Genomic DNA, 95,118 nt, shown 5'->3' with positions numbered 1-95,118 from the left:
CGCGGCAAGCCTTTCAAGGTCATCATCATTGCCCTCGCACGCAAAATACTCGCCATCGCAAACGCAATCACGAGGGACAAAACAATTTTTTCACAAACGTAGAAACACAGTTGCCAGTCAGCTTCATTGAGCTGAAAGAGTCTTTTGACCCGACGGACGTCGGGTCGCTGGATCCCCGCCCCAAGGGCGAGGATGACGGAAAATGGGTGGACGCGTGCCCTCAAACAATTGCTTTGCAGGTTCAGCAATATGATGCGGCGCCCTGCCTTTGGCCTGATCAGCGCGTCGCCAGATTGACGATGACGCCGGTGGCGACACTGATCAGCAGGAAATCGTTACCGGCGCGAACCCACTGCTGGCCACGCGGCGGCGCACGCAGCTTGTAGCGGCGGTAATCGTTGACAGCGGCGATGCGACGGCGCTCAGAGGGTGACAGGCGATGGCCGCGTGCCCAGCGCTTCTTCACCACCACATTCTTTTCGACAATCTTGGTATTGCCATGCCTGTAAACACGTTTCTCGACGTGACGCTCCTTCACCTGAGCGACTTCGAACGGCCGGGCCGGCTGGGCAAAAGCCATCGGCGCCGTCAGAAAGGAGCTTGCGACCAGCGCAATCAACAGACGTTTCATCGGGGTGTCCTTTCGTTTTTTGACACCCTGAAAATAGAGCCGCAAAGATGAACGGAAACTGAAACAGAAAATTACAAAATTGTAATGATATCAGTTAATTATAAGAATTAACTGATACAATGAACAAACCTGCAACTCAAGATTACAGCGCCTCGTAGGAGAAACGGTCGAAATCCGCCACCTGCGCCCGGCCGGATGTATCGAAGGCAAAAACACCGGCAAAGGCGCCGGTAAAGGAGCCGTGCTCTCCGCGTCCGCCTTCATCGGAGACGACGCCGGCATCGAGCAAAGGCCCGAGTTTGCGCCACGCGCGATACCCATCCGGATGCCAGAAGAACTGCAGATCGTTATCGCGAATTTCCATGGCCAGGTGCACCCGGCCAAACGGGACGGCAACGCCGCTTTCGACCGGAAATGTCATGCGGCTATGCGGAAAATCGCCATTGCAGGAAAAGAGGGTCACCACGCGGCCGAGTTGTTCATGCAGCGTCACCGCGACCGCATGAAATTTGTGACGATTGTAATAATGGGTCAATCCGGCCGCCTGCTGATAGGTGTCCGGCTCGAATTCGACGACTGTTTCGGCCCTGAACGAATGATGCTCCTGGCGCCGCGCCACCAGCGCCTGCTCGAACCAGCTGCCGATGCTTTCCCGGCCGAACACCCGCAGATGTCCCGGCCTTTCCGTCAGCGAGAAAATCCGCTTTGGCACCGGCGTCCGCAACCACTGGAATTCCATCGGCAATTGCGGGCTGTCGAACTCGCTTTCCATGCGTACTGGTTTTTCTGTGACGGCCGCCTCGCCTGGCGCCGGTACATCGACATCCGGCACGACGCCACCCTGCGCGAGATAGAGCCAGCCGTCCTCGCCCCAGACGCATTTCTGCAACGCTGTCTTGCGCCCGAGCGTGCAACGCCGCTGTGGTGCCAAAGGACGGCCGGTCAGATGAGTGTGGTAGGCCTGGCCGTCCGGCGTCTCGACATACTCTCCATGCCCTGCCCTTTGCAACACGGCATCCGGATGATCCTTCGATGTAATCAGATGCGTCTGCGGATGCATCTCGTAGGGGCCTTCGATCGTTTGGGAACGCGCCATGGTAACCACATGATCGTAACCGGTGCCGCCCTCGGCGGTGGTCAGATAGTACCAGCCGTCGCGCTTGAACAGATGCGGCCCTTCCACCAGCCCCTGCGCGCTGCCGGCGAAGATGTTGCGGATCGGGCCGGTCAGCTTTTTCGTGATCGTATCCCATTCCTGCAGCAGGATGCCATCGAAGGCCGGGGATTTCGGCGCGCCGCCAAAACTCTCGGTGCGGTGGTTCCATTGCATGTTGAGAAACCATTTGCGGCCGTCATCGTCATGAAACAGCGACGGATCGAAGCCGGACGAATTGACATAGATCGGCTCAGACCATTCCCCTTCGACAGTCGGCGAGGTGACGATGTAATTATGGGCGTCCTTGAAATTGCCATCGAAGCGCTTGACGTCGGTATAGACCAGAAAGAACAGGCCATCCGCATAAGACAGGCAGGGCGCCCAGACGCCGCAGCTGTCGGGATTGCCGCGCATATCGAGTTGGCTTGCCCGCTCCAGCGGCCGGCGCACCAATGTCCAGTTCACCAGATCGCGCGAATGATGGATCTGCACGCCCGGATACCATTCGAAGGTCGAGGTAGTGATATAGTAGTCGTCGCCGACACGGCAGATGGACGGATCAGGGTTGAAGCCCGGAAGGATCGGGTTGCGGATCATCGCGGTCATGACGAACGTACCTCATGGATTCTCGGAATGTCATACCGCCTCAAACTCGGCGCAGTTTCAAGCCCCCGTCTTACCGTGTGAGAACATTCTTCACAGTCTTACCGACTCGGCGTTTCGCCAGAGCGCGGGTGGCATCTCACATATAAGTTATGACGCCCGGACGCGGTTTCCCACAGCTCCTGCCCAAGCTTTAGGCAGAGACGGAACCGTCTGGATGCGACTTTGGTATGACGTTGCCGGACTATGCCGGAAAATCCGGGCGCGGACTTGAATCGGGGCTTGAAATCGGCACTGTGGCTATGCTTGGCAAAAAAACATCGACAATCAGCTTAGCGGGGGAGGAACATCTATGGCCGCACTGCTCGGTATCAGCAGGCTCATCGACCGTGTCACGGAAATCATCGGAAAATCAGTCTCATGGCTGATCCTGGTGGCCGTACTGGTCAGCGCCGGCAATGCCATTATCCGAAAAATCTTCAACATGTCGTCGAACGCCTGGCTTGAGGCGCAGTGGTACCTGTTTGGCGCCGCCTTCATGCTGGCTGCGGCCTATACGCTCAGCCAGAACGAACATATCCGCATCGACGTCGTCTACGGCAAGTTTTCGCGCCGGACGCAACACTGGATCGACCTGTTCGGTCACGTCTTCTTCCTGATGCCGTTCGTGCTGCTGATGACCTATTATCTCATCCCCTACGTGCTGATGTCGGTTCGCTCGCAGGAAGGCTCATCCAGCGCCGGTGGCCTGATCGTCTGGCCGGCCAAGGCCATCCTGCTGTTCGGTTTCGTACTGCTTGCGCTGCAGGGTGTTTCCGAGATCATCAAGAAGGTGGCGATCATGACCGGCAATATGGACGACCCGACGCCCTATGTGCCAACCCACGCGCCACTTGACGATGTCGCCGCTCCGGAGGCACGCCCATGATGGAGTTCATCGCCGTCAATCTCGCGCCGATCATGTTCGTATCCCTGATCATCTTCCTTTTGCTGGGCTATCCCGTCGCCTTCTCGCTCGCCGCCAATGGCCTGCTGTTCTTCATCGTCGGTGTGGAACTCGCGCCCTTATCCGGCGGCTCCATCAATCTATCCTGGCCGCTGCTCAACGCCCTGCCCGACCGGTTCTGGGGGGTGATGTCGAACGACACTTTGCTCGCCATTCCCTTCTTCACCTTCATGGGCATCGTGCTCGAACGATCCGGCATGGCCGAAGACCTGCTCGATACGATCGGCCAGCTGTTCGGACCGATCCGCGGCGGTCTCGCCTATGCCGTGATTTTTGTCGGTGCGTTGCTGGCCGCGACCACCGGCGTGGTTGCCGCTTCGGTCATCGCCATGGGTCTGATCTCGCTGCCGATCATGCTGCGCTATGGTTATGACCGGCGTGTTGCCTCCGGCGTCATTGCCGCGTCTGGCACGCTTGCGCAGATCATCCCGCCGTCGCTCGTGCTGATCGTGCTTGCCGATCAGCTCGGCCGCTCAGTGGGCGACATGTATGCCGGTGCCCTGATCCCAGGTCTGGTTCTGACCGGGCTCTACATGCTCTACATCCTGATCATGACCTTCGTCCGGCGCGACTCCATGCCGGCCCTGCCGCTCGAAGCCCGCACGCTGGGATCCGGTGTGACGTCGCTGTTCATTGCACTCGTGGTCGCGGCAGCCTTTGCCTATGCCGCCCATATCTACCTCTATCCGACACATGGCGAAAACGCCGATATTCTCGGTGCAACCGTCGGTATCGGTTTCATCTATATCGTCGCCCTTCTCGACAAAGGCCTGAAGGTCAACGCCATGTCGAGGCTTGCCCAGCAGGTCATCATCGTTTTGATCCCGCCGCTGGCGCTGATCTTCCTGGTGCTCGGCACGATCTTCCTCGGCATTGCCACGCCGACCGAAGGCGGTGCCATGGGTGCGGTCGGCGCGCTGGTGATGGCGGCGATCAAGGGGCGGCTGAGCATGGATGTGATCCGCTCGGCACTGGCCGCCACGACACGGCTGTCGGCCTTCGTGCTGTTCATCCTGATCGGTGCGCGGGTGTTCTCGCTGACCTTCTATGGCGTCAACGGCCATATCTGGGTCGAGCATCTGCTGGTCGCCATGCCCGGCGGCGAGACGGGCTTCCTGATCACGGTCAACCTTCTCGTCTTCTTCCTGGCATTCTTCCTGGATTTCTTCGAACTCGCCTTCATCATCGTGCCGCTACTCGTTCCGGCGGCCAATGCTCTGGGCATCGACCTCATCTGGTTCGGTGTGCTTCTCGGCATCAACATGCAGACGAGCTTCATGCACCCGCCATTCGGCTTCGCGTTGTTCTACCTGCGCTCGGTCGCGGCCAAGGTGCCTTACCTCGACAAGGTGACGGGCAAGGTGACGCAACCGGTGACAACCGGGCAGATCTATTGGGGTGCAGTGCCTTTCGTCGGCATCCAGATCATCATGGTCGCCCTCACCATCATGTTCCCGCAAATGGTCATGCACTACAAGGGCGATGCCGCGGTGGTGGATCCGGCCACGATCAACATCGTCGTGCCGGGCTTTGGAACGGGTGGTGGTGGGCTGACCCTCCCCGACAATGGCGGCGGCCTCGGCCTGCCGGGCGGCCTGCAGTTGCCGGGCAGCAATCCGCTCGATGGCAGCAACCAGAAGCCGGCGGATCAGAAACCCGCCAACGACCTGAGCGCTCCCCCGTCTTTCAACTGACAGCCCAAGGGGCCGGTTCTCGAACCGGCTCCTTCCTCTATAAAGTAGACAATGAAAAACCCCGAAGCCTCTCAGCTTCGGGGTTTTTCGTTTCCGGGATAATCTGTGCAGCGCTTAGAGTTTACCGCCGCGCTGCTGGATCATCATGAACGTGTCGTAGTTATATTCGGCGATCTGCGCATTGAGGTAATACTCGCCGCGGAAGGCCTTGATCGAGTCCCAGATCTTCTTGAAAGTCGGGTTTGTCGCTTCCATCTCGGCATAGACCTCATTGGCCTTGTCGAAGCAGGCTGCCAGGATTTCCGGGCTGAACGGGCTGAGCTTGGCGCCGGCTGCAACCAGACGCTTGATCGCGGCCGGGTTCAGATAGTCGTACTTCTGCAGCATGTTGGCGTCGGTCGCTTGGCAGGCGGTGCGCAGCAGCGACTGATAGTTCTTCGGCAGGCCATCGAAAGCTGCCTTGTTGAACATCGCATGGACAGTCGGTCCACCTTCCCACCAGCCCGGATAGTAGTAATACGGCGCCACCTTGTAGAAGCCGAGCTTCTCGTCGTCATAGGGGCCGACCCATTCGGCCGCGTCGATCGTGCCCTTTTCCAGCGACGGATAGATGTCGCCGCCGGGGATCTGCTGCGGCACGACGCCGAGCTTTTCGACGACCTTGCCGGCAAAGCCGCCGATGCGCATCTTCAGGCCCTGCATGTCGCCAACAGTCTTGATCTCCTTGCGGAACCAGCCGCCCATCTGCACCCCGGTATTGCCGCCCGGATAACCGACGAGCCCCTGCGTTGCCAGGAATTCGTTGAACATCTCAATGCCGCCGCCATGGTAATGCCAAGCGTTCATGCCGCGCGCATTGAGCGCGAAAGGAACGGCGGCACCCAGTGCCCAGACCGGGTCCTTGCCCCAGTAGTAGTAGGAGACCGTGTGGCAGGCTTCGACCGTGCCGGCGGCAGCGGCGTCGGCGGCCTGGAGAGCGGGAACGATTTCACCGGCGGCGAAGACCTGGATCTTGAAATTGCCATCCGTGGCGTCTGACAGGTATTTCGACAGCACTTCCGCGCCGCCATAAATCGTGTCGAGCGACTTCGGGAACGACGACGCCAAGCGCCAGTTAATCTTCGGATTGCTCTGGGCGATGGCAGGCGCTGCGAGCGTCGTGGCAGCAGCGGCACCGACGCCACCGAGAGCCGCGCGTTTGATGAATAGACGGCGATCCATGTTCTCTCCTCTGTTGTCGCGGACAGACGGCAATGCCGGATCTGTTCCTCCCCGCGAGCACAAGCCGCACCGGCCAACATCGACCGGTCCAAAACGGACCTGCGCAATCTTTAATCCACAGTATGCGAACACCCGATTTCGAACGAAACCACGTGCCTCCATCGGCAGATTACACGCTCCCCCCCTCATGTCCAGTCGCAGGGGAAAGGGGTCACCTTCGACTTTTGTCTAAGATCAACCTCCAATGTTTGCATCGACTTACGCAAGGTTGATCACAGCAAGCCCAAAAGAGCGAAGCCTGTGAAGATAAAGCACCAACTTATTGAAAGAGCTAATATACAAGAAATCGAGAACCTTGGATGGTTTAGCCGTGTGAAGGTGTCCGTTTCTCCGTTGGAGACTTTCCGGCAATATTTTTCCACTGCAGCGGGAACATTCACAGACGGGTTCCTCGGCTTGCTGTTGTGCCAACCCTATGCTCCGGACGAAATCAAATCTCGGGGAGTTCTTCATGAAACGTCTACTGCTCATCGGCGTCGCACTCGCGGCTTTGACCGCTCCAGCCGCCGCTGCCGACAAGCTGCTCAACGCATCCTACGATGTTTCCCGCGAACTGTTCGAACACGTCAACGAAGCTTTCATTGCAGCCAATCCCGGCGTTACGGTCGACCAGTCGCATGGCGGCTCGTCCAAGCAGGCCCGCGCCATCCTCGAAGGCCTTGAGGCCGACGTCGTCACCTTCAACCAGGTGACGGACGTCGATGGCCTGGTGAAGGGCGGCTTCGTTTCGGAAGACTGGAAGAGCGACTTCGCCAACAATGCGTCGCCGTTCTACTCCTTCCCGTCTTTCCTGGTGCGCGAAGGCAATCCGAAAGGCGTCAAGGACTGGAACGATCTGGCACGCGACGACGTCAAGGTGATCTTCCCGAACCCGAAAACATCGGGCAATGCCCGCTACACGTATCTGGCCGCGACAGCCTACGCGAAGGAAAAATTCGCCAACGATCCGGCCAAGGTCGAGGAATTCGTCAAGAAGATCTTTGACAATGTTCCGGTGTTCGACACCGGTGGGCGCGCGGCCACGACGACGTTTGTCGAGCGCGAAACCGGTGACGTGCTGATCACGTTCGAAGCTGAAACCAAGGGCATCGCCAAGGAATTCGGCGAAGACAAGTTCGACATCGTCACACCGTCGGTCAGCCTTCTCGCCGAATTTCCGGTCGCCATTGTCGACAAGGTGGTCGACAAGAACGGCACCCGCGATCTGGCCAAGTCCTACCTCGACTTCCTCTACACGTCGGAAGGCCAGAAGATTCTGGCCGAGAACGGCAATCGCGTCAACGACGCGTCGGTCGCTGCCGAATTCAAGGATCAGTTCCCCGACGTCCGCCTGCTCAAGGTGGAAGATGTCTTCGGCGGCTGGGGCAAGATCAAGCAGGAGCATTTCGCCGAAGGCGCTGCCTTGGATAAAATCTACGGAAATCGTTGATCCCACATCGATAATGTGAAAAACGGAGGCCGCTACGGAAACCCATTCCGCGGCGGCCTCCCGTTATTTTTAAACTCGATTTTCAAAGGGCATGTTTTTGGCACGGCGCATTCTTCCAGGCTTGCCCCTGACGCTCGGCATTACACTCGTGTATGTCGCAATCATTGTCGTGCTGCCGCTTGGCGCCCTGATTTTCAAGGCTGCGAGCCTTGGTCCGGAAGACTATTGGCGGATCGTGTCATCCGAGCGCGCCATCGCCAGTTATCGCGTCACCATTCTGTGCGCTCTGGCGGCAACGCTGTTCAATCTGGTGTTCGGCATGGCCCTAGCCTGGGTCATCGTCCGCTACCGCTTTCCCGGCCGGCGCTTCATCGATGCCCTAGTTGACCTGCCCTTTGCCTTGCCGACCGCCGTTGCCGGTATCGCGTTGACGACGCTGTTTGCCTCGAACGGCTGGTTCGGGGCGCCGCTCGCCGCCATCGGCATCAAGGTCGCCTACACGCCGCTCGGCATCATCATCGCCATGGCCTTTACCAGCTTGCCCTTCATCGTTCGCACGGTGCAGCCGGTCTTGGAAGAACTTGATCCAGCGCTGGAAGAGGCAGGCCAGACGCTTGGTGCCAGCGATCTGGAAATCTTCCTGCGGGTGATCCTGCCGCAGCTGGTGCCAGCGCTGCTTGCCGGATTGTCACTCTCCTTCGCGCGCAGCCTCGGCGAGTTCGGCGCCATCATCTTCATCGCCGGAAACCAGCCGTTCGACACGGAAATCACCGCCCTCCTCGCCTTCATCCGGCTGGAAGAATACGATTATCCGGCATCGGCCGCGATCGCCTCGGTGATGCTGATTGCCGCCTTCACGATGCTTGCCATCACCAACCTGCTGCAGGCCCGCGCCCTGCGCTACACGGTAAAGGGCTGATCGTGGCAAAAAGTAAGTCCAGACGGCCGCCGCGGATCGGCGAGGCGCCGGTGTTCCGCAACACGATGATTGCCATCGTGCTCACACTAGTGGCCCTGGTCATCATGGCACCGCTCGCCGTCATCGGCTACGAAGCCTTTTCAAGGGGCATCGCCTATTTCGGCAAGACCATCGCCAATTCCGACACCCGTCATGCGATCCTGATGACGGCGCTGACGGCGCTGATCGCCGTTCCGATCAACACCGCCTTCGGTGTGGCCGCCGCCTGGGCGATTACCAAATTCGATTTCCTCGGCCGCCGCCTGCTGCTGATCGTCATCGAGATCCCGTTTTCGGTGTCGCCGATCGTTGCCGGCGTCGCCTATCTGTTCGTCTACGGCCTGCAGGGGCTGTTCGGCGAAACGCTGCAATCGGCCGATGTCAAAATCCTCTTTGCGCTACCCGGCATCGTGCTTGCCAGCATGTTCGTCACCGCCCCCTTCGTTGTCCGCGAACTTATTCCGCTGATGCAGGCGCAGGGCCGCGATCTGGAAGAGGCCGCCACCTCGCTCGGCGCCAGTGGCTGGCGGACATTCTTCTTCGTCACGCTGCCCAATATCAAATGGGCGCTGCTCTACGGCGTCATTCTCTGCAATTCGCGGGTTATGGGCGAGTTCGGCGCCGTCTCGGTGGTGTCCGGCAACATTCGCGGCCAGACCAATACGCTGCCGCTGCACATCGAACTGCTCTATCACGACTATAACGCCGTCGGCGCCTTTGCCGCCGCATCGATCCTTGCGGCGCTCGCCGTCGTTACCCTGATTGCCAAGGTGGCGCTGGAACGCCGGGGCGCCGGCCGCGTCCGCCGCCCATCGCTTGCCGGCACAGTGCCGAACATTTCGGAGACCACACCGTGAAAATCCGCCTCGACACCGTCGTCAAGACATTTGACACGTTTCGCGCCGTGCATGGCGTCTCGCTGGACATCGAAAGCGGCGAACTGGTGGCGCTGCTCGGCCCTTCCGGTTCCGGCAAGACGACGATCCTGCGCATGGTAGCAGGTCTCGAACTCCCCGATGGCGGCGCGATCTATTTCGGCGATGAAAACGCCACCGATATCGAAGTGCGCCATCGCGGCGTCGGTTTCGTGTTCCAGCACTACGCGCTCTTCCCGCATATGACCGTGGGCGAAAACATCGCCTTCGGCATGAAGGTCTCCAAGACCAAACGCTCGGCTACGGAGATTTCCAGCCGGGTCGCGCATCTGCTGCGTCTCGTCCAGCTCGAAGGGCTGCAGGACCGGTTCCCGGCCCAGATTTCCGGCGGCCAGCGGCAGCGCGTGGCGCTCGCCCGGGCGCTCGCCGTCGATCCGAAGGTGCTACTGCTCGACGAACCGTTCGGGGCGCTCGATGCCAATGTCCGGCGCGACCTGCGCCGCTGGCTGCGCAAGATCCACGACGAACTCGGCATTACCACCCTGTTCGTCACCCATGACCAGGCCGAAGCCCTCGACCTCGCCGACCGCGTCGTCATTCTCGACAAGGGCAAGATCGTTCAGACCGGCACGCCGGAGGAGGTCTGCCGCGCACCGGCCAGCGCCTTCGTGATGAACTTTCTTGGCGATGCCAACCGTCTGAAGGTGACGGTATCGGGCAAAAAGGCGCAGATCCAGAACATCACCTTCGATGCGCCCGATATCGCAGACGGCCCGGCAGAGCTTTATTTCCGCCCGGCCGATGTCACCTGGCGCGAAGACGGCCACGGCATCCAGGCAACCATCGCCCGCGTCATCGACCGGCCCGATTCCAAGCGTGTGCTTGCTCTGACGGTCGATGGCCAGTCCATCGAGTTCGACGCCGCCCCGGAATTTCCGTTCCGCCCCGAGACACGCGGCTTCGTCGATATCCGCCGCCCGCGGATTTACCCGGCTTGATTTAGTTATGCTGAAGGCAGTGCTATTTATAGCCATTACCTGCGTGATAGGAAAATAGAGCGACAACCAAAACCTCCGTCATGCCTGTGCTCGTCACAGGCATCCAGCCAACCCAAATCCTTGGGCTGAAGGTCTTGGCCCGACGTGCGTCGGGTCGCTGGATGCCCCCCCACAAGGGCGTGCATGACAGAGTGTGGGGTAGCCATTTCGTCAAAAAGCCAATTACAGCGCCTGCCGAAAGCCAGAAAGGCACCGGTTTTGACGAACTGGTGCCTTTCTGTTTGCCTCAACCAATGACCGGACGCTTAGTCGCGCTCCGCCGACGAGGCCCACAGGTTGATGTCGGCTTCCTTGGCGTAAACGTCGATCTCGGCCAGTTCTTCCGCCGTGAACGTGTCGTTGTTCAGGGCTGCCACGCAATCGACGATCTGCGAGGAACGGCTGGCGCCGATCAGGGCCGAGGTGATGCGGCCGCCGCGCAGGCCCCAGGCGATCGCCATCTGCGCCAGCGTCTGGCCGCGCTTTTCGGCGATCTCGTTGAGTTTCTTGATATTGTCGATGATCGACGGGCGAATGAAATCCTTCTTGAGGAAGTGGTTCTGCGCCGCGCGGCTGTCGGTTGGGATACCGCCGAGATATTTGGTCGTCAGCATGCCCTGCGCCAAAGGCGAAAACACGATCGAACCGATGCCGAGGTCTTCCAGCGTGTCGACCAGGCCGTCATCCTCGACCCAACGGTTGAGCATCGAATAGCTCGGCTGGTGGATGATCAGCGGCGTACCGAGATCCTTCAGGATCGCGGCGGCTTCGCGGGTGCGCTGCGAATTGTAGGAGGAAATGCCAACATACAGAGCCCGGCCCGAGCGGACGATATGATCGAGCGCACCGCAGGTTTCTTCCAGCGGCGTCTCGGGGTCGAAGCGGTGCGAATAGAAGATATCGACGTAATCGAGACCCATGCGGGCAAGGCTCTGGTCGCAGGAGGCGATCATGTACTTGCGGCTGCCCCACTCGCCATACGGACCCGGCCACATGTCGTAGCCGGCCTTGGACGAGATGATCAACTCGTCGCGCAGACCGGCAAAATCGGTGCGCAGGATTTCGCCGAATGCGGTTTCGGCCGAGCCCGGGGGCGGACCATAATTGTTGGCAAGGTCGAAATGGGTGATGCCGAGGTCGAACGCCGTGCGGCACATGTCAAGCTTGCGCTCATGCGGCGTCTCATGGCCGAAATTGTGCCAGAGGCCGAGCGAGATCGCCGGCAGCTTCAGCCCGGTCTTGCCGCAGCGATTGTACTTCATCGTCTCATAGCGATTATCAGCCGGTTGCCAGCTCATCGTTTCGTCCTGCCCTGTATTTGAAAACGGAATTCCCGAAGCAGCGATGCTCCGGGAATGATTGGGATAAATCCGGTATATTTTATTGTGATGATGGTGCAAAGCGATAACGCCTAGCACCACCAGATTTGGCCTTTGTTTTTACGCAATTCCGGACGCAAAACCGCTGCGCACTTTTGCTGGAATTGCTTTATCGCAGCAGAGCCTTGGCTTCCTCGATGCCGAGGGCTGCCGGCTGGGTGCAGGTCGTCGTCAGCTCGATGAAACGGCCCTCTTCGCCCGATTTCAGGATCGACACCATCACATCGACGCCGTGCAGCGCGCGCTCCAGCGAGCAGCGCGCGTCGCGGCCTTCGAGGATGGCGAGCGCCATGTCGGCAAGGCCTGCCGTGCGGTAGTTGGCCATCATGCCCTGCTTGTGTTCCTGATTGGGAACGGAGAACGGATGGTCCCAGGTTTCCAGCGGCTGGATCTCCTTATCGCGGCCGCTGGCCGAGACCGTGCCACCGAAGAAGTTCGGATCCGGCACGAACAGCGAGCCTTCGGTGCCGTAGAGCTCCATATTGGCGTGGTTGTGCGACCAGACATCCCAGCTGGCCGACAGCGTGATCGTGGCGCCATTCTGGAATTCGAGCAGCGCATGGATGTTGGTCGGCGTTTCCACCGGGATAACCTCGCCACTGCGCGGTTCGCTGGTGATGGTGCGGGTCGGGCTGGCCATCGAGGTGAGTGCAGCGACGCGTTTGACCGGGCCGATCAGGTTGATGAGATTGGCGATGTAGTAAGGGCCGAGATCGAGGATCGGGCCGCCGCCGGGCAGGAAGAAGAAATCCGGGTTCGGATGCCACATCTCCATGCCGGGGCTGAGCACATGGCAGGTGCCGGAGGTGACACGGCCGATCTTGCCCTGGTCGATATAGTCGCGCGCCAGCTGGTGGGCACCGCCGAGGAACGTGTCGGGAGCGCAGCCGACCTTGAGATTGTTGGCAGTGGCGATCCCGCGCAGCTGCTCGCCCTGCTCCAGCGACAGCACCAGCGGTTTTTCCGAATAGACGTGTTTGCCGGCTTCGAGGATCATCTTGGAGACTGGAAAATGCGCGTCCGGGATCGTCAGATTGACGACAATGTCGATCTCCGGATTGGCCAGCAGTTCCGCGATAGTCTGTGCCTTGACGCCAAATTCGGATGCGCGCGCTTCTGCGGCGGCCGGATTAATATCGGCGCAGGCGATAACCTTGATGCCCTTGAAGAGCGGCGAGAGCGTGAAATAGGTGGTGGAGATGTTGCCGCATCCGATGATGCCGACGCCAAGGTCCCCTGTCACGTGTTCCTGTGTCATGGTCTGTCTTTCCTCAGTAGGTCTTGATCGAAGCGATCGAGCGCTCGGCCGTCGCCTTGTAATCCTTGGGATTGTCGTGCTCGACGATGTAATATTTGGCAGGTGTCGCAGACAGCGCCTTGAACAGTCTGGCCCATTCGACGGTGCCATGGCCGACATCGGCCCAGCCGTCCTGATCGGTATTTTCACCTGCCGCAGCGATGTCCTTGACGTGCACGGCGGTGATGCGCTGGCCGTATTTCTCGATATAGGCAAAGGGATCGGCACCGCCGCGGATAACCCAGGCGATATCCGCTTCCCAGGACAGGTTTGGTCCGCCAGCAAAGATATGGTCCTGCGGGATCGATCCATCGGGCAGCGCCGCGAATTCGAAATCATGGTTGTGCCAGCCGAAATCGAGACCGGCATCACGGAAGGGCTTGCCGGCCTCTTCCAGTCGCGCGCCAAAAGCTTTCCAGCCGTTCGCATCCGTCGGACGATCTTCGGCAGCTAGATAGGGGCAGTAGATCGACTGGATGCCGAGCGTCTTGGCGATTTGGACGGCGCGTGCCGGATCGGTCTCAAGCAGATCGAGGCTGAAATGGGCGGACGGCATGGTGACACCGCTGTTGTCCATGTCGACTTTCAGCGCGGCAAGAGCTGCATCGTCGAGTGCGGCATAGAGTGCGCCATATCCCTCGACCTGTTTGTAGCCGGCGGCACCGACGGTCTTCAGGACGTCGGCAAGCGGCGGGAAATTGCGGGCGCTGTAAAGCTGGAAGCTGACGGTCTGCAATGGGAATTCCTCCTTGGGATCGATTATGAGAGCCTGGTGTCGTAGTCCGACACCAAGAGATGGCTCGGCTTGGTGTCTTCCTGGATGGTGGAAAAGCGGCCGACGGGCTCGCGGAAATAATTGTCGGTGAGATCGTCGTTGACGGTGGAAACCTCCCCCATCAGCACATCAGCACCTTCAGCCCAGAAGGCGTGCCAGTTGCCGGGCAGCAGCGTCACGCTTTCACCGGGCGACAGCCGCAGCAAGCCGCCGGCCTTCAGCGTCCGCAGGCGGGCGTCGGTGGCAACCACCACATCGGTGGTCTCGTCAACGGTGCCATCTGGCAGTGAATTGTACATCTGCAGCACCAGCGTGCCGCCGCCGCGATTGATGATGTCCTCGGTCTTCACCGCATGCCGATGCAACGGATTGACCTGATCTTTTGCCGTAATCATCAGCTTTTCGGCATAAAGCATGCCGCGGCCATGGGCGAGCGCTGCGGCCGAACCGTTGCGCAGGGTGAAGAGCACAAGTCCGAACTCGCTGAATCGGCCCTTGCCGTAATCCGTGATGTCCCAGCCGAGCCGCGTATCGCGGATCGATGGCGTATCTGACGCCACCCGCGTCTTCAGCTCCTCGGGCGACCAGTAGGCGAACGGCGGCAGGATGAAGCCATGCTGGCGCATGAACGCATCGCTTCGCTCGATGATGGCATTGACTTCGCTTCGCAGCATGATGGCCTCCTATCCATTGCCCTGGCAGGATTGCAGTTCGTAGCCGGTAAAGACTGGTGCAACGCCAGCTGCGAGCGGCTGCCGAGGCGTGAACCGAATGACACGGCTCTCACCGGCCGTCAGGTCGAAGGCATTGTCGGAATAGCGGCCTTCGACATCGGCTTCGATCATCACGTGCAAGGCAAGCCCGGTTGCAGAGACCGTGACGCCGTATGAACCATCGCCGACCAGTGTCGCCGAAATGGAAAGCCCCGAAGGCTCAAGGTCCAAGGCCTTGTAGGTGCCCTGAACATGATGCCCCTCGCCCCGCATGCCGTTCGAGGCCTCAAAAGACCAGAACAGCACTGCGTCCTTTGGAACATCGGATGCCCCGATGGTCATCAGCGTATCGGCGCGATCCGGACTGCAGGTGCCGGCGGCTGCCGTCAAAGGCTGCTTTTCACCCGACAGCGAAACAAGGAAAGTTTGAAGCGCGACCGTGACCGGCGCAGCCGTGTCGTTGACCATCGAAAAGCTGATAGTCTTGCCGTCATCGGACGGAATGGCCGGGACCGCGACCGGCTGGAAGAACCGGCGGGTCATGTAGTGCATGGCCTTCCAGTTACCGCCGTAATCGAGACTTGCCCAGGAGGCGACCGGCCAGGTGTCGTTGAGCTGCCAGTAAAGCGTACCCATGCAATGCGGTTTCAGCGACCGCCAGAAATCGACGGCGGTGCGGATCGCCAGTCCCTGCTGGATCTGGCTGAGATAGACGAAATTGGAAAAATCCTTCGGGAAACGGAAATAGCGGAACATCGTGGCAGCGATGCGCTCGTTGCCACCGGCATTCTTCTGGTGCGCTTCCATCACCGGAGAAGCAACGTTCAGGTCTTTTTGCTCGGCAAACTGCCGCACAATCGGCATCGATGTGTAAGACTGGAAGCCGAACTCCGAGCAGAAGCGCGGCCGAACGGTGCGGTAATTGTCGAACGACTTGTTCTCGTGCCAGACCGACCAGTAGTGCATGTCGCCGGAACCATCGGCATGCCAGGCATCGCCGAAATTGAGCGGACCGACCGAGGGGCTCGACGGCCACCAGATCGCCTCGGGTGCCGCCGCCTTGATGCCGGTCTCAACGACACGGTTCAGTCGGTCGTAGGACACCAGGTAACGGTCACGATCCTTGCGGCTTTCCTCGAACCAGGTCAGTGCCCCGACCAATTCATTGTCGCCGCACCAGAGGACGATCGAAGAGTGCGATGACAGGCGCTTGACCTGATAGTCGACCTCGGCCGCGACGTTTTCGAGGAAATCCGGCGTCGAGGGATAAAGATTGCAGGCGAACATGAAATCCTGCCAGACCATGATGCCGAGCCGGTCGCAGAGATCGTAGAACCAGTCCGGCTCATAAAAGCCGCCGCCCCAGATGCGGATCATGTTCATGTTGGCATCGACGGCTGACTGCAACAGGTCCTCGACGCCTTCCGGCGTGACGCGCGAAACCAGCGCATCGGCCGGGATCCAATTGGCACCCCTGCAGAAGATTTCGCGGCCGTTGACACGGAACGCGAAACGGCTGCCGGCCGCGTCCTTGTCGGTCAGCAGTTCGACCGTACGAAAACCGATCTGGCGGGTGACGGTTTCGCCCGGCACTGCCACAGTCAGCTGCGACAATGCCTGTTCGCCACTGCCGGCCGGCCACCAGAGCGCCGGGTTCTCGACGGTAAAGACATGGGTGATCCGAGTTTCGCCTGCGTTGACGCCGCAATCCAGATGCTCATGCTGCCCATCGAGCGCGAAATCGAGACCAACGACGCCGGGCTCCTGGGCAAACAGCGTCACCGTGACCTGAAGATCGATCGCACCGCCCACCTGCGGCACCTGCCGCGTCGTCACATGCTCGATGCGGGCGGTGGCGAGCTTCTTCAGCGCGATCGCGCCGTAGATGCCGAGCGGCGCGATGGCGATATTCCAGTCCCAGCCGAAATGGCATTGCGGCTTGCGCAGCATGTTGCCGTTGGCGATCGGCGAATTGCCGGTTGAATAGGGAATGTAGAAAGGTTGCGCAGCCTGCGCTTTTTCGCCGGCAGCGATTGAGGAGCGGATGACGATCCGCAGACGGTTCTGCCCGGCCTTCAGCACGGAGCCGACCTCGGGACGATACCGCCGGAAGGCGTTCTCAGCATGGAGCACGGCTTCATCGTTGAGATAAACCTCGGCTACAGTGTCGAGGCTCTCGATGTCGAGATACCAGCTGCCCGAAAGGTCGGACGCGTCGATGTCAAAGGTTCGCTCAAATACCCAGTCCTTGCGTGCGACCCATTGCACATCGTCCTCATTGCGGCCGGCATAAGGATCGGCGATCACGCCTGCCGCCTGCAGGGCGCTGTGGACATCGCCGGGAATGGCGATCGTCAGCGCATGGCTGTTGTCGGACGAGGCAAGCTGCCAATCGCCGGAAAGGTCGAGCGTGGCAGGTTCTGAAAAGGCAAGAGCAGACATTGTGGCAATCCATTCACAGCCAGTCCGGAAGGGACCGGCATAATTCGTTCGGGCGTGATGGCCGCCAATCTTTTGCGGCCATCACTGTGTTTCGGGCGATCAGATCCTGTTTTCAGTCACGGCATCGAAGACCGACGCCAACGACATGTCGAAGCTGAGCTGCAGTGCCCTTCCCGGCGCATAGCGCCGCGAGCCGGCAATGCGCACCGATATGGTCTGTCCGGCGAGCTTCAGCCACAGCAGATTGTCCGCCCCCATAGGCTCCTCGATATCGACAACCGCGTCATGGATTTCCTCGCCCGGCTCATCGACCTTGACGTGTTCCGGACGGACCCCAAGCACGACCTTGCGGCCGGCCTCCATCGGGCCACGGGCCGGATAGGCATCCATGGCGAAATCGACACCGTTGATCTCGATGACCTTGCGGCCGCCCTTGTCCTTGATCTCACCGCGAAAAAAATTCATCGACGGAGAGCCTATGAAGCCGGCGACGAACAGGTTTTCCGGCATGTTGTAGATCGTCATCGGATCGGCCAGCTGCTGGATGACCCCGCTTTTCATGACGGCGATCCGGTCGGCCAGCGTCAGCGCCTCGATCTGGTCATGGGTGACGTAGATCATCGTGTTCTTCAGAGATTGGTGCAGCCGCTTGATTTCGACGCGCAGTTCGGAGCGCAGCTTGGCGTCGAGGTTGGACAGAGGTTCGTCGAACAGGAAGACGTCGACATCCCGCACCAGCGCCCTGCCGATCGCCACGCGCTGGCGCTGCCCGCCCGAAAGCTCGGATGGCTTGCGCTTCAACAGCGGCTGGATTTGCAGGATTTCGGACGCACGGGCCACCCGCTTGTCGATTTCCGCCTGCGGCAGCTTGGCAACCTTCAGGCCGAAGGACAGGTTACCCTCCACCGTCATCTGCGGATAGAGCGCATAGGACTGGAACACCATGCCGATACCACGGTCCTTGGGCTCTTCCCAGGTGACGTTCTTGTCCTTGATGAAAATCTGGCCTTCCGACACGTCGAGAAGTCCGGCGATGCAATTGAGTAGGGTCGATTTCCCGCAGCCGGACGACCCGAGAAGCACCAGGAATTCGCCATCCTTGACGTCGAGATTGAGTGTCTCAAGCACGGTAACCGCGCCAAAGCTCAACGACAGATCCCTGACCGATACGCTGTTGATGGTCATGCAATTACCCTTTCACTGCGCCGGCGGCGATGCCACGGACGAAAAGCCGTCCGGAGACGAAATAGACGATCAACGGCACGGCACCGGTCAGGATGGTTGCCGCCATGTTGACGTTGTATTCCTTCACGCCCTGGACCGAATTGACGATATTGTTGAGCTGGACGGTCATCGGATAATATTCCGGCCGGGTGAACACGACGCCCAACAGGAAGTCGTTCCAGATGCCGGTGATCTGCAGGATCATCGCAACGACGAAGATCGGCAGCGACATCGGCAGCATGATCTTGAAATAGATCGTCCAGAAACCGGCACCGTCGACACGCGCCGCCTTGAACAATTCCTCCGGCAGCGAGGAGAAATAGTTGCGGAACAACAATGTCAGGATCGGCATGCCGAAAATCGAATGCACGATGATCAGGCCGGTCAGCGAGCCGTAAAGCCCCATTTCCCGCAGCACGATGACGATCGGATAGATCATCACCTGGTAGGGGATGAAGGCACCGACGATCAGGATGGTGAAGAACAGGTCTGCACCCTTGAAGCGCCAGTTGGCCAGCGCATAGCCGTTGATCGAAGCGATCGCGATGGAGACGAGCGTCGAAGGGATGGTGATGCGCACCGAATTCCAGAAGCCGCGCGACAGGCCATCGCAATTCAGCCCCGTGCACGCGCTGGACCAGGCCTTGACCCAGGGCTCGAAGGTAATCTCCAGCGGTGGCGAGAAAATGTTGCCGAGCCGCACCTCCGGCATGCCCTTCAGCGAGGTGACAACCATCACGTAGAGTGGCAGCAGATAGTAGACGGCGGCAAAGATCAGCGCGCCGTAGATCATGATGTTTCGCGGCGACAGCATCGGGCGCGGTTTCTTGCCTTTCGGCCCGGCAGCAAGCTTCGTTGTAGTGCCAGCTTTGGAGGACGGATTGTTGAGAGTTACGACCTCAGCCACGCTTGCGTCCTCCAAATTCGAGATAGGCCCAGGGGACGACGATGATGGCGACGGTGAGCAGCATCATGGTCGAGGCGGCAAAGCCCTGACCGAGATTCTGTGCCTGGAACATATAGTCGTAGACATACTTTGCAGGGACCTCCGAGGCGATACCGGGGCCGCCGCTGGTCTGCGCGACAACGAGATCGTAGACGCGCACGATGCCGCTGGCGATGATCACCAGCGTGGTGATGAACACGGCGCGCATCATCGGAATGACGATGAAAAGATAGGTCTTCCACATCGGGATGCCGTCGACACGCGAGGCCTTCCAGATATCCTCGTCGATACCGCGCAGGCCGGCAAGCATCAGGCACATGACCAGCCCAGTGCCCTGCCAGAGTGCTGCGATCAGGATGCCGTAGATGACGATGCTGGGATTGTAGAGCGGGTCGAATGCAAACGTGCTCCAGCCGAGCGAGCGGACAACAGACTGAATCCCGAACTCCGGATTGAGAATCCACTGCCAGACAAGGCCGGTGACGATGAAGGAGAGCGCGAACGGATAAAGAAAGATCGTGCGAAAGGTATTTTCGAAGCGGATCTTCTGATCCATCAGCGCCGCCAGCAGGAAGCCGATGACGAGGCTGAAAATCAGCGAAAAAATACCGTAGATGGCCAGATTCTGAATGGATATCAGCCAGCGGGGTGCAGCCCACAGGCGCTCGTACTGATCCAGTCCGACAAATGTCAGGCGCGGAAGAAGCTTGGAATTGGTGAAGGAGTAAAACACCGTCCAGAGTGTACCGCCGAGAAAGATGACGACGGCGGTGAGTATCATCGGAATTGAGGCAATCTTCGACTGCAGATTGCGCAGCAACTGGTTTGGCCGGCCGGCGTTCGCTTGGCCCGTCATAGGTCAACCCTCCCCTGGATCGTGGTTTTCTTGCGAGGACATGGTTGAAGCCCCGGCGTCAGCGTCAGACCGGTCGGGACTTCAGACCGGTTCCGCAGAAGCGGAACCGGTCATCCGTTCAGAGCAGTTTGTCAGTCGGCTGAAGCGATGATTTCGGCGAAGCGCTTCTGCGCGTCTTCCGGCGTCATCGTCGGCGTGGCGAAGAACTCGGAGAACAGATCTTCCTTCTGCTTCTGGATGTCGGCTGACAGCAGTTGGTCTGTGCCTTGGATCACATTGCCCTTGGCAAGGATTTCCAGACCCTTCTTCATGCAGTCGTTCGCGGCAGCCAGATCGACGTCGCCACGCACCGGCAGCGAGCCCTTCTTCAAATTGAAGGCGACCTGTGTCTTAGGATTGATGAGCGTCGAAGCGAGCACTTCCTGAGCCTTGGACTTTTCTTCATCCTTCAGCAGCGGGAAGTAGAAAGCGTCCCCACCGGTCGAGATGATTTCATTGACGCCGAGACCCGGCAGGCAGGTATAGTCGGTACCGGCCTTCTGGCCAGCAAGCTGAAACTCGCCCTGGGCCCAGTCGCCCATGATCTGGCCGCCGGCCTTGCCGGTGATGACCAGATTGGTGGCCTGGTTCCAATCCTGGACATTGCTGCCCTTAGACATTTTACGGGCGTCGTCGGCAGCCTTGAACACCTTGGCGATTTCAGGACCTGCGGCGACTTCCTCGTCCTTGTCGCCGAACACCTTGTTGAAGGTGTCCTTACCGGCGATGGCCACCATCAGCACGTCGAACGCGTTGGCGGACTGCCAAGGCTGTCCACCAACGGCAAGCGGAACGATACCGGCCTTTTCGAGCGCCGGTGCGGCTGCGACGAACTCGTCCCAGTTCTTCGGCACTTCGACGCCGGCCGTCTTGAAGGCGGCATTCGAAAGCCACAGCCACTGCCAGGAATGGATGTTGACCGGGGCGCAATAAATCTTGCCGTCGATCGTGCAGCTATCAAGCAGGCTCGCGGGCTTGATGATGTCCTTCCAGTGTTCCTTTGTCGCGACATCGGTCAGATCGCGCATCAGGCCGGCCTGCACCAGCTCTTCGGCCTGACGGCCATGATTGAACTGGGTGGCGCCCATCGGGTCACCGCCGGTGATGCGGCTGACCATGATCGGCCGCGCCGTGCCGCCGGAACCGGCGATCGCACCATCGACCCACTTGTTGCCAGTGGCATCGAATGCCTTGGCCAGTTCCGCAACGGCGGCGGCTTCGCCCCCGGACGTCCACCAATGTGTCACTTCCAGATCGGCAGCGTTAGCGATGCCCAATGGAAGCACTACAGTCGCCGCCAATGCAGCAGCCAACAAACGCAGTTTCATGAGTTTTCCTCCCTCACTGTAACGTTACCGTAAAAACTTAGTTCAATCGTTTTGGAGACGCAACCACAAGAATGGACAATTCTTGATAAAAACCTCCTCACAACCTTAAGAATCGAACGTCGACACAGCGATGTGCTGGACACCGAGGTTTGCTGCAGCGCAAATTTGACCAAAAAAAGCGCTGTCAATGCACTTCTTACGGCGTTTCGCTGGAAGATCAGCGATTTTCTGCCTGACGTGTCCTTCGCGGACGCAGCACCACCTTGGTGCGACGCATTATTCAGCCCTACCGAGAGAAACTGTCACGAAGGCAAAAAAACAACTCGACATGGCTACTGTATCGTTACAGATTTTGAAGGATCGGAAGAGAATAGGCCGTGGGTGCCTCTCTGTCATGAATCGGATATAAGGCAGACAAGACCCTTGGGGCTGCTGCAGGCAAACGCCGTCCTTGCGACGGAACAGTCTGAACATGGGAAGGCGATGGGCGGGAATGGACGAGAAAAACAAAAGCCGGCAGGCAACGCTACCGCCCTCAATGAACGAGCGCCCGACACTGAAGACAATTGCCTTCATGACTGGCCTTGGCATCACAACGGTATCGCGCGCCCTGAAGGATGCCCCGGACATCGGCGCCGAGACCAAGGAGCGCGTGCGGCTCGTCGCCAAGCAGGTCGGCTATCAGCCAAACCGCGCTGGCGTCAGGCTGCGTACCGGCAAGACCAACGTCATCAGCCTGGTTCTGTCGCTTGAGGAAGAAGTGATGGGCTTGACCAGCCCGATCGTCGTCGGCATCTCCGAGATACTGGCCTCGACGGGATATCACCTCGTCATTACGCCGTACCGGTTTTCCAAGGACGCGCTGGCGCCCGTGCGCTACGTGCTGGATACAGGCGCTGCCGATGGCGTGATCATCTCGCGGACGGAACCGAACGATCCCCGCGTTGCCCTGATGATGGAGCGGAATTTTCCGTTCGCCACCCATGGCCGCACCGAAATGGGCCTCGCCCATCCCTATCACGATTTCGACAATGAAGGCTTTGCCTACGAAGCCGTCCGGCGCCTTGCCGAACTTGGGCGCAAGCGCATCGTGCTCCTGCAGCCGCCGCCGCATCTGACGTTTCATCGGCATATGCGAAAGGGTTTTGACCGGGCCGTTCGCGATTTCGGCATCGAGGCCGTGCCGTTCAATTCCGTCGATATCGATAACAGCCTCGTGGAAATCCGCGCCGCATTCGAGGCGCTGATGAGCGCGCCCGATGCGCCAGATGGCATCGTCTCGGGTTCCGGCGCAGGCTCGATTGCCGTCATCGCTGGCCTTGAAGCAGTCGGGAAGCGGTTGAAACACGATGTCGATATGGTCTCGAAGGTTCCGAGCGACTTCCTGAGCTGGCTGCGGCCGGAGGTAATCACCATGAACGAAGACATCCGTCATGCCGGCCGTGAGCTTGCCAAGGCTGTCATCGGCCGCATTGCAGGTACCCCTGCGGAAGAACTGCAAAGCCTCAGCAAGGCAATCTGACCATAGGAACGGCATTCAAAAACCCGCGCGGAACGATCCGCGCGGGTTTTGCTGTTTCAGGACGGTTGAAACGCGATCAGGCGTTCAGACCACTGCCCCACGGACCGTGATGCGAATCGGCACCATCGATGCGGTCGAAACCGTGAGCGCCGAAGAAGTCGCGTTGCGCCTGGATGACGTTTGCCGTGCCGCGGCCGCGGCGATAGCTGTCGAAATAACCGAGCGCCGAGGCAAGGGCTGGAACCGGAAGGCCGCCAAGCACGGCTGCGGAAACAACCCGGCGAAGTGCGCCGTCGGTTTCCTTGACCATGCCGGAGAAGGCCGGCGTAACTATCAGGTTGGCGACCTTCGGATCCTTGGTAAAGGCCGTGGTGATTTCGTCGAGGAAGGCCGAGCGGATGATGCAGCCGGCACGCCAGATCTTGGCGATCGTCGGCATCGGCAGGTTCCAGTTGAACTCGCGCGAGGCTTCCGCCATCACCGCAAAGCCTTGCGCATAGGCGCCGATCTTGGCGGCCAAAAGCGCGCTTTCCAGATCCTTGAGGAACGCACCCTTGTCGGCAATCCTGAACTCGCCGACATTCGGCAGGCCAAGCACCTTTTCAGCGGCCTCGCGCTCGCCCTTGACCGACGAGATGCTGCGGGCAGCAACGGCGGCTTCGATGGCGGTTGCCGGAATACCCATGTTCTGGGCCTCGATCACCGACCATTTGCCGGTGCCCTTCTGGCCGGCCTTGTCGAGGATGAGATCGACGATCGGCTTGCCGGTGATCGGGTCGGCCGCCTTCAGAACCGTCTCGGTGATTTCGATCAGGTAGGAATTCAAGCGGCCCTTGTTCCATTCGCCAAAAACCTCGCCGATTTCGGTGGCGCTCATCTTCAGGCCGTCGCGCAGGATGCCGTAGATTTCGGCGATCATCTGCATATCGGCATACTCGATGCCGTTGTGAATGGTCTTGACGAAATGACCGGCACCGTTTTCGCCGAGCCAGGCAACGCACGGATCATCGTTGTATTTCGCAGCGATCGAGGTCAGCACTTTTTCGACGCGCTTCCAGGACTCTTCCTTGCCGCCGACCATTATGGACGGGCCGTGACGCGCGCCCTCCTCACCACCGGACACGCCCATGCCGATAAAGGTCAGGCCGCTGTCCTTGAGATTGTCGAAGCGGCGCATGGTGTCGCGGAAATTGGCGTTGCCGGCATCGATCATGATGTCGTTGTTCTCAAGATAAGGCTTGAGCAGTTCCATCTGCTGATCGACCGGTTCACCGGCCTTGATCATGATGATGATCGGTCGTGGCGGGCGGATCGCAGCGACGAATTCCTCGATGGTCTCGCACGGCACGATCTGGCTCTGCAAGCTGCCTGCTTCGGCATAGAACCTCCGCGTCGCCTCCACGGTGCGGTTGAAGACTGCGATCTTATTGCCCTTCTCGGCAATGTTGAGCGCCAGATTCGATCCCATAACGCCAAGACCGATAAGGCCGATTTCTGCCTGTGCCACGTATGTGCCTCCGTTGGACAGTGAAGCTGCCAATGCCCGGCTGGGCGTGCGCACGGCTCCACCAGATTGAACTTGCAGGGTGATTTTGTTCGGCTACGAATGCCTGAACACGCTCTGCGGATGCTGAGGGAGTTTTGGCATTCAAATCGATTAACGACAAGTGATTGTTGTCAAAAGTGATACTTTTCCGGGGCGATGGGGTAGGCTTTGAACCCCTGAGTGTCGCGCAGGGAAAACCGCGCGGATAACGGTAAATTCAAGGATTGCCTCCCTTGAAGACTAGGCAGCAGGCCACGGCCTGATTGTCCGTTTTGTTCAATTTTCTGCTCCATGGCGGCGGCATATTCGGCAATGGTTTGAACGGAGGGAACAGCGTGGCTGCGATGGAAGCAAAAATCATCCACATCACGATCGAAAGGAATTGGCGCGACGTCTACACGTTCGCAGCTAGGCCAGACAATATGCCACTCTGGGCATCCGGCCTTGCCGCAGGGCTGGAGCCGGACGGCGAGGATTGGGTGGCACACGGCGCGCTCGGCAATGCCCGCATCAGCTTCACTCCTCTGAATGATTTTGGCGTGCTCGACCACCTCGTCACACTGGAAACGGGACTTGCAGTCCACAACGCTCTGCGTGTCGTGCCGAACGGCAGCGGAGCCGAAGTGATGTTCACGCTACTCAGGCAGCCCGGCATGAGCAAGGAACAGTTCGACAGCGATGCCGATTGGGTCCAGAAAGACCTCAACGCATTGAAAGAACAGATGGAAGTATAAAGGAGACCACCATGGGACAGAAGGGCACAGACCGCCAGATCGACAATATCGAGTTCGCCGTGACCGACATTGCGCGCTCAAAGGCTTTTTACGGCACCGCATTCGGCTGGACGTTCACGGATTACGGCCCGCAATATTGCGAATTCACCGACGGCCGGCTGACCGGCGGCTTGACCACAGGAACACCAAAACCCGGTGGCCCGCTGATCATCCTCTATGCCGATGACCTTGCAGAAACACAGGCGCGGTTGGAAAAGCAAGGCGCCCACATTGTCGTCGAGACCTTTTCCTTCCCGGGCGGAAGACGCTTCCATTTCCAGGATCCGGACGGATACGAACTGGCTGTTTGGTCAGACAAGTAACAGTCAACGAGCAGAGCGCGAGGGCAACAGCCCTCGCCTTTCACACTCAGGCCGCGATCGAGCGGCGGCGGTCGGCAATTTCCTGCAGCACAAGAATGGCACCGATGACCTTGCCGGTGCCGGACATGCACGGCGTCATCCGGCAACGGACCACCACTGTGCGATTTCCGACATCCTTGGCGAAGGTATAATCGACCAATTCACCGGAAAAACACTTATCGAGATTGGGCTTGACCCGCTGCTCGAACCGCTGGATGCCGACAAACTCGACAATATGGCGGCCGACGAGATCCATCGGACGCTCTTCCAACCGGGCCGCGTTGACGGGGTTTGTATAGAGATAGCGGTAATCCGGCGTGATGACCGCAACGCGGTCCGGCAGGCAGTCGAGGATCGCTTCATTGAGAAACCCCTCGTCGGCCCGGCCCCTGCGCGCCGCGACCGAGGGCGGCGGCGACATCCACGGTTTTTCGGCGATCTCGTTGCTACCAGCGAAAAAATAACGGTCGGCCAGCGTCTGCAAGACAACGCGCTGGCGCAGAACGCTGGAAACGTCGTCGGCTTCCTTGCGCAGCAGATCAAGGACGAACTGAAACTGCAGGCGAGCGTCAATGACGGTCTCGGCCTTCTCCTCATAGATCGCGGTCAGAACCGGATCGATCTCGCGATCGAGAATGCTGATCAGCAGATCATCACCGGATTTGACCGCATATTGCAGCTGAGAATATTTGAACCAGAAGAGCTCGATCAGTGCCTTCAATTTCCACCCCGCTCCCCAATTTTCCGACAGAGCCTGAAAAAGCCCGGGAAAATTGAACGCAATCAATAATCAAATCGATTGAAAAGCGCCATTCAAAAGACCCGAAGCGCTTGCAATCGCCAAACAGTAATAACAGAAGTCTACACCCAAAAAGGTAGTGTTCAACACCTGAAAAATCACCTGAAACGTTTCCGGTGAACTTATTTTAGGCATTCAATATGGAATGCACCGTAATGCCGCGCTGCCTTCCGCAATCTCAGCAGCATTTGCGGCACGCGGACACCCGCAAATCGGAAAAATTACCAGTCACATGCACAAAAAGTGAGGACTCACTCATCCATCTCTGCCTGTCATGAAGACGGGTTGATCGCCTGCCGAGACCTCCGGAAGACGAAGAATATGCTCAGTCTTTCAAATGTTTTTTGATGTGCCACCGGTCGTGATACCAGAGCCACTGCCCCGGATATTCGCGCACCCAGCTTTCGACCTTGTCGTTCAGCAACTGCGCCGTCGCATTGACATCAACACCACCGTCGGCCTTGCGCGGGATTTCAATCGCCGGCTCCAGCTCAAGGCGAAAGCGTCCGTCCGGCAGGCGTATCGAGCGGGCCGGATAGACTTCGCAATTGAATTGCCGCACCAGCTTGGCCAGCAGCGGATTGGTCTTCACGTCGCGGCCGAAAAACGTCGTCGTAAGGCCTTTGCGGAATTTCTGATCGACCAGAACACCGACAGCACCTCCGGCCTCAAGCTTGCGCGCCAGTGTAAACGACGAGCCGGCATGCGAGGGGACCAGGTTGCCCATGCGCTGCTTGCGGAAATCGAAAACTTTGTCAGCGACATAGGGATTGTTCGGCGGCCGGAACAGCACCGTCACATCCAACCCGAACGCGGCACTTGCAACCGGAAGGAGCTCGAAATTGCCAGTATGGGCGGTGAAGACGATAAACGGACGCGGATTGTCGCGCAGTTCCAGGAACAGCGGGATACCGGAAACCTCGATACGGCCGGGTTTCGGGTTTTCCGGATCGAAATCGAAAAGCTCGTCCAGGAACACATATTCGGCGGCGAGCCGGCCAATGCTGCTCCAGCTTTCCAGCGCGATCGCCTCGATCTCCGCCTCGCTCTTTTCGGGAAAGGCGTTGCGAAGATTGGTCATCGTCAGCGTATGACGATGCTTCAGCTTCGGCCCGAGCCAGCGCGTGAAGCGCGCGGAAAACTCGATGGCACCTCTGGCTGGAAACAGCTTGAGTGTGCCCAGCAACAGAAAGACGAACTGGGCAATCGACCACTGACGAAACCGCTCCGCGGATAGAACCAACCGTGTAATCAGCATGCGCACGGTGTTCAGTCCATCCGCAGAATGATTTTGCCGAAGACCTGGCGTGTTTCCATGCGCTCCAGCGCCTTGTCGATCTCGGAGAAACCAACCTCGGTGTCGATCACCGGGTGAACGAGCCCGCGCGCCATCTTCTGCATGGCGTTGGCCATGTTCTCCATCCGGCAACCGAAGGAGCCGAACAGCTTCAGTTGCTGCTGGAACAGCATCATCAGGTTCATTTCCGTCGAAACGCCGGAGGTCGAGCCGCAGGTGACCAGACGGCCGCCGCGCTTAAGGACGAACATCGAGGCTGCGAAGGTATCCTTACCGACATGTTCGAAGACGACATCTACGCCCTTCTTCTTGGTCAGTTTGCGGGTGACGCCCTCAAAACGGTCCTTGCGGTAATTGATGACGTGATCGGCGCCGAGCGCCTTGGCCTTCTCGATCTTGTCGTCGGAGCCGACGGTAGTGATGACGGTGCAGCCGATCTTCTTGGCAAGCTGGATCGCCGCCGAGCCGATACCGGAACCACCGGCATGGATCAGGATGGTTTCACCGGGCTCAAGCTTGGCATTGTCAAACAGCATGTGCTCGACGGTGCCGAAGGTGACAGGTGCGACGGCCGCAGCCACCGCATCGACGCCCGGAGGAGCCGGAACGAGCAGGCGCGCCGGAAGATTGACCTTCTCCTGCGCAAAGCCATCGAGATGGAAGCCATGCACACCGCCGACATGTTCGCAGAGATTATCGCGGCCTTCGCGGCACGGACGGCAAAGACCGCAGGTGCGGGCACCATAGATCGAGACAAGCTGTCCCGGCAGAACATTGGATACACCCGGGCCGATCTGATCGACCACGCCGGATGCTTCAGCACCGATCACCAGCGGCATCTTGCGCTTGGCAAAGGCCATGCCCCGCCAGCCCCAGACGTCGATATGGTTGAGCGCGACCGCCTTGACGCGAAGGGTGACTTCACCGGGACCGGGCGCTTCCGGCTCGGGAAGGTCGGTGATTTCCAGCTTGCGGTCATCGACCAGTTGCAAAGCGCGCATGATATAAGTCCTTAAGCCCGAGGCGTATTTGCCTCGAAAAAATATGATGTCCGATTAGGCCGGTTCGGCAGCCATGACAAGGCTGGCGTTCTGACCGCCGAAGCCGAAGGAGTTAGACAGGACGGCAGTGACCTGCGCATCCCGCTTCACATTCGGCACGACATCGAGAATGATAGATGGATCGGGGTTCTGATAGTTGATCGTCGGCGGCACCGTGCCTGTCAGGATCGTCTGCAGCGAGAACACCGCCTCGACCGCACCGGCAGCCGTCAATGTGTGGCCGATCATCGACTTGTTCGACGACACCGGAATGGACGGCAGTGCTTCGCCGAACACCGACAACATCGCGCCATATTCCATCTTGTCGTTTTCAGGCGTCGATGTACCATGGGCGTTGATATAGCCGATATCGCCTTCGCTCAGACCAGCATCGGCAAGCGCTGCGCGGATCGTCGCAATCGCCGGGCCGCCATCTGGCGAAGAGCGCGTGCGGTGGAACGAATCGGCCTTTTCGCCGCAGCCTTTCAGGATGCCGTAGATTTTTGCGCCGCGCGCGACCGCTGCTTCCAGCGATTCCAGCACCAGCGTTGCAGCACCTTCGGCAATGACGAAACCGTCGCGATCTTTGGAGAAGGGTTTTGAGGCCCGCTCCGCCGGATCGTTCTGAGTGGAGAGAGCCGACAGAAGTGCGAACCGGATCAGTGCTTCGGCACTGACCGAACCATCAGTGGCAACGGTGAGCGCCCGGTCGGTGCGGCCCTGGCGGATTGCTTCAACACCGAGCTGGATAGCCGTTGCGCCTGAAGCGCAGGCCGTCGACAGCGTCACCGGTAGTCCGCGGGTACCGAACTGGTCGGACAAGCGCTCGGAAATAGCCCCGAACAATGCCGCCTCATGGAAAACAGGATCGGCACGATCGCGCATGGCGGCGAGAAAGCGGTCATAGGCGTCGCCTGGCTTCTGTGATGGCGGCGAACGATCGGCGAGCTCGAAGCGGGCGCTCCATTCCGGCTCGATCGGCGGTGCCGCAAGAAACAGCGGGCCGTTGAAATCGCCGGACAGGCCGGCCTGCGCAAGCGCTTCCGCCGTCGTTTCACGCGCAAAGGCGTAAGAACGCTCGACGGAGTTTTCGGCTGGAATATCAATGAAATCGACTGTTCCGCTGATTCGGGTTGAGAGGCCATCGGTCGGGAACCGGGTAATCTTGTGGATACCGGAGACGCCCGAGGTCAGTGCCTTCCAGTTGTCCTCGACGCCCTGGCCGAGCGAGGTGATGACGCCCATGCCGGTGACGGCGATCAACGGGCGGCCGAGATGATCCTTGTAAGCGCTGGTCATATCTGCCGCTCCTTATTCTTCTGCCGAAAGCACGGCAATGCCTTCGCCGCGTGCATGACCGATCGTCGTGACGATGGCCGTCTTTGCAGGCTTTTGCATGGGTGCCTCACCCGCCGGATCGAATGGCGGCACCTTGGCGCCCGCGCCAAGCGACAGAGCCGCAAAGGCCAATCCCAGCGGAAACTGGGCTTCCAGCGTGTGACCGACAAGACCGCCATAGGCACGCACGGCAGCCTTCGGGAACTGCGCGTCGAGAAACGCCTTTTCGCGTGCGGCAAGGTCCGGAAACCCCGTGGTGCCGGAGAAAACGACCGTCGTGGACGGATCAGCATCGGCGGCAGGCTGAGAGAGATATTGCAAACGCTGCTCGAAGCGATCCCCCTCGCGGCTGCCGCGATCTCCGCCGACGGCATCGATCGTTGCATAGATGCGGGCGCCGCGCGCCTCAGCATGTTCACGCGATTCGAGCATCAGGAACGCGCCGACCGAACCGGTGATCATGCCGCCACCGTTTTCAGGCTTGCGCGACCAGATCGGGTGGTGATCGCCGAGCGCATGGCCCTGAACAGCCTCGATCAGCAGAATCATGTCCTGCCGTTCGGCCGAAAACGCGCCGCCGACCAGCGTATGGGTCGATTGCCCGGCCTTGATACGGGCAAAGGCAGTTTCGATCGCAGAAATACCGGCGCCCTCTTCGCCCATGAAGGTGCGCGAGGAGCCGGTGATCTTGTGGACAATGGAAATGTTGCCGGCCATCAGGTTTGACAGTTGGGCGAGAAACAGCGTCGGACGCAATTCGGTCGTCAGCTTTTCGTTGAGCAGCTGTTCGCGGTCGTTGCGCTTCAGCGCTTCATCGACAATCAGCGAATCGACATTGATGTCGCGCTCACCGCCACCGGCCGCCACGATCATGTCCATGCTGCCGCAGGCGTCCAGATCGTCCTTGAAACCTGCATCGTCAAGCGCCAGCCCGGCACTAAAGACGCCGAGGCGCTGCCAGTTTTCCATCTGCCGCTGGTCGCCACGCTTGGGGATCTGCTGCGACCAGTCGATCTCCGGCAGCGGATGCACCGGATAAGGCGCGAAACGCTCGGTCTCGACACGCACGACCGGCGGCTCTGGAGCCATCAGAAGTGCGGTGTGCACCTCGGTGCCGACACCCTGGCTGGTGACGATGCCGACACCGGTGATTACAACATCATTGGCGGATTTGCTCATCGTCATTCCCCCGTCGCGGCCGAGGCGGCGATTGCAGCCATCAGCCCAACTTCTTCGGCACGCTTCTTGACGATCGGGCCGAGCGGCACCTGATCGAACGGCATGGTGCGCAGTTTCAGCTGTGCATCGCAGACCCTCTTGCCCTGCGAGGTGATCTTTGCCTTGACGACGGCAAAGCCGGAACCGTCGTGTTCAAGAAATGCCTCGATGTCGAGGACGGCCTCCGGCTCGACGAAGGTGCGCATCTTGGCGCTATCGACCGACATCAGGAACGGCATGGCGGCGAAATCGGTGGCAGCCAGCACGAGAAAACCGCAGGCCTGCGCCATCGTCTCGATCAAGAGGACACCCGGAACCAACGGGTAACCGGGGAAATGGCCTTCGAAGACGGGGCTTTTGGCCGGAACCACAGAGCGCGCCGTCAGCGTCTTGGCGTTGAGATCGACCGTTTCGACCCGATCGATCATCTGAAAATATTCAAGGAGCATCAGGAGCAAATCCAGCTTGGCCCAGAGCGCGGCGCTTTGGAAACAGCGCCGGAACACTCCGAATTTCAAATCCGCATGACCCCGCCCGAACCGGTCCGGCGTCGCGATCATGCGACCGTCAAGTAAAAACGCAAATGCCGCCTGTCAAGCGCGGTCCACGCGACAGGCGGCATTGATATCACTCATGCACGTGTTCCCGCGTGTTAAACGCGCGATATCGTCATCAGCCCTTGGCGGCCTTCAGTTCGTCGATCTTGGCGCAGAGATTCTTCAGGACGAAATATTCTTCCGTCGAAACCTTGCCTTCGTTGACTTCCTGCGTCCACTGCTCCAGCGGGATCTTGATGCCGAATTCCTTGTCGATCGCGAAGACGATGTCGAGGAAGTCCAGGCTGTCGATGCCGAGATCGTCGATAGTGTGGCTTTCCGGCGTAATCGTCTCGCGGTCGATTTCGCTCGTTTCCGCAATGATGTCGGCAACCTTGTCGAATGTAGCTGTCACGCGCATACCTCTTTAGAATACATGTTTTGGCGAACCTATAGGTAAATGCGGCTGAAAAGCCAATGGCCTTGGGCGCAAGAGTTGCATTTATGACTACGGTGTTGCCCAAACATCAAGCCAAGCCCGCAATACCGGCCTCAAAGACCTGTTGCGGCCGGGAGATCAGCAGCCAAGGCATCGATCGCGAGCCTGACACGCAGCGGCAGATGCGGCGTCTGCGGCCAGACGGCGTGGCAATCAAAAGACAGGCGGCGTTCATCCGCAAACAGCCGGACAAGGCGGCCATCGCGCAGCTTGTCCTGGACAAGCCAGCAGGGCAGCCAGACAAGTCCAAGCCCCGAAACCCCGGCATCGGCGATCATCTCCAGATCATCGAAATGCATGCGCGAAGGCGGCAGGATTTCGGCGTCCGGCCCACCCTCGACCGGAAAAAGCCATGAACGGATACGGCCAGAGCGGGCATAGAGGATCGCATGATGATCCCGCAACTCGTCTGTGGTCGTCGGCGTACCATGAATGCTCAGATAATCCGGAGAGGCACAGACCGTCATGCGCTGATGCGCCAGCCGGCGTGTCATCAGCCCCGGCCATTCACCGAGGGGACCACTGCGAATGGCGAGATCGAACCCCTCTTCGACGATATCGATCCGGCTATCGGTGAAATTCAGGTCAAGCTCCAGCTTCGGATGTTCGCCGGCCAGTTTCAGCAGGATCGGAGCAATACAGCGGCGGCCGAACAGGACGGGCATCGAAACCCGCAACCGGCCCGCAGCCTCCTTGCGCCCTGATTCGAGCATGGCCTCACCTGCCCTCAGCTCTTCCAACGCCCGCAGGCAGCGCTCGTAAAAAGCCTGGCCATCCTCCGTCAGGGTCTGGCTGCGGGTGGTGCGATGGAACAGTCGGGCGCCCAGCCGGTCTTCCAGCCGTGCAATGGTCTTGCCGACAGCCGAACGCGACAAGTTGAGCCGCTGGGCGGCCGCGGAAAAACTCTCGGCCTCCACCGCTTCGACAAAAACCGACACCCCATTCATGCGATCATTCATCTGGTTTGTAGCCTTTAAGGAAACAATGAGTGGAAATCATATCGCCACTGACGACTGAAACGCAATGCTAGCTTTGTCTCATCGCTTGGAACATTCCAAATGCCAGGAGACAAACATGACGGAAACAATGAGGCGCTGGTCGATGCCGGCCATCGGCCGCGACAATCTGAAACTGGAGACCGTGGCGATCCCTGAACCAGGCCCAGGCGAAATCCGGGTGAAGGTCTCGGCCGCCTCGCTCAACTATCGGGACAAGCTGGTGATTGAGACGGGCATGGGACTGACACTGCCCACGCCGTTCGTTCCTGCCTCCGACATGGCCGGCGTGGTCGACAGCATCGGATCCGGTGTGACCCGCTTCAAGCCCGGCGACCGGGTGATGTCCACCTTCAAGCCGGACTGGATCGACGGTCGCGACAATGGCACGGCCCGCACGCCAGCCTACAAGACCCTTGGCGGCGCCTATCAGGGCGTTCTGGCCGACTATGTCGTGTTTCCGGAAGGCTGGTTTGCCGCGTCGCCGCACAGCCTTGACGATGCCGAGGCAAGCGCCCTGCCCGTTGCTGGATTGACCGCCTGGTTTGCGCTGATCGAACTCGGCAAGCTGAGGGCCGGATCGACCGTACTCGTCCAGGGCACCGGCGGCGTCGCGCTGTTCGGGGTTCAGATCGCCACGGCGCATGGCGCAAATGTCATTGTCACCTCCCGTAGCGACAGCAAGCTTGACCGGGCCAAGGCGCTCGGCGCCGATCATGGCATCAACAGCAGCAAGGAGGACTGGGTCGAGGCCGTCTACAAGATCACCGGCGACGAAGGCGCCCATCACATTCTGGAAATCGCCGGCGGCGCCAATCTTGGGCAGTCCATCCGCGCGGTGGCGGTGCATGGACGGATTTCGGTCATCGGTGTTTTCGAAGGTTTCGAGGTCGCCGGGCCTGCAGGGCCACTGTTGTTGAAATCGCCGGTCATCCAAGGGATCAGCGTCGGCCACAGGCGATCGCTGGAGGATTTCGTTTGCGCCATCGATTCGACCGGGATCAAACCGGTCATCGATGCCCGCTATCCGCTGGAAGACCTGCACCCGGCCCTCGACCATCTCGATCGCGGCGCTTTCGGCAAAGTCGTCATCAATCTCAACTGAAACTATCAAAATGACTTGAGACCAGCCCCCTGCCGGCCTCAAGTCATTGCCGCATCCGATTAACGGCTGACGACGATCTGAGTGTTCTTCAGACCGTACTGGCTGGCCAGCGCGAAAAACTCGGCGGCATTTTCCGGATGCAGGCGGATGCAGCCATGCGAGGCCGGACGGCCGAGGCGCTTGAGGTCGAAGGTGGCGTGAACGGCGTAACCACCGTTGAAGAACACTGCGTAAGGCATCGGCGCATTGTCATATTTGCGCGAGCGATGATCTCTCGACAGCCACTTGGCGCTCCAGCTTCCCTGCGGCGTGACATAACCCTTGCGCGCGGTGGAAACCTTCCAGCGATAGCGGACGAAACCATTCTGCGACACAGTCATGGTTTGAGAAGAAAGGCTGACCCTTGCAATAAGATTGGCAGCGAAAGCTGAAGGCGAATGAAATTGCATCAATAAAAATGCCAAAAAGGCCACGAAGAATTTACGCATGAAAAACCCTCTCCGAAATATACGCAGATTTTTACTGGTGTCCCGACACGACACAGACTTTACAGTATTTGAAATTATAGACGTTTAAGACAATTGGAAAATTCTGCGTTAACGCGAACGCGTTCAATTTTTTCGAACCGAGTAAAAACTTTAAACTATACTGAAGAGAACGGCCACGATGGCCACCAAGACTACCAGTGATCCGCAACCGCTGTAGAATATGGAGACGCCCGTCTCCACATCTGCGACCGTTGCCACCGCCCTGCCTGCTCCGTTGATCATCGGTTCATTGACCAGTGCGCCCGCATAGATTCTGGGGCCTGCCAATTGTACATCAAGGGCGCCGGCCATCGCAGCTTCTGGCCAGCCGGAATTGGGCGAGCGGTGCAGTCCATGGTCGCGCAATGCGACACCAAGGGCATTGCCGGCCGCGCGCCGCCCAGTGGTCAGGGTGGCACCGGCAGCAATCAGCAGGATCGACAGCCGCGCAGCCGGAATATTGGCTGCATCGTCGAGACGGGCAGAAGCCCAGCCGAAATGAAGGTATTTCGGGGTCTTGTGGCCGATCATCGAATCGGCGGTGTTGAGCGTCTTGTAGGCAATCAGGCCCGGCAGGCCGAGCAGCGCATACCAGAAGGCCGGAGCGACGACACCGTCGGAAAAATTCTCCGCCAGGCTTTCGATCGCCGCGCGGCAAACCGCCGGCTCGTCCAGGGTTTCCGGATCGCGTCCGACGATCATCGACACCGCCCTGCGGCCACCTTCAAGTCCGCCGGTGCGAAGACCGGTGGCCACCCGCGTCACATGATCGGCGAGGCTTTTCTGGGCCAGGAATACCGCAACGACGATCGTTTCAAGCAACCAGCCGAAAATGCCGATGTGCATGAACACCTTGTGCAGCAACCAGCCGCAAAACAGGCTCCACAGCAGCAATCCGGAAATGACCAGAACACCGCTGATCCGCAAGGCCTCTTCCCCCAGGCGCTTGCGGTTGAACGTCCGGTCGCACCAGCCGATCATCGCACCGAACAGCACCACCGGATGCGGCAGCCGGCGCCACAGCCGATCGGGATCGCCGACGATCCGGTCGAGCAGAAGGGCAGCGATCAGGACAAGCAGAATTCCGGTCGACATAGAAGGGTCCGTTCAGGCGAGGTGCGCGCTGCGCAAGGCATCCGCCAAACGTGTATCGCCTGCCGCATCGGGTGCAAGCCCAATCCTCAGCCAGGACGGCGCATAGGCGAATTTCCGCGTCAAAATCCACCCTCGGCAGAGATGCTCGTGCAGATCGGATGCCCGTTTGTGCTCGATCAGGGTGAAAAGCGGCGTGCCACCGATGATCTTCAGCCCGGCCTGCCGCAAGACCACTTCAAGACCTTGCTTGCGCGCCAGAATCAGCGACTGAACCGCCTGGGTGTCGCCGCGCATCAGTTCTGTCGCCATCACCAGGGCCGGTCCCGACACCGCCCAGGGGCCGAGCCATTCCTGGAAGGCCGAAAGAACCGGCTCTGCTGCGATGACAAAACCGAGCCGGAGCCCGGCCAGACCGAAAAATTTGCCAAACGAGCGGAAGACGATGAGATTGTCGTGACCGGCGGCCTGCGCTGCCACACTGAGCTGCGGCTCGGTATCGCCAAATGCTTCATCGACAAGCAGAAGCCCGCCATTGGCCTTCATACGCCGCGCCATATCGAGGATATCCGTTGGCGAGAAGGTCCGTCCGGTCGGATTGTTGGGATTGACCAGAACGGCCAGACCATGATCCGGCGTCAGTTGATCGGGCGTAAAGATTTCGTCGATCGCAAAACCGGCACTGGTAAAGGCTCGCGCATATTCGCCGTAAGTCGGTCCAAAAATGGCGATGCGCCTGCCCGGCGCGACAAGACGCGGCAAGAGCTGGATGACCGATTGAGTGCCGGGAACGGGAAGCGGCAGACTGTCATCGCTGCGATAGTAGCGTGCAGCCGCATTTCGCGCACTGTCCACCAAATAACGATCCGGCAGGCGGTGCCATGCCTGGATCGGAACATCCGGCAACGCGACAGGATTGGGATTGATGCCGGTCGAGAGGTCCAGCCAGTCCTCGGGTCTGCCGCCGAACACCGCCGCAACCTCAGTAACTCCACCACCGTGCATGATCGGCGCAGTCATGCGGAGCGAACCGTGTCGATGAGATGCATGAAGGAGCCGGCGACCTGTCCGCGCCGCAGCCCGGCAGATCCGAGCAGTGTGCCTGCGGCATCGGCCGTATCGAACAGCCGGTCGGCAGCGCCCTCCGACAGGATCGTGGCATAGTGAAATTCATGCGCCATCATCGGACCATCAAAAAAAACGGCATCGAGCGGAGTGACCCGCCGGTAGCCCAGATGCCGCTTGCGCTCGGCAAAACTGGTGGCGAGCGGCAGGAAACCGAGCATTCCGTAGCGCTTGCCATCGGCGGCGACAAGCCCCTCGCCCAGCACCATGTAACCCCCGCATTCGCCGAAAATCCGCGCACCACGATCCCGCGCCGTTGCCATGCCGGATTTGAACTGCCCGGCATCGGCTAGAAGCCCGGCGTGAAGCTCGGGATAGCCGCCCGGTAGATAGACGGCATCGGCATCGGCAGCAGGTGTCTCGTCGGTGAGGGGCGAAAAGAATGTCAGCTCGGCACCGGCGCGCCGCCAGCCAGACAGCAGATGCTCGTAACAAAAGGCAAAGGCGACATCGCGGGCGATGGCGATTTTCTGGCCGAGCGGTTTCAAGGGCGGGACATCGCCCTGCGAACGCGGGAACGGGCTCAACCGTGCAAGGGACAGGATTGCGTCCAGATCACAACCCTTTTCGACCTGCATTGCTGCGTGCTCGATGAAAGCATCCAGCGCACCGTGCTCCCCGGCCTGCACAAGGCCGAGATGGCGTTCCGGCAGCTTCATTGCAGCATCCTGCCGCAAGACGCCCAGCACCGGCATGCCGATCGCATGCAGCGCACCGCGCAGCATCGTTTCGTGGCGGACGCTACCGACCTTGTTGAGAATGACGCCGGACACATGCACATCGTCGCGGTGCATGGCATAGCCGCGCACCAGCGCCCCAACCGATTGCGCCATACGGCCGCAATCGACCACCAGTATGACGGAAAGACCCAGCATCGCGGCGAGATCTGCGGGCGAGCCTGTATCGTCGATCGCACCGTCATAGAGCCCCATCATCGCCTCGATGATCAGCGCCTCGCGGCCCGCAGTCGATAGGACTGCATTGGCGCGAAGCAGCTCCGGACGCATTGCCCATGGATCGTAGTTCAGGCAAATCTTGCCGCTCGCGGCTGTATGGAAAGCCGGGTCGATATAGTCCGGGCCAGCCTTGCCCGGTGCCAGCGGAATTCCACGGTTGCGCAAGGCTCGCATCACTCCGAGCGTCACCGTCGTCTTGCCGGAACCGGACGAAGGCGCCGCGATCAACAAACCGCTCATGCCGGGTCCTTGTAAGTCCGGCTCGACAGCGGATCCGCCGTCAGAACGCGGCCGTCGAGAGCGCCCAGCCAGTCGAGCGACGCCCGCAGGCGCACCACCTCGCCGACAACGACGATGGCCGGTGGTTCAAGCCCGGATGCGATGACATCGGCTTCGGCGCGCGACAGCGTCGTTTCCAAAACCGTCTGTTGCGCCGTCGCGGCATTGCAAACGAAGGCGACGGGTTCGTCCGGTGAGCGGCCGGCAGAAATGAGATTGGAAGCAATCTGGGCGATATGTTTCATCGCCATATACATGACGATCACCGGCGAGCCTTTGGCGATGCCTTCCCAGTGTATCCGGTCGGGAACCAAACCCGAGGAATCATGGCCGGTGAGAAACGTCACCGCGTGATTGACCTCCCGGTGCGTGACCGGAATGCCGGCATAGGCCAGCCCGCCGATACCTGCGGTAATGCCCGGCACGATGCGGAACGGGATGCCATGTTCGACCAGCGTCAAAGCCTCCTCGCCGCCACGGCCGAAGACGAAGGGATCGCCGCCCTTCAGCCGCAGCACGCGCTTGCCCTGGCGGGCCAGCTCGACCAGCCGCAGCGAAATATCACGCTGTTTCGGCGACGGCTTGCCGCCGCGTTTTCCGGCGAATTCCAGTATGGCGCCCGACTTGGCCAGGCTCAGGCAATCGGCATTCACCAGCGCATCATGGACAATGATATCGGCTTGGCGCAGCGCATTCGCGGCATGCAGGGTCAGCAACCCTGGATCACCGGGACCGGCACCGACCAGCCAGACCGAGCCCGGCGCCAGTTCGGGCAGACCGGAAAACAACGTGTCGGTCATGGCGCGGCTCCCAATACCATGGACATAGGCAGCCTTGATTCCAGATATGAAGATACGGATTCATTTTGCCAGCGTCCAACGGCAACATCCTGACTTGACTCGATAAATTCTCCACGAGCAATGGCAGCAGTCGCATGAGCCGACTTGATCTTCGGAACGATCAGCGCGCCAGACTTGCCTGTCGCAGCCAGGGCCGCCGCTTCCGCCACGCCGTGGCAGCCGGTCAAGGCAAAGACGATGTCCGACGGATTTTGCAGCCGCGGCGACTGCGCCTCCAGCGTACCGGCATCGAAAACCAGGAAGGGAACGGAAAAATGCGTGGCGGCGGCAAGCATCGCCGGTTCCGCCACACGGCTATCAAGTGAAGCAATACCGGTGAGCATGAGGTGATCAATGCCGGCCGTGGCTAGCGCTTGTTCGGCAAGCAGGATCACCTCGTCGCAAGGCGTGCCGCGCTCGCAGCCAAGGCCGAGAACGAGGGGCCTGCGACCTGCCTGTTCGCCGATATCCAGATGCATCACAAAGACGGGCCTCCCAAGCCGCATGATCACGATGCGCCGGGGCCTTCGACAGCCAAAGGCTTCGAAGCGGTCTGGACAGCACCGGATGAAGCCCCCTGACTGGGTCGGCCGCACCGGACGCTCTTTCAGCCCACCGTGATGGGCACCGTCGCACGTCCTCCTGTTTACCGGAGGCCACCTGCCCGGTCAAACCGGATTGCGTCATTCGCGCCGCAGCCCGCGCCATACAAACGATTACGCGCTCATTGGCAGCGGACGCCTACTGAGCCACAGCGTGACCTCACTTAAACCTCAATTGACGCCCACGGCTGGCTGAGGTGCCCACCAAAGACGCGTACGCTTGCGGCACCGCATTCCGCATTGGAATATTTCTGACGATGACGAGCACCAGCCGCTCCTTGCCATCGCGATACCAATCAAAATGAGTGACGTCACGAGCCACAGGATTTTGTGCGTTCGGCGCGCGGGCATTTAATACAACAGCATCGATCGTTCGCGGCCTGCCGCCGGTCAGATGCAGGAGGACTGCCCATGATGTTTTTCAAGAAAAAACCTGCCCTGATCAAGGTTCTCGCCGCGACGACACCAAAGGCGGTGCGCAAGACGGCTGAGATCATGATCAAGACGACCAGAAAGCCCGACAGCGACGGTCAGCATCGCCACATGCTGCGCACCGTCGAAGACAACCGGATTCTGTGAGATCCGGCCTTCGTATTTTCATAGTTTAAGGTATATCGCTTCATGGCATTGACGTTTCCCAACACCAGCCGCAGTTATGACGAAACCGCCAGACGCGTCCGCTTTCTCGGCCATGACGGCATGTTCGAAGTAAAATTCTTCGTTGAAATCGGCGCCCTTCCCAAGATCGTCTCGCGTGCCCCGAGCGAGGCCGATTGCCTTGCAGCCTTCGATGCGGCGCGCAACGCGGTGCATGATATTGCCCGCAAGGCCTATGGGCGCGACCGTCGCGACAGCTACGTGCTGACCGAGGCACATTTCAAATAGGGCACAAACCCGTCATGATTTTCAGGAAGGGCCAGCGTGGTCCTTTCGGCGGCCTTTGCATTTCCGGCAAACCTCTGACACACAGTGGCTGAATTTTCATCCGCTCTGGCTGTCCGAGTCTCCCCGTGCACGATCTTGCTCCCCATCTCCTCGCCTTCCTGTTTGCAGCCGCTTTCCTTGCCGGTTTCATAGATTCCATCGCCGGTGGCGGCGGCATGATCACCATACCGGCCATGCTGATCGCCGGCATTCCGCCGCTCGAAACACTGGGCACCAACAAGCTGCAGTCGCTGTTCGGATCGGGCTCCGCCAGCATCGCCTATGCGCGGCGCGGCCATGTCAACCTTGTCGAACAATTGCCGATGGCGGCGCTTGCCATGATTGGCGGCGCGCTGGGTGCTGCGCTGGCGACGATCGTTCCCGGCGACGTTCTCAAGACGGTGCTGCCGTTCTTCCTGATCGCCATCGCGCTCTATTTCGGTCTCAAGCCGAACATCAGCGACGTCGATCAGACACGCCGGATGACACCCTTCCTTTTCGGCCTCATCTTCGTTCCGCTGATCGGCTTCTATGACGGCGTCTTCGGCCCGGGCACCGGCTCTTTCTTCATGCTGGGCTTCGTGACACTGGCCGGTTTCGGCGTCTTGAAGGCGACGGCGCACACGAAATTCCTGAATTTCGGCTCGAATGTCGGCGGCTTCATCGTGTTCGGGCTGTACGGCGTGATCCTTTGGAAGGTCGGCCTTGTGATGGGCGTCGGCCAATTTGTCGGCGCGCAGGTCGGCTCACGCTTTGCGATGAAGAACGGCGCCAAGATCATCAAGCCGCTTCTGGTCGTCACCTGCATCGCACTGGCGATCAAGCTCCTGGCAGATCCGGGCCACCCGGTCCGGATCTGGCTTGGCTGGTAAAAGCAGAGCCGCTTAGAATTCGACTCCGACCTGCGCCTTGATGCCGGAGCGGAAGGGATGCTTGATCAGCTCCATCTCGGTGACGAGGTCGGCAGCCTCGATCAATTCTTCCTTGGCGTTGCGGCCGGTCAGCACGACGTGGGTCATGTGCGGCTTTTCTTCCTTCAGGAACCGCACCACTTCGGCAACATCGATATAGTCATAGCGCAGCGCGATATTGATCTCGTCGAGTAGAACCATGGAATTGCGTTCGTCGCGGATCAGTTCCTTGGCCTTCTCCCAGGCTTTTTGCGCCATTGCGATATCGCGCGAACGGTCCTGCGTTTCCCAGGTAAAACCTTCGCCCAGCGTGTAGAACTGGCAGACATCGCCAAAATGCTTCTCGATCAGGTCGCGCTCGCCGGTTTCCCAGGCGCCCTTGATAAACTGGACGACGGCTGACGGCATGCCATGGGCGATGTGACGGAAGATCATCCCGAAACCGGCCGTCGATTTGCCCTTGCCCTTGCCGGTATTGACGATGATCAGGCCCTTCTGGTCCGTCTTCGTCGCCATGATCTTTTCGCGCGCGGTCTTCTTCTTCGCCATCTTCATGGCGTGGCGTGCCTCATCGTGGACTGGGCCGGTCTCGGTTGTCTGTACGTCGTCTTCACTCATTGTGTGTCCTCTGCGAATTCGTTTGTTTTTGTCATTGGCGAAGCGCCGTTACTCGGCCGCCGTCGAAAGCCCCTGCAACTCGAACCGGGCCGAGTTGGAGCGCGGCGACCAGAGGCCGCGGTCGATCGCCTCCATCAGCTTGTCGGTCATTTCGCGCAGCGCATCCGGGTTCTTGTCCTCCATGAACCGGCGGACGCGCTCGTCCATCACATAGGCCTGGTAGACCGCCTCGAAATGATGGCTGCGAACAGCGCCGGTCGTTGCCGCGAAGGCAAACATGTAGTCGACCGTGGCGGCGATCTCGAAGGCGCCCTTGTAGCCGTGGCGCATGACGCCCTCGATCCATTTCGGATTGACGACGCGGCCGCGCACCACCCGGCCAATCTCTTCTTCCAGCGAGCGGATCACCGGCTTTTCCGGACGCGAATGGTCATTGTGATAGATCGTCGGGCGCGTGCCGGCCATCTGCTCGACGGCCAGGCTCATGCCGCCTTCGAACTGGTAGTAGTCGTCGCTGTCGAGCAGGTCGTGCTCGCGGTTGTCCTGGTTCTGGACGACGGCTTCGACGGTCTTCAGCTGCGCTTCGAGAAGCCCGCGCTCGGCGTTGCCGTCTTCCCCAGCCCCATAGGCATAGCTTCCCCAGGTGAGATAGGCGTCGGCAAGATCGGCGCGATTGTCCCAGCCGCCCTCATCCATCAGTGCCTGCAACCCGGCCCCGTAGGCGCCGGGCTTCGCCCCGAAGACACGGTAGGAGGCGCGCCGTGATGCTTCCTTCGGCGCAACGCCGGCAGCCGCCAGCCGTTTGGTTTCCGCCCGCATGCGGGCGGCAATCATATTGTCGGCATCATCCTCTTCGAGCCCGCCAACGGCGCGGATCGCCGTATCGAACAGGGCGATCTGCTCGGGAAAGGCATCGCGGAAAAAGCCGGAAATGCGCAAGGTGACATCGACGCGCGGTCGGCCGAGCACCGCCAGCGGCACGATCTCATAGCCGGTGACGCGGCGCGACATCATATCCCAGACCGGCTTGGTGCCGATCAGCGCCATCGCCTGGGCGATATCGTCGCCGCCCGTGCGCATGTTCGATGTGCCCCAGGCGGTGAGCCCGAACGATGTCGGCCAGTCACCGTGATCCTGCAGATAGCGGCGGATCAACAGCTCGGCCGATTTCTTGCCGAGTTCGAACGCCGCAGGCGTCGGCACGGCCCGGCTGTCGACCGAATAAAAGTTGCGCCCCGTCGGCAACACATCCGGCCGCCCGCGCGTCGGCGCACCGGAGGGGCCGGGAGCGACAAAACGGCCGTCGAGACCGGTCATCAGGGCGGCGATTTCGGCGGGGCCGGATTGGACAATGGAGGGTTTGAGGCGGGTTTCGATCTCGTGAAGAACGGCCCGGGTGGCAATCCAGTCATCCGGGCACGGCAATTCGCCCGAGACGAACCGGGCGGCCAGCAGCTCGATGCGCTCGACGGTGTCGCCGGCAGTGCGCCACGGGGCGTCCGAGACTTCGGCAAGGATGGCCGGCTTGGGGCCAAGCCAACCATCTGAGAGGACGCAGTCGAGGGGGTCGAAAGAACGCTCCTGATTGATCTCGCCCCTTGTGGGGGAGATCAATGTGGAAAATCTCAGGCCCGCATCCGCCGCGATCGCCCGCTGCAGGCTCTGGTCGCCGCCCTCGCTCTGCCCGCGTGGCACTCTTGCCAGGGCAACCGTCAGATCCGTCAGCAAGCGGCCTTCCGGCGCCACGCCAAAGATATGCAGGCCATCGCGGATCTGCAGCTCTTTGAGATCGCAGAGATAGGCATCGAGCTTTTCGAGCGCCTTGTCCTCGCCGTCCGTGCCGGCAATACCGGCATCATGATCAAGGCCGATATCGCGCACCAGTTCGAGGATCTGCTTGCTGAGCAGCCTGAGACGCCGCGGATCACCGCCGGCCGCGTCATAATATTCGTCGACCAGCGCTTCCAGGTCTTTCATCGGACCATAGGATTCGGCCCGCGTCAGCGGCGGCGTCAGGTGGTCGATGATGACGGCGCTGGTGCGGCGCTTGGCCTGCGTTCCCTCGCCCGGATCGTTGACGATGAACGGATAGAGATGCGGCATCGGGCCAAAGACAGCTTCCGGATAGCAGGTCTCCGACAGCGCCAGCGACTTGCCCGGCAGCCATTCGAGATTGCCGTGCTTGCCCATATGGACGATGGCATGAGCGCCGTATTCACGGCGGAGGTACGCATAGAAAGCCAGATAACCATGCGGCGGCACGAGATCCGGCGAATGATAGGTTTCCTTCGGATCGATATTGTAGCCGCGTGACGGCTGAATGCCGACCAGTGTTTTTCCAAAGCGCGTGAGCGGCAAGGCGAACTGGCCATCGCGGAAGAACGGATCGCTTTGCGGTTCGCCCCATCGGCCGGTGACTTCAGCCTGAATCTGAACGGGAAGGGACGCAAAGAAGGTGTTGTATTGATTCAACGAAAGCGTTTCGCGGATCTGACAATCCGCCCGTACCGAATTGGTCGGGCCGTCCATCAGGTGGCGGATCAGCGCGTCGCCGTCGGTAGGGATGGAATCGATGCCGTAGCCTTCGGTGGCCATCGCCTTCATCACTTCGATCGTCCCGGCCGGTGTATCGAGGCCGACGCCATTGCCAAGCCGCCCGTCGCGATTGGGATAGTTCGCCATGATGATCGCCACGCGGCGCTCAGCCGGTGCCGCTTGACGCAACCTCGCCCAGTTTGCCGCAAGCTTGGCCGCAAAGGCGACGCGGTCAGCGAGAGGCTCGTGGCCGACGATATTGGCCTCGACATCGGTGTCATAGACAGCCGCTGCCTTGAACGAGACGGCCCGCGACAGGATGCGGCCATCGACTTCCGGCAGCGCCACGTTCATCGCCAGATCGCGAGCCATCAGGCCCTGCGGCGAGGATTCCCATGCGGCCCGCGACGAGCCGGAAAAGATCACCTGAAGGACCGGCGCATCGGAAAATTCAAGCACGGTCGACTTACGGTCGGCGCCGGGCGCGGAAACAGCAAACCCCGTCGCATTCATCACCACTGTGGGCGGTACCTCACCGAAGATCGCCTGTAGCGTGCCGATCGACACGGCATCCTTGAGGCTGGACACGAACACCGGCAGCACTGTCAAACCTTCGGCACTGAGCGCTTCGATCAGGGCTTCGACAGGTTTTGTTTCGCCGCTTTGGACCAGCGCACGGTAGAAGCAGAGGGCGACTGTCGGGGGTTCGAGTCCCTCTCCCGCTACCGGCTTCAAATGGGAGGGGATGCTCTTGTTTCCCGGAAGCATACCCCCCTCTGCCCTATCGGGCATCTCCCCCTCAAGGGGGGAGATCGCTGGTGACAGCTCTCGCTCCTTCAGTAAATTCGCCGCAACAGTAAAAGCTGCCGGCTCGTCCGGGTGCGGCAGGCCATTCTCCCCCCTTGAGGGGGAGATGTCAGCAGCGCTGACAGAGGGGGAAATCTCGCCGAAAGCAGCAAACCCAGCGGCCTTTTTCCAAGCCTCGACCCCGATCACACCCTGCCCCGGCCACCAGATCCCCGCCTTCATCAGCGGTGCTGCCGATTCCGGTTTTTCCGCGCCGTCGATCAGCGCCTCGGCATAGCGCAGCAGCCGCGCCATGTTGTCGGCGCCGCCTTCGGTGAAATAGGCCCACATGCGGTTGCGGTCTTCCGCAGAGACGGTCGAGAACGGCTCCAACCCGGGATCGGGCTTGTCGCAGCCCGGCAGCACGGCAATCTGGAATTTATGGGTGACGGCGGCTGCATGCAGCGCCTCCAGCACATATTGAAAATAGCTGGCGCCGCCGAGTGGGCGAACGATGATCAGCTTGGCATGACGCGCCGTGCGCTCGACATAGGTATCGACCGACATCGGGTGCTTGAGCGTCAGAAGGCTTGCCACCCGCAGGCTCGACTTTCCTCCACGCGTGCGGTGCGCGCCAGCAATCGACGAAAGCTCGGTATCCGCTGCCGACAGGAACAGGATATCGGCTGGTGATTGACCGAGATCGATCGCTTCCTCGCCGTCGGTAATCGTGCCTTTCTGAGCTAGGAGGAGATGCATGGTATTCCCCAAAGGCAGCGATACCCCCCTCTGTCACTCCGTGACATCTCCCCCACAAGGGGGAAGATCGGGGCCGCGCGGTGCCGGGACGCTTGCACCAAGAAATTTGAGCGCGAGGCAGCCACAGCTGATCTCCCCCCTTGTGGGGGAGATGTCCGCCAGGACAGAGGGGGGTACGCCGCGCTCACCATTGTCAAACCGCCGCAGCGATCGCAGCACGCACGGCCGCTTCATCCATGTCGTGCAGGCCGATGACGACCAGGCGCGTGCGGCGCACTTCGCCGGCAGCCCAGGGGCGGTCGAAATACTGGTCAATGCGGGCGCCGACGCCCTGGATCAAAAGGCGCATCGGCTTGCCGGGAATATCGGCAAAGCCCTTCAGGCGCAGCACGTCGTGCTCTGCGATGATCCGCTTCAGCTTTTCGATGAAACTGGCGGGATCGGTAATGGACCCCAGTTCAACGATGAAGCTGTCGAATTCGTCATGGCTATGCTCCTCGCCGGCCTCATGCTGCATCTCGTGATGGGATTTACGGTTGGCGATGTCGCTTTCGGTGCCGACACCAAGGCCGAGCAGGACGGCGGCGGAAACCTCGCCGTTCTTCGCCTCGATCATCGTCGGCTTGCGGTGGGTGCGCGAAGAGACCTCGTTGCGGACAAAGGCAAGGCCGGTCGAATCGAGCAGGTCGGTCTTGTTGAGGATGATCAGGTCGGCCGCGGTCAGCTGGTCTTCGAACAGTTCCTCGATCGGGCTTTCGTGATCGAGATTGTCGTCGTTGACGCGCAGCGCATCGACCTTGTCATGATCGTCGGCAAACCGTCCGGCCGCAACAGCTGCACTATCGACAACGGTGATGACGCCATCGACGGTGACCTGCGTGCGGATATCCGGCCAGTTGAAGGCTGCGATCAGCGGCTGTGGCAGCGCCAGACCGGACGTTTCGATGATGATATGGTCCGGGCGGCTCTCGCGCTCCAGCAGTTTGGTCATGGTCGGGATGAAATCATCGGCGACGGTGCAGCAGATGCAGCCATTGGTCAGCTCGATGATATCGTCCTCGCTGCACGCTTCGGCGCCGCAGCCCTTCAGGACGTCGCCATCGACGCCAAGATCGCCGAATTCGTTGATGATCAGCGCGATGCGGCGGCCGCCAGCATTCTGCAGGATGTTGCGGATCATCGTCGTCTTGCCGGCACCGAGAAAGCCGGTAATGACGGTCGCCGGGATCTTGCCGTGGACGGCCTTTTCAATAGTCATGGATCAACCCTTCATTTTCAGCGGCAATCCAGCCGCGATGAAATAGACGTCTGCGGATATCTCCGCAACGATTTGGTGCAGCCGGCCGGCATGGTCGCGAAAGTCACGCGCCATCCGGTTTTCCGGCACGATGCCCAGGCCGACCTCGTTCGAAACGAAGACCAGCCGGGCTTTTGCCTGCGGCACATAGGCCGCAAGCCGTTTAAATTCCGCCGCAATATCCCGATGCTCCATCATCAGATTAGTGACCCAGAGCGTCAGGCAATCGATCAGAACGATGCGATCAGGCGCATCGATCGCCTTCAGGCAGCCGGCAAGATCGAGAGGCTCTTCATGGGTCTGCCACTCTGGTCCGCGGCGATCGCGATGCTCGGTAATCCTTGCCTGCATCTCGTCGTCCCAAGCCCTTCCGGTCGCGACGTAATGCATGCGCAGACCCGACGCCGTCACGAGTTTTTCGGCGAAGGTGGATTTGCCGGAACGGGCGCCGCCCAGAACCAGCACGCTGCCTGACTGTATCGATGTCATGAAATGATCCCGGCCTCAGCGCGCGCCGGAAAGAACAAGAATTCTTGGCTCACGAAAACCAGCATTCGCGGCAACGCGAAACAGGCCGTTCCGGGGACGGGATGATAAAGCCATGACAACCTCCGTGCTGGCATCGGGAGTATCTCTCCCTGGGTTGGGCGAACCCCAATCTAAAACGGGGCCCTTGAGGATGGCAGGTCTCCTGGCTCACGGCGCCACGCCCCAAATGGGACGAACGGGTTCGCCTCGCCTTCCCGGAGTGTTTTGCGCCAGATTGCGTTACCGCAATCGACGGGCATCACGAAGAGGTGGACGATTCGTAGATAATAGAGGCGTCCGGCCCCGGCTGATCGTGACGTCACTCCAGTGGCTTTTCCGGTTGGGCCGATCCATGCCGCTGCCGCGAATACGGACAGTCCGGTAACATCGGCTTTCCCGGATGGCGAACCCTGACCGTTCTACAGTCGCGGGGTCGGCTGCGATAAGGACGCCCGGTCTGGGTCCGGCCCGTCGCATTCCCATTTACTCCCGACATGCAAACGGCATATCGGGAACCATCCAATGACCGATGATTAGGCGCTCGCCTGGATCAAGTCAATTGCGGCACTCACTCGCCGCCATGGTTTGGCCCGGCCTCGGCAAGACTAAGCTTGATCTCCCAGACCATGCCTTCTAGAGCAATTCCAGCGGAAGTGCGCAGCGGTTTTGCGTCCGAAATTGCGTAGAAAAAAAGACAGGCCGTTTTCGCAATTCGAAGAAAAGCGGAAATGCCCACGACGGCGCAGAGACAGGATGGCCAGGCAATGAAGCTGAAGATGATTCCGAAACTTAACCTGCGGCGGCTCGGCTATCTCTCGCTGCTTTTCGATCTCGGGCGCATGCGGGCCTTTGCGCGGCGGAGCGAACTCGGCCTGGTCGTCGCGGGCATGATCGTCGGTGTTACGTCGGGTCTTGCCGTCACCGCGATGAGCATCATATCGAGCCGCCTGCACAGCCTGATCTTCGGCATTGCCGATGACGAAAGGCTGAGTTCCAGCAATCTGCAGGGCGAAATTTCCATATTGATCGCGCCGGTGGCCGGTGGGATCATTCTCGGCCTGGTGATGGTCGTTCTGGCGTCGTGGCGCAAGAAGCCGATGGTCGACCCGATCGAGGCGAACGCGCTGCATGGTGGCCGCCTGTCTCTGACCGATAGCATTATCGTTGCGATCCAGAACCTGATCTCCAATGGTTTTGGTGCGTCCGTCGGGCTTGAGGCCGGTTATACGCAGCTCGCATCCGGCATTGCGTCAAAACTCGGCATCTCGCTGCAGCTTCGCCGCTCGGACCTGCGCACCCTGGTCGGCTGCGGCGCCGCCGGTGCCATCGCTGCCGCATTCAATGCACCGTTGACGGGCGCCTTTTATGCCTTCGAGCTGATCATCGGCACCTATACGATCGTGTCGCTGACACCGGTCGTGGTTTCCGCCCTGATCGCAAATCTCGTGGCCAGATGGCTGTATGCGGGCGATTTTACCATCGATGTCGGTCAGTTCGGCGCCGTCGTCCCGGCCGACTATCTGCCGGCATTGTTGCTCGGCTGCCTCTGCGCCGGCATGGGCATTCTTTTGATGAAGGGCGTCTCGCTGATCGAGGGGCTTGCCCGCCGCAGCTCGATCCCTGCTCCCATGCGCCCGGCGCTCGGCGGCATCGTCGTCGGGCTTCTGGCACTGGTATCGCCGCAAGTGCTTTCGGCCGGTCACGGCGCCCTGCATCTCAATCTCGCCAGTTCGCCGGCGATCCCGATGCTGATCGGCCTGTTCCTGATGAAATCACTCGCCTCGGCCGTCTCGATCGGCTCCGGCTTTCGCGGCGGCCTGTTCTTTGCCTCGCTGTTCATGGGCGCGCTGCTCGGCAAGCTGTTTGCTTTTTCCGCGCCCTACATATTTTCCCACGCAACGCTGACGCCAGTCATCTACGCAGTCGTCGGCATGAGTTCGCTGGCGGTCGCCATTATCGGCGGGCCACTGACCATGACATTCCTGGCACTGGAAATCACCGGCGACTTTCCGATCACCGTCCTTGTTCTGGCAGCCGTGATCACCTCATCACTCGTCGTACGGACCACCTTCGGCTACTCATTCGCCACATGGCGTTTTCACCTGCGCGGCGAAAGCATCCGTAGCGCCCATGATGTCGGCTGGATCAGGAACCTGACGGTTGGCCGCCTGATGCGCACCGATGTCCGCACGATCGACATTCAGGCAACGCTGGAGGATTTCCGGAGAGACTTTCCGCTTGGATCGACACAACGGGTCGTCGTCGTCGACGGCGCAAAATATGCCGGCATCATTCAGGTTCCCGAAGTCTATGCCAGCCCCATCGAGGCCAGCGAGGAAAAGCAGGGCCTTTCCGGCTTCATCCGCCTCCCAAACGATTTCCTGCAGCCGAACATGAACGCCAAGCAGGCAGCCGCCTTGTTCGACACCACGGAGAGCGATGGGCTGGCCGTGGTCAACAATCTCATCGAACGGCGCGTCGTTGGCCTGTTGACGGAAAGCCATACGCTGCGCCGTTACAGCGAAGAGCTTGACCGCAGACGCCGCGAGGCATCCGGAGAAATCTAAAAGGGTTCGCTTCGGCTCAGGACATCAGGCTGTCGAGCCAGCGCGGCTCCAGCACGGCTTCCAGCTCGGCTGCGACATCGTCGAGCGCACGGTCAACCGACAGCCGGTAGTTTTCGCCGCCGCCTTCGATGCCGAAACTTTTGAGCAGCGCTGCACGATAGGCGTCGCTGGCAAACAGCCCGTGCAGATAGGTTCCGCTGACCATGCCATCTGCGGAGACCGCTCCATCCGGGCGGCCGTCGATAATCACAGCCGGCCGGGTACAGTCGGCACCGGTGGTACGGCCGAGGTGAATTTCGTAGCCTTCCAGCGCCACATCGTAGATCGCCGAGCGGGCGCGGCTGTTGCGCACCGTCTTCTCCGGCGCCATCTCCGTTTCGACCGCAAGAAGGCCGAGCCCGCGGATCTCACCGACATTGCCTTCGATGCCATGCGGATCGGCAACCCGGTTTCCGAGCATCTGATAGCCGCCGCAGATACCGATGACACGGCCGCCACGCCGCACATGCGCCTGCAGATCACGGTCCCATCCTTGCGCGCGAAAATCGGCGAGATCGGCAATCGTCGCCTTCGATCCCGGAATAACCACCAGACCGGCGTCAGCGGGAATGCGCTCGCCGGCGCGAACAAAAACGAGATCGACCTCGGGTTCGGCAGCCAACGGATCAAGATCATCGAAATTGGCGATGCGCGAAAAAACCGGCACGGCGACCTTCAACGCCCTGCCCGTCCCTCGCGCCAGCTTTTCCAGAACCACGGAATCTTCAGCCGGCAGGCGGGCGGCACTTTTCAGCCAGGGCACGACGCCGAAACAGGACCAGCCGGTAAAACTGCCGACCGCCGCAATCCCATCGTCAAACAGCGACACGTCGCCCCGGAACTTGTTGATGATATAGCCGCTGATCATGGCACGATCTTCGCCGGACAGAATGGTGTGGGTGCCGACCAGCGAGGCGATGACGCCGCCGCGGTCGATGTCGCCAACGAGAACAACCGGAACGTTGGCGCGGGTGGCAAATCCCATATTGGCGATATCGCCGGCGCGCAGGTTGATTTCGGCGGGCGATCCAGCCCCTTCGACGACAACCAAATCGAGGCCTGTCCGCACCATTTCGAAGCTTTCCATGACGGCGCCCATCAGCCTCGGCTTCAAAGCCTGATAATCGCGGCCTCTCGCCTGCCCCGCCACCTTGCCCTGGACGATGATCTGGCTGCCGGTCTCCGACTGGGGTTTCAAGAGAACCGGGTTCATATGCACCGATGATGGAATGCGCGCCGCCATCGATTGCAGCCACTGGGCCCGGCCGATTTCGCCGCCGTCGTCCGAAACCGCTGCATTGTTCGACATGTTCTGCGGCTTGAACGGCGCGACCTTCAGGCCACGATTGGCAGCGATGCGGCAGAGCCCCGCCACGAGTACCGTTTTTCCGACATCCGAGCCGGTTCCCTGGAGCATGATCGTCTTTGTCATGAGGCCTCCTCTAGCATTGCAGCCACCGCAAGAAAAGCCATATTCCGCCGCATTTCCGCCGTGTTTGGCATCCGGTTTTCACGCGATATTTCAGGTCGCTGCAAGGCTTGTATGGGACGCATATCAGACCATCCAAAAAGCGACATCACGTGGCAAAAATACTCGTTGTATTCCGCCAAAACAGGCTTATATCAGCAGCATCAAAGCACGGAGCGAACGGCGCTCCACACCCAAGGTCACACCCAGATGTTGTTCATCTTCAGCAAGCCCAATTTCGTTCAGATCGCCTGGAACTCGAAGGTTCCCGAGAGCCAGTCGCGTGTTCGCAACACGGTCATGTCCGCACCCTTCGGCCCGCTCGGCTTCATCCGGACACGCAGCGTCGGCTGACCCCCACTCCCAGACTGACACTTCGAACCGCGCCCTTGTTTGAAGGGCGCGGTTTTTTTGTGCCTGTCCGCAAAAACGATATGCCGTAAACGCGAAAACCGCACCCGTTCCTTCCGGAACCGTGCGGTCTGCCAAAGCTACACATGGCCGCTCCGGCATACACCCGGAGATCGCTCCGGCCGGGACGCAAAACCTAATCCAGCCGGGCGGCCAAGTATCCCCCGCCGCAGGAAAACAATTAGCCTGACAGTGTTACCGGATGGTTAGTGAGAGCTTAACCAAAGATGAATTACGTGTTTTTTTCACTTTTTTTCATGCCGGATGAAAAACAATGCGAAGGCGCATACGGAACAGAATTTGTCCGGGATAAAACACGCTCCGCAACTCTTGTGTGAAGCAGCGCTAATTTTGCGCCATAGAGGGGCGCATTTGCACAAAAAACTTGCCCGGCTCATTAAATTCAACAGCTTGCGTGGCCCCTTCCAGACCCCGCAAACGCCGCCTGCATGGCTTAAGACGATTCCGGAGGTTGATTTCTCCAGTGGAATACTTACGCTGACCTTAACGGTACAAAGGAGAGATGGCTGGCGACAGAGTTCGGCGGCCAGACAATAAAGCTCCAACGCCGTCGCAGCGGGGATGAAAGATTGGCCTTGCCACAAGAGCCCCCCGGCCTGCTTCAACCTGAACGATTGGGTTTCCGGGAGATGCAGTATCCCGATGGACCCCACGATTTTGGCTGCATAAGACTGGGAGGTCTTAAACATGAAGAAGCTCCTCGCTTCCACAATTCTCGCTGCCGGCCTCTATGCGCTTGCCGGTTCCGCTCAAGCCGCCGAATGCGGCGAAGTCAGCATCGCAGAAATGAACTGGGCATCGGCCGGCGTTGCCGCGCATGTCGACAAGTATATTCTTGAAAACGGCTACGGCTGCACGGTTACGCTGGTGACCGGCGACACCATGCCGACCTTCACCTCCATGAACGAAAAAGCCCAGCCCGACATGGCGCCCGAATTGTGGGTCAATGCCGTGCGCACGCCACTCGACGCCGCCATCAAGGAAGGCCGGCTGATCGAAGCTGCACCGCTGCTCAGCGAAGGTGGCGTCGAAGGCTGGTGGATCCCGAAGTTCCTGGCTGACGCTCACCCGGACATCAAGACAGTTCAGGACGCGCTGAAACATCCGGAACTGTTCCCGGCCCCTGAAGACGCTTCGAAGGCCGCCGTCATCAACTGCCCGTCGGGCTGGAATTGCCAGGTTTCGACCGCGAACCTCTACAAGGCACTGGGCGCTGAGAAGCTGGGTTTCGAACTGGTCGATACGGGCTCGGCTGCCGGTCTTGACGGATCGATCTCCAACGCCTTTGAAAAGAAGCAGGGCTGGCTCGGCTACTACTGGGCTCCCACAGCCATCCTCGGCAAGTATCAGATGACGCGACTGAGCTTCGGTGTCGAGCACAACAAGGCGGACTGGGATGCCTGTACGGCCGTTCCAGATTGCGCCGATCCGAAGGTAAACTCCTATCCGACCTCGGACGTCTATACGGTCGTCACCAAGGCCTTCTCCGAAAAGGCCGGCGTCGCCATGGATTACGTCAAGGTCCGCAAGTGGGATAACGGCACCGTCAACAAGGTTCTCGCCTGGATGACTGACAACCAGGGCACCAACGAAGACGCGGCCAAGTACTTCCTGGAAACCTATCCGGACATGTGGACCAAGTGGGTCGCACCGGACGTTGCCGAAAAGGTCAAGGCAGCCCTCTAAGGGCTTGTCCTGCGGCAGCGAAGTAGACTTCGCTGCCGGCTTTCGGCCTATAATGCGGCACGCTGCCACAGCGCCGGAAGACACGAGACCCCGATGCCGGCGACACGAAATGCCGCCGGTATTTCCATCAGATATGGATATGAAAACGAAAATCGTCGCAAACGGCATAGTCGCTTGTGACGAAAAGCTGTCACATTTTCCACATGCCGGGGTTCGAAAAGAAGCCACCCAAGTCTGCGCGAAGGCCTGAACAAGGCAATGATGACGCGGCCGGCATTATAAAACTTCCGGTTAAAAGGGGAACGACATGGCAATATGCAGTTACTTGCCAGATCTGCTTTGTAAATTTCCGGCGATCGACGATACGACGATACGAATGGCTCGAAAAAGCGTCGATGATGGCTTCAAGGCCCTCGTCCGCGAGTATGTCAATATCATCGATGCCCTCGTCCAGCCGCTTCAATGGTTTCTGAACTATCTCGAAAAGCTGTTCGTCAGCTCGCCCTGGATCGTTATCATGGCGGTGATGGTGGCCATCGTCTATTACGGCAGCCGCGACCTGCGCATTACCATCGGCACCATCGTCTCGATGTTTCTGATCGGCCTCGTTGGCCTGTGGAACGACACGATGGTGACCCTGGCCATGGTTACGGTCTGTACGTTCATCGCCATCATCGTCGGCCTGCCGATCGGTATCCTGATGGCCCGCTCCGAGCGCGCCCAGTCGATCATCAATCCGATCCTCGACGTCATGCAGACGATGCCGAGCTTCGTCTATCTGATCCCTGTGGTGATGATCTTCGGCATCGGCAAGGTTCCGGGCCTGATCGCCGTCGTCATCTATGCCGTTCCGCCGATGATCCGCCTGACCAATCTAGGGATACGGCTGGTGGACAAGGAAGTGCTGGAAGCAGCCGACGCCTTCGGCTCCTCATCCTGGCAGCGGCTGAAAAATGTTCAGATGCCGCTGGCGCTCCCGACCATCATGGCTGGCATCAACCAGACCATCATGATGTCTTTGGCCATGGTCGTGGTCGCATCGATGGTCGGCGTCGGCGGTCTTGGCCGCAACGTGCTCCAGGCGATCAACAACCAGTTCTTCACCGTCGGCTTCTTCAATGGTTTCGCGCTTGTTGCGATCGCCATCATTTTTGACCGCACCAGCCAGGCCTATGGCAAGCGTCTGCAAAAGCACTCGGAGGTGATCCATGGCTAGTCACGCAATCGAGGTCAAGAACCTCTACAAGATTTTCGGACCACGCGGCCGCGACTATGTCGATCAGGTCAAGGCCGGGCTCGGTAAGACCGAACTCAATGAAAAACATGGCCATGTGCTCGGCCTGCAGGACATCAACATCTCCATGCCCGCCGGCGGCGTCATGGTGGTCATGGGCCTGTCCGGCTCGGGCAAATCGACGCTGATCCGCCACATCAACCGCCTGATCGATCCGACAGCCGGCGAAGTGCTCTATGACGGCGTCGATGTCTGCAAGATGAGCGAAAACGACCTGCGCGAATTTCGCCGCCACAAGACGGCGATGGTGTTTCAGAAGTTTGCGCTCCTTCCCCATCGCACGATCATCGAAAACACTGTCTACGGCCTGGAAATCCAGGGCGTGCCGATGGATGAAAGCCGCAAGCGGGCACAGGGCTGGATCGAACGCGTCGGGCTCAAGGGTTTTGAAAACCACTACCCCAACCAGCTCTCGGGCGGCATGCAGCAGCGCGTCGGCCTTGCCCGGGCGCTCACCAACGATGCCGATATCCTGTTGATGGACGAGGCCTATTCGGCGCTCGATCCGCTGATCCGCGTCGATATGCAGACGGTTCTGCTCGACCTGCAGAAGGAGCTGAAGAAGACCGTGGTGTTCATTACCCACGACCTCGATGAAGCTCTGCGGCTCGGCGACAAGATCGCCATCCTACGCGACGGCAAGGTAATCCAGCAGGGAACCGGCCAGGAGATCGTGCTCAAACCGGCCGACGAATACATCACCGCCTTCGTCAAGGAAGTAAACCGCGGCCGCGTCATCAATGTCGAAACGATCATGAAACCGCTATCCGGAAACCCGGAAGGTGTGCCGGTGACGATTGGAACCGTGCTTGAAAGCGCCGCCCGGATGATGACGCTGGCCAACCAGAATATTGCCCATGTCGTCGACGCCAATGGCCGGCCGGTCGGCTCGATCGATCTCGGCACGATCATTTCCGCCATGGTGACGCCGATCAGCCATGAGCCAAACCGCGCGGCGGCCTAATCATCGCCCCCCCGGTACAAACCGGACCGGGGGGATCGGACATGACAAGCACTTTTCAATCTTATCTTAACCTCATCTGTTCATCATGTGTTGACGGTCTCGGCGGCCGTTGGTGCGCGCCGTAAAGGGACGCGTTCCCCAACATCTATCGGCGCTGGCCGCGGAGCATGATGGGACAGACATTTCCGTCAAATCGCGATGGTTTTCATTCGGTTTCAGTCCAGCACGCAGGGCTGGATGGTGTACAAGTGCGCTTGATCGATGCCGGAACCGCATTCCTGGCGGGTGTGGCGATGTTCATCCTTGTCATGACGCTGACACCGTTTCAGGGCGGCGGCTTTACCGAACCCACCGGGAATGACGGCAATATCATCAATCAGGTCGGCTATCTCTCGCTGAGCGCGCTCTACCTGTTTTGCCTTTTCATTTTCGTAGACCGAAAACTACTTCTTACATTGCTGTCTCCGGCCTGGATCGTCGTTTTTGCAATCGCGTTCTGGTCCAGTATGCAAGCCTATGACCCCGCAGCGGCATTGCGCGGCGTTATGCTCACAGCACTATCCATGACCCTCGTGGCTGCCGTTCTCCTGCTTCCGCGCTCAGAACGGTCCTTCGTCAATGCATGCTCTACTGCAGTCCTGATATTGATTGTGATCGACTATGCCGCAGTGTTTCTGATCCCGGGCGCCGCAACCCATACGGCTGCCGGTGGAGAACCCTGGCATGCAGGCTCATGGCGCGGTCACTTGATACACAAGAACTTTGCAGCGCCGGTCTTCTCGGTGCTCGCGATGTTCGGCATCTATTGCTGGCGCTCCGGTTTCGTGAAACGTGGCGCCGCGATCTTCTTTCTCGCAGCCTTTTTCGTGCTGAAAACCCAATCCAAGACAACAACCGGGTTCCTTCCGCTCGCCATCATGCTGGTGTTCATGGCAAGAGTCTTCGGCAGGCCTGGGCTGGTGATCGCCCTCCATTTGATATTGACGGCGGTGATCGCCTGCCTGACCATTGGCACGGTCATGTCCCCGCAGCTGCTTGCTCTGACGACATGGCTGATGGAAGATCCGACGTTTACGGGTCGCGACGACATCTGGCGGTTTGGGATTGCCTCGATTCGAGACCGGTTCTGGGATGGCTACGGCTATTTCAGTTTCTGGCTATCACCTGCAGTGCTCGGGCAGGAGGCCAATTTCGAGGCGGCCTGGGACGTGCGCGGCATCGTCTCCGGGCACAATACCTATCTCGACGCCCTTTTGGCGTTTGGTGTGCCGGCAGGCTCGGCTGTCATCCTTATCCTCATGGGAAAGCCGCTGTTCGACTATCTCACGGCCTATCGGCGGCCTGAGAACCGCGCGCTTGCCGACTTCATGCTCATGATCGTGGTCTTCATGACCTATAACGGGATGCTGGAATCCTACTACTTGAACCGTGCCGACCCCATGTGGCTTCTCTTTGCACTCGGATCATTCGGTCTGACGATCGTCTCCCGCTACTCGCTAAAGCGGGAAGAGCCTTGAGGGATTGAAAATTCAGGTGCCCCGCGAAGAGAGCCGCCTGCGAGATGGCCATCCGTGACGGAACGGATCCTCGATATATTTGTAGGTGACCCAAGAGGTGAGAAGTACCGCTACGATCGATAGCAGCGCTACACCCAACGATGCTTCCCGTGAGAGCTGGACCCCAACATAGCCATTCTCTGCAGCGACTGTCGGCAATTTCAGGCCGAACCTTAAAACCTGCGTCACCACCCAGCCTACGATCGAATGGGTCATGTAGATGCTGTAGCTGACGGTGCCCAACCAGACGAAGGCAGGATATTCCAGAACACGTCGCGCAGCCGAGGCCTGCTTCAGCCCTGCGACAACGAAGATCGTCATTGCGAAAAGGACGGGAAGAGCAATCTCCGCCCTCGTTCCGCCAAGGTACCAGACCCCGGCAACGCTACAGGCGAGAAATAGCAAAGCGGTCAAACTTCCAACGCGATAGCTACCCCGGACAAATAGGAAGGCAACGCAGCTTCCCAGAAAGAACGAGTAGATGCAGCGTACAAGCGCAAAGATTGGCTGTGTCTCGAGCATACCCTGTTCGAGATAAAGGAGCACCGCGGCCGCGCCAATCGAAAGCGCTGCGGCGGTCATCAGCCGCAGCCGGAAAAAACCTATCGTCAAGGCGAAAACGAGATAGGTCCAGAATTCGACCGAAATCGACCAACTCGGTAAATTGAAAGTCGTCCTGTTCAGGACAACACCCTGAAGCAGGAAGAGATTGGCGAAAAATGCCGAACCATCCGATGTGGAAAAAGCAGGAACGTTAGAAATGACGCCAGTTCTCTGCTCGAAAGCATATTTCAGACATTCAATAAGTAGGAAAACCATCAATGTGAAAAAATGGAGCGGATAGAGACGCCAGAACCTGCGCCGCTGGAAGGTGACGATCTCGGCTTTACTGGAAAGGCGATTGGCATAGTTCAGGGCGATGACGAAGCCGCTGAGCACGAAGAAGAAATCGACCATCAAATAGGCATGCTTGGCAAAGCTGTTGTTTGTCAGAAAGCTGTCATAGCTCAGGTGATGTAGGACAACAGCGAGCGCGGCAAATCCCCGTAGCGACTCCAGAGCGAGGAACTTCGGTGTTGTCGTGCTACTGGCCATTGCTTCCCTCCATTCGGCACGCAACATCTCTCAAAAGAGCATGCCCTCCGTTAGGCCCGGACGATTTGGCAAAACGAAACCCGGCTATTTTGAAGTCCCAAGTTTAAGATCAGGTGTACATACCGCAAGGTGGTCCATTGCAATCATATAAGGATATCTTTATATGATTGTGAAAACCGATATGATCAGGAACCCGCCATGACCGTGCACGCCAATCCGCTTTCCGACCTGCTTGCCGAAAAGGGCGTGCTTCTCGCCGATGGGGCGACCGGCACATCGCTGTTTGCCATGGGCCTGGAAGCGGGCGAAGCACCGGAGCTCTGGAACGAGGCCAAGCCGGAAAACATCACCAAGCTGCACCAGGATTTCGTCGATGCGGGCGCGGACATCATCCTGACCAACTCGTTTGGCGGAACGCGCCATCGCCTTAAACTGCACCAGGCACAGGATCGCGTTTACGATCTCAACAAGCGCGCCGCCGAAATTGCCCGCGCCGTCGCCGACAAGGCACCGCGCAAGGTGATCACGGCCGGTTCTGTCGGCCCGACCGGTGAACTGCTGATCCCGCTTGGTGCCATGAGTTACGAAGATGCCGTCGAGGCATTCGTCGAGCAGATCGAGGGTCTGAAGGCCGGTGGCGCCGAAGTCGCCTGGATCGAGACAATGTCCGCCACTGACGAAATCCGCGCTGCTGCGCAAGCGGCAGTCAAGGTTGGGCTGCCTTACGTCTATACCGGATCGTTCGATACCGCCGGCAAGACGATGATGGGCCTGCATCCGAAGGACATGTTCGCCGTTGCCCAGGACATCGGCAGCGGCCCGGTCGCAACCGGCGCCAATTGCGGCGTCGGCGCTTCCGACATCCTCTCCTCGCTGCTCGACATGACCGACGCCAATCCGGACGCAAACATCATCATCAAGGGCAATTGCGGCATTCCGGAATTCCGTGGCTCGGAAATCTATTATTCCGGCACTCCGCCGCTGATGGCCGACTATGCCCGCCTTGCCCGCGATGCCGGCGCAAAGATCATTGGCGGCTGCTGCGGCACCTCGTGCGAGCATCTCGCTGCGATGCGTGTTGCGCTAGACACCTATGTGCCGGGTGAACGGCCGACTGTTGAAGCCATCGTCGAACGCATCGGTCCGATGCGCAACAAGACTGCCAACGAAGGCCCGTCCGCACCAGCCCGCGAGCGCAGCCGCCGCCGCGGCTGATTGCGGTTCGTCCACAAAGACAAAGAGGGCTCGAACATCTGATAAAGTTCGAGCCCTTTGCATATTCAGTGAGCTTACGGCTTGTGCTGCAATAGGCGGATCCAGTTTTGCCCCAGCCTGATCCGCTATCATCGCGCCGATAGAGACTATAGAAAGACCAGACATGAACGGCACTTCAGCCCCGTTTCCTGACCGCGATTCCGTTGCCGTAAAACTGACGGCACTTGGTGAAAGCGAACAATCCTATCTGGCATTGCTGATGGAAAATGCCGCACAGGACGAAAGCCTGATCGAAGGCCTGTACCGTCACCTCGACCTTGCGTCCGAAGCAAAGCTCCTGAATTCGCTGAAGCTTGAAAGACTCGGCGAATGGCTGGGTTCCAGCGCCCCTGCCCGGCTGCAGATCCGGTTGATGGAAGCGGCGAAATCCAGCCAGCATGCGGCCTATCAGGCATTCCGAACTGGCCTCATCCGTTCGGGTGGACTGGAAAAGGCTTATCCGAAAGCCTGATCACGCAGCGATCCACTCCCCACCCGCCATAACACAACGCCCTGCGCTTCAGCGGAGAGCGTTGTGGCCAGTGTTTTGCCGTCCGTTATTCTCCGCTGAGGCTCTTGGCGAGCCGCACCAGATTGAGGAACTCTGCCCGGTAGCCGTAGCCATCTTCGCCCTTTGCGCCAGATGCAAGGTCAAGGATCGAGCCATAGGGATAGGCGGACACGGCATCTGTTCCCCGCAGTTTTTGGCCAAAGGCCGCGACCGCGATGGAAAACCGGACATCCGGCCCGGCCTGCTCCAATGTCGTCACGGCGTTGCCTTCCGTTACCGGCGTGGTGATGAGCTTGCTCGTATCGCTATCCGGTTGCTTGTAGCGGATTTTCAGGAAAGCCAATTCGCCGGATGGCTTGGCGTCGGCCTGATCGGCCGGGGCAGCACCGTAGCGCAGGTTGTCATTGAGAACCGCCGGGCTTCCCTTCGGCGTGATCTCGTAAATCGCGGTAACGCGGTGGCCCGAGCCGATATCGCCGGCATCGACCTTGTCATTGTTGAAATCCTCGCGCTTCAGGGCGCGGGTCTCGTAGCCGATTAGCCGGTATTCGGCGATTTGCTGTGGATTGAACTCCACCTGGAATTTCACATCCTTGGCAATCGGGAAAAGCGATGACCCCGCCTCCTCGACCAGCGATTTCTGCGCTTCGGCCAGCGTATCGATATAGGCGGCCGTACCATTGCCGTTCTGCGCCAGCGTCTGCATCAGCGCGTCGTTGTAATTGCCGCGGCCAAAGCCGAGCACCGACAGGAAGACACCGCTCTTGCGCTTGGCTTCGATCGTTGCCTTGAGTTCTTCATCACTCGATGGACCGACATTGAAATCGCCGTCGGTAGCCAGCATGATGCGGTTGACGCCGCCTTTGACGAAGGCCTGCTGCGCCAGATTGTAAGCCGCCTCTAACCCTTGCGCGCCCGCTGTCGACCCGCCCGGCTGCAGCGTATCGATTGCCGATAGGATTTTCGCCTTGTCCTTGATCGCGGTGGGCTCCAGCACCGTGCCGGCATTACCGGCATAGGTGACGATCGACACGGTGTCTTCAGGCTTCAACTTTTCGACCAGCAACCGGAAGGCGCTTTTCAGGAGCGGCAGCTTGTCCGGCTCGTCCATAGACCCGGACACATCGATCAGGAACACCAGGTTGGCGCGCGGCGCCACGGCCGGAGCAACGTCATAGCCCTTGATCCCCACATGCATCAGCTGCGTATTGGCATTCCACGGGGTCGGCAGCACGGTGACAGTTGCCTTGAACGGCGCGTCCTTGCTGTCTGGACCCGGCCAATCGTACGGGAAATAGTTGATCATTTCCTCGACCCGCACGCTGTCAGGGTCCGGCATCTCCCCCGCCATCAGCGATTTGCGCACGAAGGAATAGGACGCTGTGTCGACATCGGCCGAGAAGGTGGAAACCGGATCGGTGGCGACGGACTTGACCGCACTGGTGTCAACCGAGGTGAAGCGGTCGCGGTTTTCGTCCGGTTGCGAGACGGTATCGACGGGCGCGGGTGACGGCATGATTTCAACGTTCGATCCGCCGATCAACGATTCCGTTGCGATCGCAGCCGGGGCCGCGGCGGATTGCGTCTTGCGTGTCTGGCCTGCCGCGTCGAATTCGGCCTTCTGCTGTGCCGGTTCTGCCACAGCTTTCTCGTCAACCTGATCAGCAAGGGCGCCGGAAGGCTGGGCTGGCGCATTGCTCTCCGCCGCGAGCGTCTCTGCCGAAGAATCTGCTTTGGGTTTCGACGGCGCCATTTTCTTTGCTTCAGCGTCCTTTGACGCAACACGGCCTGCCACCTCGACCTGTTGCTCGCCCGTATCCACCGGCAATCCCTGCCGCGTCAGTTCCAGCGTGAGAAAAGCGGCGGCGGGCACCACCAAAAGCGTGGCAAGTGCCGAACCTGCGAGAAATTTCCTGTTCATGACGGGGCTCCATAGCCTGTTGAATATGGAGCTTTGACGCCGGCCACCGGTGGTTCCTTGGGGAACCTCAGAATTATTTTCAGATGCGTCGAAAGCCTGCATCGCCAGCGACAGGGCGTGTGCGCGCGCAGCCGGTGAAGGCGTTGGCGGGGTCATCTGACCGAGGTTTTTCAGATCGTCGTTCATCACATCGTCTCCCTGCCGAGCAGGATTTTCAACCGTTTGCGGGCTTCATGCACATGCCAGGACACCGTTGCCTCCGAACATCCCATGACATCGGCGGCGGCGGCATGGGACAGGCCCTCGCCATAGACAAGCAGAACGGCGTCGCCTTGCTTTTCAGGCAGTTGCCGCACTGCTTCCCAAAGCGCCTCGGTCTGATCCTGATTGTCGTTTGCCGCAGCGTTGGTCGGGTCAGCCAGGAAATTCGCGGCGTTGCGCCTTTCCCGTGACTGGCTTCGCTGATGATCGCGCGCGGCATTCAAGGTCAACGTATAGAGCCAGGTGCGAAAACGGCTGGCACCGCGAAACGCCCGGATCGCCTGCCCCAGCTTCAGGCAGACCGTCTGGGCAATATCCTCGGCATCGCCGGCATTGCCGGACCAGCGCCAGGCAACGGCATGGACGAAATCATAATGCCGTTCGACGAGCACGCCGAAGGCATTCCGATCGCCTTTCTGCGCCCGCTCGATAAGATCCTCGTCCAAATCACCCGCCCGGATTTGTTGCAACTGGTACTGAGACGTTCGGTCCTGGCCGATCCTTGGGTCCGAACCGGAATTGTTTTTACGATCCCGGAATTTTCCGTGTCACCGCAATGATCGGCCCCATCGGATGGGTGTTATCGTAGCGAGCCAAAGCCGGAGCAAACAGGCTGGAGATCGATCCATCGAGGAAGAGCGCATTGGCACAACCAAGCTGATCGCGAAACAGTGTCGCAAAATCATGGAAGCGAACCGGCTCCATCGAAAGAACGAAAACCGCCATGCCCTGCTGATCGACGCCCACACCATTGCGGATTTGCAGGCTATCGCTTTTCGGAAGCAAGGCCGAATGCAGTTGCCCGTCGATCACCAGCATCGGCCCGGATTGCGTCGCAAAATCCGGCTTGATCGCCGCATCGACATAGGCCTCGGTCTCAAGGACACCGGCGCGGTCACCCTGCAGAAAGAAAACGCCGTTGGGTTTTAGGTAAAAATTGCCCCAGCTATACCCCCGATCGATCGCCTTGCACTCGACGCCATCGGTCACCAGCAGGCCGACCGATGTCAGATCGCGTTCGTACATGCCGCCATTCATGGCGAATTCGAGATACTCTCCCTCTTGCCGCAGATCCCGTATGAGGGGTTCAAAGCCACCATAGGGTTGGCCATCGCGGCCGCGATGAAAGATGCCGATGTCGTTTGCAGCAGGATCGAAGCTGCAAACGGCATAACTTTGCGTCAGGTGCATCACCTTACGGCAGGCAGCCTCAGCCTCCCCGGCAGAAAGAATGGATGTGGTCATGGCCAACCCGATACTCAAAGAACGAAACATTCCCACCTCATTTCAGACACGCCTGACCTTGTCGTCCGACAACAGCAAAATGGAGGCAGGAATTTTATAAACTCAGGGCAGTCATATGAAAATGCAGCTGTTCCACCGGATAGCAATACTCGGTTCCGACGGGACAGGCATTGCGGGCGATACATCCTCCGGCCATGCAGCCGGCCTGCCCTTCCCTTGTTTTCAAGTGGGCGCGGCAAGGTGCGACCTGAAATCCGGACGGCAATACAGCCTGCGCCGGACAGCTGGAGAGACAGGGCCTATCGGCACAGTAGTCGCAGGGATGCTGATGATTGGGGCTCTCCGTCGGCGGCAGAGCCTGCGCGAAACCAAGAGCGCCGCGATATCCGTGCCAGAGGCCGTATTCCGGATGAATGAGAATGCCGAGCGGCGATAGTCGTAGTCCTTCAGCCTGCATCGCCCATTGCTGAAACGGTTGCCAAGGCGGATCGGAGGGGAAATAGGCGGTGGCACCAAAAGCCGTCGCCACCGGTTCGATCACCACCTTCGACCAGAGATCGAGCGGATTTTCGCCACCGCGATCGGGCAAGGAATTGCGCCAGCGCTCGAACTCGGTCCAGATCGAGCCGCCAGCATTCCCCAGCAGCACGACACTGCGAGCCGCCTGCCCGTCCTTCAAGACAGGCGCCGTTTCGCCATCGGCGACACTGACGACACCGCGTAAAAAAACTCCGTGCGGCGCAAGCGCTACACGGAGTTCAATCAAAACATCGTTGGATGTCACGGGACCGGTCATTTCGGTTTCGGCCCCTGCCTGTCATAATGTGGGCGCCAGACTTCCTTCTGGATGAAATCTGCTACCTGCGCCGCTCCGCCTTGCTCCCTGGCTTGTTCGGGCTCTCTTCAAGTGAAGGCGTCGGGCATCGAATCCTTCTTCTTGGCGATGAAGTCGAGAAGCGCTTCGTCGATCGCGGCATCGAGCGGCGGCCGTTCGTAATGTTCCAGCCAGCTGCGGGCCAGCGCATTGGCGCGCTGCTCGACGCGCTTCTCGCCCTCGATTTCCCACTGTTCGAAGGAATTGTTGTCGGCGAGCGCCGAGCGATAGAACGCCGTCTGGAAATTGGCCTGCGTATGGGCGCAGCCGAGATAGTGGCTGCCGGGGCCGACTTCGCGGATCGCATCGAGCGCCTGCGCGTCCTCGGAGAGATCGATACCTTCAGCCATCTTCTGCATCATGCCGAGCTGGTCCTGATCGATCATGAACTTTTCATAGGACGATACCAAGCCACCCTCAAGCCAGCCGGCGGCGTGCAAGACGAAGTTCGTACCCGCAAGCAGCGTCATGTTCAGTGTGTTGGCCGATTCGTGGGCTGCCTGCGCATCCGGAACCTTCGATCCACAGAGCGAGCCGCCGGTGCGGAATGGCAGGCCGAGACGGCGGGCGAGCTGGGCTGCGCCATAGGACACCAGCGACGGTTCCGGTGTACCGAAGGTCGGCGCACCCGACTGCATGGAGATCGAGGCGGCAAACGTGCCGAACAGCACCGGCGCGCCGGGCCGGATCAGCTGCGTGAACGCAGCACCGGCCAGCACTTCGGCGAGAATTTGGGTCAAAGTCCCTGCCACCGTTACCGGGCTCATGGCGCCGGAGAGAATGAACGGAGAAACGACACAGGCCTGGTTGTGCCGGGCATAGACCTTCAGGGCACCGACCATGGTCTCATCGAAAACCATCGGCGAGTTGGCGTTGATCAGGTTCAGCGTGACGCAATTGTTTTCGACGAAATCATCGCCGAACACCAGCTTGGCCATGGCGATCGTGTCTTCGGCGCGTTCCGGTGCCGTCACCGAGCCCATGAACGGCTTGTCGGAATATTTTATATGGCTATAGACCATATCGAGATGGCGCTTGTTGACCGGAACATCGACCGGCTCACAGACGGTACCGCCCGAAGAATGCATCGACGGCGCCATATAGGCGAGTTTTACGAAATTGCGGAAGTCCTCGATCGTCGCGTAGCGGCGCTGGCCTTCGAGGTCGCGAACGAAGGGAGGTCCGTAAACCGGTGCGAACACCGTCGCCTTGCCGCCGATCTGGACGTTGCGCTCGGGATTGCGCGCATGCCAGGTGAAGGTGGACGGAGCAGTCTTCAAAAGTTCGCGGCAGAGGCCCTTGGGGAAATGTACCCGCTGTCCGCGCACGTCGGCTCCGGCCTGTTTCCAAAGCGCCAGCGCCTCTTCGTCGTCACGGAACTCGATGCCGATCTCTTCAAGGATCAGGTCGGCATTGGCCTCGATCAGCGCCAGACCCTCTTCATCGAGAACTTCGTACTCGCGGATCTTACGGGTGATGTAGGGAAGCGACGGCGGTGCACCACCGCCGGTGCGCGATGCGCGGCGTGCGGCCGCACCCCGGCCTTCACCGCGTGTGCGGCGTCCGCCGGTTTCTTCCGTCTGTTCCGTCAGCTCAGTCATTTCTGTGTCCTCTCCCGCGCCTCGTCTGCGCACATGTCGAGCCTATGCTACCAAGCCCCAGAATCCGAACGGTTCTTAATGCGCCAACGGGTGGCGCAACTCGAACACGATCGCGGCTAACGCCTGCCGCGCGCGTCTTGACGCTCGGCCGGTCCGACTTGCCGATACCATATTTTTCGGCGGACAAATCAGGCAATACACTGATTTTATGAGATGTACCTGACGCGGGCTGGCAGCGATCGTGCTGCCGTCGTTTTTCATCGCATGCGACGTCGCTTTCGAAAAGAGCTTTTGGAACCAACAAAGCTAAGTATAGTAGCTGCGTCGGGGAGGTTTGAGCCTGACAGCGCCAGGAACCGAGGAAAACCATCATGGCAGACGACGAAATCATTCTCGAGGATCTTTCCGACGACGAGCTCGTGCAGCAGATGCATGACGATCTCTACGACGGCATGAAGGAAGAGATCGAGGATGCGACCCAAATCCTGCTGAAGCGCGGCTGGGCGCCCTATGATGTTCTCACCCAGGCATTGGTCGAAGGCATGCGGATCGTCGGCGTCGATTTCCGCGATGGCATCCTGTTCGTTCCTGAAGTTCTTCTATCGGCCAACGCCATGAAGGCCGGCATGTTCATCCTGCGTCCGCTGCTCGCCGCCACCGGCGCGCCAAAACAGGGCAAGGTGGTCATTGGCACCGTCAAGGGCGATATCCACGACATCGGCAAGAACCTTGTCGGCATGATGATGGAAGGTGCGGGCTTCGACGTCATCGATCTGGGGATCAACAACCCGGTCGAAAACTACCTCGATGCGATCGAGCGCGAAAAGCCCGATATCCTCGGCATGTCAGCCCTTTTGACCACGACCATGCCTTATATGAAGGTCGTGATCGATACGATGAAGGAAAAGGGCATGCGCGACGATTATGTCGTCCTGGTCGGCGGCGCGCCGCTGAACGAGGAATTCGGCAGGGCTGTCGGTGCCGATGCCTATTGCCGCGACGCGGCAGTTGCCGTGGAAACGGCCAAGGAATTCATGAAGCGCAAGCACAACCAGATGGCCGGCACCTGATCAAGCGAATTTGACCATGCAAAAACCGGCCGCTGATGAAAAGCGCGGCCGCTTTTTTATTTCTTGCCCAGCCTTTAGTTGGCAGCGCGATCAACCTTGCGGCCGGCATCCTGGGTCGCATCCACGGTGTTGGCGGCATCAGCGCCCATGCCGCGAATGGTATTGCCGCACGAAGCAAGCGTGGTGATGGAGAAGAGCACGAGACCGATCGTGGCGATTGTCTTTGCTGTCATGGGTCGGGTTCCTTATTGTGACAGATAACGTTGGCGTGGAAGAAAGATCTTCAGCTATGGAACGCACGAAAACGGAAAAAGTTCACGTCATCGCTTGCGGCGCGATTGCCCGCGAAATTCTCGCCGTCTGCGAGGCCAACAAGCTCGGTCATATCGACCTCACCTGTCTTCCCGCCATCTGGCACAACACCCCCGACAAGATCACACCCGGCATCAAGAACGCCATCGACAAGGCCCGCGCCGAAGGCTTTGGCCGCATCTTCGTTGCCTATGCCGATTGCGGCACGGGCGGCCTGCTCGACAGGCTCTGCGAAGACGAAAAGGTTGAACGCATCGCCGGACCCCACTGTTTTTCCTTCTTCGCCGGCAATGCCGCTTTCGAGGCTGGCTGGGACGAGGATTTTACATCATTTTTCCTGACTGATTTCCTCGCCCGCCAGTTCGAGGCCTTCGTCGTCGAACCGCTCGGCCTCGACCGCCACCCGGAACTGCGCGACATGTATTTCGGCCACTACAAGAAACTCATCTACCTCTCGCAGGTCGAAGACGAAAAACTGCAGGAAAAAGCCCGCAAAGCCGCAGCCACGTTGGGGCTGACCTACGAATACCGTTTCACCGGTTATGGCGATCTGACCCCGGCGCTTCTGCACGCCTGATCGACCGGAAACCATCTGTTAGCCTTGCTCGCAATTTTGCACCAAGCACCGCATTTGATTTAAGTGCATCGTAACTGCCTGCCGCCAAAATCACCCGAACAAACCAACAAAAGGTGACGGGGATGACGGACATTTTCGCAACGGACCTATCGGAGAGGACTGCGGCACACAGCCACCATCCGCAGCAACTGTCTCAACTCCTGCGCAATCTCTCGCTCAATGCCGGTTCGAAAATCACCTTGCGCGAGCTTGCCGTTGCCATGGAAGACCGCTCCTTCGGCGCCTTCCTCGTTGTCTTTGCCCTTCCCAACCTGATCCCCTTGCCACCGGGCGCCACCTTCATTCTCGGCCTGCCGCTGATTTTCATTGCCTGGCAGATGTTTGCCTCACGCCGCACCCGTATCTGGCTGCCCAAACGCATAGGCGACTATGCCTTCGACAACACCACCTTCTTCGTCTTCGTCAACCGTATCTCCCCCTGGCTGCAGCGCGCCGAAACCCTGATCAAGCCGCGCGGCTGGTTTCTCGGCAGCCGGTTTGCCGAACGGTTCATTGGCCTGCTGGCGCTTATCCTGGCGGTGGTGATCTTCCTGCCCATTCCCTTCGGCAACTGGCTGCCCGCCTTTGCGCTTGCCGTCATCGGCTTTGCCCATACGGAGCGGGACGGCCTTGGTCTGGTTGCAGGCGCCCTGATCGGCATCGTCTCCCTTGCGGTCGCCGCGAGTGTCATCCTTGCGGCCGGCGCAATCCTGGCCTTCATCATCTAAGACGGACGGTGATCGCCGGCATGACTTCCGCAACTAACCAACAGATCGTCATCGTCACTGCCGGCGGACGCAATCCGCAGATCCTGATCAATGCGCTTGAGAGCCGCTTTGGCAACGTCACGGTTCTGCTGGAACAGCCGGAATCGAAGAAACTCTTTCTCAAGCGCCGTATGCGCAAACTCGGGCTGATCACGGCTGCTGGCCAGTTTGCCACAATGGTGGCCTCGAAATTCGGCAAGCGCTTTACCAATAAGCGCACGGCAGACATTCTGCGCCAATACGACGTCGATGATCGCGAAAATCCGGCCATTCCTGTGATTGCAGTCGGCTCCATCAACACGCCTGAAGCAATAGAGCAGATCCGCGCCAAAAATCCGACGGTCGTGTTCCTTGTCAGCTGCCGCATGCTGTCCTCATCGACGCTGTCAGCCATGCCCTGCCCGGTCGTCAACTTCCATGCCGGCATCAATCCGCAGTATCGCGGCTTGATGGGTGGATACTGGGCGCGCGTGGAAAACGACGAGGCCAACTTCGGGGCAACGGTGCACCTGGTCGATGCGGGTGTCGATACCGGCGACATTCTTTATCAGTCGCGCATGACACCGTCGAAAAACGACACGATGCACACCTATCCGTTGTTGCAGACCGCAGCGTCAACGGACATTGCCATCCGCGCCGTCGACGATGCGCTGTCGGGCAATCTCAAGCCTCTGCCGGCAAACGGCAATTCGCGCCAATGGTATCATCCGCCGATCTGGACATGGCTCTGGAATGGCTTCTCCCGCGGTATTTGGTAGTTATATCATCAACACTGGTGACAAGTCGCTTTTGAGCATGACGCGCGTCGTGCCAAGGTGAGCCATGACGTGGCAAGATGCGCATTGTCACGCAAGAGGAGAATTCGGGCATATGGCAGATCGCATTATCGTTTACTGGCGCGATATTCCAGCGCAAGTCATCATCAAGCAGGGCCGCAAGACCGCCAAGCGCGAGCTGACCCTGCGCTTTACCGAAGCGATCGACATGTGCGCCATGCGAACCGGTGCTGCCGATAGCGGCGACTATCTGGCGGAATGGCGCAAGGCCGACCCGACACCGGTCTCCGACGACCTCGAGTTTGAGGCCGACAAGGCCGCCGCCGAGCTGGAAGCAGCCTACGACAAGGAGCGGCTGGTTGCCCTGGTCAAATCCGGCGGCAAAGACAATGGCTGACGCAAAACCCGGCAATGCTGCGCCTGCCAAGAAGGCCGCCACTGGTGCCTATACGCCGGCCAGTGTTTCGCCCAACCGCCGCTCGCGCCGCAGCTATACGATCCGCCTCTGGGCCGTACGCCACTCGCGTTTCCTCGAATGGTTCTACCACCGCTTTGCCGATGTCTTCCTGCTTCTTCATCCTCTCTGGAAGGCCATCGGCTACAGTCGTGTTGAAGCGCCGGTCACCTTCATCGAACGCAACGTCAAAGGCCTTTTGTTCGACTGTCGCATGTGCGGCCAGTGCGCTCTGTCATCGACCGGCATGTCCTGCCCGATGAACTGCCCCAAGCAGCTGCGCAACGGCCCATGCGGCGGCGTTCGGGCCAATGGCAATTGCGAAGTCGAACCGGATATGCCCTGCGTCTGGGTCAAAGCCTGGGAAGGCTCGCGCAACATGGTGAAGGGGGATGCGATCCTGAACGTGCAGAAACCCGTCAATCAGTCGCTGCGCGAAACCTCGTCCTGGCTGCGCGTCACCGCCCAGGCCGCCGAAGCCCGTGAAGCCGCTGCCGCCGCAAAGGACGCCTGAGCCATGGCCCATATCGACGAAAATCCGCTGGGCCGCCATCTTCCGCTCGATCCCCTGCCCGGCCATTCCTCGCGCGGCCGCCTGGAGCGCGTCCTGCGCCGCGGCGAATTCGCCGTCACCGCCGAACTGAACCCGCCCGACAGCGCCAATCCGGAAGATGTCTACGAACGCGCCGCCATTTTCGAGGGCTGGGTTGACGGCATCAATGCGGTCGATGCGTCCGGCGCCAACTGCCATATGTCGTCGGTCGGCATCTGCGCGCTTTTGACCCGCATGGGCTATGCGCCGATCATGCAGATTGCCTGCCGCGACAAGAACCGTATCGCCATTCAGGGCGACGTGCTGGGTGCCGCCGCCATGGGCGTCGCCAACATGATGTGCCTGACCGGCGACGGCGTGCAGGCCGGCGACCAGCCCGGCGCCAAGCCGGTCTTCGACCTCGACTGCATGTCGCTGCTGGAAACCGTGCGCATCATGCGCGACAACGGCAAGTTCCTCTCCGGCCGCAAGCTGACGACGCCGCCGCAGGTCTTCCTCGGCGCGGCGATCAACCCCTTCGCGCCACCCTATGATTTCCGGCCCTACAGGCTCGGCAAGAAAATCGAGGCCGGTGCCCAGTTCGTCCAGAGCCAGTACTGTTTCGACGTGCCGATGTTCCGCGACTATATGAACAAGGTGCGCGATCTCGGCTTCGATGAAAAATGCTTCATCCTCGTCGGCGTCGGTCCGCTCGCTTCGGCAAAGACCGCCAACTGGATCCGCAACAACGTGCCGGGCATCCATATTCCGGATGCAATCATCAAGCGGCTGGAGGGCGCGCAGGATCAGAAAAAGGAAGGCAAGCAGCTCTGCATCGACATCATCAACGAGGTGAAGGAGATCAAGGGTGTTTCCGGCGTGCATGTGATGGCCTACCGGCAGGAAGAGTATGTCGCCGAGATCGTCCATGAATCCGGCGTCCTCAAGGGACGCACGCCGTGGACACGCGAAGCCAATCCCGGCGACAGCCGCGTCGCCGAAAGGCTCGATGCGATTCGCGACGGCAAGCAGGAAAACCAAGAGGAAATGGCCGACGTGGCGGCGCACCGCCAGCATTGAACACCAGACAACTGTGGCGCGGCCGGCAGGCTAGGCCTTTGACCAACCATCCCGGCGCCGATCAGACAGCGCTCACCGACTTTAAGGATCAGACATGACCCGCACCATCGTTGCCTCCGCCACCCGCGAAATCATCATCGGCTTCGACCAGCCCTTCTGCGTCATCGGTGAACGCATCAACCCGACCGGCCGCAAGAAGCTGGCCGCCGAGATGATCGTCGGCAATTTCGACACGGTGATCAAGGACGCGCTGGAACAGGTGGCAGCGGGCGCCACCATGCTCGACGTCAATGCCGGCGTCACCTCCGTCAACCCAAACGAAACCGAGCCGGGCCTGCTTGTGCGCACCCTCGAAATCGTCCAGGGCCTGGTCGATGTGCCACTGTCGATCGACAGTTCGGTCACCGCCGCCATCGAAGCCGCGCTGAAGGTTGCCAAGGGCCGGCCGCTGATCAACTCCGTCACCGGCGAGGAAGAAAAGCTCGAGGCCATTCTGCCGCTCTGCAAGAAATACGACGTTCCGGTGGTCGCCATCTCCAACGACGAAACCGGTATTTCGATGGATCCGGACGTCCGCTTCGCAGTTGCGAAGAAAATTGTCGAACGCGCCATGGATTATGGTATCAAGCCGCACGATATCGTGGTCGATCCGCTGGTCATGCCGATCGGCGCTCTCGGCGATGCGGGCCGCCAGGTCTTCGCGCTGCTCTACCGTCTGCGCAACGAGCTGAAGGTTAACACCACGTGCGGCTTGTCGAACATCTCGTTCGGCCTGCCACATCGTCACGGCATCAATGCCGGCTTCATCCCCATGGTTATCGGTGCGGGCATGACGTCGGCGATCATGAACCCCTGCCGTCCGCAGGAAATGGAAGCCGTTCGCGCGGCCAACGTCTTGAACGGGACGGACCAGAATTGCGGCACCTGGATCATGACCTATCGCGATCACAATCCGGCGGGTGGCCATGTGGCCCCTTCCGCAGCAGCACCCGGCGCCTCCAGTGGCCGCCGCGGCGGCCGTGCAGGACGCGCCGGACCCCGGGCAGAAGAACCGGCCGACGCAAAGGCGGAATAACCGCCAGAAAAGAGACATGATGTTTTTCAGTGCCGATCTGCTCGATGAGTTCGCCAGCCTCTGGTTCCAGGCCCCGATGGTCATATCCTCGCGAATGCAGGATTTTGCTCTGTCCGGCGGGTCGGCCAGCGGCGCGGCGGAAGTCAGCCGGATGATCATCGAAAAGCTCTCGGCTGCCACCGAAAGCGCCATGGCCGTGAACATGGCCATGGCAAAGGAAGGCATGATTGCCGCCGCCGCGCTGGCGACCGGCACATGCGCTGGCCTTGCCGGTGCATCCGACCGGGTGGCGGTCGCGGCCCTGAAACCATATGGCAGCCGTGTCCGCGCCAATGCGCGGCGGCTCAGCGAATAGACCAAACTGCATAGGATGAACTGACCGTGTCCGCCCAGGAAAACAAAAGCGATCCCCTCGTCCTGTTCATGCCATCCGGCAAACGCGGCCGTTTCCCCGTCGGCACGCCGGTGCTGGATGCGGCGCGCTCGCTCGGCGTCTATGTCGAAAGCGTGTGCGGCGGCCGGGCAACCTGCGGGCGCTGCCAGGTCTCCGTTCAGGAAGGCAATTTCGCCAAGCACAAGATCGTCTCCTCGCTCGACCACATCTCCGTCAAGGGACCGAAGGAAGAGCGCTACGAGAGCATTCGCGGCCTGCCGGACGGCCGCCGCTTGTCCTGCTCGTCGCAGATCCTCGGCGATCTCGTCATCGACGTGCCGCAGGATACCGTCATTAACGCGCAGGTAGTGCGCAAGGCGGCGACCGACCGGGTGATCGAGCGCAATGCGGCGGTTCAGCTCTGCTATGTCGAAGTTGATGAGCCCGACATGCACAAGCCGCTCGGCGATCTCGACCGGCTGAAGGTCATGCTGGAAAAGGACTGGGGCTGGAAGGATCTGCTAGTCGCGCCGCACCTGATCCCGCAGATCCAGGGCATCCTGCGCAAGGGTAACTGGGGCGTCACCGCCGCGATCCACCGCGACATGGACAGTTCCCGCCCGTTCATCGTCGGCCTCTGGCCGGGCCTGAAGAACGAAGCCTATGGCATCGCCTGCGATATCGGCTCGACGACCATCGCCATGCATCTGGTCTCGCTACTGTCCGGCCGCATCGTTGGATCTTCCGGCACGTCCAACCCGCAGATCCGCTTCGGCGAAGACCTGATGAGCCGCGTCTCCTATGTGATGATGAACCCGGATGGCCGGGAAGCCATGACCAAGGCGGTGCGCGAAGCCATCAATGTCCTGATCGGCAAGGTCTGCGCCGAGGGCGAGGTCGATCGCCACGACATTCTCGACATGGTGTTTGTCGGCAATCCGATCATGCACCACCTGTTTCTCGGCATCGACCCGACCGAACTTGGCCAGGCGCCGTTTGCGCTTGCCGTCTCCGGCGCGCTGCAATACTGGGCGCATGAGATCGATATCGACGTCAATCGCGGCGCCCGTCTCTACATGCTGCCCTGCATTGCCGGTCATGTCGGCGCCGATGCTGCTGGTGCGACGCTGGCTGAAGGCCCCTATCGCCAGGACCGGATGATGCTTCTGGTCGATGTCGGCACCAACGCCGAAATCGTGCTCGGCAACAAGGACCGCGTCGTTGCCGCCTCCTCGCCGACCGGGCCTGCCTTCGAAGGTGCTGAAATTTCCTCCGGCCAGCGCGCAGCGCCCGGCGCCATCGAGCGCGTCCGCATCGATCCGGAAACGCTGGAGCCGAAATTCCGTATCATCGGCGTCGACAAATGGTCGGATGAAGAGGGTTTTGCCGAGGAAGCCACAGCCGTCGGCATTACCGGCATCTGCGGCTCGGCAATCATCGAGGTCGTCGCCGAAATGTATCTCTGCGGCATCATTTCCGAAGACGGCGTCGTCGATGGCGGCATGGCGGCAAAGAGCCCGCGCATCCTGCAGAACGGCCGCACCTTCTCTTACCTGTTGCACGACGGCGAACAGCGCATCACAGTCACCCAGAATGATGTGCGCGCCATCCAGCTTGCGAAGGCTGCCCTTTATGCCGGCATCAAGCTTCTGATGGAAAAGCTTGAGATCGAGCATGTCGATACGATCCGCTTTGCCGGCGCCTTCGGCTCCTTTATCGATCCCAAATACGCCATGGTGCTCGGCCTCATCCCCGATTGCGATCTCTCCGAGGTCAAGGCGGTCGGCAATGCCGCCGGTACCGGCGCGCTGATGGCGCTGCTGAACCGCGGCCACCGCCGCGAGATCGAGCAAACCGTCAATAAAATCGAGAAGATAGAGACGGCACTTGAATCAAAGTTTCAGGAGCACTTCGTCTACGCCATGGCGCTTCCGAACAAGGTCGACACCTTCCCGAAGCTCTCTGCCGCGGTAAAATTGCCCGAGCGGAAAGTGCTGTCCGACGATGGCGGCGAGGGCGGCGGCAGGCGCAGGCGCCGAAGCCGCGAATAGCGGGTGCGGATTGACGCAACGGGCGGGAACCAAATGACCACGGCGGCGTTTTTGCGTGACCGTGGATCAGATGCTCTGTCAAAACCCGACCCAACGCTCGCGCGACGCCATGCAGAAGGCGGCCACTGAGCTCGTTTATCTCTCCAGTCTGACTGGCGGCATCACCCGCAAACCGGGCAAGCGCGCCTTTCTCTACTATGATGCCGATGGCAGGCGGATCGAGGACCGGGGCGAACTGGACCGGATTGCAGCGCTGGCCATCCCGCCCGCCTATACCGATGTGCTGATCTCGATCAGGCAACAGGCCGGGACGCGCGCGGGCGCAAGCAATATCGTTATCATCCGGAATGGTCGGCCGAGCGCGGCAAGAGCAAATTTGCGCAATTGCCGGATTTCGCCGCGCGGCTTCCGCGCATTCGCGAAAAGGTCGATACTGACTTGCGTCTGCGAAAGCCCGGCATGGAGAAGGCTTTGGCGACGATCGTCTGGCTGCTCGACAATCTGTACATCCGCGTCGGCAATGCCACCTACGCCGAGGAGAATGGCTCGTATGGTCTCACCACGTTGCGCAATCGCCACGTCAAGATCGAAGGCTCCAGCGTTCATTTCAACTTCAAGGGAAAATCCGGCAGGGAATGGCGCCTCAGCCACAACGACCGGCGCATTACCAAGTCGATCCGCATGCTGCAGGAATTGCCGGGCCAGCAGCTGTTCCAGTATCTCGACGAGGACGGCGGACGCCATGCGATCCGGTCGCAGGACGTCAATGCCTATATCCGCGAGGCCTCCGGTGCCGACTTTTCGTCACGGCAGTTCCGCACATGGGGTGCAACGCGGATGGCGGCAAAGGCATTGTCGATGATGGAACCGGGACCGAGCCAACGCCAAATCAAGCGCCAGATCAACGACGTTGTCGATGCGGTCGCCGCACGGCTGGTCAACACCCGCGCTGTTTGCCGCTCGTCCTATATTCATCCGAAAGTCTTTGAGGATTTCCAGAGCGGCGCGCTTGCCGATCTTGCCAAGCTGCGGCCGAGCCGCAGCGAAACACTGACACGCTGGATGGACGACGATGAAATCCGCGTGCAGCGCTGGCTGAAGAAGAGCGGCACGTAGGCGCCGCCCAGACTACTGACAAAGTCATTTTCTCACCATTTGATGACCACTTGGGAAATTGCGCGATGCCAAATTTTTCGTCATCTCTGTGCTTGTCACGGAGATCCAGCTAGCCCAAGTCATTGGGCTGAGGGAGTCTTTTGACCCGACAGACGTCGGGTCGCTGGATCCCCGCCACGAGGACGAGGATGACGGAGAGTGGAGTGCCGCTTTCGTCAAATAGTCGGCGTTCGGGTTTGTCAGCAGTCTGAGCGGCACGTAGGCACCGCCCCTGAATCGATTATTGCAAACCGACGAAAGCCGTCCGGACATGTTCGGCAACGGCCAAAACCGGCGGCGACGCATTGTCGACCACCTGCAGGCCGATATTGTAGTGGCCAAGCTCCGGCAGGCCTTCAGCTTCGCCAAGCGCCACGAGATCGCCTTGAACGAGATAACGCGGCAAAGGCGCAATCGCGAGGTCGGCCTGGATGGCGGCGCGCTGCCCCGTCGTATGGGCACTCAGAAACGCCACACGGAACTTGCGGCCAGACAGCGTCAACTGCTCCACGGCATCGGCGCGCCAGACGCAGCCATCTTCCCACATCGAGATCGGCAACGGTTCGCGCGTATGCGCCGTTCCACATTTTATGCCGGCCCAGACGAGTTTCTCAGAGACCAGGATTTCGCCGCCGCCGGTGTTTTCACCGGCCAGACTGTTAAAGATGGCGATGTCCATCCGATGTTCTTCCACACGCTTGCGCATGACGCTGCTGTTGCCGATGGTCACATCGACCGTGACATTCGGGTAGGATTCGGAAAACCGCTTCAGCACTTCAGGCAGGATGCGCTCCCCGATATCCTCGGGTGCGCCGACACGGACGACACCATTCATGTCCGGCAAGAGGAAACGCGACACGGCCTCGTTGTTGAGCGCCAGCATGCGTCGCGCGAACCCGAGCAGCACCTCGCCTTTCGGCGTCAGCGATACCGAACGCGCGTCCCGCAGGAACAGAACGCAGCCGAGCATTTCCTCAAGTTTCTTGATCTGCATCGAGACAGCCGACGGCGTCCGGTACACAGTCTCGGCCGCCGTGGTGAAATTTCCGGTCTCGGCGATGGCGACGAATGTTTTCAGGATGTCCAGCTCAAGGAGCGGAAGGACATGCCGCATCATCATGTTCATGGGAGCCTCACGGATCAGATTTTCTGAATTACAACATCACTTCATTTCGTTTGATTGAACCTCAACGGAAGCCGATAGTCAAGTTACAAACATCGAAGACGTGACGAAAGGAGCTTCCCATGTCCCTGCACCACGACACGGCACCGGTTGAAAAAACCTCCATCCGGCTGCAAGCCGGCGGCTTCGCATTCACGATGCACCAAATGTTTGCGCCGCTCGTCCAGCAGCTGACCGGCGGTCACCACGCCCGCAAGATCGTGGAAACGCGCAAGGCAACCCGGCGCGAAATCTCCCATCTGCCGGCCAGTCTACAACAGGATCTGGCTTTTTCCGATGGCACGGTCATAGCGCTGGAGCAGCGTTAAGCGCGGGGCGCCAGATAACAGCCCTTGGAAACTCCGGCTCAGGCCTCTAAACTCACCACCAGTGGCGCATTCGTCGCTGGCCGTAAACGAGGGAGGAGCCTTTAAACCGTGAAATACCGCCTGCTCGCCGCCCTGTGCCTTGCGCCGCTTTTGCTGTTTTCCGTGGTTTTCCAGGGCGGAGCATTGGCGACGCGCAGCTATATGGACGAGGCATCGCTGCAGGCAAGCTCGGCCTTGCGCCTGGCGGTCTCGGCGCTCAGCGGCCATCTCAGCCGCTATGAGCCTTTGCCGGCGCTGATCGCCGATCATGATGACATCAAGGAACTGATCACCCATCCCGATAACAAGGCCCTGCGCGATGCGGCGGATGTCTACCTCAAGCATATCAACAGGCTGCTGGAATCCTCCGATATCTACGTCATAACTCTCGACGGGGACACCATTGCCGCCAGCAACTACGATCTGAAAACGAGCTTTGTTGGCCAGAACTTCAGCTACCGCCCCTATTTTCAGGACGCCGCAATGGGCAGGCAGTCGCGTTTCTATGCGCTCGGCACCACCTCGCTGAAGCGCGGCTATTATTTCGCTTCGCCGATCCGCGTCGATGGCCGCATCCGCGGCGTCATCGTCTTCAAGGTCGATATCGATTCGATCGAAACATCCTGGCGCGGCGGCGAGTACAAGATCTTCGTCTCCGACCCGGAAGGCATCGTCTTCATGACCGGCAGCCCGGAATGGCTCTATTCCAGCATCCTGCCGCTCAACAGTGCCCGCCTGCAAAGGACGCAGGCCTCGCGGCGCTATGCCGAAGCGGAGCTGAAGCCGTTGCCGATCACTCGCAGCAGGCTTGAAGATCACGAGCTGATGACCACGACCACCGCGGACCGCCGGGAATATCTGGTGCTGTCGCAATATATGCCCGAGGCCGACTGGACGGTGAATGTGCTGATGGACACCGCCTCCGCTCGCGCCCAGGCGCGCACCACCATCATCGCCGTCGTGCTTTTCCTCTGCCTTGCTGGTCTTGCGCTGGCCATCGTCCTGCAGCGCCGCTCCCGTCTTGCTGAGCGCATGCGCATGCAGACCGAGGCACGCAACGAGCTGGAACACCGGGTCGAGGAGCGCACCGCCGACCTTGCACTGGTCAACGAGCGCATCGAGGAAGAGATAGCCGAACGGCGGTTGACCGAACTGGAGCTGCGCAAGACCCAGGCCGACCTGATCCAGGCGGGTAAGCTCGCAGGTCTTGGGCAGATGTCAGCCGCCCTCTCCCACGAACTCAATCAGCCACTGGCCGCCGCCAAGACCTATGCCGACAGCGCGGCGATGCTGATCGATCTGGAACGGGTGCCCGAGGCCCGTGATAATGTCCGGCGTATTTCCGGGTTGATCGATCGCATGGCCTCGATCAGCCGTCACCTGCGCAATTTCGCCCGCAAGCCGAACGAGAAGCTGAGCCCAGTGGCGCTCGATGCCGTCATCGCCGATACGCTGGAGATCGTCTCCGCCCGCCTGAAGACCGCCGATGCAGACCTGCAGATCGAACTCGCCGGCAATGCCGGGATGGTCAATGCCGGGTCGGTGCGGCTGCAGCAGGTGCTTGTCAACATCATCACCAACGCGGCGGATGCGATCGAAGGTCTTGCCGACCGGCGCATTCATGTCTTGGCGGAACGTCAAAACGACAAGATTATCCTGACGATCAGGGATCATGGACCGGGCGTGCCGGCGGCAATCACCGAGCGAATCTTCGATCCTTTCTACACCACCAAGGGCGTCGGCAAGGGGCTGGGTCTCGGCCTCTCGATCTCCTACAATATCATCAAGGATTTCGGCGGCAGTCTCTCCGTCTCAGACCACCCGGAGGGCGGCGCCGTGTTTCGTATCGAACTGGAAGCAGCAACGGCAGCGCAGGAGGCCGCCGAGTGAGCGATGCACGCGTGCTGCTGGTCGATGACGAAGAGGAAATGCGCCGCTCCACCGCGCAGGCGCTCGGCCTGTTCGGACTTGATGTCGATACTCACGCCAGCGCCGAGGACGTGCTCGAACTGATCGGCTACAGCTTCTCCGGCGTCGTCATCAGCGATATCCGCATGCCCGGCATGGATGGCATGACGCTGTTGCAGCGAATCCGCGAGGTTGATGCGGAAATCCCGGTCATCCTCGTCACCGGCCATGGCGACGTGCAGCTGGCCGTCAAGGCCATGCGTGAAGGTGTCTACGATTTCCTTGAAAAGCCGTTTACCGCCCAGCATCTGGCAGCCATTGCCCGTCGCGCGCTCGACCGGCGCAGCCTCGTGCTCGAAAACCGGCGGCTGCGCGCTGTCGCCGGCAAGCGTGACGATATCGAGGCAAGGCTACCCGGCCGGACACAGGCGATGGTCGATCTGCGCTACCGGCTGCGCGCCATCGGGGCGACCGACGCCGACACGCTGATCATCGGCGAAACCGGCGTCGGCAAGGAAGTCGTTGCCCGGGCGCTGCACGATATCAGCGCCCGGGCCGACCGGCCGCTGATCGCCATCAACTGCGCCGCCCTGCCGGAAAACCTGATCGAGAGCGAACTGTTCGGCCATGAGGCCGGCGCCTTTCCGGGGGCGCTGCGGCCACGCTACGGCAAGTTCGAACATGGCCGCGGCGGCACCATCCTGCTCGACGAGATCGGCTCCCTGCCCTTTGACCTGCAGGCCAAGTTCCTCAGGGTCTTACAGGAGCGGGTGATTACCCGGTTGGGCTCGAATGAGATCGTGCCGCTCGATGTGCGCTTCGTCGCCACCAGCAAGGTCAATCTCGAGGCGGAAGTTGCCGCCGGCCGGTTTCGCGCCGATCTTCTCTACCGCCTGAATGTAGCGACGCTGCATGTACCCTCGCTGGCGCAACGAAAGGCCGATATCCCGCTGCTGTTCCTGCAACTGGTCCGGGAGGCTGCTGCCCGTTACGTGCGCAACGATATCGATGTGCCCCCAAGCCTGATTACCGAGATCGCCGAACGCGCTTGGCCGGGCAACGTGCGTGAGTTGCGCAACGCTGCCGACCGGCTTGTCCTTGGGCTCGACCTGAAGCCCGATGAGGCAGAGGCGCGACCGGAAAAACAGCGCCTGGCAGACAAGGTCGCTGACTTTGAACGCGGCATCATCGCCAGCGCCCTTGCCGCCCATGGCGGCGCGCTGCGGCCCGTCTATGAACTCCTCGGCATCTCTCGAAAGACGCTATACGAGAAAATGCAGAAATACGGGCTGGATAAAAAACTATCTGTCGCCGATGACGACTACGCTGTTTGATGGCGAAATGGGTGGAAATCCACCCAAGCTTTGCGGCGTATGTTCCCAATCTTACCCATGCTGCGCTGCACTTTTCGCGAAATTCGCCAAATCCATTCGCTGAACGGTTGCCCCTTGGCCCTCCTGCTCCACAAATAGGGCATCCAGAATCGGCGCGGGAGGAGCTTCGTCGGCTGGCAACATATTTCATTCGGGAGGACTTCGATGAAAACCCTGACAGCCATTTTTGGCATGACGGCCCTAGCTGCCGTTTCGCTTATTTCCATTTCCGCCAGCGCTCAGACCTATCCGGACCGCACCATCACCATGGTCGTTCCTTTCTCGGCCGGCGGACCTACCGACACGGTTGCGCGCCTCGTTGCCGAATCCATGTCGAAGGACCTCGGCCAGCAGATCGTCGTCGAGAACGTCGGTGGCGCCGGTGGTTCGCTCGGTGCGGGCCGCGTGGCTCAGGCCGATCCGGATGGCTATACGGTTCTGCTCCACCACATCGGTATGGCGACCAGCGCCACGCTTTATCGCAAGCTTGCCTATGACACCCTGAACGCCTTCGAATATGTCGGTCTCGTCACCGACGTGCCGATGACGATCGTTGCCCGCAAGGATTTCGAGCCGAAGGACCTCAAGGGCCTGATCGACTATGTCAAGGCCAATAAGGACACGGTCACCGTTGCCAATGCCGGCATCGGCGCTGCCTCGCATCTCTGCGGCATGATGTTCATGAGCGCCATCGAAACGCCGGTCGTTACCGTTCCGTACAAGGGAACCGGCCCGGCAATGACCGATCTGCTCGGCGGCCAGGTCGATATCATGTGCGACCAGACCACCAACACCACCAAGCAGATCCTCGGCGGCACGATCAAGGCTTACGCAGTCACCTCGCCTGCACGCCTCCCCGTCCTGCCGGACGTCCCGACAGCTGTCGAAGGCGGTTTGGCTGACTTCCAGGTCGGCATCTGGCACGGCGTCTACGCGCCGAAGGGCACGCCGGCAGAAGCCACAGAACGCCTATCGAAGGCTCTCCAGGTTGCTCTGAAAGACCCGAACGTCGTTGCCCGCTTTGCCGAACTCGGCACGGTTCCGTCTTCGGAAGCCGAAGCGACACCGGCCGCCTTGAAGACCAAGCTTGAGACCGAGATCGCCCGCTGGAAGCCGGTGATCGAAGCAGCCGGCCAATACGCCGACTGATCACGCCCACGATAGGTCATATGCCCTTCCGCCTTCCTCTTTCCCGAAAGAGGAAGGCGTCTGCCCAATATCATTCGATGGCTATGCAAATGAGATGGTGGGCAGAGGAAAACCGGGCGGAAATAAAGGAGGCATCATGAAATCCTTATCCTTCGACACCACCAACGCCCTCTGCGGCGCGCTCTTCATCGCACTGGGCGGCTTCTTCGTCTATCAAAGCCTGGGCCTTGACCTCGGCACGGCATTCAAAATGGGACCGGGTTATTTTCCGCTATTCCTGGCCGCCATCCTGACGCTTCTCGGCGTCATCATCATTGTTCAATCGACCCGTGTCGAAGGCGAACCGCTCGGGCCTGTGGCTTGGCGCGGCATGCTGTTCATTCTGCCGGCGCCGATCTTCTTCGGACTGACCGTGCGCGGCCTCGGCTTCGTGCCATCGCTGTTCTTTACCGCCCTGATCGCCTGCTTTGCGTCCCAGCGCATGAAGCCGCTGACGGCGCTGGCGTTGTCGGTAGCGCTGACGATCTTTTCGGTCGCCGTGTTCAGCTACGCGCTCGGCCTGCCCTTCCAGCGCTTCGGCCCCTGGGTCAGATTGTAGGACATCACGATGGATCTTTTCAGCAATCTCGCACTCGGCTTCTCTACGGCCGGCTCACCCGAAAACCTCCTCTTTTGCCTGATCGGCGTGCTGCTCGGCACATTGATCGGGGTTCTGCCCGGCATCGGCGCCACGGCGACCATCGCCATGCTGTTGCCCATCACCTTCCAGTTGGAGCCCGTCTCCTCGCTGATCATGCTTGCCGGTATCTACTACGGGGCACAATATGGCGGATCGACCACCGCCATCCTGATCAATATGCCCGGCGAATCCTCGTCTGCCGTCACCGCTATCGACGGCTACCAGATGGCCCGCAAAGGCCGGGCCGGTGCAGCACTTTCCATCGCAGCGCTCGGGTCGTTTTTCGCCGGAACGGTCTCAACCTTTCTGGTGGCGATCTTCGCCCTTCCGCTGACGGCCATTGCCCTGCAATTTGGCGCGGCCGAATATTTCTCGCTGATGATCGTCGGCCTCGTCTCGTCGATTGCGCTTGCCCACGGCTCGATCGTCAAGGCGTTGGCCATGGTGGCGCTGGGTCTTCTGCTGGGTCTCGTCGGTACCGACATCTACACCGGCACCCCGCGCTTCACGCTCGGCATCCGTGAATATGCCGACGGGTTGAATTTCGTCGCCGTTGCCGTCGGCGTCTTCGGCGTCGCCGAAATCCTGCGCAATCTCGAGGGTGAAAAGACCCGTACCGTGCTGATGGCCAAGGTCAGCGGACTTTTGCCGACGCGCGACGATTTCAAGCAGATGGTCGCACCGGTGCTGCGCGGCACCGCAATCGGCTCCGCGCTCGGCATTCTGCCCGGCGGCGGCGCCATCCTTGCGGCCTTCGCCTCCTATACGGTGGAAAAGCGCATGTCCAAGCACCCGGAGGAGTTCGGCCACGGCGCGATCGCCGGCGTCGCAGGCCCCGAATCGGCCAACAATGCGGGTGCCCAGACCTCGTTCATTCCGCTGTTGACGCTCGGCATTCCCGCCAATCCGGTGATGGCGCTGATGGTCGGTGCGATGATCATCCAAGGTATCGTCCCCGGCCCGAACGTCGCAGTCGAGCAACCAGCGCTGTTCTGGGGCATCATCGCCTCGATGTGGATCGGCAACCTGATGCTGGTCGTCCTCAACCTGCCGCTGATCGGGCTGTGGGTAAAGCTCTTGACGATCCCCTACTACGTGCTCTTCCCGATCATCATGGCCTTCTGCTCGATCGGGGTCTACAGCGTCAACTCCAACGTTTACGACCTCTATGCCGTCGCCTTCTTCGGCCTGGCGGGGTATGCGCTGGTCAAGCTGCGCTGCGAACCGGCGCCTCTTCTGCTCGGTTTCGTGCTCGGGCCGCTATTGGAGGAAAACCTGAGGCGGGCGATGATCCTGTCGCGTGGTGATGCGACGACCTTCATCACCCGGCCGATCAGCGCCATCCTGCTGCTGATCGCCCTTGCCGTGCTGGTCGTCGTTTTCCTGCCGGCGGTCAAGGCCAAACGCGAAGCGGTGTTCCAGGAAGAGGATTGAGCGATCCGCACGCTTACGCGTGCTTGATTTAACATTGCCCCTGCCGGTGATCAGACCCCGGCAGGGGCAGCAGTTGCGGCAATGACACAAAGCAGCCCTCAAACAACAAAGGCCGGTCTTTCGACCAGCCCTCCAAATTTGCCGATCGGCCACAACCATCAGGTTCCGGTGTATGCATGTGTGGTGGCCGCCCAGCGGCCGCATCAAGCGGCGCTTGCGTCGCTCTTTTCCCCTTCATTCTTTCTATTCGCGGCTCCGGTCGATGCCTCTATCATCGCCATGTTGATGATGTAGCTCAACAGGATGTTTGCTTGGCTGTCAGCGAGAAGTTTGGCTGCGCTGAGAAGATCGACGATATGGGACTGCGCTTTCATCGGGCCCTCCACCCTTCATTAACCACGGCACATGGTGCGCTAATTTAGTCGATTCATTCAACTGTGGATAATCATCAATGAAAATTGCCAGTAGAGCAATAAAAACGCCCTGGAGTTTAAGCGTATGAGCGCATGGTTTGACAGCGCAGAAATCATGAGCATACTTGTCTTCTATTCGATTCAGAGAACCCCAAATGACATCCGGCCCAATCTTTAGCGATGCGCAACTCAAACTCTGGCTGCGGCGCGTTCAGACCGAAATGTCGAAGGGAACACCGCCAGAAGCAGCTCTCGATCTGGTCAAGACAACCATGAAAGCACAGACTGCAGGAGAAACTCAGCCTTTTTCGGCCGAGACCGTTCCGCAAAAATCGGCGAAAACCTCCTAGAAACTCCCCCAAAAACGGTCACATTTGCTAGGATGCTGACGAACCCACCTTAAAGCGAATCTACTAAGTCCTTGTAGTAAAATGGTTCGACCCCTCTAAAAAGAATCTTCGGGTAAAATCCTAGTCGCATTTTACTGTCGACGCTGGCGAAGAGCAGTAAGATTACCGAATACACGGCATCAAATCTGAACCAAAATGGCCTTCGATTGCAGCTCGAGACCAAACGGAGATAGTTCCACTATAGCTTAGCGTGACCGATTTAATGCCGGATTTCGTGAGTGAATGGATCACATCGGGCATCAGCATGCGTTGTTTGCCAGGGAGATATCGAACCGTAAAGAGATTACTTGGCTCAAAGTCGCCAAGGAATTTGGCGATCATCTCGGCGTTAAACGGCGGCGAAATAAGCCCTGCTCTGAGAACCGCGGAAAATCCAGTGTCATAAAGCCGAATTTTACTTCCAACCTCGCGTCTGGAAAGTGGAATTGTTTGCACAGGGTCAACTCTTCTGGGAATACCCGATAGCGTCGCGTGAACCTCCGCCATGTCTTCGACATAGACTTTCTCTAGCAATGAAGATCCCCAGCGATCGGTTATCCAGTACCGAATTCGGCCTGAAAGCATCGCGCTCACGATTTCATTCCAAGGGTCATCAGCTCTAAGGTACAAGGAGGAAACGGCACGGGGCAAACGGATCGCGTGTTTGGGAACCGGTGAGTTTTGTGCATTCATACCTATGAAGCGGACTAAGCGGTCCGTGTAATGCGGTAAGTCCGACCTTGCTCGGTCGCTAGCGGGCTGCAGTGGGAAAAACGTACCGTCGGACATCGAGAAGAATGTTGGGATTGATATCCCTATTTTCTCTGCGACCGTGCGAACATCGGGACGCGACCGAACCAAGATAGCTTCGACGTTAATTTTCGAACTTGTCTCTAATGCTCCTCGGGAAATCCAGTTTCTCACCAGCCGATACTCAGATGTGCTTGGATTCGTCTCAGGTGGCGACTTGAGGGCCATTCGGACGTACGAAGCTCGGCAAATCTGCTGGATCCGAGCACGGATGCCGGCGTTAAGTCGGCTGTTGTGGATAATACCCTTGTATTCCCAGTCAGTTGTTCGACCTGAATCTCTACCATTTGCGAAATGTGCTTCGACCGTTTCCGGCCACCCGCGGACAATAGCGCCAGCGAGTGCCAGATTTTCTGGAGGAATATTTCTGGCAGGCGCCAAGCTTCCAGGCAATGATCTTGCAATCGCATATATGACTTCAAAAATCTCGCCATTACTTAGATCATCGAAGTCTTTGTGCATGCGAGATCTCTCCTTTCGTCGGAGCTCCATCGCTGTGGGGTCTATCATGCTTGTGACGAAATCCAGATCCTTCCAAAGATCCTCACCCACGAGACATTGATCGTGTTCCCTCAAGTCAACGGCTCGCAGTTCTCCCTCTTCGGAAATGTGCGAACAACGGTCGCAGCACCAAACGTCGCCCATAAATGTTGCGGCCAAACGTCGAGTGCAGACCGGACAATGCGAAATTAGCATTTCCTTCGTATCCGGGTCGAACCCCACGGGAAAAATACGCCACATAGCTCGAAGATATGGAGCCTTCCTCAATGCCCGAGGCGAAACCCGGCGCGCAGCCATGAAGGCTTTTTCGTCGATCCAGGTGTCGAAGAATGGTCTGAGATGCTTGCGCGGAGGCAGGTCGTTATGGAGAAGATGACGAACTTCATCTGGTCCACCGCGATTTCCAAGAAGCGTCGTTAGTGCTTCAGGCGTGATATCATATCTGTTGCGGGTCGGTCCGTTTAGGGTGAGTTGTGGAACATCAATCATCCTGCAGGACATTGACGGAGGGAACCCATTCTCGCACGCCGCCCTGATCATGATATCTACGAGGCATTCTCCCGGATATGGAGTAATCGCAAGCCGGTACGAGCGTCCGACGGACTGATCTCGCCGAATGAAATAGTTTTGCTCAAATTCATCAGTGCTCGATGCTGTCGTCATGGGCGAACTCCTCTACGGTTGGAATGAAAGTCGGGCCGTCCGTGAAGGGGTTGTAAGAGCAGATGCCTATTCTCAATGAAAAATCCTTGACGGCTTTTTCGAGGTGTTCTCGTCTTAGTTCTCGCAGTCCCTTGCCGATCGCCAGTTCGAGCGCCATGCGAACGATCACCGTAACAAGACCAAGGCGTCCTTTTGATGCAATGTTGAGGCAAAGCGGGACATCGCTTGATACAAGGATCTCAGGTGGCCTCTCCAAGATTCCATGCTGGACGATCTTAAGGGCCAAGCGGCCGCAAAAATCGTTGAAAATCTTCACGTCATCCTCTTTGCTGAAGTGCAGCGGACCGAATTTTATGGGGGGGTCCGACCTTGTATATACCTGATGCTCGAAGACCACATTTTCGGCATGCGGGGTTCCGACGAACACGATGGGTACTCGTTTTACCCACCTTTTCAAAGTATTCTGCACGGCGGTCGCATCGTCCTTTCGAGTGGTCGGACCTGCGTTCGTTTGTGTCCTGATATGCTGTGTTTCATCTAGGAAAATGATCTGGTAGCCACGGTCACGCAGCGCCTTTTCGACGCGATATCGACGCTGCTTTATGGTCCCCCCGTGTGGATCGGGATCTCGTAGGGCTTCCAGAAAATCGGACATGAGTCCACTCATGGTCGTCTCACCGCTTAGTTCGACATGGAGCGCGATCGTCTGAAGTCGGGACAGAAGCTCCACCGGGGCGTCGTCGTGGTAGGGCCGAAGCTTGCGCCATTCGGGAACGATGATTTCTGCAATGTACCACTCCACGGTCGTCGTCTTGCCCGACTGTGACCCTGCGAAAAGGCTGATCGCAGTTTGTTCGGCATCAGGGGCCGAGATCTTCCGCCTTCGAACCTTTTCGAAACTCGCAACCGCAGCCTCGTGGTACGGATGTTTGATTCGCATTCGTTTGAACACTGCATACAGATCGTCACAAGCTACCAAAGTTTGGGTCACCATCGGCGTCGCCTTTACAGTTCGTTACGGTTCAATCGAGGTCTGCCGCGAGTTCACTTAGAAAACCTGCGGGATTATTCAGGATAGGACCCAAGGCGAAGGCCTTGGAACCGTCGGATGGCGCAGGGCCGGCAATAGGAATTTTTTTTGCCCCGACAGGCCCGGTTATGGCCTCCCGCAACTCCTTGATCAGCTTGCTGGCCGCGCGCGTCTCACGGGCCTTGGCAGCGCCTCGGGGCGCATCTTTATGGGGTTTCGGCGCCGATTTACGCGCCATGGCTGGCATCTCCTGAGGAACGTCGTACGGGGCGTCCCCCCGCACCGTCGGCGCGACGCTGCCGAACTCGATGTGATCGCCGTCGACTAAGCTCCAAACGACGAGTTCCTCGTTTATAATTTGGCGCCGCGCCTTCTTGGCTTGACGGAGAGCCCGCTCGGCCCTTTCCTGTGCCCGCGCATTCTCAAGCCGCTTGAAGTACTCATACTTTGCAAGGATCAATTCCTCTTCGCTAACGTAGTCCCTGTCGAGCTTCAGGTCGGTCGCTCTTATCGACTTTGCTTCGGCATAACTAAGTCCTTCGGCGAACCTGGGCTTGGAGTTCGGCAATCGGACGAAACGGTTAAGCACCGGATCGACGATGGTTATGAAAGAGCAATCGTGTGGATAGACAATCACCTGGATCTCAAGTTTGCCGCTCTTTGACTTTCTGCCTTTTGGGAGCGTACTTTTAAGGAAATCCTGGGTCACCTTGGAGTGGTGAAACGTGTGACCATCATATAAAACACCCGCACCGTCTATCTTGAGCGACCTGCGCGTACCGCACAGGACGTCGACGAGATCAAGGCGTTTGGAGACCGCTCTTCCCACCATTTCATGGTTTATTTTCTCGTTCCATAGTCTCGCGGGGATGCCCTCGAGGGTGCGGTTGCGTCTCATGTGGTAGACATTCACGATAAAGTGCCACATCACACCGGTTGCGAAATCGAGAGCCCATTGAGCTTTCTCCGCAGGCTTGAGCCGTCGAGCGGAAATCGCATGCGGCTTGTACGGGATCCCGCCTGGAGCGCTGTGCCAAAGGCCCTGATTGTACGTATGAAAGGCCCGTTCGACGATCGCCTTGGCTTGAGGTGTGCCTGTAGGAGCGATTTCGATGTCAATCCCGGTGTCTCCAAGGAGTGTCCGCATGGACACACCTACGTTTTCTACACCGTTATCGAACGTGATCCCCTTCGGTTGACCGCAGCCGTCCGTGGCGCCCTTCTTTTGTCCATACCTATCTACAAGCCAGTGCTTGGGTCTCAGCATCTGCTTGAGGGCCAACTGGACGGTATAGGTGGATGGTTGATCGAATGTCAGAATGGCTGCGAGGATCATGCGTGAGTACACATCGATGATGGAAACTAGCCAAGGCCGCTTTTTGCTTTCGATGTTGCCGTCTTCGTCGTAGATGTTGATCCACTCGTCGATCTGCGTTTGGTCTACCTGAACCTTCTCCAGCGGAAACTCGGCAGTCGCACCCGCTGCCTTCCCGTTGTACTTTCGAAGCGCGGCCATCGGATCTCGCCGAGCGAGCCGTTCCTGAGTTTCGTGAAGACGGATGTAGTTTTCAACGGCGGTTTTCTTTGGATATTTGAGGGCAGCTCCCCCATTCAATTGCCGAGCCTTGTCTTCAAATATAGCTTCGGCGAGGAACGAAGTTACGACTTCATGTAGTTGCGGCGGTTTAGGGTTGCCTTCGCTATAGAAATGATCGACCGCCCTCTGGAGCCGTTCCTCGACCCAAGGGTCGTTCCACCTTCGCTTGCTATGCGCGCCTCGCTTACTTATCAGATCCGACAAACAGCGCTGATGCGGAACACCCTTTTGCAACGCCCGATAAAGGGCTGAAGCGGAAGGTTTGTGGAGGTGGCCTGACCGACACGCCGCTCGGTAGTTAACTCCAATGAAATCGTCGAGTCCGTCCTGGGATATGGAAATTATTCCGCCGGCAGCGTCGATGCGGATAGTGTAGAAGAGCAGCATCGCCGCTTCTGCGACTTTCGCCTGCGCCTCCATGATCTTCTTTCGGGTTTCAAGTGTCGTGTCGGAGACAGTCGCATCCATAAGCGCGTAGATGTTGATACGCTCCACCCAGTTTGACGACGGAATTGAGACAGCCACGCGCTCCGCGATCATCTGGGCCAACTTGCGCTGATCGAAGTCTTTCGGCTTTCCCGTAATGTCATCGACAAAAATCAGCGGCCCGCCCGCGACCTGCTTGACGAAGGTATAGTCTCGCGTCCTGTTTTCGAAAGGAATACGGAAGCGCTCGCCTCGATTGAGTTTCAAGGTCATTGCGGGCCTCACGATGCTACGGAAACATGAAGCGAATTGTTCAGCAGCAACCGAACGTCGGTAGTCGGCGCAACTTGATCAGTCAGATCAAGCTCGAGGATGCGCCTCACGTGCATCGCGCGAAGTTTTGCCCAGCCGAACGGGCCGCCCCCAATTGCCTCTACCACCGATTGCGCGGGTCGAGCGCCGGATCGAAGTATCTTCTGGACCGTCCAGACATCCAACTGGTTGACGGCGGTGTGCCTCCACGAAACCACGCTTGCTGCGATCCGCAGTTGAAACTGGAATATCTCCTCTTCCCTCTGGATAGTCCTAAACACATAGCCCAACCGTTCGTACACCTCCTTCGCCAACTCAATTTTTGCCTGGTACCTCGGAGTATGCTGGCGTCGATCACGTTCACTTTTCATTTCTAAGATTACCGTCTTGAAGTTCTCATCGGGCTCATCGAAGGAGGGAGCGAGAGCCGCGACGGAAAACGGAACCTCTCTGTCAAGATCCTCGACGAATGACGGATGCGCTCTGAGCTGGAGGTCCGGGAAGTAGATCAGCGGTTTCTTCTGTTGAGCCACAAACATTTCAAGGCGATGAGGTTGGGCTAGTAGCGAGACCACGCGGCTAGACCCCTCGGCCAGTATCATCGCCGATTTCTCTGCACCCCGGCTCTCCCACGGCATTTGCCCAAAGTTAGCCTTCACGGAAATAAAAAAACCCGTGTAGACGGTCTTTCGGCCATCGATGATGCGTCGGACGGGTCCGCCGTCGGTCGACGTGAGTATCCTCGCGATCGGTTTCGTGTACCCCAAGATGCGGGCCGTGCCGGTGTTTAAAATGACGGACATCAACCTGGTTTCCTTCTCACATTCCGCGGGCGAGGGCTGCCTCGCCATACGGCGTTCCTGATTTTGTTGATGAGGCTCAGAAAATGGCCCGCTCCATGTGTGTCGTTTGAATGCCGCCCCACGCGGCCCTAGTTCGAACCTCCGCTTGAAAGGCGTTAGGCAGACAGTTCAGATGTCCCAAGCAGTCCAGAATGGGCGCCGCCATAGACAACACAAACCCCTTCCCGGCTCGAAAAGTGCGATCCAGTCTTTAGAAAATAAAATTTGAATTTGCAGGCAACGGCTAGCATGCGAAGGATTCCCCTCGCGTTGTGGGTTGCTTTTTACTCGCGGCTACAAGCTACAGGAACTTCGTGCTAATAAACTGTTGGCGTCGCAATCGCAGTCCTCTCGAGGCTTGAGAACTCCGGGTTCAACTTACGTAGGAAGACTTACCCTGAGTCGGACCAGGACTGAAATACGGAATGGAATTTATGAACATGAATCTGAACGCGGAAAAATTCGAACCCAAAGCTGGACCTTCGTTCGCGGAAGCGCATCGCCTTGTAAGTGCCGAGATTGAGCACCTTCGCCAAACCCGCCGCGCAATCGACGCCCAGCTTAAGAAAGCGGAAGCGGCAAAAGTGTTGTTGCAAGAACTACTGCATACTTCCGCCGGTCCACTCGAAGGCGGGAAAGCTTCGCGCGAGCAAAAGCGTTTCCACCGAGGAAGCAAGACCTTTGAGGTCGTGACACGCTGCAAGGAATTCCTCCACAACGCCGGCCGTCCCCTCGATCGTCGCGATCTCCTCTCGTTGATGCAACGTAGTGGGTTTGTGCTCGACGTGGCCAATCCGGCCAGATTCATCGGCCGCACATTATGGGAGAACCCTGACTTCATTCACATTCAGAACCAAGGGTACTGGTTGGCGGGCGACGAGATCCATAAATAGATCCATCTTCCGGTATAAACATACTGTCCCGATCATGCTTGAAGTGCGACCTTGAGGCTATCATTGGTGTGGGGCACCTACAGAGTGCCCCACGACTGCACGAGAACGAACTTGCTTTAGTAGTGATCTGGACGGGTTGAGATCACGCAGAATATCTGCCGCATGACCTGTTCGATCGCCTCATCCTCTCCGTCCTCCTCGAGGAGGAGGAGTTCTGCTGGTTTGACTGTGAAATTGCGCATAAGCGTGTATCTCCTGAGCCGGCGCATTTAGCGCCATATCCGTTGAACGGGCTGGCCGCCGACGGAGGTCGGCAGCCAGCCTGGGCTACACCGAAGGCCAAATCGGTTCAGGGCAGCAACCTTGAACATGTGTGCCAACCGATGCGTTTCCCGCAGGATCACACCCGTTTGGTGCCCGAAAAAGCCAACGCAACACTCAGGACACTTCCAGACAGCAAAAAAACGTGCGTCCAAGCGGGTTAGGACGACATTTCGCTTGATCAAGAAAAGAGGACGCGCTATTTTTTCATTGCTCGTATTCCTTCTGGTGCGAGCTATGCTCCGCCGGGTTCTGTTCCGAGGCGGGAGATCTTAGATCCGGACCGTGTTTCGACCACGGTCCGTTTCTCGTTTGGGTCGAGGGCATTGGCTTTCAGACCACCACTGCCTCGCCCTATAATTATTAAACGGGCGCCCCTGAAAGGCAAGTGTCCCCACTTCTCTTGCTACCGTCCCTAAAAATCTTCGGCACACGCATAGCGTTTGCACATCATTTCCCTCTTCCGGACGTCGACCAAACTACGATAAGGGTAGTTGCCGCCGCCGCAGCAGCTTCCCGACGGTCTGATTGGGATTCCAAAAAGGTCAATCCGAATTTCTCTGCTTCCGGATAGGCGGTCCCCGGTTGAATTACGTGGGGCGGGCGCGGAAAAGGTCGAACTTAGTGAACATGTCACGACAAGAGCGAATCCTTTGGGCTCGTTAAGGCAGGACGGACAGAAGCCTTTTGGAGAGCAACGTTTTCCGTATCGTATGGAGCAGTCCGACACCGCGTAATGAGGCGCGTGACATCCGCAGCAGACCATCAAGGAACGCGTCGAATCCTATGTGTGGGTTGAAGGATTGGGCGGTGCTGGCCACAGAAATTGGCAAGGCTGCTACTACCAACGAATCCTTTCTAAACCCACGATCTTCGTCGCAGGTTCCAAGCGTGGCCTCGAAGCTCTGACAAGGTACTGGGCCGGCATCATCTTCCGCGACCGCTTTCGAGACGGGCAGTCGACCACAAGCAGAGCGGGTGGCACTCCGATCTAAACGGTTCTGCCGGGCGGCAGTCCGAGGAGAGCAGGCGCTGAAAAAACATTATCGAAGGGCCTGTCGTGCGTCCGTTTCTGACGATGATCCATCACTTCGTCAGCTCGAAACATGCGAAATTGTACGAAATTGCTCGAAGTCGACTGCGATTCGGGGGCCTCAAAGCCCCTTATAGAGGCACGAAACCGGCAAGAATTTAAAAAACAAACCGCCCGATTCGAGTCAACGGTAACCGCCCGATTGGCACCGCCTGCCGCATAGCGCCTTGATGGCCTAAGACACGTGTTTAGCGACGTCGTTAGCGACGTGTCTTATGCGGGGATTGCGATGCGGGTTGAAATTCTTGG

87 protein-coding genes, 1 pseudogene and 1 riboswitch are annotated in these 95,118 nt (G+C 59.4%); of the genes and pseudogenes, 42 read left to right on the top strand and 46 right to left on the bottom strand.

All coding sequences use genetic code 11. From position 1 onward, the window contains the following. Positions 1-277 precede the first annotated feature (277 nt). Both ACP7E0_RS29320 and ACP7E0_RS29315 read right to left on the bottom strand, forming a co-directional pair. On the bottom strand, positions 278-631 hold the full coding sequence (locus tag ACP7E0_RS29320) for an RcnB family protein (protein ID WP_426130203.1): 354 nt from the start codon (positions 629-631) through the stop codon (positions 278-280). Positions 632-773: 142 nt separating this feature from the next. Further along, positions 774-2,384 carry a glycoside hydrolase family 43 protein gene (locus ACP7E0_RS29315; protein ID WP_426130218.1) on the bottom strand — a complete coding sequence of 537 codons (1,611 nt, stop codon included), beginning with the start codon at positions 2,382-2,384 and terminating at the stop codon, positions 774-776. A gap of 358 nt (positions 2,385-2,742) precedes the next feature. On the opposite strand from ACP7E0_RS29315, the gene ACP7E0_RS29310 reads away from it, so the two are divergent. Continuing rightward, positions 2,743-3,318 carry a TRAP transporter small permease subunit gene (locus ACP7E0_RS29310; protein WP_426130201.1) on the top strand — a complete coding sequence of 192 codons (576 nt, stop codon included), beginning with the start codon at positions 2,743-2,745 and terminating at the stop codon, positions 3,316-3,318. Beyond that, positions 3,315-5,090: a TRAP transporter large permease gene (locus tag ACP7E0_RS29305; RefSeq protein ID WP_426130199.1), complete on the top strand. Its 1,776-nt coding sequence runs from the start codon at positions 3,315-3,317 to the stop codon at positions 5,088-5,090. Before ACP7E0_RS29310 ends, ACP7E0_RS29305 begins: the two co-directional genes overlap by 4 nt. 114 nt (positions 5,091-5,204) lie before the next feature. Here the strand turns inward: ACP7E0_RS29305 and ACP7E0_RS29300 are convergent, their stop codons facing one another. Continuing rightward, on the bottom strand, positions 5,205-6,311 hold the full coding sequence (locus ACP7E0_RS29300; protein ID WP_426130198.1) for a TRAP transporter substrate-binding protein: 1,107 nt from the start codon (positions 6,309-6,311) through the stop codon (positions 5,205-5,207). Positions 6,312-6,822: 511 nt separating this feature from the next. Here ACP7E0_RS29300 and ACP7E0_RS29295 point away from each other — a divergent pair. The 4 genes from ACP7E0_RS29295 to ACP7E0_RS29280 all read left to right on the top strand — a co-directional run bounded on the left by ACP7E0_RS29295 (position 6,823) and on the right by ACP7E0_RS29280 (position 10,631). After that, a complete protein-coding gene (locus ACP7E0_RS29295; protein WP_426130196.1) occupies positions 6,823-7,800 on the top strand; it encodes a sulfate ABC transporter substrate-binding protein in 978 nt (325 codons plus the stop codon). A gap of 97 nt (positions 7,801-7,897) precedes the next feature. After that, a complete protein-coding gene (gene cysT / locus ACP7E0_RS29290) occupies positions 7,898-8,719 on the top strand; it encodes a sulfate ABC transporter permease subunit CysT (RefSeq protein ID WP_426130194.1) in 822 nt (273 codons plus the stop codon). Between the two features lie 65 nt (positions 8,720-8,784). Then, positions 8,785-9,615, top strand: coding sequence for a sulfate ABC transporter permease subunit CysW (gene cysW, locus ACP7E0_RS29285; protein ID WP_426130216.1), 831 nt, complete (start codon positions 8,785-8,787; stop codon positions 9,613-9,615). Next, positions 9,612-10,631, top strand: a complete 1,020-nt coding sequence (locus tag ACP7E0_RS29280) for a sulfate/molybdate ABC transporter ATP-binding protein (RefSeq protein WP_426130192.1) — start codon at positions 9,612-9,614, stop codon at positions 10,629-10,631. The genes cysW and ACP7E0_RS29280 overlap by 4 nt, the downstream gene beginning before the upstream one ends. Positions 10,632-10,936: 305 nt before the next feature. Here the strand turns inward: ACP7E0_RS29280 and mgrA are convergent, their stop codons facing one another. The 9 genes from mgrA to ACP7E0_RS29235 all read right to left on the bottom strand — a co-directional run bounded on the left by mgrA (position 10,937) and on the right by ACP7E0_RS29235 (position 21,669). Next, on the bottom strand, positions 10,937-11,968 hold the full coding sequence (gene mgrA, locus ACP7E0_RS29275; RefSeq protein WP_426130190.1) for an L-glyceraldehyde 3-phosphate reductase: 1,032 nt from the start codon (positions 11,966-11,968) through the stop codon (positions 10,937-10,939). A gap of 190 nt (positions 11,969-12,158) precedes the next feature. Beyond that, positions 12,159-13,292 carry a Gfo/Idh/MocA family protein gene (locus ACP7E0_RS29270; protein ID WP_426130214.1) on the bottom strand — a complete coding sequence of 378 codons (1,134 nt, stop codon included), beginning with the start codon at positions 13,290-13,292 and terminating at the stop codon, positions 12,159-12,161. A 28-nt stretch (positions 13,293-13,320) separates the two neighbouring features. Then, positions 13,321-14,082 (bottom strand): sugar phosphate isomerase/epimerase family protein, encoded by a 762-nt coding sequence (locus tag ACP7E0_RS29265; RefSeq protein ID WP_426130188.1) that lies wholly within the window; start codon positions 14,080-14,082, stop codon positions 13,321-13,323. Between the two features lie 23 nt (positions 14,083-14,105). After that, the gene (locus tag ACP7E0_RS29260) at positions 14,106-14,795 is read right to left on the bottom strand and encodes a D-lyxose/D-mannose family sugar isomerase (protein WP_426130187.1); all 690 of its coding nucleotides are present in this window, start codon (positions 14,793-14,795) and stop codon (positions 14,106-14,108) included. A 9-nt stretch (positions 14,796-14,804) separates the two neighbouring features. Continuing rightward, positions 14,805-17,276 (bottom strand): beta-mannosidase, encoded by a 2,472-nt coding sequence (locus ACP7E0_RS29255; RefSeq protein ID WP_426130185.1) that lies wholly within the window; start codon positions 17,274-17,276, stop codon positions 14,805-14,807. Between the two features lie 99 nt (positions 17,277-17,375). Beyond that, positions 17,376-18,455, bottom strand: coding sequence for an ABC transporter ATP-binding protein (locus tag ACP7E0_RS29250; protein ID WP_426130212.1), 1,080 nt, complete (start codon positions 18,453-18,455; stop codon positions 17,376-17,378). A gap of 10 nt (positions 18,456-18,465) precedes the next feature. Then, on the bottom strand, positions 18,466-19,407 hold the full coding sequence (locus tag ACP7E0_RS29245) for a carbohydrate ABC transporter permease (protein ID WP_426130183.1): 942 nt from the start codon (positions 19,405-19,407) through the stop codon (positions 18,466-18,468). Further along, complete coding sequence (locus ACP7E0_RS29240; RefSeq protein WP_426130181.1) at positions 19,400-20,302, bottom strand: carbohydrate ABC transporter permease; 903 nt, start codon at positions 20,300-20,302, stop codon at positions 19,400-19,402. The genes ACP7E0_RS29245 and ACP7E0_RS29240 overlap by 8 nt, the downstream gene beginning before the upstream one ends. A gap of 131 nt (positions 20,303-20,433) precedes the next feature. After that, positions 20,434-21,669: an ABC transporter substrate-binding protein gene (locus tag ACP7E0_RS29235; protein WP_426130180.1), complete on the bottom strand. Its 1,236-nt coding sequence runs from the start codon at positions 21,667-21,669 to the stop codon at positions 20,434-20,436. Between the two features lie 493 nt (positions 21,670-22,162). Here ACP7E0_RS29235 and ACP7E0_RS29230 point away from each other — a divergent pair, with 493 nt between their 5' ends. After that, positions 22,163-23,191: a LacI family transcriptional regulator gene (locus ACP7E0_RS29230; protein WP_426130178.1), complete on the top strand. Its 1,029-nt coding sequence runs from the start codon at positions 22,163-22,165 to the stop codon at positions 23,189-23,191. Between the two features lie 76 nt (positions 23,192-23,267). Here ACP7E0_RS29230 and gndA read toward each other — a convergent pair whose 3' ends face one another. After that, positions 23,268-24,698: an NADP-dependent phosphogluconate dehydrogenase gene (gene gndA / locus ACP7E0_RS29225; RefSeq protein WP_426130176.1), complete on the bottom strand. Its 1,431-nt coding sequence runs from the start codon at positions 24,696-24,698 to the stop codon at positions 23,268-23,270. Between the two features lie 374 nt (positions 24,699-25,072). On the opposite strand from gndA, the gene ACP7E0_RS29220 reads away from it, so the two are divergent. Further along, on the top strand, positions 25,073-25,471 hold the full coding sequence (locus ACP7E0_RS29220; protein ID WP_426130174.1) for an SRPBCC family protein: 399 nt from the start codon (positions 25,073-25,075) through the stop codon (positions 25,469-25,471). Positions 25,472-25,482: 11 nt separating this feature from the next. Beyond that, on the top strand, positions 25,483-25,833 hold the full coding sequence (locus tag ACP7E0_RS29215; RefSeq protein ID WP_426130172.1) for a VOC family protein: 351 nt from the start codon (positions 25,483-25,485) through the stop codon (positions 25,831-25,833). Between the two features lie 46 nt (positions 25,834-25,879). On the opposite strand, the gene ACP7E0_RS29210 is transcribed toward ACP7E0_RS29215, so the two are convergent. The 8 genes from ACP7E0_RS29210 to ACP7E0_RS29175 all read right to left on the bottom strand — a co-directional run bounded on the left by ACP7E0_RS29210 (position 25,880) and on the right by ACP7E0_RS29175 (position 33,558). Then, positions 25,880-26,593 carry a PAS domain-containing protein gene (locus ACP7E0_RS29210; RefSeq protein WP_426130170.1) on the bottom strand — a complete coding sequence of 238 codons (714 nt, stop codon included), beginning with the start codon at positions 26,591-26,593 and terminating at the stop codon, positions 25,880-25,882. A 403-nt stretch (positions 26,594-26,996) separates the two neighbouring features. Continuing rightward, positions 26,997-27,929 carry a lipid A biosynthesis lauroyl acyltransferase gene (locus ACP7E0_RS29205; protein ID WP_426130210.1) on the bottom strand — a complete coding sequence of 311 codons (933 nt, stop codon included), beginning with the start codon at positions 27,927-27,929 and terminating at the stop codon, positions 26,997-26,999. Between the two features lie 11 nt (positions 27,930-27,940). Next, a complete protein-coding gene (locus ACP7E0_RS29200) occupies positions 27,941-28,969 on the bottom strand; it encodes a zinc-binding dehydrogenase (protein WP_113247793.1) in 1,029 nt (342 codons plus the stop codon). 54 nt (positions 28,970-29,023) lie between these two features. Next, entirely contained in the window at positions 29,024-30,307 is a 1,284-nt protein-coding gene (locus tag ACP7E0_RS29195; protein WP_426130168.1) for a beta-ketoacyl-ACP synthase, read from the bottom strand. 12 nt (positions 30,308-30,319) lie between these two features. Then, entirely contained in the window at positions 30,320-31,525 is a 1,206-nt protein-coding gene (locus ACP7E0_RS29190) for a beta-ketoacyl-ACP synthase (protein ID WP_426130167.1), read from the bottom strand. A 2-nt stretch (positions 31,526-31,527) separates the two neighbouring features. Further along, positions 31,528-32,013, bottom strand: a complete 486-nt coding sequence (locus ACP7E0_RS29185; protein WP_426130209.1) for a 3-hydroxyacyl-ACP dehydratase FabZ family protein — start codon at positions 32,011-32,013, stop codon at positions 31,528-31,530. A 223-nt stretch (positions 32,014-32,236) separates the two neighbouring features. Then, on the bottom strand, positions 32,237-32,521 hold the full coding sequence (locus ACP7E0_RS29180) for an acyl carrier protein (RefSeq protein ID WP_112834592.1): 285 nt from the start codon (positions 32,519-32,521) through the stop codon (positions 32,237-32,239). 131 nt (positions 32,522-32,652) lie between these two features. Then, positions 32,653-33,558, bottom strand: a complete 906-nt coding sequence (locus ACP7E0_RS29175) for a LysR substrate-binding domain-containing protein (RefSeq protein WP_426130165.1) — start codon at positions 33,556-33,558, stop codon at positions 32,653-32,655. Between the two features lie 115 nt (positions 33,559-33,673). Here ACP7E0_RS29175 and ACP7E0_RS29170 point away from each other — a divergent pair, with 115 nt between their 5' ends. Further along, positions 33,674-34,699 (top strand): zinc-dependent alcohol dehydrogenase family protein, encoded by a 1,026-nt coding sequence (locus tag ACP7E0_RS29170; RefSeq protein ID WP_426130163.1) that lies wholly within the window; start codon positions 33,674-33,676, stop codon positions 34,697-34,699. Positions 34,700-34,758: 59 nt separating this feature from the next. On the opposite strand, the gene ACP7E0_RS29165 is transcribed toward ACP7E0_RS29170, so the two are convergent. From ACP7E0_RS29165 to ACP7E0_RS29140, 6 genes are all read right to left on the bottom strand, one after another. Continuing rightward, positions 34,759-35,187, bottom strand: coding sequence for a L,D-transpeptidase (locus ACP7E0_RS29165; protein ID WP_426130161.1), 429 nt, complete (start codon positions 35,185-35,187; stop codon positions 34,759-34,761). Between the two features lie 150 nt (positions 35,188-35,337). Continuing rightward, the gene (gene cbiB / locus ACP7E0_RS29160; RefSeq protein ID WP_426130159.1) at positions 35,338-36,321 is read right to left on the bottom strand and encodes an adenosylcobinamide-phosphate synthase CbiB; all 984 of its coding nucleotides are present in this window, start codon (positions 36,319-36,321) and stop codon (positions 35,338-35,340) included. 12 nt (positions 36,322-36,333) lie between these two features. Beyond that, complete coding sequence (gene cobD, locus ACP7E0_RS29155) at positions 36,334-37,338, bottom strand: threonine-phosphate decarboxylase CobD (RefSeq protein WP_426130157.1); 1,005 nt, start codon at positions 37,336-37,338, stop codon at positions 36,334-36,336. Further along, the gene (locus ACP7E0_RS29150; protein ID WP_426130156.1) at positions 37,335-38,639 is read right to left on the bottom strand and encodes a cobyrinate a,c-diamide synthase; all 1,305 of its coding nucleotides are present in this window, start codon (positions 38,637-38,639) and stop codon (positions 37,335-37,337) included. Before ACP7E0_RS29150 ends, cobD begins: the two co-directional genes overlap by 4 nt. Beyond that, complete coding sequence (cobA, locus tag ACP7E0_RS29145) at positions 38,636-39,478, bottom strand: uroporphyrinogen-III C-methyltransferase (RefSeq protein ID WP_426130154.1); 843 nt, start codon at positions 39,476-39,478, stop codon at positions 38,636-38,638. The genes ACP7E0_RS29150 and cobA overlap by 4 nt, the downstream gene beginning before the upstream one ends. Continuing rightward, positions 39,475-39,912 carry a cobalamin biosynthesis protein gene (locus ACP7E0_RS29140; protein WP_426130207.1) on the bottom strand — a complete coding sequence of 146 codons (438 nt, stop codon included), beginning with the start codon at positions 39,910-39,912 and terminating at the stop codon, positions 39,475-39,477. The genes cobA and ACP7E0_RS29140 overlap by 4 nt, the downstream gene beginning before the upstream one ends. Between ACP7E0_RS29140 and ACP7E0_RS29135 the strand changes: the two genes are divergently transcribed. The 4 genes from ACP7E0_RS29135 (at position 39,892) to ACP7E0_RS29120 (ending at position 41,915) form a co-directional block, all read left to right on the top strand. After that, a complete protein-coding gene (locus ACP7E0_RS29135; RefSeq protein ID WP_426130220.1) occupies positions 39,892-40,098 on the top strand; it encodes a hypothetical protein in 207 nt (68 codons plus the stop codon). The genes ACP7E0_RS29140 and ACP7E0_RS29135 overlap by 21 nt on opposite strands. 432 nt (positions 40,099-40,530) lie before the next feature. Beyond that, a complete protein-coding gene (locus ACP7E0_RS29130; protein WP_426130152.1) occupies positions 40,531-40,698 on the top strand; it encodes a hypothetical protein in 168 nt (55 codons plus the stop codon). 42 nt (positions 40,699-40,740) lie between these two features. Continuing rightward, positions 40,741-41,004, top strand: a complete 264-nt coding sequence (locus ACP7E0_RS29125) for a DUF1488 domain-containing protein (protein ID WP_113247803.1) — start codon at positions 40,741-40,743, stop codon at positions 41,002-41,004. A 125-nt stretch (positions 41,005-41,129) separates the two neighbouring features. Then, positions 41,130-41,915, top strand: coding sequence for a TSUP family transporter (locus tag ACP7E0_RS29120; RefSeq protein ID WP_426130150.1), 786 nt, complete (start codon positions 41,130-41,132; stop codon positions 41,913-41,915). A 12-nt stretch (positions 41,916-41,927) separates the two neighbouring features. Here the strand turns inward: ACP7E0_RS29120 and cobO are convergent, their stop codons facing one another. The 4 genes from cobO to cobU all read right to left on the bottom strand — a co-directional run bounded on the left by cobO (position 41,928) and on the right by cobU (position 48,438). Further along, positions 41,928-42,572, bottom strand: a complete 645-nt coding sequence (gene cobO / locus ACP7E0_RS29115; RefSeq protein ID WP_426130148.1) for a cob(I)yrinic acid a,c-diamide adenosyltransferase — start codon at positions 42,570-42,572, stop codon at positions 41,928-41,930. 48 nt (positions 42,573-42,620) lie between these two features. After that, on the bottom strand, positions 42,621-46,652 hold the full coding sequence (gene cobN / locus ACP7E0_RS29110; RefSeq protein ID WP_426130146.1) for a cobaltochelatase subunit CobN: 4,032 nt from the start codon (positions 46,650-46,652) through the stop codon (positions 42,621-42,623). A 193-nt stretch (positions 46,653-46,845) separates the two neighbouring features. Further along, complete coding sequence (gene cobW / locus ACP7E0_RS29105) at positions 46,846-47,910, bottom strand: cobalamin biosynthesis protein CobW (RefSeq protein WP_426130144.1); 1,065 nt, start codon at positions 47,908-47,910, stop codon at positions 46,846-46,848. A gap of 3 nt (positions 47,911-47,913) precedes the next feature. Next, positions 47,914-48,438, bottom strand: a complete 525-nt coding sequence (gene cobU / locus ACP7E0_RS29100) for a bifunctional adenosylcobinamide kinase/adenosylcobinamide-phosphate guanylyltransferase (protein ID WP_426130142.1) — start codon at positions 48,436-48,438, stop codon at positions 47,914-47,916. A gap of 175 nt (positions 48,439-48,613) precedes the next feature. Then, positions 48,614-49,012: riboswitch (cobalamin riboswitch) on the bottom strand. 241 nt (positions 49,013-49,253) lie between these two features. Here cobU and ACP7E0_RS29095 point away from each other — a divergent pair. Then, positions 49,254-51,044 (top strand): chloride channel protein, encoded by a 1,791-nt coding sequence (locus ACP7E0_RS29095; protein ID WP_426130206.1) that lies wholly within the window; start codon positions 49,254-49,256, stop codon positions 51,042-51,044. A gap of 16 nt (positions 51,045-51,060) precedes the next feature. On the opposite strand, the gene ACP7E0_RS29090 is transcribed toward ACP7E0_RS29095, so the two are convergent. Next, positions 51,061-52,515 carry a cobyric acid synthase gene (locus ACP7E0_RS29090; RefSeq protein ID WP_426130141.1) on the bottom strand — a complete coding sequence of 485 codons (1,455 nt, stop codon included), beginning with the start codon at positions 52,513-52,515 and terminating at the stop codon, positions 51,061-51,063. 246 nt (positions 52,516-52,761) lie between these two features. Between ACP7E0_RS29090 and ACP7E0_RS29085 the strand changes: the two genes are divergently transcribed. Further along, positions 52,762-52,905 carry a hypothetical protein gene (locus ACP7E0_RS29085; RefSeq protein WP_426130139.1) on the top strand — a complete coding sequence of 48 codons (144 nt, stop codon included), beginning with the start codon at positions 52,762-52,764 and terminating at the stop codon, positions 52,903-52,905. A 302-nt stretch (positions 52,906-53,207) separates the two neighbouring features. Here ACP7E0_RS29085 and ACP7E0_RS29080 read toward each other — a convergent pair whose 3' ends face one another. Then, positions 53,208-53,672 carry a hypothetical protein gene (locus ACP7E0_RS29080; protein WP_426130137.1) on the bottom strand — a complete coding sequence of 155 codons (465 nt, stop codon included), beginning with the start codon at positions 53,670-53,672 and terminating at the stop codon, positions 53,208-53,210. On the opposite strand from ACP7E0_RS29080, the gene ACP7E0_RS29075 reads away from it, so the two are divergent. The 4 genes from ACP7E0_RS29075 (at position 53,671) to ACP7E0_RS29060 (ending at position 58,444) form a co-directional block, all read left to right on the top strand. After that, positions 53,671-54,669, top strand: a complete 999-nt coding sequence (locus ACP7E0_RS29075) for an ABC transporter substrate-binding protein (protein WP_426130136.1) — start codon at positions 53,671-53,673, stop codon at positions 54,667-54,669. The genes ACP7E0_RS29080 and ACP7E0_RS29075 overlap by 2 nt on opposite strands. Before the next feature lie 307 nt (positions 54,670-54,976). Further along, on the top strand, positions 54,977-55,885 hold the full coding sequence (locus tag ACP7E0_RS29070) for an ABC transporter permease (RefSeq protein WP_426130134.1): 909 nt from the start codon (positions 54,977-54,979) through the stop codon (positions 55,883-55,885). Continuing rightward, complete coding sequence (locus ACP7E0_RS29065; protein WP_426130132.1) at positions 55,878-56,927, top strand: quaternary amine ABC transporter ATP-binding protein; 1,050 nt, start codon at positions 55,878-55,880, stop codon at positions 56,925-56,927. The genes ACP7E0_RS29070 and ACP7E0_RS29065 overlap by 8 nt, the downstream gene beginning before the upstream one ends. 248 nt (positions 56,928-57,175) lie before the next feature. Beyond that, a complete protein-coding gene (locus tag ACP7E0_RS29060; RefSeq protein WP_426130130.1) occupies positions 57,176-58,444 on the top strand; it encodes an O-antigen ligase family protein in 1,269 nt (422 codons plus the stop codon). Between the two features lie 12 nt (positions 58,445-58,456). Here the strand turns inward: ACP7E0_RS29060 and ACP7E0_RS29055 are convergent, their stop codons facing one another. After that, positions 58,457-59,578, bottom strand: coding sequence for an acyltransferase family protein (locus ACP7E0_RS29055; RefSeq protein WP_426130128.1), 1,122 nt, complete (start codon positions 59,576-59,578; stop codon positions 58,457-58,459). Positions 59,579-59,776: 198 nt separating this feature from the next. Here ACP7E0_RS29055 and bmt point away from each other — a divergent pair, with 198 nt between their 5' ends. Both bmt and ACP7E0_RS29045 read left to right on the top strand, forming a co-directional pair. After that, positions 59,777-60,793 carry a betaine--homocysteine S-methyltransferase gene (gene bmt / locus ACP7E0_RS29050; protein WP_426130126.1) on the top strand — a complete coding sequence of 339 codons (1,017 nt, stop codon included), beginning with the start codon at positions 59,777-59,779 and terminating at the stop codon, positions 60,791-60,793. 163 nt (positions 60,794-60,956) lie between these two features. Then, positions 60,957-61,304, top strand: coding sequence for a hypothetical protein (locus tag ACP7E0_RS29045; RefSeq protein WP_426130125.1), 348 nt, complete (start codon positions 60,957-60,959; stop codon positions 61,302-61,304). Positions 61,305-61,389: 85 nt separating this feature from the next. Here ACP7E0_RS29045 and ACP7E0_RS29040 read toward each other — a convergent pair whose 3' ends face one another. The 5 genes from ACP7E0_RS29040 to ACP7E0_RS29020 all read right to left on the bottom strand — a co-directional run bounded on the left by ACP7E0_RS29040 (position 61,390) and on the right by ACP7E0_RS29020 (position 67,245). Beyond that, positions 61,390-63,450: a vWA domain-containing protein gene (locus ACP7E0_RS29040; RefSeq protein WP_426130123.1), complete on the bottom strand. Its 2,061-nt coding sequence runs from the start codon at positions 63,448-63,450 to the stop codon at positions 61,390-61,392. Continuing rightward, positions 63,450-63,971, bottom strand: coding sequence for an RNA polymerase sigma factor (locus ACP7E0_RS29035; RefSeq protein WP_426130121.1), 522 nt, complete (start codon positions 63,969-63,971; stop codon positions 63,450-63,452). Before ACP7E0_RS29035 ends, ACP7E0_RS29040 begins: the two co-directional genes overlap by 1 nt. 79 nt (positions 63,972-64,050) lie before the next feature. Beyond that, positions 64,051-64,770, bottom strand: coding sequence for a phosphodiester glycosidase family protein (locus tag ACP7E0_RS29030; RefSeq protein ID WP_426130120.1), 720 nt, complete (start codon positions 64,768-64,770; stop codon positions 64,051-64,053). 94 nt (positions 64,771-64,864) lie between these two features. Beyond that, the gene (locus ACP7E0_RS29025) at positions 64,865-65,566 is read right to left on the bottom strand and encodes a ferredoxin (protein ID WP_426130118.1); all 702 of its coding nucleotides are present in this window, start codon (positions 65,564-65,566) and stop codon (positions 64,865-64,867) included. Between the two features lie 107 nt (positions 65,567-65,673). Further along, positions 65,674-67,245 carry a trimethylamine methyltransferase family protein gene (locus ACP7E0_RS29020; protein WP_426130116.1) on the bottom strand — a complete coding sequence of 524 codons (1,572 nt, stop codon included), beginning with the start codon at positions 67,243-67,245 and terminating at the stop codon, positions 65,674-65,676. 371 nt (positions 67,246-67,616) lie between these two features. On the opposite strand from ACP7E0_RS29020, the gene ACP7E0_RS29015 reads away from it, so the two are divergent. Beyond that, positions 67,617-68,315 (top strand): corrinoid protein, encoded by a 699-nt coding sequence (locus ACP7E0_RS29015; RefSeq protein ID WP_426130114.1) that lies wholly within the window; start codon positions 67,617-67,619, stop codon positions 68,313-68,315. Between the two features lie 74 nt (positions 68,316-68,389). Here the strand turns inward: ACP7E0_RS29015 and ACP7E0_RS29010 are convergent, their stop codons facing one another. After that, positions 68,390-68,548: an entericidin gene (locus ACP7E0_RS29010; RefSeq protein ID WP_426130112.1), complete on the bottom strand. Its 159-nt coding sequence runs from the start codon at positions 68,546-68,548 to the stop codon at positions 68,390-68,392. 35 nt (positions 68,549-68,583) lie between these two features. On the opposite strand from ACP7E0_RS29010, the gene ACP7E0_RS29005 reads away from it, so the two are divergent. The 11 genes and pseudogenes from ACP7E0_RS29005 (at position 68,584) to ACP7E0_RS28955 (ending at position 77,467) form a co-directional block, all read left to right on the top strand. Further along, entirely contained in the window at positions 68,584-69,204 is a 621-nt protein-coding gene (locus ACP7E0_RS29005; RefSeq protein WP_426130110.1) for a DUF1638 domain-containing protein, read from the top strand. A gap of 122 nt (positions 69,205-69,326) precedes the next feature. Further along, a complete protein-coding gene (locus ACP7E0_RS29000) occupies positions 69,327-69,971 on the top strand; it encodes an exopolysaccharide biosynthesis protein (RefSeq protein WP_426130108.1) in 645 nt (214 codons plus the stop codon). Positions 69,972-69,991: 20 nt separating this feature from the next. Then, on the top strand, positions 69,992-70,768 hold the full coding sequence (locus ACP7E0_RS28995; RefSeq protein WP_426130106.1) for a formyl transferase: 777 nt from the start codon (positions 69,992-69,994) through the stop codon (positions 70,766-70,768). 112 nt (positions 70,769-70,880) lie between these two features. Beyond that, a complete protein-coding gene (locus ACP7E0_RS28990; protein ID WP_426130104.1) occupies positions 70,881-71,183 on the top strand; it encodes a virulence factor in 303 nt (100 codons plus the stop codon). After that, complete coding sequence (locus ACP7E0_RS28985) at positions 71,176-71,754, top strand: methylenetetrahydrofolate reductase C-terminal domain-containing protein (RefSeq protein WP_426130103.1); 579 nt, start codon at positions 71,176-71,178, stop codon at positions 71,752-71,754. The genes ACP7E0_RS28990 and ACP7E0_RS28985 overlap by 8 nt, the downstream gene beginning before the upstream one ends. Positions 71,755-71,757: 3 nt before the next feature. Continuing rightward, entirely contained in the window at positions 71,758-72,852 is a 1,095-nt protein-coding gene (locus ACP7E0_RS28980; RefSeq protein ID WP_426130101.1) for a methylenetetrahydrofolate reductase, read from the top strand. Positions 72,853-72,946: 94 nt separating this feature from the next. Beyond that, positions 72,947-73,927, top strand: a complete 981-nt coding sequence (locus tag ACP7E0_RS28975) for a methyltetrahydrofolate cobalamin methyltransferase (protein WP_426130100.1) — start codon at positions 72,947-72,949, stop codon at positions 73,925-73,927. A 16-nt stretch (positions 73,928-73,943) separates the two neighbouring features. After that, entirely contained in the window at positions 73,944-74,282 is a 339-nt protein-coding gene (locus ACP7E0_RS28970) for a hypothetical protein (RefSeq protein WP_426130098.1), read from the top strand. A gap of 68 nt (positions 74,283-74,350) precedes the next feature. After that, positions 74,351-76,351: an ASKHA domain-containing protein gene (locus ACP7E0_RS28965; RefSeq protein WP_426130205.1), complete on the top strand. Its 2,001-nt coding sequence runs from the start codon at positions 74,351-74,353 to the stop codon at positions 76,349-76,351. 70 nt (positions 76,352-76,421) lie between these two features. Continuing rightward, positions 76,422-76,601 (top strand): annotated as a pseudogene (locus ACP7E0_RS28960) (hypothetical protein); the annotation flags it as partial. A 134-nt stretch (positions 76,602-76,735) separates the two neighbouring features. After that, positions 76,736-77,467: a DNA topoisomerase IB gene (locus ACP7E0_RS28955; protein ID WP_426130096.1), complete on the top strand. Its 732-nt coding sequence runs from the start codon at positions 76,736-76,738 to the stop codon at positions 77,465-77,467. A 280-nt stretch (positions 77,468-77,747) separates the two neighbouring features. Here ACP7E0_RS28955 and ACP7E0_RS28950 read toward each other — a convergent pair whose 3' ends face one another. Continuing rightward, on the bottom strand, positions 77,748-78,632 hold the full coding sequence (locus ACP7E0_RS28950; protein WP_426130095.1) for a LysR family transcriptional regulator: 885 nt from the start codon (positions 78,630-78,632) through the stop codon (positions 77,748-77,750). Positions 78,633-78,751: 119 nt separating this feature from the next. Here ACP7E0_RS28950 and ACP7E0_RS28945 point away from each other — a divergent pair, with 119 nt between their 5' ends. The 6 genes from ACP7E0_RS28945 to ACP7E0_RS28920 all read left to right on the top strand — a co-directional run bounded on the left by ACP7E0_RS28945 (position 78,752) and on the right by ACP7E0_RS28920 (position 85,579). Next, the gene (locus ACP7E0_RS28945) at positions 78,752-78,997 is read left to right on the top strand and encodes a hypothetical protein (protein ID WP_426130093.1); all 246 of its coding nucleotides are present in this window, start codon (positions 78,752-78,754) and stop codon (positions 78,995-78,997) included. Between the two features lie 108 nt (positions 78,998-79,105). Next, entirely contained in the window at positions 79,106-80,926 is a 1,821-nt protein-coding gene (locus tag ACP7E0_RS28940) for a sensor histidine kinase (protein ID WP_426130091.1), read from the top strand. Further along, complete coding sequence (locus ACP7E0_RS28935) at positions 80,923-82,278, top strand: sigma-54-dependent transcriptional regulator (RefSeq protein ID WP_426130089.1); 1,356 nt, start codon at positions 80,923-80,925, stop codon at positions 82,276-82,278. The genes ACP7E0_RS28940 and ACP7E0_RS28935 overlap by 4 nt, the downstream gene beginning before the upstream one ends. Before the next feature lie 204 nt (positions 82,279-82,482). Further along, the gene (locus ACP7E0_RS28930) at positions 82,483-83,466 is read left to right on the top strand and encodes a tripartite tricarboxylate transporter substrate-binding protein (RefSeq protein WP_426130088.1); all 984 of its coding nucleotides are present in this window, start codon (positions 82,483-82,485) and stop codon (positions 83,464-83,466) included. Positions 83,467-83,602: 136 nt separating this feature from the next. Next, the gene (locus ACP7E0_RS28925; RefSeq protein ID WP_426130086.1) at positions 83,603-84,064 is read left to right on the top strand and encodes a tripartite tricarboxylate transporter TctB family protein; all 462 of its coding nucleotides are present in this window, start codon (positions 83,603-83,605) and stop codon (positions 84,062-84,064) included. A 9-nt stretch (positions 84,065-84,073) separates the two neighbouring features. Continuing rightward, complete coding sequence (locus ACP7E0_RS28920) at positions 84,074-85,579, top strand: tripartite tricarboxylate transporter permease (protein ID WP_426130084.1); 1,506 nt, start codon at positions 84,074-84,076, stop codon at positions 85,577-85,579. Between the two features lie 203 nt (positions 85,580-85,782). Here ACP7E0_RS28920 and ACP7E0_RS28915 read toward each other — a convergent pair whose 3' ends face one another. Further along, positions 85,783-85,953, bottom strand: a complete 171-nt coding sequence (locus ACP7E0_RS28915; RefSeq protein ID WP_426130082.1) for a hypothetical protein — start codon at positions 85,951-85,953, stop codon at positions 85,783-85,785. A gap of 194 nt (positions 85,954-86,147) precedes the next feature. Here ACP7E0_RS28915 and ACP7E0_RS28910 point away from each other — a divergent pair, with 194 nt between their 5' ends. Next, positions 86,148-86,342: a hypothetical protein gene (locus ACP7E0_RS28910; RefSeq protein ID WP_426130080.1), complete on the top strand. Its 195-nt coding sequence runs from the start codon at positions 86,148-86,150 to the stop codon at positions 86,340-86,342. Positions 86,343-86,504: 162 nt separating this feature from the next. Here the strand turns inward: ACP7E0_RS28910 and ACP7E0_RS28905 are convergent, their stop codons facing one another. The 4 genes from ACP7E0_RS28905 to ACP7E0_RS28890 are packed head-to-tail and all read right to left on the bottom strand — an operon-like array spanning position 86,505 to position 92,523. Further along, the gene (locus tag ACP7E0_RS28905) at positions 86,505-88,355 is read right to left on the bottom strand and encodes a hypothetical protein (RefSeq protein WP_426130078.1); all 1,851 of its coding nucleotides are present in this window, start codon (positions 88,353-88,355) and stop codon (positions 86,505-86,507) included. Further along, positions 88,333-89,349 (bottom strand): AAA family ATPase, encoded by a 1,017-nt coding sequence (locus ACP7E0_RS28900; protein WP_426130077.1) that lies wholly within the window; start codon positions 89,347-89,349, stop codon positions 88,333-88,335. The genes ACP7E0_RS28905 and ACP7E0_RS28900 overlap by 23 nt, the downstream gene beginning before the upstream one ends. A gap of 28 nt (positions 89,350-89,377) precedes the next feature. Then, positions 89,378-91,681 (bottom strand): integrase catalytic domain-containing protein, encoded by a 2,304-nt coding sequence (locus tag ACP7E0_RS28895; RefSeq protein ID WP_426130075.1) that lies wholly within the window; start codon positions 91,679-91,681, stop codon positions 89,378-89,380. 8 nt (positions 91,682-91,689) lie between these two features. Further along, entirely contained in the window at positions 91,690-92,523 is an 834-nt protein-coding gene (locus ACP7E0_RS28890) for a hypothetical protein (protein WP_426130073.1), read from the bottom strand. Between the two features lie 473 nt (positions 92,524-92,996). Between ACP7E0_RS28890 and ACP7E0_RS28885 the strand changes: the two genes are divergently transcribed. After that, positions 92,997-93,455: a hypothetical protein gene (locus ACP7E0_RS28885; RefSeq protein ID WP_426130071.1), complete on the top strand. Its 459-nt coding sequence runs from the start codon at positions 92,997-92,999 to the stop codon at positions 93,453-93,455. The last annotated feature ends 1,663 nt before the right edge of the window (positions 93,456-95,118 follow it).

Source organism: Pararhizobium sp. PWRC1-1 (assembly GCF_049897905.1).
Taxonomy (GTDB): Bacteria; Pseudomonadota; Alphaproteobacteria; order Rhizobiales; family Rhizobiaceae; genus Pararhizobium.
This window is presented reverse-complemented; position numbering and strand designations above follow the sequence as displayed.

Coding starts and splice junctions, on each gene's coding strand:
- cobD (WP_426130157.1), bottom strand. CDS start 37,338: ATGACTGCGCCGATCATGCACGGTGGTGGAGTTACTGAGGTTGCGGCG.
- ACP7E0_RS28905 (WP_426130078.1), bottom strand. CDS start 88,355: ATGACGACAGCATCGAGCACTGATGAATTTGAGCAAAACTATTTCATT.
- ACP7E0_RS29055 (WP_426130128.1), bottom strand. CDS start 59,578: ATGGCCAGTAGCACGACAACACCGAAGTTCCTCGCTCTGGAGTCGCTA.
- ACP7E0_RS29195 (WP_426130168.1), bottom strand. CDS start 30,307: ATGACCAGCGCTTACAAGGATCATCTCGGCCGCCCGTTGATCGCCGTC.
- ACP7E0_RS29170 (WP_426130163.1), top strand. CDS start 33,674: ATGACGGAAACAATGAGGCGCTGGTCGATGCCGGCCATCGGCCGCGAC.
- ACP7E0_RS29000 (WP_426130108.1), top strand. CDS start 69,327: ATGACGGACATTTTCGCAACGGACCTATCGGAGAGGACTGCGGCACAC.
- ACP7E0_RS28965 (WP_426130205.1), top strand. CDS start 74,351: ATGCCATCCGGCAAACGCGGCCGTTTCCCCGTCGGCACGCCGGTGCTG.
- ACP7E0_RS29320 (WP_426130203.1), bottom strand. CDS start 631: ATGAAACGTCTGTTGATTGCGCTGGTCGCAAGCTCCTTTCTGACGGCG.
- ACP7E0_RS29095 (WP_426130206.1), top strand. CDS start 49,254: ATGATTCCGAAACTTAACCTGCGGCGGCTCGGCTATCTCTCGCTGCTT.
- ACP7E0_RS28910 (WP_426130080.1), top strand. CDS start 86,148: ATGACATCCGGCCCAATCTTTAGCGATGCGCAACTCAAACTCTGGCTG.
- ACP7E0_RS29015 (WP_426130114.1), top strand. CDS start 67,617: ATGGCAGACGACGAAATCATTCTCGAGGATCTTTCCGACGACGAGCTC.
- ACP7E0_RS29230 (WP_426130178.1), top strand. CDS start 22,163: ATGGACGAGAAAAACAAAAGCCGGCAGGCAACGCTACCGCCCTCAATG.
- ACP7E0_RS28990 (WP_426130104.1), top strand. CDS start 70,881: ATGGCAGATCGCATTATCGTTTACTGGCGCGATATTCCAGCGCAAGTC.
- ACP7E0_RS29125 (WP_113247803.1), top strand. CDS start 40,741: ATGGCATTGACGTTTCCCAACACCAGCCGCAGTTATGACGAAACCGCC.
- cobA (WP_426130154.1), bottom strand. CDS start 39,478: ATGACCGACACGTTGTTTTCCGGTCTGCCCGAACTGGCGCCGGGCTCG.
- ACP7E0_RS28985 (WP_426130103.1), top strand. CDS start 71,176: ATGGCTGACGCAAAACCCGGCAATGCTGCGCCTGCCAAGAAGGCCGCC.
- ACP7E0_RS29040 (WP_426130123.1), bottom strand. CDS start 63,450: ATGAACGACGATCTGAAAAACCTCGGTCAGATGACCCCGCCAACGCCT.
- ACP7E0_RS28930 (WP_426130088.1), top strand. CDS start 82,483: ATGAAAACCCTGACAGCCATTTTTGGCATGACGGCCCTAGCTGCCGTT.
- ACP7E0_RS29175 (WP_426130165.1), bottom strand. CDS start 33,558: ATGAATGATCGCATGAATGGGGTGTCGGTTTTTGTCGAAGCGGTGGAG.
- cobN (WP_426130146.1), bottom strand. CDS start 46,652: ATGCATCTCCTCCTAGCTCAGAAAGGCACGATTACCGACGGCGAGGAA.
- ACP7E0_RS29010 (WP_426130112.1), bottom strand. CDS start 68,548: ATGACAGCAAAGACAATCGCCACGATCGGTCTCGTGCTCTTCTCCATC.
- ACP7E0_RS29255 (WP_426130185.1), bottom strand. CDS start 17,276: ATGTCTGCTCTTGCCTTTTCAGAACCTGCCACGCTCGACCTTTCCGGC.
- ACP7E0_RS29130 (WP_426130152.1), top strand. CDS start 40,531: ATGATGTTTTTCAAGAAAAAACCTGCCCTGATCAAGGTTCTCGCCGCG.
- ACP7E0_RS29025 (WP_426130118.1), bottom strand. CDS start 65,566: ATGACCGGTCCCGTGACATCCAACGATGTTTTGATTGAACTCCGTGTA.
- ACP7E0_RS29300 (WP_426130198.1), bottom strand. CDS start 6,311: ATGGATCGCCGTCTATTCATCAAACGCGCGGCTCTCGGTGGCGTCGGT.
- ACP7E0_RS28895 (WP_426130075.1), bottom strand. CDS start 91,681: ATGACCTTGAAACTCAATCGAGGCGAGCGCTTCCGTATTCCTTTCGAA.
- cobO (WP_426130148.1), bottom strand. CDS start 42,572: ATGAGTGAAGACGACGTACAGACAACCGAGACCGGCCCAGTCCACGAT.
- ACP7E0_RS28995 (WP_426130106.1), top strand. CDS start 69,992: ATGACTTCCGCAACTAACCAACAGATCGTCATCGTCACTGCCGGCGGA.
- ACP7E0_RS29030 (WP_426130120.1), bottom strand. CDS start 64,770: ATGACCACATCCATTCTTTCTGCCGGGGAGGCTGAGGCTGCCTGCCGT.
- ACP7E0_RS28920 (WP_426130084.1), top strand. CDS start 84,074: ATGGATCTTTTCAGCAATCTCGCACTCGGCTTCTCTACGGCCGGCTCA.
- ACP7E0_RS29315 (WP_426130218.1), bottom strand. CDS start 2,384: ATGATCCGCAACCCGATCCTTCCGGGCTTCAACCCTGATCCGTCCATC.
- ACP7E0_RS29185 (WP_426130209.1), bottom strand. CDS start 32,013: ATGCTCCTTGAATATTTTCAGATGATCGATCGGGTCGAAACGGTCGAT.
- ACP7E0_RS29235 (WP_426130180.1), bottom strand. CDS start 21,669: ATGAAACTGCGTTTGTTGGCTGCTGCATTGGCGGCGACTGTAGTGCTT.
- ACP7E0_RS29295 (WP_426130196.1), top strand. CDS start 6,823: ATGAAACGTCTACTGCTCATCGGCGTCGCACTCGCGGCTTTGACCGCT.
- bmt (WP_426130126.1), top strand. CDS start 59,777: ATGACCGTGCACGCCAATCCGCTTTCCGACCTGCTTGCCGAAAAGGGC.
- cysW (WP_426130216.1), top strand. CDS start 8,785: ATGATTGCCATCGTGCTCACACTAGTGGCCCTGGTCATCATGGCACCG.
- ACP7E0_RS29305 (WP_426130199.1), top strand. CDS start 3,315: ATGATGGAGTTCATCGCCGTCAATCTCGCGCCGATCATGTTCGTATCC.
- ACP7E0_RS29240 (WP_426130181.1), bottom strand. CDS start 20,302: ATGACGGGCCAAGCGAACGCCGGCCGGCCAAACCAGTTGCTGCGCAAT.
- ACP7E0_RS28945 (WP_426130093.1), top strand. CDS start 78,752: ATGTCCCTGCACCACGACACGGCACCGGTTGAAAAAACCTCCATCCGG.
- ACP7E0_RS29075 (WP_426130136.1), top strand. CDS start 53,671: ATGAAGAAGCTCCTCGCTTCCACAATTCTCGCTGCCGGCCTCTATGCG.
- ACP7E0_RS29080 (WP_426130137.1), bottom strand. CDS start 53,672: ATGTTTAAGACCTCCCAGTCTTATGCAGCCAAAATCGTGGGGTCCATC.
- ACP7E0_RS29090 (WP_426130141.1), bottom strand. CDS start 52,515: ATGACAAAGACGATCATGCTCCAGGGAACCGGCTCGGATGTCGGAAAA.
- mgrA (WP_426130190.1), bottom strand. CDS start 11,968: ATGAGCTGGCAACCGGCTGATAATCGCTATGAGACGATGAAGTACAAT.
- ACP7E0_RS29205 (WP_426130210.1), bottom strand. CDS start 27,929: ATGCTGATTACACGGTTGGTTCTATCCGCGGAGCGGTTTCGTCAGTGG.
- ACP7E0_RS29180 (WP_112834592.1), bottom strand. CDS start 32,521: ATGCGCGTGACAGCTACATTCGACAAGGTTGCCGACATCATTGCGGAA.
- ACP7E0_RS29260 (WP_426130187.1), bottom strand. CDS start 14,795: ATGCTGCGAAGCGAAGTCAATGCCATCATCGAGCGAAGCGATGCGTTC.
- ACP7E0_RS29310 (WP_426130201.1), top strand. CDS start 2,743: ATGGCCGCACTGCTCGGTATCAGCAGGCTCATCGACCGTGTCACGGAA.
- ACP7E0_RS28885 (WP_426130071.1), top strand. CDS start 92,997: ATGAACATGAATCTGAACGCGGAAAAATTCGAACCCAAAGCTGGACCT.
- cobW (WP_426130144.1), bottom strand. CDS start 47,910: ATGACTATTGAAAAGGCCGTCCACGGCAAGATCCCGGCGACCGTCATT.
- cbiB (WP_426130159.1), bottom strand. CDS start 36,321: ATGTCGACCGGAATTCTGCTTGTCCTGATCGCTGCCCTTCTGCTCGAC.
- ACP7E0_RS28970 (WP_426130098.1), top strand. CDS start 73,944: ATGATGTTTTTCAGTGCCGATCTGCTCGATGAGTTCGCCAGCCTCTGG.
- ACP7E0_RS29045 (WP_426130125.1), top strand. CDS start 60,957: ATGAACGGCACTTCAGCCCCGTTTCCTGACCGCGATTCCGTTGCCGTA.
- ACP7E0_RS28925 (WP_426130086.1), top strand. CDS start 83,603: ATGAAATCCTTATCCTTCGACACCACCAACGCCCTCTGCGGCGCGCTC.
- ACP7E0_RS28980 (WP_426130101.1), top strand. CDS start 71,758: ATGGCCCATATCGACGAAAATCCGCTGGGCCGCCATCTTCCGCTCGAT.
- ACP7E0_RS29150 (WP_426130156.1), bottom strand. CDS start 38,639: ATGAGCGGTTTGTTGATCGCGGCGCCTTCGTCCGGTTCCGGCAAGACG.
- ACP7E0_RS29070 (WP_426130134.1), top strand. CDS start 54,977: ATGGCAATATGCAGTTACTTGCCAGATCTGCTTTGTAAATTTCCGGCG.
- ACP7E0_RS29020 (WP_426130116.1), bottom strand. CDS start 67,245: ATGACTGAGCTGACGGAACAGACGGAAGAAACCGGCGGACGCCGCACA.
- ACP7E0_RS28950 (WP_426130095.1), bottom strand. CDS start 78,632: ATGAACATGATGATGCGGCATGTCCTTCCGCTCCTTGAGCTGGACATC.
- ACP7E0_RS29085 (WP_426130139.1), top strand. CDS start 52,762: ATGTTGTTCATCTTCAGCAAGCCCAATTTCGTTCAGATCGCCTGGAAC.
- cobU (WP_426130142.1), bottom strand. CDS start 48,438: ATGACATCGATACAGTCAGGCAGCGTGCTGGTTCTGGGCGGCGCCCGT.
- ACP7E0_RS28890 (WP_426130073.1), bottom strand. CDS start 92,523: ATGTCCGTCATTTTAAACACCGGCACGGCCCGCATCTTGGGGTACACG.
- ACP7E0_RS29065 (WP_426130132.1), top strand. CDS start 55,878: ATGGCTAGTCACGCAATCGAGGTCAAGAACCTCTACAAGATTTTCGGA.
- ACP7E0_RS29215 (WP_426130172.1), top strand. CDS start 25,483: ATGGGACAGAAGGGCACAGACCGCCAGATCGACAATATCGAGTTCGCC.
- ACP7E0_RS29190 (WP_426130167.1), bottom strand. CDS start 31,525: ATGAGCAAATCCGCCAATGATGTTGTAATCACCGGTGTCGGCATCGTC.
- ACP7E0_RS28975 (WP_426130100.1), top strand. CDS start 72,947: ATGACCCGCACCATCGTTGCCTCCGCCACCCGCGAAATCATCATCGGC.
- ACP7E0_RS29200 (WP_113247793.1), bottom strand. CDS start 28,969: ATGCGCGCTTTGCAACTGGTCGATGACCGCAAGCTGGAAATCACCGAC.
- ACP7E0_RS28900 (WP_426130077.1), bottom strand. CDS start 89,349: ATGGTGACCCAAACTTTGGTAGCTTGTGACGATCTGTATGCAGTGTTC.
- ACP7E0_RS28915 (WP_426130082.1), bottom strand. CDS start 85,953: ATGAAAGCGCAGTCCCATATCGTCGATCTTCTCAGCGCAGCCAAACTT.
- ACP7E0_RS29165 (WP_426130161.1), bottom strand. CDS start 35,187: ATGCGTAAATTCTTCGTGGCCTTTTTGGCATTTTTATTGATGCAATTT.